Below are 115,343 nucleotides of genomic sequence, written 5' to 3' on the forward strand. Positions count from 1 at the left end.
CTGCCGCCGAAGTTTAAGCCGACGCCCACCGAGCCGCCGTGGCTCTCATTTTTACCGTCCAGCACCGAGGTGTTGGTAGCCGAAATCAGGTTCACGTCGCGGTTGGCCATCAGGCCCATATCTTTGCCCGCCTGCAGCTGGCCGCCCTGCACGTTAATGTCGGTATCCGTGGCGCGGATGTTGAGGTTGTTCCCCGCCGTCAGGGTGCTGCCCTGACTCTGGCTGTTGGTCTGGGTCTGCTCCGACTTGGACGACTGGCTGCCATAGGAGAGGTTGACGCCAAACAGGCTCTGCTGGTCCTGGCCCTGCGCCTCGCCGAGCTGCGAGGCCTGATACGCCTGCACGCCACCGAGGGCTGACTTGATGCCATCCAGCGCGGCCAGACGCCCGCTGCTGGCGGTGCTGGCGTCGTTGGCGCTGGACACCGCGCTGTTGATGGCGCTGCCTACCGCGCCGGACAGTGCCAGCGTCAGCCCGCTCTGTTTTTGCTCAACGGTGTGGGTCTGCACGCTCTGGTTATCCGCCGCCAGAATGTTGACCTCTTTGCCCGTCAGATTGAGGTCTTTGCCCCCCAAGACATCCGAGCCTTTTACCGTCAGGCCTTTGCCCGCGCTGAGGTTGACGTTGCCATGCGTACTGCCGACGGTGCTGCCCGCGCTGGTCTGGGTTCTGCCGTCATCGGTAATTTTGGTGCTCTGCTTGCCATAGCTCACCCCAACGCCGCCCGTGCCGGACAGGCCGGTTTTCTTCTCTTCGCGCAGGTGCGTTTCCTGACGCGACTGGTCGGCGGCGGTGATGTTGAGGTCGTTGCCCGCCAGCAGGTTCACGTCGCGAGTACCCGCCACTTTGCTGCCCTGCACCAGCAGGTTATTCCCCGCCTGCAGGGTGACGCTGTCGCCACTGATATTGCTGCCCAGCGCACTCTGGTTACGCACTTCGTCGTGCGTCTCCAGCGACATGCTGGAAAGCATGCCTTTGCTGCTCTGCTTGCTATGCTCGGTCAGATGATATGAGTCATTACCGGCGGTCAGGTTGATGTCGTTACCCGCCACCGCCGTGATGCTGTCTTTGGCGGTCACCGACGCGGCTTTGGCATTCAGGTCATACCCCGCGCTCAGGCCAAGGTTACCGCCGACGTTGATCTGCGTACCCACGTCTTGGTTCTGAGTCAGGTGACGATAGTTATCTTTGCCCCAGTCGCTGTTCTCAGTATGCATCGTATTGAGAGTCGCAAGGTTGAGGTCATTGCCCGCAATGATCTTGGTATGACTGTCCGCGCCGGTGTTGCTGATTTGCGCCGCCGTCAGGTTGATATTATTCAAGGCCTGCAGGCCAAGTTTACCTCCGTCGTTCTGCACATAGATACCCGCCGCGCGGTCGAGATATCGATTCGCATCGTTGCCCGCGAGGGTGCTGCTGACATTAATGTCGCGCCCGGCAATCGCCACCAGACTGTCGCCACCTTGCAGGGTGCCGCCGAGGTTGTTGATGTCGGTGCGAGCATTGATATTGACCTGATTCCCGCCGATAAAACCACCGTTGTTGAGCGTATCGGCATTAATCTGCGTCACTTCCCGGCCAAGAATTTTGCCGCTGTTGGTTAAGTCATTCTGGCTATTTAGCACTAGATTGTTACCTGAGAGCAGCGCCCCGCTGCCATCAAGATCGCCTTTTTTCACTCGCGCATAAACCTGCGGTACCAGCACGCTTTGCACGGAGCCGTTCGGCAGCGTCACATCCTGCTTGACCAGCCACACCATATCGCTGGTCAGTAAGGCCATCTGTGCCGGAGTGAGCGCCACGCCTAGCATCAGGTTGTACTGCTTCCCAAAAGCGATACCCGCGTCCATCAAGGCTTTGTACTGATCCGTATCGTTGTTATATCCCGCCAGATAACGCTGGCCGGTGAGGTCGGCAATTTGCTGGCGGATCAGCCGCTGTTCGTAGAAGCCGTCACCCAAACGCTTCAACATATGATCGGGATCTTGGCCAAGGGCATTCTGCATATAGTCACTGGCGAGCCACTGCTTCTGGTTGGTGAAGCGCGGGTCAGTCTCGATCAGGTAATGGCTGGTCACGTCGCCGTGCAGCTGGAACAGGCTGTTGTCCGGCAGCGTGAGGTCCGGGCTGGTGATGCGCACAACTGTGTCCAGATTATTCTTCGGCTGGATCTCAAATATCTGCCCGGCGGGAGGGTTGATGGGCTGAAGCGTCGACCCATTATTCACCGCGCCCGCGCTGCCCGCCTGCTGATTAAGCGTCGATGTATCCCGCCCGGCAATGGTGGTGCCGCTGCCCGTTATCTGGGTATGCTCGGCATAGACCATTGCTTTTAAATCAACAGCTTGAATGATGACATCAGGGCTGTATTTATTGCTGTCCTTGCCTTGTGAGGTCTTGGTGCCACCAAAACGGCGTTTGGTTTTTTTCGCGTACCAGCGGGTCTGGGTTCCGACATCCGTAATGGTGCGCTCACCTGGCGTGCTGACGTTATTGGGAACGTCGATTTGTCCACCCAAGGTGCCACCAGCCATCACGCGGCTATTAATGTTATTAAGCTGGTTGCTGTAGATAGTCAGATCACCCCCGGCGATGATTTGCCCCGGATCGCTCTGTTTTACCTGTGTTTCCTTGATGGTGCGCTGGTACTGGTATTCATAAAACTCATTGCTGCGCGAGCCATCGGGCATGATCGCATCATGAACGTCGTACTTGTTTTTCCATGATGTATCAACGTCACTCCAGTCATAGCGTTGAGTCGAACCTTTTAACACCGCCTCGTGATGCGGCGAATCCTCTGTCACCACCACTTCCGTTTCGAAGTGATCGTTGAGATTGTTTATTTCGCCGATGTTCAACACCATGTTGCCCACCGACTCCAGCGTCGAGCTGTTGTTGTTGAACACTGACGCCTGACCGGTTGCCCGCCACTGGTCGTTTAGCTGCCCGCCCACGGCCACGTCGCCAGCGCTGAAAATCAGGCCATGGTCGCGGTTGTTGATGGTCTGCGCGCCGATATCCAGACGATCGCGGGCGGCAATCGTCGCCGCGGTGCCGTTTTCCGCCAAATTATTGAGGGTGCCGGCCTGCAAGGCGATATGGTCGCCATAGATGCGCCCGCTGCCAATATTGTTCAGCGTCGCCGACTGAATATGGGTCAAGTTGCCGTCGATAAGCCCACGGTTAGTGACGTCGCCCGAGGTCAGAATATGGTTCTGCGCGGCACTGATCTCCCCGGTTGCGCCATTGTTTACACTGGCGGCGTTGAGGTTGAGCGTGCCACCGGCTTTGATCAGCGCGCTGTTTTCCAGCCCCTGACCGATATTGAAATTCAGGTCGCCGTTAGCAATCACGTCGCCTTGGTTGTTGAACCCCTGAGCCAGATTCAGCGTCATCGCCCCTTGCGACAGCAGGCTGCCGTCGCCGGTCACTGACGAGGCCGATAATTGCAGGTTTTTACCGGCAATCAGCGTGCCGCCGGTGTTGCTCAGCGCCAGCCCATTGCCAGCCAGCGTTAAGGTATCGGCGGAAGAGAGTAGGCCTTGGGCATTGTTTAGCGAGCCGGTATGGATATCCAGCAGGTCATTGGCGCGCAGCGCGCCTTGGGTGTTGTCGAGGTAGTCGCTGCTCAGGCGAACCGATTGGCCTTCAAGCCCGGTGTCCTGAGCTTTGGTATCACGGTTGGCGATCTGCGCGGCGTTTACGGTAGCCGTCGCGCCGCTGCGAATCAAACCGGCGGTATTATCCACCAGGCCGTTAAAGGCATTGATCAAGGCATTGCCCGCCGCCTGAAGTTTCCCGCCCCGGTTGTTCAGCCCGGCAATATCAAGTTGAGCATTTCCGCCTGCGGCAATATTACCCTGCGCGTTATTCAGCGCCTGCCCCTGCGTATTGATGCTGGCATCACCGCCGGTGCGGATCTGTCCGGCCTGATTAAGCAACGCACCGGTCAATAAATTCAGGTTTTTACCGGCGCTCAGGACGCCGTTGGTGTTATCAACTGCCTGATTCCGGCTATTGAAACTTAAGTTATGGGCGGCCTGCACCAGCCCCTGCTGATTAGTGAATTGCCCGGTCGTCAGGTTCAGTTCACCGTCGCTTGCCAGCGTGCCGTTGAGATTGTTGAAATCAGCGGAGGTCAGCCGTAAATCGCCCGTTGCTGCGATAAACCCTTGCTGGTTGTCGAGTGAACCGCTGTTGATCGACATCGGCCCACGGCTAACAATCCCGCGATTATCGCCACTATTGCGGTTACTTAAGGCTCCACCCTGAAGCTCAAGAGCCATACCGCCGCCCGACTGCACCAGCCCGCCGTCATTGTTTAGCCCGACGCTGGTCAACTGCATATCGCCAAGTGCTGCAATGTTCCCCTGCTGGTTACTCAGCGTGCCAGTATTGAGGGTAAGCGTTTGCCCCGCGCCGAGCTGCCCTTGCTGGTTATTCAGGCTGGCGGCTTTCAGGTCGAGATTGCCATTGCCCGCAATTTGCCCAGCCTGATTGTCCACGCCGTCAAACACCTTGAGCGTCATCGCGCCGCTGCCGGTCTGCAAGATTTTGCCTTCGCGGTTAGAGAGTCGATTAGCCGTCAGAGTGAATTGATCGGCAGAGGTGATGCCGCCATCCAGCAGGACATCGCCGCTGTTAATGGTCAAATGACCGTTGGAGAGCATCTGGCCCTGCTCCCCTTGCAGACTGGCGCTTTCCAGTGACAGGTCGCCGTCGGCGGCGTGCAAGATTTTGCCGCCCTGATTGTTGATCTGCGAGGCTTTGATTTTGAGATCTTTGCCGTTGCTGGCAATGCTGCCGCCACGATTATTAAGGGAGCCTTGATGGGAGAGTTGCAGGGAATCACTGCCCAATTGCGAAATAGCGCCTTGCTGGTTAGAAAGGGAGCCCGCTCTGATATTTAGCTTATCACCGAGCAGCTTTCCACCGTCGTTATTGAGCATTTTGCCACTGCGCGCGGTCAACTGCTGTTGCGCCGCAACCTGCGCGCTGCCGGTCTGCAGATTGTCCTGCCCGGCGTCCAGAGTGACGTTATTGCCGCTGGTCGAGCTATGGCGCACATCGACGCCCTGCCCGCGAGCTGTCAGATCGCCGGAGGCCAAGTTTTGCCCCTGAGCTCGTAACTGCCCCGAGGCATCGAGGGTGAGATTGCTACTTCCTGCCAGCTTACCGTCCTGATTAACACCCGCCGCCAGCACGCTTCCCTGCTCGCTATTTAACGTCGCGCTTTTCGTTTGCAGATGGTTATTGGCGGTGATTGCGCCGCTATTGTGCAGATCGCCCGTCGCAATCAGGTTGGCATCGGCGCCGGAACGCACCGCGCCGCTGTTTTCCATCGCGCCGTTAGCAGCAATAGTGACGCCCGCCTGGCCGCTCATCTGCCCGCTGTTTTCAATACGGCCATCGGCAGTGACCACCAGAGTGCCCGCCTGCGCGCCGATATTACCGGCGTTATGCACCCCGACGCCGTCTTCGGTGCCGATCAGGCGAATTTTATTGGCGTACATGCCGCCGAGCTGGGCGACGTCTACCGCCATCATCGGCCGTGGTGAACCGTCCGCGGCTTTTTTATCGATTTGCTGATGATCAACATCCACCTTGTTGCGGCCTGCCGTCACCTTGAGATCTTTCGCCACTAAGTTGGCGTTAATTTTCACCGAGCGGGCGATGATGTCCGTGTAATCCTGACGGCTGCTGTCCATTCCCGCGCCCTGGATCACGATTTCGCCCCGTTCAACATCAAACCCGGTGAGCTGGCCATTGTTGAGCTGAGCCTGCCCGGTGGTCATGGTGGCGCGATTAGCATTGATGAAGCCGCAGCCGTTACAGGTGATCCCCGCCGGGTTGGCGATCACGACCTGTGCCTGACGGCCTGCGACTTCGACATAGCCGTTAAGCTGGCTCGGGTCGCGCGAGTTGACCTCATTGAGGATCACTTTCGCCTCGCCGCGCGCCAGCCAAGGGTTCCCCTGCACCATACCGCCCTGCTGCGTCGCCACGTTATTTCGCGAGTTATTAAGGATCACCCCTTTTTGATCGACGTCGAACTGGCTGTAGGTGTTGCGGGAAACGCCCCCTTCGCTTGGAGTTTGAATATTGACCTGCGGGGTGCCGTTGGCAGTGCTGACGATATTCGGCTGCTGGTTACTCGGCGCCTGACCATCGGCCACGATCCCCGCCTGAGCACTATTGACCAGCACCACCGATCCAAAGAGCGCCAGCATGGCGCAGGACAGGCTGCTCAAGCGACATTGGCGTATAGCCGTCTTGCTGCGGCGCACGCGGCGTCCACCCTCTCGGCCTGCCGAAGCAATTTCCGCCACCACCATTAACAGGCCACGGGCTTTATTAAAAATGATGCGATAGAGATGTTTGTTCATGGCAGAGTGTCCTTACCCTAATACGACCAGTTGAGGTTGAAGCCCAGCGAGACGGGATCCGTTGAGAAACCGTCAGGTTTGGAGAAAGGCACCGAGGCGAACAGGTCATAACCGACCCTGAAAGCTCTGCCACGCACCCCAACTGCGCCGCCCGCTAAGTGATTGCCCACCAAATATTGCGTGCCGTTGCCGCCCACTTCGCCATAGTCCACCCCAAGATAAAGCTCCTGGGAAGGCAGCGGCGTCACCCATGCCAGGTCGTTACGCACAAACCAGCCGCGATCGGCATTCAGGGTGAGTTCACCGTCGAAGCCGCGTACCGTCCAGCGGTTACCGATAGCAAATTGATCCTGAGGCGTCAGGTGAGTGTCGGTGTACTGGCGCTGATACTGCACGTTGTAGCGAAATTTCTGATTGGCGATGGCAAAAGGCACATCAAGCTGGGCGGAAAGCTGGACGATTTTGCTTAGCGCCGTCGCGTAGCCGCCATACTCTTCCGGCGCAGGCGTAGCGCCAAACCATCGGGTACCGCGCTGATAGCTAATGCCCGTGTCAAGGGTGGCTTGCGAAATATAGTGACGATGCTGTAAGCCCAAGCGCCACGCCGCCGTTTGCCTGCGCTGCACTTCGATTTCAGTATCATTGACGTAGTTTCTGGACTCGCGCGCCAGCACGTCATAGGTCAGCGTGGTCTTCTGGCTACCGTTGCGATGCAATATGCGGCTAACTTGGAAATCGAGATTTTTACTTTTACCGCGATAGCGATAATCGCTATTAAGCCCGGCGGTGGTCTGGTTGTATTCGTAACTATTGGCCGTCAGGCCAAACATCCAGTAGCCGAAAGGCACTGAATAGTGCCCGGTGACGTTGCCGGTGCTCTTGCCGCTTTTATGAGGCAGGCTGCTGGTGCCGGAGATATAGAACAGGTCGCTAAGGGCAAAGGGATTATCCAGCGATAAGGTCGCGGTGCCCTGATAGCGGCCGGTGCTGCGCGTGCCTGAGTCATCAAGGCCCGCCGCGACGCGCCACATTTTTTCCTGCTTCCAGCGCAGCGCAATATCACTTTCACCCGGCTGCTCGCCGGGAAGGATTTCCATGTCAGCCTGCACCGTCGGCAGGCGCTGCAGATTCTCTAAGCCCTGCTCGATATCGCGTAAATCTAATAGCTGATCTTGATGGGCAGGAAATGCGCTGTAGAGCGTGACGTAATGGTCGCTGTCTGGCGTTAATTTCACCTGACGGGTCTTGCCGGACACCACTACCAGCTGCAGCACGCCGCTTTTCAGATCCTGCGACGGAGCCAGCACGCGGGTGGTGATATACCCGTGATCCACTAACCTGTTCTGCAGAGTACTCATCAACAGGTTGATGCCTTTCCCCCCCAAGCATTTGCCTACGGCTTGATTGCTGATGTGCTGTAGCGGCAGCCAATGCGGCAAGGCCTCGGTACCACTCAGCCGGACTTGGGAGAGGGTAAAACACGGGGTTTCCTGCGGAAAATTGATGCGGCCAAAACTGCTGGGAGGGGGAGAAAGACGGACATCTGGTGCCTGGGGGGTCAGGCTCTGCTGCAGAGCGCGTTGCTGCTCCTGCTGATGAATAAATTGTTGACCCCCTGCTTCACTAAAAGGAGCGAGGCCAGTAAGAGGCTCAGCATAGCTGCTGGCAATAAATAGACTGAGGGAAATAATCAGCGACTGGCAGGCAATATTTATAGCGGGGCTGCGCACGTAAAAACATCCTTATTATTAATCCATGGGTAAATCATCCTTAATCCAGCTACATTATGACCATGCGAAGTCAATTTACGATATCTTTTATTTTCTTTATCAAAAGAAACAATCCAGAAAAGTTAGGAGAGAAATTAATGTTCAACTTATTGAAATCGTTAACATAAAAATCACAACCACTTGATTTTAAATAACTAAAATCAAAAATAACAATGTAATTCTGGTTGAATACAAGCCTTACCAAGCCCGAAAAAAACCACTATCAATATATGCATCACCTTGAATATATATATTGATCATTAATAAAGTTATTAAAATATTAACCCAGTCAGTTATTCATTGAAAAAATACATTCCCCTTAGTTCTCACTCACTATTAACTATTATTTGGCACAATGATTTGCCTCTCCAGCCTTAAGCCCTGACCATCGGTTAACGTGACCGTCACCTGGGTCCAATCCCCTTTTTGCATCGCGATGCGCATCTGCCCGAGAGAGAGGGTTTTGTTCGCGGCGAGGTTGATACTGCCCTGCTGGCGGCTGGTGCTCTGCCCCTGCTCGGCGCGATGTGAGACGGCCATGGAAACCTGACAGGTGCAGTTTTGGCTCAGGGTCGCCATGGGCCGGACAATATAGACATCGGCCTCAGTTTGGGTGTCGAACCACAGTTGGTTCGACATGACGGCGGCAATCAACAATAGCTGCATTGTTCCTCCTTATATAAAGCATAACAGGGCATAGGCCCTGTTATGCGACGAACAAACTGCATGACAATAACGTCAGGGGAATCAGTGCTGGCTAGCGTAAGCCTGATTGCCGGTACCGTACTGTTGGATATTCGCCAGACTGCCGTTGGCGTATTGATTCGACTGCGCGTAGTTACCCGTACCGTTTTGGCTGATTTGGGTAATGCTGCTGCTGGCGGCCTGCAACACGTTGGCGTTGTTCCAGTCACCGGCCTGGGAGACTTTTACCAGACTGTTGTTGCCCGTTTGGTTGCTGCCAACTTTGTTTTGTGAGCCGCGCTGGTCAATCGACGTCAGCGATTTAGAGACGCCGCTTTGGTTAGCCTGAGCACGGTTAGCCGTACCAGCCTGATAAATTTGAATTTCAGCGTTCCAGTTGGTGGTCTGAAATACTGGCAGAGAAGAGGTTGGAGGCGTTGTTGCCAATGCACTGCCACTGATCACTAACGCAGATACTGCCACAATTTTTAAAAGATTCATGATGCTACCCCATTGGTTAAAGTTGGATGATCTTCATTTGAGACAAAGTGATTAACGCTGTGTGACTCTGATCGCCATTCCTGACGAATTTTGTACGACACCGGCTGACCGGTCCGTACCACTTTGGCTAATTTGCGTCACGCTCCGGCTACCTCGCTGGAGAATAACGGCGGTATTGCCAAAATCTTTTTGTTCAATAGATGCAGAACTGCTATTTCCAAGCTGGGCAATCACGGCGGTATTTTCACTGCCGCTTTGCATAATATCGGCCGCGTTACCATTCCCTCGCTGATTAACAATCGCATTATTATCATTGTTAAATTGCGTAATATTCGCCCGATTGCTGTTCCCATTTTGTTGGGTAGTAGCCGTATTGCCATTGCCTTTTTGCAAAATAAAAGCGGCATTGCCCGAGGATGTATAGCCCCCCACAACGGCGTTATCAAACGAATTGCTGTAATAGTAAATATCACTGATGTTGGCGCTAAAGCCCAATTCACTGTGGGCGAGATCGTTCAGTTGCGCCATGGTAATAAGAGGTAATGAAAGCAGCGCAACGGTAAAAATCATTTTTTTCATATTTCAGCCCTGATTGACTTTCTTCTGCATTATGAAAATGACAATCGACAAACACATCGAGAAAGCCAGAATTGTTTACTGGACGAATTGAGTATGGATAGTCGTAAAAATAAAAAACTCACCTGTAAGTCGTATTTTTCATTTAAGACTCATCAGAAAGCATGAGGTAAAGAGTAAAAAACCCCGTAATTCCATCAACCTGAAATTTCGAAAATAATTAATCAAGGTGCGTAACTAACCTAGAATCCGCTCAACCTCATTTATCATACAATTTATTAAATCTGTCATTACCCTGATCAAATACGTAGCCTGAGAAGACGAAAAATTTATCTCTGCCTATGAGGGTTACAGCTGATATTGAATATACTGTCACCTTTTTTAGAGGGTGAAGACTGCGAAGTAGCGTCAGATCGCGAGGTCAAACCAGTTATGGAAATACTAAACCAAGACCAATATTTGAGATAAAGCAGAAGAAAAACTCACCTCATCAGCTTAACCAGTACATCAAACTGCCCGCTAGGCGAATGAATTAGCAGTAGTTAGTTGCCAGTTTGAGGTAAACATACGGCAGGATAGGTTAAGGGCGTTTAACAGATTGGCTGCTTCTAATCACAACAGTGCGAAGTAAAATTTGCACATTTTCAGTTACATTTTGAAACACAAATAAGCCTTGATTTAGAGTGTCCAATGGATAGATTGATGATGTAGGAAAAATCCTATTTCTAATAATGACAAACTTGCGTGTGTAGTGGTTATTTAACTTTTCCGGTTTTATTTACTTTTTTGGTTAATACGCCACGGGCTTGCACATGCTACATCCAGCAGCAAAGCAACCTATTTAATGCCTTCATTTATAAGGCATCTGTAGGCTGTCAAAAAAATTAGGTGGGGTTTCATTATGACTAATGAAGCAATATTAAATAACAACCTTTTATTGTTAATTACTAAGCCGTCACTTCAGGCCAGTGCTTTATTGCAGCAGTTAAAACATCAGTTAAGTGTCAACACTAAACTGCATAACATTAATAAGACACTAGAAGATGATTCATTAAACCAGGCACTCATATTGTTTGACATGATGGAAGCAGACCAGCGACAGGTTGTCTTATGGCAATCCGTCATTCGTCGCTATGACGATAATGTGAAGCTTTTATTATTTAATACTCCGAGTGATTATCAGTTTAGAGAAATAGAAGCCTGGCCGCGCATTAGCGCCGTATTCTATAACTCTACGGAGGAAAATAAACTGGTTGAAGGTATTAACAACGTACTCAATGGAGAATGTTATTTCACTCAAGGCTTTGCCAGCTACCTCATTAGTCAGTCAGGGCAATATCGCTATCTCAATCATAGTGAAACCGGCCTAACCCATAGGGAACAAGAGATCTTAAATAAGCTGCGCGTGGGCGCTTCAAATACTGAAATTGCCCGGCTGCTCTTTATTAGTGAGAACACGGTCAAAACGCATTTATACAATTTGTTCCGCAAGCTTTCCGTCAAAAACCGGACTCAGGCCGTCTCTTGGGCTAACGACAATTTAAAGCGCTGACATGATGAAATTCGTCATCTGTCTGCTTTTCGGCCTGACATTAGTGTTAGGCCAGACTGCCAATGCGGCAGAAATTAAAGACCCTGGCTTGGTAACTGACCACACGGTGACCTCCGTGGGTCACGACTTCTACCGCGGTTTTGCTGATCGCTGGGATATTAATTATGCCGAGACAATCACCATCAGCGAACGGCCAAGCGCCCGCTGGGGAAGCTGGATAAGCATCAAGGTTGGGCAAGACACGCTGTATCAAATATTGCTGTTTCCCAACCGCCGCAATTTTAGCAAAGAGGTCGATACCGCCGTGGCCAGTGTGCATGAAGCCCTGTCACGCCGCCAAATCGACAAAGCCTTATTGGGCACCGGTGATCTCACCGGCGATGAATTCTAGGAGCTTACCGTGAAAATATCTGTCGCGCTTTTATCGCTGTTCCTTTTCTCCCCTCTCTCATGGGCGGGAAATATGGTGCATCAGTTTGTGAATCCCAACTTTGGCGGCAACCCGAACAATGGTGCTTTTTTGCTGAATTCGGCCAATGCGCAGAACTCATACAAAGATCCCAACGGCTATAACTTCGATGCTTATAACCCGTCGGCGCTGGACAACTTCACCTCTGCCTTACAGTCGCAGCTGCTGGGAACCCTGATGGGCAATGTGAATCAGGGCAAGCCGGGGCGAATGGTGACTCAAGATTTTATTGTCGATGTGCAAAACACCGACGGTCAGCTGGTGATGAACGTCACCGATCGTAAAACAGGAAAGATTTCGACCATTCAGGTTCAGGGCATCAGTGGCTCGAATTAAAACCAAAAAATTCACCTAAACATCGCCAATCACAGCAGCGGGAAGGCCACTATGCGCAGTTTGTTTCTATTTCTGATGATTTTTGCCCTCACAGGGTGTTTGACTGCACCACCAGATCAAGCAGCAAAACCCACCTTGCTGCCGCGAGCCCAGAGCTATCAGGACCTGACTAACTTGCCACCGGCGCGCGGCAAGATTTTTGTCTCGGTTTACAACATTCAGGATGAAACGGGACAGTTTAAACCCTATCCGGCGAGTAACTTCTCCACCGCCGTCCCGCAAAGTGCCACCGCCATGCTGGTGTCGGCACTTAAGGATTCAAAATGGTTTATCCCCCTTGAACGCCAGGGGCTACAGAACCTGTTGAATGAACGCAAAATTATCCGCGCCGCGCAGGAAAACGGCAGCGTGGCAGAGAATAATGCCCGCGCCCTCTCCTCACTGGTGGCGGCGAATATTTTGATTGAAGGGTCAATCATTGGCTACGAAAGCAATGTGAAATCCGGCGGAGTTGGTGCCAGATATTTCGGTATCGGGGCCAGCACGCAGTACCAGTTAGACCAGATAGCCGTGAACCTGCGCGCCGTCGACGTCAATACCGGGGAAGTTCTTTCATCGGTAAATACCAGCAAAACCATTTTGTCTTATGAGGTGCAGGCCGGTGTCTTCCGATTTGTCGATTATCAACGATTACTGGAAGGAGAATTAGGCTACACCACCAATGAACCTGTGATGCTTTGCCTGATGTCGGCGATTGAAACCGGCGTGATTTATCTGGTGAATGACGGTATTAGCCGCAACCTGTGGCAGCTGCAAAATCCGCAGGACGCCAAGGCACCGGTGCTCGAAAAGTATAAGAACCTGATTGTCCCTATTGCCTCTTAATCTGGAGAAATTGATTCACGTTATCCCAGAAAATCGGATCCCCTGTAGCGTGATGACGCCGGGTTTTGGCAGTAGTTGGCGAAAGGAAACCCAACGATTGAGGCGGGTTTCCTTTCATTTTTTTGCTCAGTATTGACTCGAAATGTTATTCAGACTGCTGGTAATTATTGACCCGTTTTTTATCTTCCAAATTGAAATCCGGATCGAGATAAATACTCAGGCGCTGAATCAACAGCTCATTAAATTCAAATACCGCGCAGAAGTGGTGACTTCCCGCCTCGGCCGTGGGCCAGCGTTCGCCGCTTTGCATCACGCCGCGCATTTGTCCCTCAACCACCAGCGTATCTCCATCCGTGATAAAACGAAATTTATCCTGCATGTGCTGAATTTTATCGATTTCCAACGCGAAGCATTTGCCCAGTTCGCCCAGCGATGACTTTCCCTTTGCTGTACCAAATTTTGGGAAAAACACTTCAGTGTCCTCGGTAAACAGATCCAACAGTGTCGCATCTGCCTGATCCAGCTTGCTATAAAACTGTTTCACAATCTCTATACGACTTTTTTTTAGCGCGTCCTGTGTCATTTTTCCCCTCTTATCACTCAATGAGTGAAATCTAAGACCACCTGACTAAGACTAGTGAAACGCTTCAATTTTGCTGCTTTCACCTAAGATTTAAGATAACTCTCAGCAAATCGGCCCCTGTTGCCTTCAATTCATGGTCTACAGTTAATGAGGTATGACACTTTTATTCATTGAAGTGCGTTGGGCTGGCATGTTGCTCGCCCTCCAGACAAAAGGAACTGCTTATGTTTGATAAAGCGAAAGATAAAGCTGAAGAGCTGGTTGGCAAAGGTCAGGAACAGTTTGGTCGCGCAACGGAAGATCATGGTCTGCAAGCAGAAGGCGTAGTCCGCAAAAATCTTTCTCAGGCATCCTATGCGGTGAACGACGCCGTGGATACCGTGAAGCGCCAAACCTCAGACAACCCAGTACCGGCCCTGCTTATTGCCGCCGGTGTAGGTTTCCTGCTGGCTAAACTGACAGGCCGTAAATAATCAGCCTGTTTGCTCGATAAGCATGAGCAAGGCATGAATTTATGCCATAAAAAAACCCGGCCAATGCCGGGTTTTTTGTTGTTGTTTTGGGGCTAATTGCTGGGTTTGATGAGGCTTTCTGCCGGAATGCCAAACAACGTATGCAACTTCCAAATCATTGGCAAGGTGAGTTTTCGTTTACCATTTAGCACCTCGTAAACCCGGTTTGTACGCCCGATGGCCGGCTGTAGATCCTTGGCGGTTAGGCCAGACTGCTCCATCCTAAATTTGATTGCTTCAATAGGATCGGGCAGATCGACAGGAAAATGCTTAAGTTCATAAGCTTCAATCAAGGTGATCATCACCTCAAAGAAGTCCCCTTCAGGCGTGCCGGGCTCTGGCTCATTATCAAATAAAGGTGAGACGATTTTTAGCGCCGCGCGGTAGTCCTGCTCGTTCCGAATCGGATGAATGTCCAAGGTTTCACTCCATCTCAATAGTATTGGCATCAACGCGGTCGTATTGCCTATGCGTACCCATAAACTTGATGTAAATGGCACCAAATCGATAAGCAATGGCTGCGACCAATCGATAGTCATTACCCTTGATATTAAAAACGACTCGCCGGCTTTTTAAGATACTGGCGCTGCGGAATTGCTCCTTAATATGGTTGGGGGTAGTCCATTCTGCGTTTCTGACCTCATCAATCCATGCTTTCAACGGCTGTTCAGAGTCTGGATACGCAGTCCAAAAAGTTTTTAGCGTGCTGACTGAGATTATTTTCATGCCCGCAAACTACTCCCAATATGGGACTACGATAAGCGTTTTGAGAGGATTTTGGAAGCCGCATTCCAGAAATAAAAAAGGCGCAGCATGATTGCGGCGCCTTATTCTAAAAGAAGCTTTTATTAAGCTTTAGCCGGGAGCACGCCATCTGCGCGGAACATGGCTTTAATGCCGCGCACGGCCTGGCGGATACGGTCCTGGTTTTCAATCAGGGCGAAACGCACGTGGGTATCGCCATAATCGCCGAAGCCAATACCTGGCGAGACGCAAACCTTGGCATCGGCCAGCAGGCGTTTTGCGAATTCCAGCGAACCTAAATGCTCGTAAGCCGGTGGTATCTTGGCCCAAACGTACATTGAGGCTTTCGGGTTATCGACCATCCAGCCCGCCTCGTGTAGACCGCGAACCAGCACGTTGCGGCGCTGGCGATACTGCTCGGCGATATCTTTGACGCACTGCTGATCCCCTTCCAGCGCGGCAATCGCTGCCACCTGCAATGGAGTAAAGGTGCCATAGTCGTGGTAGCTTTTGATTCTCGCCAGCGCGCTGACCAGCTCTGGATTACCGACCATAAAGCCGATTCGCCAGCCCGCCATATTATAGCTTTTCGACAGCGTGAAGAACTCGACCGCGATGTCCTTCGCGCCCGGCACCTGCATGATAGAAGGCGCTTTCCAGCCGTCATACACAATATCGGCATAGGCCAAATCATGGATAACCAGCACATTGTACTGCTTAGCCAGTGCGACCACGCGCTCGAAGAAATCCAGCTCAACGCATTGCGCCGTTGGGTTAGACGGGAAGCCGAGGATCATCATTTTTGGACGCGGAATGGTTTCGCGAATTGCGCGTTCCAGTTCAGCAAAGAAATCCACGGCGTCGGTTAATGGCACCGAGCGTACCTGCGCACCGGCAATCACCGCGCCGTAGATATGAATCGGATAACTTGGGTTTGGCACCAACACAGTATCACCGTGATCCAAGGTTGCCAGCATCAGGTGCGCCAGCCCCTCTTTCGAGCCAATGGTGACAATGGCTTCGCTTTCTGGATCGATTTCAACCTGATAGCGATCGGCATACCAGCGGGAAATCGCACGGCGCAGGCGTGGAATACCGCGTGACGTGGAGTAACCGTGGGTGTCTTCGCGCTGAGCCACCTGCACCATTTTCTCAACAATGTGCGCCGGGGTTGCGCCATCAGGGTTCCCCATACTGAAATCAATAATGTCTTCGCCGCGACGTCGCGCAGCCATTTTCAATTCAGCGGTAATGTTAAAAACATAAGGGGGAAGACGATCGATACGTGAAAAACGACGTGGAGAACTGGAGTCAGACATAAATTCCTCAAGGATACGTGAGCGCCCGGACCGTCCGAGCGACGCTGGCCGCGATGCGGCCTTCCAAGAACATATCTCAGGCAGAAAAAACTGTCGATACCCCAGACGACCTATTTTTAACCAACGAGAGATTAACCTCGCGGCTCGTCGGCAAGGATCCCCAGCAGCCAGTCGTTATGCCACACCTCGCCAATGCGGTAGCTGTCGCGAAGGCAGCCTTCGAGCTGGAATCCACATTTCTCCAGCACCCTGCGCGAGGGGAAATTGCCCTCCAGCACGTTGGCCTGCAGGCGATGAAAACCGCAGGTATCAAAAGCAAAATCCAGCACGGCTTTCAGTGATTCAACGGCATACCCTTTCCCCTGATGCTCGGGAGAAATGATAAAACCCACCTCACCCTGCTGATAAGGCCGCCAGTCGGGGAAGAAGCCGGTCAGGCCCACCGCCGCGCCGGTTTCGCGTTCGCGGATCACCAGACAGAGCCAAAAATCAGCATAGCGATCCCAGTGCCCAAGGCGCTGCTCGAAGCGATTGCGAATTTGCGCGGGCGAGTCGATATCACCAATAAAGCGCATCACCTCTGGCGTTTGGTACAGCTTTTGGAACAACCACCAGTCTTCATTTTCAATGGGTTGCATCACCAGCCGTGGAGTAGTGAGCTGCAAAGGCGTCAGAGTTTTCATCATTATTTTCCTCTGGGTAGGTACCGCGTCAGCTTACAATTGAATCATTGGTTATTCATGCGTTTTATGGCTTTAGTGCATTTCATTCCCTAAGACAATTCCCTGTTATAATGGGCCTAAGCCGAAAACAGGGAGCCTGCCGTGCCGCAAGTGTTTGAAATGTTGCTGGCGGTCTTTGACCGCGCAGCGCTGATGTTAATCTGCCTATTCTTCCTCACTCGTACCCGTCTGTTTCGCAAGCTGCTACAGAAAGAGAGCCATAACCACACGGCGCTGGAACTCGCCGCCGCTACCGCGATTTTCTCGCTGTTTGCCATTTTCGGTACCCTATCGGGGATTAACGTCGAAGGCTCGCTAATCAATGTGCGCACCATCGCCATTATGTCCGGCGGAATACTGTTTGGCCCTTGGGTGGGGATTATTACTGGCCTGATTTCCGGCTCGCACCGTTATCTCATCGACATTCACGGCGTCACCTCGCTGCCCTGTCTGATAACCAGCATCGTGGCCGGGTTTACCTCGGGCTATATCAACCTGAAAGTGAAGAAAGCTAACCATTGGAAAGTGGGGATTGCCGCCGGAATGCTGTGCGAAGCCCTGACTATGGTGCTGATTTTGCTGATGGCGAAGCCGTTTTCGCTGGGGGTGGATATCGTCATGAGCATCGCCGCGCCGCTGATCCTCGGGGCCAGCTCCATCGGCCTGATTATCCTGCTGGTGCAAAGCGTGGCCGACGAAAAAGAGGTGATTGCCGCCCGCCAGGCGCGACTCGCCTTGGACATCGCCAATAAAACCCTGCCCTATTTCCGCCACATTGAAGGGCCGAATATTAACGCCCGTTCGCTGGAAAAGATTTGCAGTATTATCCGCGAAGATATCAACGCTGACGCCGTGGCCATTACCGATACCAAAAACATCTTGGCCTACGTTGGCGTGGGCGCCGAGCAGTACAACATCGGCCATGAGATCATCAGTGATATCACCAAAGCGACGCTGGAGTCCGGTCAAATCACCATTAAAAACAATGATGAAGTGGACCGCACGCCGGAGATCCACTCGCTGATTATCATCCCTCTATGGGAGAGCGGCGTAGTGACCGGCTCGCTAAAAATCTATTACTGCCACGCCCATCGCATCACCTATTCGCTGAAAGTGATGGCGGTCGGCCTGTCGCAAATTATCTCTACCCAGATGGAAGTGTCGCGAGCAGAGCAACTGCGCGAAATGGCCAATAAAGCCGAAATGCGCGCCCTGCAAAGTAAAATCAACCCACACTTTCTGTTTAACGCGCTGAATGCTATTTCATCGTCTATCCGCGCCCGGCCTGACACCGCGCGCCAGCTGATCATCAATCTGTCGCGCTATCTGCGTTACAATCTGGAGCTAAATGACGAGCTGATTGACCTGCGTAAAGAGCTGCATCAGGTGCAGGATTACATCGCCATTGAGCAGGCGCGCTTTGGCAGCAAGCTGACGGTTATCTATGATATTGATGACGATATCTCGGTGCAGATCCCCAGCCTGTTGATTCAACCTCTGGTTGAAAACGCCATCGTCCACGGCATTCAGCCGTGCAGCGGTAAAGGGGTGGTGGTGATTGCGGTGAAGCGTCAGGACAGTAACGTGAGAGTGTCGATTAAAGACACCGGACACGGCATAAATCAGGAAACCATTGACCGGGTGGCGAGAAATGAAATGCCCGGCAATAAAATCGGCCTGCTCAACGTTCACCATCGCGTTTCACTGCTGTATGGCCATGGGTTAACTATCCGCCGCCTTGAGCCAGGCACGGAAATTTCATTTTTGATCACCTCGGAAAATACCAATGAAAGCCATCATCGTTGAAGACGAAGTCCTCGCACAGGAGGAGCTGAGTTATCTGATTAATGCGCATAGCGAAATCAAAATCGAAGCCAGCTTTGACGACGGACTGGACGTGCTGAAGTATCTGCAAACCCATGAAGTGGATGCGATTTTCCTCGATATCAACATTCCGTCGCTCGACGGCGTATTGCTGGCGCAGAACATCAGCAAGTTCGCGCACAAGCCCTACATTATCTTTATCACTGCCTATAAAGAGCATGCCGCCGAGGCTTATGAAATCGAGGCTTTCGACTACATTCTCAAGCCGTATCACGAGTCGCGCATTGTCACCATGCTGCAAAAGCTGGAGATGCATTTTAAACGTGACAAACAGGCGCTAACCCAGCCCGCACCCAGCAGCAACCGCGCCAGCCACAGCATCAATTTGATTAAAGATGAGCGGATTATTGTTACTGATATCAATGATATCTATTACGCCGCGGCGCAGGAGAAAGTGACACAGGTCTATACCCGCAAAGAAGAATTCACCATGCCGATGAATATCACCGAGCTGTGCAATCGCCTGCCGGAAGAGCATTTTTTCCGCTGCCATCGCTCCTACTGTGTGAATTTGTCGAAAATCCGCGAAATCGTGCCGTGGTTTAACAACACCTATATTTTGCGCTTAAGCGATTTGGACTTCGAAGTGCCGGTCAGTCGCAGCAAAGTGAAGGAATTCAGAAGCTTAATGCGGTTTTAGCGAGAGTATTCTCCCCCGCAGCCGGGGGAGAAAAGAGAGGCAAGATTACAGCGTCATGCCCATCGACTGGCGCAGATAAGCCCCCGATCCCAGCAGCCCCGGCTGATCGTGAGTGATCAGGTAGACCGGAATGTCGTGCAGGTAGTCTTTAAAACGGCCTTTATCTTCAAAGGCGGCACGGAAACCCGAGGCCTTAAAGAACTCGAGGAAGCGCGGCACGATGCCACCAGCGATATACACGCCGCCGAAAGTGCCCATATTCAGCGCCAGATTGCCGCCAAAGCGCCCCATAATTACGCAAAATAGGGAGAGTGCGCGGCGGCAGTCGAGATTTTCATCACTCAGCGCCAGCTCGGTCACATCTTTCGGGGCGAAATTCTCCGGCACGCGGCCATCGGCTTTGACAATCGCGCGGTACAAATTCACCAGTCCCGGACCAGACAGAATACGCTCCGCGGAGACGTGGCCCATCTCGGCACGCAGCTGCTCGAGGATGATGTCCTCCTCTTCGCTGTTTGGCGCGAAATCAACATGCCCGCCCTCGCCCGGCAGGCTCAGCCAGCGTTTGTCAGCGTGGATCAGGTGGGCAACGCCCAAGCCGGTGCCCGCGCCGAAAATCACTGCCGGCTTGCCGTCTAACGGTTTTTTGCCGCCGAACTGCAACAGGTCTTGCTCCTGCAACATCGGGATAGCCATGGAGACGGCGGTGAAATCATTGATCACTTCCAGATGATCCAACTTCAGGTTGGCTTTCATCTCGGCAATCGAAAATGCCCACGTGTGGTTGGTCATCGCCACCCAGTCACCGGTGATCGGGCAGGCAATGGCAATACAGGCGTCTTTAACTTCGTGCTCTTGCTGCTCAAGATAGACGCGCACCACGTCTTCTAAACTTGGGTAATCCAAGCCAGAAAAGGTTTTAGAAGCCGAAATGGCTCCGCTGTCGAGCGCGCACAGTGCAAGACGACAGTTAGTACCGCCGACGTCCCCCACCAAGGAGTATTTGGTCATTTTCTTCTCCGAAAAAGTAGATTCTTAATCCTGTCTGGTCTGGAGGCCGGGTAAAAACGATAAAGACCGTTATTATCAATCGTTGAGGCTGGTTAAAACCCGCTTGCAGGACTATAAAAGTTTACAGAATAATTGTGGGCAAAATAGCGGTAATTGCTATAGCCTGCAACGCCCATTTGAGGCAACGCGTATTTATGCGGCGCGGCATCCAAAATAATGTCGCTAATGCCCAATTTCTTAGCCATCATTACGATACAAAGCCTGTGCTGAAGCCTCGAGCGAGTGCAGTTCATCATAAAAGGATATGTGCATGCTGCATCCCCGTGCGAAAACGATGTTGGTCTTTACTTTGCCCGCGTTGGTCATCGGCATCTTATCCAGCCTGATTCTGGTCGCCCTTATGCTGCTGGCGGGCGCGCTGCAAACCCTGCTCTGGCAGCACATTCCTTCTGCTCTGCATATTGATACCAGCTCGGCCAGTTGGACCTTATTTATGCTCACGCTAACCGGTTTGGGCGTCGGCGCGCTAATTAAGTATATGCCGGGCCACGCTGGGCCAGACCCCGCCACCGAATCGCTGATAGGCCCTCCCGTCGCGCTCAATGCCCTTCCCGGTTTGGCATTAGCCTTGATGCTGGGCCTGGCCGGAGGGGTGAGCCTCGGGCCGGAATACCCCATTACCGTGATTAACATTGCCCTCGCCGCCGCCGTGGGCCGCTTTTTGCTGCCAAAAGTCCCGACCATGGACTGGGTGATTTTAGCCGCCGCGGGCACCATCGGCGCACTGTTCGGCACGCCTATCGCCGCCGCGCTGATTTTTTCGCAAATGCTCGGTGGAGATAAAGATATTCCGCTATGGGACCGGCTTTTTGCGCCGCTGGTCGCCGCAGGCGCGGGGGCGCTGACCACCGATCAGTTCTTCGAGCCTGATTTCTCTTTGAATATCGACCCTTATGACGCTTCGCGCCTGGTGGATGTGTTCAGCGGCTCGGTGGTGGTGCTGATTGCGATTGCGATTGGCATGGTTGCCGTCTGGCTGTTCCCGCACGTGCATCGCCTGTTCCACAGCATCAAAAACCCGGTCCTGATGCTCGGCCTTGGGGGCTTTGTGTTAGGCCTTCTGGCCCTGATTGGCGGGGAAATTACCCTGTTTAAAGGGCTGGATGAGATGAAACAGCTGGCGGAGTCGGACCAGTTATTTGAAATTAGTTCGATGCTGGCGATAACCCTGACCAAGCTCGCCGCGCTAGTGGTGGCCGCCGCCTGTGGCTTTAGGGGCGGGCGCATCTTCCCGGCGGTGTTTGTCGGCGTTTCCCTTGGGCTGATGCTGCATCAATACGCGCCAGACGTGCCTGCTGCCGTCACCGTTTCTTGCGCCGTAATGGGCATGGTACTGGTGGTCACACGCGACGGTTGGCTGAGCCTGTTTATGGCCGCTGCCGTGGTGCCGGGCCTGAAACTGCTGCCGCTGCTGTGTATTGTGATGCTGCCAGCCTGGCTGCTGCTGGCAGGCAAACCGCTGATGCTGGTCAGCAAATATCTGCCTGCCCGCCAAGAGAATAAAGAAGCCGAGTAAAGGATTAACGGTCAGAAAGGGCGAACTCCGCCGCCGCCAGTGCATGGATGGCGGTGGTGTCAAACACCGGCACGCCGGCATCCTGCTGGCCGACCAGCAGCGTAATTTCCGTACAACCGAGAATAATTCCCTCCGCCCCCTGCTGCTCTAGCTCGCCCATGATGCGGCGATACTCTTCGCGAGAGGCGTCGCTGATTTCCCCCAGACAAAGCTCTTCATAGATGATGCGATGCACAATATTGCGGTCAGCTTCGTTCGGGGTCAGCACCTCAATGTGGTGTTTATCCTGCAGGCGGCCGCGATAGAAATCCTGCTCCATGGTGAATTTGGTGCCGAGCAGGCCAATGCGCTTCAGCCCCTGAGCTTTAATCTTATCCGCCGTCGCGTCGGCAATGTGCAGCAACGGCAGCCCGCCGATGCGCTCAATGTCATCTGCCACTTTATGCATAGTGTTGGTACAGACCACAATCACCTCTGCCCCAGCGCGCGCCAGCGCCTGTGCGGCATCACCGAGAACTTGACCAGCCTGCTGCCAATCCCCCTGGGCCTGTAATTTTTCAATATCGTAGAAGTCGACGCTGTGCAGGAACAGCCGGGCGGAATGTAATCCACCCAGCTGCTGTTTGACGTGTTCATTGATGGTGCGGTAGTACGGCACGGTGGATTCCCAACTCATGCCGCCAATTAATCCTAAGGTTTTCATCTGCTGTCACCCTGCCGACTCTATTTTGCGTGAGGGTAAAACATAACCGAGCGCGCCCCTGCTGACAAACAGTGACGCGCCCGGCGAGCAGAAAATTACTGTTTTGCTGAACAGGCTTTCTGAGCCGACTCATCGGCCAGACGCGCAGCGCGGCGCTCGACAATGCGCTGGCGCAAGGTGTCATACAGCCAGTTGTAGAACATGGTGTATGGCAGGAAGAACAGGAAGAAGCCAATTTCCAGCATAAAGGCGTTAAGCAGTGAAATGCCCAACCAGCCTGCGGCAATCGGCAGCCCCATCAATATAAATCCGCCCTCGAAGCCCAGCGCGTGGCAGACGCGTACTTTCAGGCTTCGCGCCACGCGGCTGACTGGCCAGAGACGATCGAAAATCGAGTTGTAAACGATGTTCCACAGCATCGCCGTGGTAGAGAGCAAAATCGCCAGGGTGCCCATTTCAAACATCGACTTGTTCAACAGCCATGCTGCAATCGGCGCGGAAATCATTACCGCTAAGGCTTCAAAACCGACCGCATGCAGGATGCGCTCGCCTAAAGATTTTTTACTCGCGAGTTGAGTATTTGTTTTTAACTTTGACATAAAGACCTGCCGTTATTCCTCAATAGGGTGAGTGACTTAGGTCACAGGTCGGCATTATCATCGCTAAATAAGATAGGTTAAAGATAGTTAATATCGATAAAATAGATGGATAAACCCTTAACCGCCAACCTGGAGATTGCCATGCGTTACTCGCCAGAAGCCTTAGTCGCCTTTGTGGAAGCTGCGGATACCGGCTCTTTCTCCGCCGCCGCACGCAAACTGCGCAAAAGCCAGTCCACGGTCAGCACCGCCATCGCCAATCTTGAAGTGGATTTGGGCCTGACGCTGTTTGACCGCAACAGCCGCCAGCCGGTGTTAACGCCGCAGGGCAAAAGGGTGCTCAATCACGTTCAGGCGATTTTGGCCGCCAGTGAGCGCCTTGATGAGCTGGCAATTCGCCTCTCCACGCAGGTGGAAACCCGACTGACCTTCGTACTTTCAGACACTTACCAGCCGACTCACCATGAGAATCTGCTCAAACGCTTTGAGCGGCGCTATCCCGACATTGAGTTTGAATGCCTGATTGCTGAGGATCAGGATGTGATTGATCTGCTGCAGGCTGGGCGGGCGCACATTGGCATGCTGGAAGTGCAGGACTCCTACCCGCCGGACATCGGCGTGGCGCGCCTGCCGGAGCAAACTGACATGGACATTTTTGTCAGTCGCGACCATCCGCTGGCCCAGCTTTCCAACATTCAGCCTGAGCAGTTGCACACTTTCCGCCAGTTAAGCCTCCAGCCCTATCGCCGCACCGAGACCCGGGCGCAGGGGCAAACCTGGTCCGCACCGAGCTATTTGATGCTGCTGGAAATGGCCGAGCAGGGCTTTGGATGGTCGGTACTGCCGCACTGGCTGGTGCGCCAGTTTGGGCATAACAAGCTGGTGACGTTACCGATGCGAGGTTGGCCGAAGCTGATTTCAGTGGACGCGGTGTGGAGTAAAAACAATCAGCCCGGCCCGGCGGGAAGTTGGTTCATCGACCAGCTAATCGATCCTTTGCTGGCCGATGAACCCTGAGTCATAAGTCCGGTTAGTCGCCGGAATTTCTCTTCGAGATAGACTTGCTGACTGCGTCCAATAGCTCGGGGATATCCATTTTCGGCACCACCACTTCCACCCAGGCCATTTGCGGTTTATCGCGCAGGGTGAACATCACCTGACTTAGCTGGTCGCGGCTTTCGACTCGCTGGCTGAGCACGTCCGGTCCGCCAAAGGCGGCGGGGAACAGGGTCCAATTCCAGCGCGCAATATCGTTGTAGCGCTGCGTCTCGCCATGGATAGCTCTTTCCACCGTATAGCCGTCATTGTTGATGAGGAAAATGTGGGTTTTTAAGCCGTAACGGATCGCCGCGCCCAGCCCTTGCAGGGTGAGCTGCGCCGAGCCGTCGCCAATAATCAGCACCACCCGACGCTCAGGCTCGGCAGTTTGCGCGCCAAAGGCGGCTGGCAGGGTAAAGCCAATCGAACCCCAAAGTGGTTGGACGATAACATCACACCCCTCGGGCAACGTGAGCGCCGCCGCGCCGAAGCTGGAGGTCCCCTGCTCCACCACCAGCAGATCGTTGGGTTGCAAGAATTCCTGCATTAATTGCCAGAAAACCTGCTGATCCAGCTCGCTGTTATCCGACGATGGCAGCGGCGTGCGGCTAAAGTCAGGCTTTTCCCACTGGTCGCGAAGTTCAGCGGTCAGCTGATGCAGCGCCTCGACGGCCTTGGCCATCGGTAGCTGATGGAACACCTGTTTACCAATGCGCACGCTGAAAGGTTCGAGTTCGATACAACCCTCTTCAGGCAGCTTTTGGGTGAATCCGGCGGTAATGGTATCGCCAAAACGCACCCCGACATTAATGACCACCTCGGCCTGCTCCACCACCTTCTTCACCACCGGGCAGCTCGCCGCGCCGGAGTAAGTGCCAGCAAAATGCGGATTCTGCTCGTTGAACAGCCCCTTGCCCATCAACAGCGTCGAGTGTGCCAACGGAACATCATCAACCCACTGCTGAAGTGCCTGTTTGGCTTTAAAACGGTCGGCCAGAAAATCCCCCAATACCGTCACCCGTCGCTTGTCGCGCAGCAGCTCGCGGGCGGTATCAGTGAAGGCGCTAAGAGAATCTTGGGAAAAGGCGGGCTGGAGAAGAGGCTGTTTGGTGGCACGGCTGGTGACAGGGAGCTTGGCGACGTCACTTGGTAGGAGAAGGTAGCCGGGCCGCGAGTGGTAAATCGCCTCGGCCACCACGCGGTCAATTTCCGCCAGCGCGTTTTCCGGGGTTAGCAACCCCTGCGCCACGCTGACCTGCCGCGACATCTCGGCAAAGCGAGCAAAGTTGCCATCGCCCATGGAGTGATGCAGCAATTCGCCTTTTTTCTGCGAGGAAAGCGGAGGCGCGCCGACAATATGAATCACCGGCAAATATTCGGCATAACTTCCCGCTACCCCATTGAGCGCGCTGAGTTCTCCCACGCCGAAAGTGGTCAGCAGAGCCGCCGCCCCCTTGCGTCGCGCATAGCCGTCGGCACCATAGGCGGCATTCAATTCATTGGTACAGCCCACCCAGGTTATTTGCTGGTGGCTAATCACGTGGTCGAGGAATTGCAGGTTGTAGTCGCCTGGCACGCCAAACAGGTGGGCAATATTGCTAAGTGATAGTCGGTCGAGGAGATAGTCACCTACGGTATAAGCATTACTCATCATGATCCCCTAATATTTTTAGCTTCTATAGTTGATAACTCTAGAAAGTATTGACGCAGATCGCCGATTAGGAAACGTGCGCCAAAAATTAGGGTTGGAAATTTTGCCTTACACCCCTGCCCGATTTAGGCGCAGGTTCCGTTATTCATCACAATGACTGATAGGCCGATGAGTCACATCCCAAGGTTGTTAACCCGCTCGCTGGAAAAATCTGTGGAAACGCATACACTAAAACGGCTTTTTATCATTCCTACGACTAAAAATAATAAGGTTAACTCTATGGCTTATCAGGCGAAACCTACGCGATATGAACAGATGCAGTACCGACGCTGCGGCCACAGCGGGCTGAAGCTGCCCGCCATCTCCCTTGGCCTGTGGCACAACTTTGGCGACAACGCGCACTTTGATAACGCGCGCCATTTGATTCGTCACGCCTTCGATAATGGCATCACCCATTTTGATTTAGCCAACAACTACGGCCCGCCGCCCGGCTCGGCTGAAACGCACTTTGGCCGCATTTTGCAGGAAGATTTACTGCCCTATCGCGATGAGCTGATTATCTCCTCCAAGGCCGGTTACACCATGTGGGACGGCCCTTATGGCGATTGGGGCTCGAAGAAATATCTGGTCGCCAGCCTCAATCAGAGCCTGAAACGCATGGGTCTGGAGTATGTGGATATTTTCTACCACCACCGCCCGGATCCCGACACACCATTGGAAGAAACCATGGCGGCGCTGGATCTCATCGTCCGTCAAGGGAAAGCGCTGTACGTCGGTTTGTCCAACTATCCGGCCGAGCGCGCCAAACAGGCTTTCGCCATTCTGCAACGCCTTGGCACGCCGTGCCTGATCCATCAGCCAAAATACTCGATGTTCGAACGCTGGGTAGAGGCAGATTTGCTCGACACGCTGGCGCAAAACGGGGTTGGGTCGATTGCCTTCTCCCCTCTGGCCGGTGGCGTGCTGACCGATCGCTATCTGGCGGGCATCCCGCAGGATTCGCGTGCGGCGAGCAGCAGCCAGTTCCTCACGACAGATCAGCTCACCGCCGAGAAGCTGGAAAAAGTGCGTAAGCTCAATGCCATTGCCGAAGCGCGCGGCCAAAAGCTGTCGCAAATGGCGTTAGCCTGGGTGCTGCGCGGCGACAGAGTGACCTCGGTGCTGATTGGTGCCAGTAAAACCAGCCAGATTGATGATGCCATCGGCATGCTCGGCAACCGCCAGTTTAGTGAGCAGGAGCTGGCTGAAATCGAAGGGATTTTGGTGTAAACGCTTTCCTATAAGGCGAATAAAGGAGAAAACGTTAGCTTTGTGTTAAGCCGCGTAAAACAATCAAAACAGGATTGTAAGCAATAGAATAGGTGTTGCCTTCCTCTTATAACTGTTAGCAGAAATTATAAGAGAGAGGAGGCGACATGATTAAGCCTTTATTATTCGGAAGTTTATTGTTTGCCCTGCTGCCTGCCGCGGCCCCCGCCGTGCAGGCCAGCAGCTTTAGCCTGAATACCCCTGGCCTTTCAATCAATATCGGTGACCGCGACCGTCGCGGTTACTACTGGGATGGTTATGATTGGCGTGATAGCCGTTGGTGGAACAGCCACCGTGGGCGTTATTACGGCGAACGCAGCCATCGCGGCTACTACTGGGACGGCGGCCGCTGGCGGGATCGCGGCTGGTGGAACAACCATCAGTCGCGGCATCGTCCGCCTCACGGTCACGCTTATGGTCACGATCGCGGGCATCATGGAAAACATGGGCATGGCGATCACGGTGGGCATGGCGGGCATGGCGGGCATGGCGGGCATCATCACTAATTTTCTCGCGCCCAACGAAAACGGGACAGTTTAGGCTGTCCCGTTTTTTATCTTTTTCACTATTTCCGTTTTACTTAAGCATGCCAATCAGCAAATAGAGGTTAAGGCTGACCACCAGCAGCACGATCACTCGCCCCGCCCACTGTATCCCTTTCGAATTGACCATTTCGCCCATCAGCTCGCGATTGCCGGTAAAGGCCAGCAGAGGCAGCAGCGCCAGCGCAATGCCGAAACTCAGCAGTACCTGACTCATCACCAGAATCCGCGTGGCGTCCAGCCCCATCATGATGACAATAAAAGATGGCGCCATGGTCACCGTGCGGCGCACCCACAGCGGAATATAGAATTTCACAAAGCCCTGCATCACCACCTGCCCGGCTAAGGTCCCGACCACGGTGGAGGAGAGGCCAGCCGCAACCAGACTCAGGCCAAAGGTGATGGCCGCCGCCTGCCCGAGCAAGGGTTCTAGCGTGAGATAAGCCTGATCCAACTCGCTAATGCCCTGATGCCCGCTAAAGTGGAAAGCCGCCGCGGCGGTAGCCATCATCGCCAGATTCACAAAACCGGCGATGGTCATGGCAATGCCGACATCCAGTTTGGTGGCTGAATAGCGCTGCGCCTTTGACGCGTCGCCCGCGCGCTGGGTTAATGAAGAGTGCAGGTAAATCACGTGCGGCATAATGGTCGCGCCCAGCACGCCAGCAGCCAGATACACGGCGTCGCTCGACGGTAAGTTAGGAATCAACATCCCCTTGCCCAGCGCCGCCATGCTTGGCTGCGAGAAGAACAGTTCGACGATATAGGCCGCCGCCACGAACAGCAGTAGGCCAGCAATCACCAGTTCGAGTGGCTTCTGCCCGCGTTTTTGCAGGGCGAGGATAATAAAGGTGGCGATCCCGGTCAGCACCGCGCCTTGCAGCAGTGAGACGCCGAGCAGCAATTTAAATCCAATGGCCGCGCCGATAAACTCGGCCAGATCGGTCGCCATGGCAATAATTTCAGCCTGAACCCAATAGGCCCAGACCGCCGGACGCGGGAAGCGATCGCGGATATGCTCGGCCAGATTTTTGCCGGTGGCGATACCCAGTTTGGCGGAGAGCAGCTGGATAAGCATCGCCATAATATTGGCCCACACCACCACCCACAGCAGTTGATAGCCATAGGAAGCACCGGCCTGAATATTGGTGGCGAAATTACCCGGATCGATATAGCCGATCGCGGCGATAAACGCTGGCCCCATTAGGGAAAGCTTTAATTTGCGGGAGGCGCGGCCGGAGGATTCGGCACGGCTGTTAAACATAGTCGTATTAACCTTACTATTGTTGCGCTTACATCAATCATATCTAATTGATAATGATTATCAAGTGCATTTAGATTGATCCAGCTGATTTCTCCGATAGGCACCAGAGACTCAGGGGCGAAATAGAGACGGTCGACCATATTTAGAAAACTATTACGGCTAATAATAAAGCTAGCACAACAATTCAACTTATGACTGATTTTATTAACATCTTGATTTTTTGTGTGGTCTGTTCAGAAATGTTGCAATCAGTGTCCGCAATTTCTATATTTGCAAGCCACTTCACGTTTTAAATGTACGCGTTACATAGAATGTCCGTCGAAATATAGCCTGCCTCTAATTTGGAGCACCCATGTCCCGAATACTGCACTTTGTATTAGCGTTGGCCGTTGTCGCTGTACTGGCCTTGCTGGTAAGTCGTGATCGTAAAAATATCCGTTTACGTTTCATCGCACAGCTGTTGGTCCTTGAAGTTTTATTAGCCTATTTCTTCCTCAACTCAGAGTTTGGATTAGGTTTCGTAAAAGGCTTCTCTGATCTGTTTGAGAAATTGTTAGCCTTTGCCGCAGAAGGGACCGGCTTCGTATTTGGAGGCATGAGCGATAAAGGATTAGCGTTCTTCTTCCTGAAAGTCTTGTGCCCAATCGTGTTCATTTCTGCACTGATTGGTATTTTGCAATACATCCGTATCCTGCCAATTATTATTCGCGCGATCGGTACGGTATTGTCAAAAGTCAACGGTATGGGGAAACTGGAATCCTTCAATGCCGTTAGCTCCCTGATCCTTGGTCAGTCTGAAAACTTTATCGCGTATAAAGACATTCTGGGCAAAATGTCAGAAAAACGTATGTACACCATGGCTGCTACCGCGATGTCGACGGTTTCTATGTCAATCGTGGGTGCTTACATGACCATGCTTGAGCCGCGTTATGTGGTTGCTGCGCTGGTTCTCAACATGTTCAGTACCTTTATCGTACTGTCACTGATCAACCCATATAAAGTTGATTCAGAAGAAGACCTGCAAATCGGCAACACCCATCAGGGTCAGAGCTTCTTTGAAATGCTGGGTGAATACATCCTGGCGGGCTTCAAAGTGGCGATCATCGTTGCTGCTATGTTGATTGGCTTCATCGCTCTGATTTCCTGCTTGAACGCGCTGTTCGACGTTGTTTTCGGTATCACCTTCCAAGGCGTGCTGGGTTATGTCTTCTACCCATTCGCATGGATCATGGGCGTACCGAGCCACGAAGCGCTGCAAGTGGGCAGTATCATGGCAACCAAGCTGGTTTCTAACGAATTCGTGGCCATGCTGGACCTGCAGAAAGTCGCAGGCGAGCTCTCTCCACGCGGCGTCGGCATCCTGTCTGTGTTCCTGGTTTCTTTCGCCAACTTCTCTTCAATTGGTATCGTTGCGGGCGCAATCAAGGGCCTGAACGAGAAGCAAGGTAACGTGGTTTCACGCTTTGGCTTGAAACTGCTGTACGGCTCAACGCTGGTGAGCGTGCTGTCTGCATCTATCGCCGGTCTGGTACTGGCGTAAGCGACAAACCTGCTAAACAGTTTCTAAAGGCGCTTCGGCGCCTTTTTTTGTGTCTGCTATTTGACGAAGGAACTCGCTGGAAGAGCTGGATTGAAGTCGGGACAGGCAATGCCAAATGGCAGAAAGCAAAAAACCGGCCAGAGGCCGGTTTCTTAAATTTTGGTGGAGATAAGCGGGATCGAACCGCTGACCTCTTGCATGCCATGCAAGCGCTCTCCCAGCTGAGCTATACCCCCACACGAGGTTGTTCACGTTTTAGGTCTTCTACTCAATTCCGCTCAGAGGAATCAAGTACCAACTTACCCTGAGAAGGAAGTTGGTGGAGATAAGCGGGATCGAACCGCTGACCTCTTGCATGCCATGCAAGCGCTCTCCCAGCTGAGCTATACCCCCATTTCCGACTCGTAAAAACGAGTGAACGGGGCGCATCATATGAAACCGAGCCAACCCTGTCAACGGCTAAATCTGAATATGGAATCAAGCGCTGAAAAAGCCGCCAACCCGGCCATAACTATCAAGTTTTTCCGCCGTCCAGATACAATTTTGTAGCTAAATACGTCTAAATTACTCTGCTCTATTCCGGCCATTCTTATCCAGCCTTATGATCTTATTAAGCATTTTATTAACATGTGTGACTCAATGATTAATGGTTTGTTAGCAGGCTATGATAATCGTCTTGTTTTCGGATAAATCTGCGTCTAGACTGCCCGCGCAATAATCATAACCAACTATCGTCGAGTCCTCTTATGTCCTTGTATTCACCAAAAGAAATCGCATCAATCGCTGTAACGGCGGGAACAAATAAAAGCCGTTCAACCGTGTTGAATTTGTTAATTTTAGGATTCCTGGCCGGTGCCTTCATCGCTACAGGTTTTCTACTGGATTTGCATGTAATAGGGACATTGCCTGCATCCTGGGGTTCTTTCAGTAACTTGCTGGGTGCGGCTGTTTTCCCAGTGGGGATCATTTTGACGGTGCTGGCAGGCGGTGAACTGTTAACTGGCAACATGATGACGCTGCCAATCGCCTGGTTCGCTCGTCAAATCAGCCTGTACGCCGTTTTGCGTAACTGGTTCTGGGTGACGCTGGCAAACCTGCTGGGCAGTCTGGCCGTTGCTTACTTCTTTGGTCACGTACTTGGTCTGACCGAAGGCGCGTTCTTGGCTAAAACCGTGGCTACCGCTACTGCAAAAGTAAATGCTGACTTCACTCAGGCATTTATTTCAGGCATCGGCTGTAACTGGCTGGTTTGTCTGGCTATCTGGCTGGCATTCGCCAGTAAAGAAGTTGGCGGGAAAGTGATTGGCATGTGGTTCCCGGTCATGGCGTTCGTGGCTATCGGCTTCCAGCACGTGGTTGCCAACATGTTCATCATCCCGGCGGCTATCTTTGCCGGTGCGCTGAGCTGGTCACAGTACCTGCCAAACTTCGTTGCCGTATTCTTGGGTAACGCAGTGGGCGGTGCTGGTTTCGTAGGTTTGATGTACTTCCTGGCTTACCGCCCGAATGCAGAATCTATCGCGGAACAACGTTAATTCGTTCTGATTTGCTAGTCGCATAAAAAAGCCAGCGAGGGAAACCCGCTGGCTTTTTCTTTATCTCAACGCTGACGATTACTGTTGAGCTTCGCGCTCAGCAATAAAGGCCAGAGCCTGATCAATACGCGCCAGAGTGCGGCGTTGACCAATCGCGTGAACCGTGACGTCCATACCCGGAGACATACCGGCACCGGTCACAGCAACGCGTAATGGCATACCGACTTTACCCATACCGACGCCCAGCTCATCAGCAGTACCCTGAATCGCGTTGTGAACGTTCTCGGCAGTCCAGTCAGTGATCGCAGCCAGCTTGGCACGCACGGCTTCTAATGGCTGACGAGCAACCGGGCGCAGGTGTTTTTTCGCCGCGTCAGCATCAAACTCGCTGAAATCTTCATAGAAGTAACGGCAGGATTCAGCCATCTCTTTCAGAGTCTTACAACGCTCACCCAATAATTGGACGATTTCGAACAGCTGCGGACCATTGCGCGTCTCGATACCCAGTTGCTCAACGTGCCACAGCAGGTGAGTCGCCACATAATGTGGATCCATGGTGGTGATGTAATGATGGTTCAGCCATTGCAGCTTTTCAGTGTTGAAGGCGCTGGCAGATTTGCTGACATTCTCCAGAGAGAACAGCGCTTTCATTTCATCAATGCTGAAGATCTCTTGGTCGCCGTGGGACCAGCCCAGACGCACCAAATAGTTGAGCAGCGCTTCTGGCAGGTAGCCATCATCGCGATACTGCATCACGCCGACCGCGCCGTGGCGTTTGGACAGTTTTTTGCCGTCGTCACCCAAAATCATGGACACGTGTGCGTAAACCGGCACTGGCGCGCCCAGCGCTTTCAGAATGTTAATCTGGCGCGGAGTGTTGTTGATATGGTCTTCGCCACGGATGACATGAGTGATTTCCATATCCCAGTCATCCACCACCACGCAGAAGTTATAGGTTGGTGATCCATCGGTGCGGCGAATGATTAAGTCATCCAGCTCGTCATTGCTAAATTCGATCGGGCCACGGATCTGGTCATCAAAGATAACAGAACCTTCCTGCGGGTTGCGGAAACGCACCACACAAGGCTCATCGGCACTGTGATGCTCATGGCTGTCGCGGCAACGACCGTCATAACGAGGCTTCTCATTATTTGCCATTTGCTCTTCGCGCAGCGCTTCCAGACGCTCTTTGGAGCAGTAGCACTTATATGCCGTGCCATTTTCCAGCATCTGGTCAATCACCGCGTTATAACGGTCAAAGCGTTTGGTCTGGAAGTATGGACCTTCATCCCATTGCAGATTCAACCAGTTCATGCCGTCCATAATCGCGTCAATGGCAGCCTGAGTGGAGCGCTCAAGATCGGTGTCTTCTATACGCAACACAAACTCACCGCCCAAATTACGGGCAAAAAGCCAGGAGTAAAGCGCGGTACGGGCGCCACCGACGTGCAAATAGCCGGTTGGGCTCGGAGCAAAACGGGTTTTGATTTTCATCTGGAATGCAGCCTTAATAGCGCAACGCCAAAAAACGTTGCTATCAATTAACAAAAAGTGGGCGTCATTCTACCACTCTGCCCTGAATCCTCAACGCCGATAGGGAGTTCACAAGGGCTATTCACACCATGAATGCGTAAAGAATCAACTACGCGGGCGAGAAATCCGTCATCTTGTCTACTTTTCGGGCGAACGGTGTTTTTTGTTTTTAAAAACCGTTGACGTAAGTTTAAGTATCCCTATAATGCGACTCCATCACGACGGGGGCGATTAGCTCAGTTGGTAGAGCATCTCCTTTACACGGAGGGGGTCGGCGGTTCGAGCCCGTCATCGCCCACCACTTCTGCGGGCCGTTAGCTCAGTTGGTAGAGCAGTTGACTTTTAATCAATTGGTCGCTGGTTCGAATCCAGCACGGCCCACCAATTCAGAGAAAAGCGCCTTTAGGCGCTTTTTTCGTTTTTAGAGCACCGTGATTTAACCGTGATGGAGGCGAACCAGCTGCTGGTTCGAGCCGAGCGAAGCGAGACGACAACGCAACGCGTTGCCCGCAGGGTGAGGCCGAAGGCCGAATCAATCCAGCACGGCCCACCACTCCTTATTACAGGGAGTAGAGAAAAGCGCCTTTAGGCGCTTTTCTCGTTTCTAGACCTCGCAAAAAATTCAGTTTAAAACTCCCCTCTTTGGTTCCCACATTTATCTATACTGTCCATCATTTCGATAAGGGACGAGATAATGAGCGAACAACAGCGACAGCAACACATTATCCAGTGGATTGAGCAGGATGAGATGCGCATGCTGGCCCTTCGTGCGGCGAAACAGCTGGCGCTGAATGATTGGTGCTTGGCGGCGGGATTTGTGCGCAATTTGGTGTGGGACCGGCTGCACGACTTCAGCCAAAGCACGCCGCTCAACGACATTGATGTGATTTACTTCAATTCTCAAGATACGTCGGCCGACGTCGAGAAAAAGTATGAACAGCAACTCTGCGCCATCGCGGATCTGCCTTGGTCTGTGAAGAATCAGGCGCGGATGCACCTTCTGCATGACCATGCCCCCTACTCGTCCAGCAGCGAAGCCATGAGTTACTGGGTGGAGACGGAAACGGTGATTGGCGCGAAGCTCAATGATCTGAATCAGGTGCAGCTGGTCGCGCCGGTCGGCACCGCCGAGCTATTTGAGTTCAGCATCACGCCCAATCCGCGCCATGGGAATACCTTAGTGCTGCTGGATCGCGTGCAGAGCAAAGGCTGGCTCGCGAGCTGGCCTAAGTTGCGCCTCCAACTGCCTCAATCTTAAAGATCCCCGCCGCCTTGCCGATATCTGTTAAGTACCCGCGTATGCAATAACAGGCAATAAATAAGCGAGGCAGTAATGAGCACGATTAGTACCACAACCAATATCTCTATGGGATCGGCATCTGGCGGCGGCGGTGGGCAAATTGCCCAATTGAATAAGCAGATTGATAAACTTACGCAGCAGCTGAAAAATCTGTCGAAAAAAAGCGACCAGTCTCAGGAAGAAGTGCAGAAGCAAATCGCATCGATTCGCCAACAAATCATCATGTTGCAGCAGCAGATCCAACAAATTCAGCACCAACAGGCGCAGAAAGCTGAACAACAAGCTGAGAAAGCCATGCTCGACGCTGAAAAAGCCAATCCTAAAAAAGATGACGATAAAAAGGCTGCGGGTCAGGTCGATATTTACGTCTAACCCTTTGGCTTTATAGCAAACCCCGCAGGCTGCGTTTTTTGGTCAATTGCGCCGCCTGCCATTTCACCTCTTGCCAAATGGCCTGCGCGGCGGGTGACAGCGAACGATTTTTACGCCGCACCAGCATCAAGGCGCGGTTTATTTCCGGCTCCAGCGTTCTCACCACCAGTTGACTGCCCTGCGGCAAAGGCAGCGCCAGCGCGGGAAGCACGCTGACGCCCAGCCCGGCTTCGACCATCGGGTAGAGCGTCGCCGGATGCCCCACCTCCTGCACCACATTGGCGGCAATCCCCTGCTTCGCCAGCGCGTTGTCGATCAATATGCGGCTTCCCGACTCATAATCTTGCAGAACCAGCGGCTGCTCCCCTAGCTGCTGCCACTTCACCGCGCTTTGATAAGCGAAAGCATGGTCTTGATGGCACAGCAATAAGAACGGCTCGTGCAAAATAATCTCGCCCTCGAGGTCTGGGCTAATCCCCGGTTCGATCACAATGCCAAAATCCACTTCGGCATTGCGCACGCTGTTCAACACCAGCCGCTGCGCCTGATCGCGCAACAAGATGGTGATGTCGGGATAATTCTTTTGGCTACGGGCGATGCAGCTGGGCATAAGCTGGGCGGAAATAGTCTGGCTGGCGGCTATGCGCACGCGACCATTGTGCTGCGTGCCAAAGCTGCGAGTATCAAGCAGCATCGCGTGCAGCTCGTCGAGCAAGGGCTCAACCCGGCTCGCCAGCCGCTGACCGGCGTTGGTGAGAATCACCTCGCGCGTGGTTCTGTCCAGCAAACGCACGCCAACCTCGGCCTCCAACTCTTTCATGCTGTGGCTAATGGCAGACTGGCTTAGCCCAATGACATCCCCTGCGCGGCTAAAACTTTGATGGCGCGCCACGGCGACAAACACCCGCAACTGCTTGAGAGAATAATTCATGAATAATTTTCATCAATGCATTAAATAAACCAATTTTTTAATTGTATACCAGCGATTCAAAATAGCGGCATGGCTTTATTCCTTTTCATGCAGAGAAACTCATGCGCTTTTTACCCGATCGTTTTACTCAAACTCTGATTGGCACCGTGCTGCTGGCGACCTTCCTGCCCGCCAGCGGCGTGTTTGTCGCCTTCTTCAATAACCTGACTATCTTCGCCATCGGCCTGCTGTTCTTTATGCACGGCGCGAAGCTGTCGCGCGAAGCCATCTTCGCCGGCAGTAATAACTGGCGGCTGCACCTGTGGGTGATGTGCAGCACCTTTATCATTTTCCCGACGCTGGGGCTGCTGTTCCAGTGGTGGCACCCGATTGATGTCAGCCCTCAAATTTATAGCGGCTTTGTCTATCTGTGCATTCTGCCCGCCACCGTGCAGTCGGCAATTGCCTTTACTTCCATGGCCGGGGGCAACGTGGCGGCGGCGGTGTGTAGCGCTTCTGCATCCAGCCTGTTGGGTATTTTCGTTTCGCCGCTGCTGGTTGGTCTGTTGATGCACGTGCAGGGCACTACCGGCGACAGCTTGCAGCAGGTGTGGCACATCATGCTGCAACTGCTGGTGCCGTTCGTGGCCGGGCACCTGCTGCGCCCGCTGATTGGCGGCTTTGTCGAGCGTCACCGTAAAATGATTGGTAAGACGGACCAGACTTCCATCCTGCTGGTGGTCTACACCGCGTTTAGCGAGGCGGTAACTCAGGGGATTTGGCGTCAGGTGGGGCTGGGTTCGCTGCTGTTTATCGTGGTCTTCAGTCTGGTATTGCTGGCCTTTATTCTGGTCATTAACACCTATATGGCGCGCTGGATGGGCTTCAGCAAGGCCGACGAGATAACTATCGTATTTTGTGGCTCGAAGAAGAGTCTGGCGAACGGTATTCCGATGGCGAATATTTTGTTCCCGGTCAGCGCAATTGGCATGATGGTGCTGCCGCTGATGATTTTCCATCAGGTGCAGCTGATGACCTGCGCCGTGCTGGCGAAACGCTACCAGCGTAAACAGCTGGCGAAGCAGCAGTCAGAGCCAGAAGCACAGGTTCAGGCAAGAATGAACTGAGTTGATTTAGCGTGAAACAGAAAGCAGAAGGCGCTGAAATCAGCGCCTTCTTTTCTTTTACTCAATGCTGCATAACGCCATTACTCGTCAGTGCCGGAAAGCCCCGGCCCGCCTCGGCGCAGTGGGTTAATCAGGCTCTGCAAGCCTTCACTTTTGATCGCCAGCGTAAGCTGCATCAGCTCACCAAGCTTGCCCGCCGGGAATTCATCTTTGCGCGCAAACCACAGCAAATACTCTTCGGGTAAATCAATCAGCACGCGCCCGGCGTACTTACCGAAGGGCATTTTCATGTTGGCGATTTCGATTAAATCTTCTTTTTCCATCGCTATTAATCACCCAGCAGGCGGATCATTTCCGCTTCGTCGATAACCTCAATGCCCAGCTCCTGAGCCTTGGCTAGTTTCGAGCCAGCCGCTTCGCCCGCAATCACTAAATCGGTCTTCTTCGACACGCTGCCGGACACTTTAGCGCCCAGCGCGGTTAGGCGATCTTTGGCTTCATCACGGGAAAGAATCGACAGCGAGCCGGTCAGCACCACGGTTTTCCCGGCGAACGGGCTATCAATCTCTTCGGCAATCACCACTACCGGAGCAGGCCAGTGAATGTTGATTTCCGGGCTGAGTAGCTCCTCAATCACCTGCTGGTTGTGCTCTTCGGAGAGGAAGTTGACCACGTGCTTGGCCACCACGTCGCCGACGTCCTGCACGCTTTTCAGCGATTCCACGTCGGCCGCGCGCAGTGCCTCGATAGAGCCATAGTGCGCCGCCAGATTCGCCGCCGTCGCCTCGCCCACCTCGCGAATACCCAGCGCATAGAGGAAGCGAGCCAGCGTAGTTTCTTTGGCTTTTTCCAGCGCGTTCACCACGTTTTGCGCTGATTTCGGCCCCATTCGGTCCAAACCGGTGAGCTTGCCCGCGCTCAGGCGGAACAGGTCTGCCGGGTTTTTGACATACTCTTTTTCCACCAGTTGGTCGATTATCTTGTCGCCCATGCCGTCGACGTCCAAGGCGCGGCGCGAGACGAAATGCTTCAAGGCTTCTTTACGCTGCGCCCCGCAAATCAGTCCGCCGGTACAGCGCGCCACGGCCTCGCCTTCCACGCGTTCGACGTCGGAATTACACACCGGGCAGTGGGTTGGGAAGACCACTTCGCGGGCGTTTTCAGGGCGCTCGGCCAGCACCACGCCGACGACCTGCGGGATAACGTCACCGGCGCGGCGAATGATCACCGTGTCGCCAATGCGCAGGCCCAGACGCTCGATTTCATCCGCATTGTGCAGCGTGGCGTTACTCACCATCACCCCAGCAACCTGAACCGGCTCAAGGCGCGCAACGGGGGTAATCGCCCCGGTGCGCCCGACTTGAAACTCAACATCCTTCACCAAAGTGATCTGCTCTTGGGCCGGGAATTTAAAAGCGGTGGCCCAGCGCGGCGCGCGCGCCACAAAGCCCAGAGTCTCTTGGATATCCAAGGAATCAATCTTGACCACCACGCCGTCGATATCAAAACCGAGCGTAGCGCGGTCTGCCTCTACTTGGCGATAGAAGGCCAGAACCTCATCTCGACCGGTACACAGCTGGGTGCGATCGCTAACCGGCAGGCCCCAGGCCTTGAACTGCTGCAAACGGGCGATATGGCTGCGCGGCAGCTCGCCGCCTTCCAGCAGGCCCACGCCGTAGCAGAAGAAGGTCAGCGGGCGCTTTGCCGTGATGCGCGGATCAAGCTGGCGCAAAGAACCGGCGGCGGCGTTACGCGGGTTAGCGAACACTTTCCCGCCTGTCCGGCGCGCCTCTTCATTTAAGGCTTCAAAACCGGGCTGGGGCATAAAGACTTCGCCTCGCACTTCGAGCCGGGCGGGGATATTCTCTCCCTGCAAGCGCAGAGGAATGGCGCGGATGGTGCGCACGTTGGCGGTAATGTTCTCGCCGGTGGTGCCGTCGCCGCGGGTGGCGGCCTGCACTAGCTCACCGTTTTCATACAACAGGCTGACGGCCAGACCATCGAGCTTTAGCTCGCAGCAGAAGGTCAACGGCTCGGTGGTTTTCAGACGGTCCTGAACGCGTTTATAGAAAGCCAGATAGCTCTCTTCATCAAACACGTTATCCAGCGACAGCATCGGCACCTGATGCTTGACCTGCTCGAAAGCTGAAATGGGTGCCGCGCCGACGCGCTGAGTCGGGGAATCGGCGGTGATCAGCTGCGGATTGGCCTCTTCTAATGCGCGCAGTTCGCGCATCAGGCGGTCATATTCGGCATCGGGTATTTCAGGGGCGTCCAGCACGTGATACTGGTATTCATGATGGCGTAACTGGGTGCGTAATTGATTGATTTGATTTTCGATTGTGGCCATGAGTCACCATGAAGATAAAAAACCCCCGACAAGCGGGGGTCATTGGAAGGACTGAATATCTGGATACGCCCGGCGCTTTATTTGGCCGTCGCGTCAAGAACCTCGCGAATACGCGCTTTATAGGTTTCCAGTTTTTGTGGTGTGATCATGCGTCGCTCGTCATCGAGAACCATGCCACCCACGTCGTCAGCAATACGCTGAGCCGACTGTAACAACAGTTTGAAGTTCTGATGCGCATCGCCATAGCAAGGCACCATCATGAACAGCGTGATCCCAGGAGTTGAGAAGTCTGACATGGTATCTGGGTCAAAGGAGCCAGGTTTCACCATATTCGCCAAACTAAACAGCACGGGGCCACTGCCCGCCGGGCTAACATGCCGGTGGAAAATGTTCATCGCGCCAAACTGGAAGCCCGCCTGCAATACGCTATTGAGCAACACTTCACCGCCAATTACGCCACCCTGATGTGCGGCAACGTGCAGCACCAGAACGGTCTCTTTAAGCTTCTCTTTAACCGGCGCTTCTTCTGCCAGAGAGAAAGGTGAATCATTGTGCGGCTCAGCTTTGGCCGCTGGTGCAGCATCAGGATGGATCTCTTCCGGTGGAACCGGAGCCTGTGGCTTCTCGATTTCGCGCGCTGGCTGAGGTGCAGCCTCACGCTGAGGAGCGGCATGCTGCGGCGCAAAACTGGTTTCACGACGCGGAGCATCAGCAGGATCAGCCGCTGAGTAACCACTCAACAACGGATCATCCTGAGCCGCAACGGGCTGAGGAGCCGGCTGACGCGGCGCAGTAGGCTGTTGGACGGGAGGAGCCTGCGGTGGGCGCTGTGGCTGAGTGCGAACAGGAGCAACTTGCTCAGGTTCATCATACTCGCCAAAAGAAGGTTCATCCTGAGGATAAGATGGACGCACGCGCACTTCACCCACTCCGTCGACGAAATCGTCGGCCGGAGATTGCTCTCGTTCTTTTTTCACACGTTTAGTTGGACGATCGCGAAAAAGCGAAGAGCGTTCTTTACGGCTGGTCCACAAACCGTGCAATAACAACGCTATTATGGCGATCGCGCCAACAACGATTAATATCAGACGCAAATCCTGCATCATTGCTATCTCTAGGTTGTTCTAATTCATTGCCACCACGGCAAACATTCACATTTCTAACTCTATTTGCCTGAGTTGATAAGTGCAAGTCTGGACACTACTTTCTAGTAATAAACATGATTAGGGCACCTTTTTTTGTCGCTTTTTCAGCCAATACGCTGCTAGCCAGTGGAAAATCATATCGATATGATAGTTCACGTCCTTCAACTCAGAGAGAAAATTTCTTTTATGACATCTTCGCAAGGCGCTAACGCGGTAAACGGAGTTCACTATTTCAGCAAGGGGTGGTCACTGATTTCCTTGCCTGGTATTCGTCGCTTTGTGGTTTTGCCACTGTTGGTGAACATCATCCTGATGGGTGGCGCGTTTTGGTGGTTATTCGCTAAATTGGGTGACTGGATCCCGGCCATGATGAGCAAGATACCAGCCTGGCTGAGCTGGCTGGATTACCTGCTTTGGCCGATAGCCGTGCTCTCCGTGCTGCTGGTGTTCAGCTACTTATTTAGTACCATCGCTAACCTGATAGCCGCGCCGTTCAGCGGCCTTCTGGCGGAACAGCTTGAAGCCCGACTGACGGGTAAGGTCCAGCCCGACACCGGTATTTGGGGAATAATGAAAGATCTGCCGCGTATCATGAAGCGCGAATGGCAGAAACTAGCTTATTACATCCCGCGCGCCATCGTGCTGCTGGTGCTCTATTTTATTCCCGGCATCGGTCAAACCGTCGCGCCCGTGCTGTGGTTCCTGTTCAGCGCGTGGATGCTCTCTATTCAATATTGCGACTACCCTTTCGATAACCACAAAGTCAGCTTCCTTGATATGCGTCGCTCGCTCGGTCGCCATAAAGTCGACAATTTACAGTTCGGCGCGCTGGTCAGCCTGTTCACCATGATCCCTGTGCTGAATCTGGTCATCCTGCCGGTCGCCGTTTGTGGCGCAACGGCAATGTGGGTCGATCGCTACCGCGATCTACACGTGGTCGACGGGCAAGACATAAGTCAAACTCGTCGCCGCTAAGCCCCCATTTTCTCAACGGCCACTGCAACCCAGTGGCCGTTTTTTCATCTTGATCCTTGTGTCGGAAACATATTTCTTAATAACATATAGATATACCAATTCCTTACTTCACTGGGAAAACCGATCGCGTATGCTTTCGTGATTCCCACTATTTTCATAGTGTTGAAACCACACACTGCGGAATTCCAACCAGTTAAAGGACGGGTTATGAGCAAGATCTATGAAGACAATTCATTAACAATCGGCCACACGCCGCTGGTTCGCCTGAACCGTATTGGCAATGGGCGTATTCTGGCTAAGGTCGAGTCACGTAACCCGAGCTTCAGCGTCAAATGTCGTATCGGCGCGAACATGATTTGGGATGCTGAAAAACGCGGCATTCTGAACAAAGAGATCGAGCTGGTAGAACCCACCAGCGGCAACACCGGCATCGCGCTGGCTTACGTTGCGGCTGCTCGTGGCTATAAATTAACCCTGACCATGCCTGAAACCATGAGCGTTGAGCGCCGTAAGCTGCTTAAGGCGCTGGGGGCCAATCTGGTGCTGACCGAAGGCGCTAAGGGTATGAAAGGCGCGATTGCTAAAGCTGAAGAGATTCAGGCCAGCGATCCAAACCGCTACTTGATTCTGCAGCAGTTCAGCAACCCGGCTAACCCGGCAATTCACGAACAAACTACCGGCCCTGAGATTTGGGAAGATACCGACGGCGCGGTTGACGTGTTCATCGCAGGCGTGGGTACCGGCGGTACTATCACCGGCGTAGGTCGCTATCTGAAAGGCAAGAAAAGCAGCGTAAAACTGATTGCCGTTGAGCCAACCGACTCTCCTGTCATCACTCAGACGCTGAATGGCGAAGAAGTGAAGCCAGGCCCGCACAAGATTCAGGGCATTGGCGCAGGCTTCATCCCGGGCAACCTCGATTTAGAGCTGATCGACCGCGTGTCTCTTATCACCAATGACGAATCCATCAGCATGGCGCGTCGTTTGATGGAAGAAGAAGGTATTCTGGCGGGTATCTCCTCCGGCGCGGCCGTCGCCGCAGCGGTGAAACTTTCTGAAGAGCCAGAGTTCGCCGATAAGACTATCGTCGTCATTCTGCCATCTTCCGGCGAGCGCTATTTGAGTACCGCATTGTTTGCAGATTTGTTTACGGAAAAAGAATTGCAACAATAATGCCACATTATTTAAATCGATTAAAAAAGCACCCAAATGGGTGCTTTTTTGTGGCCTACATCAAAGTTTATAGCAGTCTATGATTGATTTTATCTGCCAGGTTTAGTATTTAACCCTTCAATTATTTCGATGCGCGAAATTAATCAGCTTCCTGAATGTCTGCTGCTGAATCGATTTACTGATTTGTTACAAGATGGTGAAACACGGCATAATGGGAAGTTGCTAGGAATTGGGAAGCGCCCGACATTCTTTTTGTCACAATGTGCTTATTTTCGCCTTTTCCTGTTGCATCACACCTTGCCCCTGAACCATAGTCAGGCGCGAATCTTATCAGGCTAAAGTCGGCCTATTGAGCTAGACTTTAGCTCCACAACATTACTTTAATAAGTTGGGGAAACAACAATGTTCCAGCAAGAAGTTACTATTACCGCACCTAACGGTCTGCACACCCGCCCTGCCGCACAGTTCGTGAAAGAAGCTAAAGGTTTTACTGCTGACATCACCGTGACTTCTAACGGTAAAAGCGCTAGCGCAAAGAGCCTTTTCAAACTGCAAACTCTGGGTCTGACTCAGGGCACAGTAGTAACCCTCTCTGCAGAAGGTGAAGACGAGCAGAAAGCCGTTGAACACTTGGTAAAACTGATGGCAGAGCTCGAGTAACAAGCCCGGTCTTAATAGTTTAAACCAGTCAAGAGAAAGGTAGGGTTATGATTTCAGGCATTTTAGTATCTCCCGGTATCGCTTTCGGCAAAGCGCTTCTGTTGAAAGAAGATGAGATTGTCATCAACCGGAAAAAAATCTCTCCTGAAGAAGTTGATCAGGAAGTAAAACGTTTCCTGTCAGGCCGTGCTAAAGCTTCAGCACAGTTAGAGACGATCAAAACCAAAGCAGGCGAGACCTTCGGTGAAGAGAAAGAAGCCATCTTCGAAGGCCACATTATGTTGTTGGAAGACGAAGAGCTTGAGCAGGAAATCATAGCCCTTATCAAAGATGAGCACGCTTCCGCTGACGCCGCTGCCTTTTCTGTTATTGAAGGGCAAGCCAAGGCTTTGGAAGAGCTGGATGATGAATACCTGAAAGAGCGCGCGGCTGACGTGCGTGACATCGGTAAACGCCTTCTGCGCAACATTTTGGGACTGGCGATTGTCGATCTGAGCTCCATCCAGGATGAAGTTATTCTGGTCGCGACCGATCTAACACCATCAGAGACTGCACAGCTGAACCTGAACAAGGTGCTGGGCTTCATCACTGATCTGGGTGGCCGTACTTCCCACACCTCCATCATGGCACGTTCTCTGGAATTACCGGCAATTGTCGGCACCAGCGATGTGACCAAGCAGGTGAAAAATGATGACTATCTGATCCTTGATGCCGTAAACAATAAAATCTACGTCAACCCGACGGCAGATATTATTGACGAGCTGAAAGCCGTTCAGAACCAGTACATCTCAGAAAAAGACGAACTGACCAAGCTGAAAGACTTGCCGGCAATCACGCTGGACGGTCATCAGGTGGAAGTTTGTGCCAATATCGGTACCGTGCGCGACGTCGCCGGTGCAGAGCGCAATGGCGCTGAAGGTGTTGGCCTGTATCGTACCGAATTCCTGTTCATGGACCGTGAAAGCCTGCCTACCGAAGAAGAGCAATTCCAGGCATATAAAGCCGTAGCTGAAGCGATGGGCTCACAGGCAGTTATCGTGCGTACCATGGACATTGGCGGTGACAAAGACCTGCCATACATGAACTTGCCGAAAGAAGAGAACCCATTCCTGGGCTGGCGCGCAATCCGCATCTGTTTGGACCGTAAAGAAATTCTTCACGACCAGCTGCGTGCCATTCTGCGTGCTTCCGCGTTCGGTAAACTGCGTATCATGTTCCCAATGATCATTTCCGTTGAGGAAGTGCGTGAACTGAAAGCAGAGCTGGACTTGCTGAAAGCGCAGCTGCGCGAAGAAGGCAAAGCCTTTGATGAAAGCATTGAAGTTGGCGTGATGGTGGAAACACCAGCGGCGGCAGTGATTGCCCATCATCTGGCAAAAGAAGTCGATTTCTTCAGTATTGGTACTAACGATCTTACCCAGTATACTCTGGCAGTAGATCGCGGTAATGAGCTGATTTCTCATCTTTACAACCCAATGTCACCTTCTGTACTGGCTTTAATTAAGCAAGTCATTGACGCATCTCATGCTGCTGGCAAATGGACTGGCATGTGTGGCGAGCTAGCAGGTGACGAACGTGCTACACTTCTTCTATTGGGCATGGGTTTAGATGAGTTCAGCATGAGTGCTATCTCTATCCCGCGCATCAAGAAAATTATTCGTAATACGAACTTCGAAGATGTGAAAGCGCTGGCAGACCAGGCCCTGGCCCAACCTACGGCGCAAGAGTTAATGAACCTGGTTAACAAGTTCATTGAAGAAAAAACACTCTGCTAATTGCGCGATGCTGGAAAGCTGCCCAAATTAATGCTTAGGAGAAGATCATGGGTTTGTTCGATAAACTGAAATCACTAGTTTCTGATGATAAAAAAGAAGTTGGCACTATTGAAATCGTAGCGCCGATCTCTGGTGAAATTGTCAACATTGAAGATGTGCCAGACGTTGTTTTCGCTGAGAAAATCGTCGGCGACGGTATTGCCATCAAACCAGCTGGCAACAAAATGGTTGCACCGGTTGACGGTACTATCGGTAAAATCTTCGAAACTAACCATGCTTTCTCTATCGAATCCGACAGCGGCATTGAGCTGTTTGTCCACTTCGGTATTGATACCGTTGAACTGAAAGGCGAAGGCTTCAAACGCATCGCTGAAGAAGGTCAACGCGTTAAGAAAGGTGATTTGATTATCGAGTTTGATCTGCCTCTGCTGGAAGAGAAAGCCAAGTCTACCCTGACTCCGGTTGTTATCTCTAACATGGATGAGATCAAAGAGCTGATTAAACTGACTGGTACTGTGACCGTTGGCGAAACGCCAATCATCCGTATCAAAAAGTAAGTCTCTCAATGATGTGAAAAGGCGCTTAATCTAAGCGCCTTTTTTATTGCCTGAAATTATTGAAAAGGTGTTGTTCGGCTAGATTATTTGTTGGGTTTAAATCTTCCAGTGCGGCACTTGCAGGCTGATAATCAGGCCGTGCGGCGTGGCGTTGCGCGCCTCGACTTTGCCGTCGTGCGCCACCATTACTTTGCGCGTAATAGCTAAGCCAAGCCCGTAGCCTTTGCCGGATAGCGGCGACATCACCCTGACGAACGGGTCGAAGATGCTAGAAAGCTTGTCTTCCTCGACGCCCGGCCCCTGATCTTCCACTTCAATCGTCAACCAACCTTCCGACTGAATCAGCGACACCACCACTTTTTGCTCGCGGGCGGAGAAACGCAGCGCGTTGCGCACCACGTTATCAATTGCCCGTCGCATCAGCTCAGCATTGCCCTTCACCGTGTAGTCATTCTGATCAGGAGTGTCTGGCCTCAGCTCAATCTCTACGCCGGGAAGCTGTGCTTCGTAGCGCGCATCGTTGACCACCGCCTCCACCAGCCCATACAGATCAAAATACTCTTCGTGCGGCATCTGGTCGTTTTCAGTTCGTGAGAGCGCCAGCAGTTCGCCAATCATCTTATCCAGCCGCCCCGCCTCATGTTCGATACGCTGTAATGAGGTTTCGACGTTAAGGGGGTTCTGCCGCGCCAGGCCAATCGCTAGCTGTAATCGGGCCAAGGGTGAGCGTAGTTCATGGGAAACGTCGTGGAGCAGCTCCTCGCGCGCTTTAACCAGCACCTGTAGGCGTTCGGCCATGGAGTCGAAGTCCCGCGCCACGTCGGACAGCTCGTCGTGGCGTTTGCCCATTTTGGCAAACAGGCGCACCGACAGGTCCCCCTGCGCCACGCGGCCAAAGGCCTGACGCATTTGCAGCATTGGCCGAGTTAGGTTCCACGCCAGCACCGCGCTGAACAGCAGGCCGCCGAGGCCGCCTATCCATAGCAGCGGCGTCGGGATGTGTAGCATATGCTCGCGATGCTTCGGCCGGTATTCGCTCATCAGCCCTTCGACGTTATAACGCAGCCGATAGCCCTGCCCTTTCGGCCCCTGCACGAACTCGACAATCTCTTTCGGCGCGTTACCCGGCGCCAGCGACTGCAGCGTTTCGCCTTCGGCGGGCACCATCGAGGGGGTGACGGAGAAGAACTGGCGGTCATCATCCGGCCAGTCGGCCATCATGGCGTCGAGGGCGGGCATGCCGCCTGAGCGCAATGTGGAGACGGCTGAAGTGATTTGCAGCTTCACAAACCGTCGCGCGATGCCGCTTTCCGGCGGCTCGTGGTGGTTATAGAAAGCAAAAGTCACCCAGAGAACCTGAGTGATGGCAATGAAGGTGAACCAAAATCCAAACAGGATTTTCCAAAATAGCCTTCCGCGAAGGCGTTTACCTGATGCGATAGCCAATACTTCTTACCGTCTCAATAGTCAGGATATCGCCGCCAGCAAGCGACGCCAGTTTCTGGCGAATGTTGCTGATATGCACATCAATGCTGCGGTCGTAGGCCTCGCGCGGACGCCCCAAGCCTTTCTCGGACAGCTCATCCTTTGACACCACGCGCTCTGGCGCGCGCAGCAACAGCTCCAGCAGATTGAATTCAGAGGCGGTCAAGTCAAACAGCGCACCGCGCCACTGACTGCTGCGCGTTGCCGGATTCAATGTCAGGTCACCATAATGGATGACGGATGAGTCAGAAGGGGCTTCCTGCTGCTCTTCAACACGACGCAGCACGGCACGCAGGCGCGCCACCAGCTCGCGCGGATAGCAAGGCTTCGGCATATAGTCATCCGCGCCCATCTCCAGCCCGATAACGCGGTCAATGTTGTCGCCTTTGGCGGTCAGCATGATGATCGGCAGACGGCTGTTTTTGCGCACTTGGCGCAGCACGTCAATGCCGCTCATATCAGGCAGCATGATGTCGAGGATCATCGCGGAATACTCGCCGGACATCGCGCCGTCAATTCCGGCCTTGCCAGTCAGCACCAACGATGCGTTAAAGCCTTCAGCAATTAAATATTCGCTGAGCATGGTACCCAGTTCGAGATCGTCATCGACCAATAAAATTTTCATCATCATTTCCACCTAACTGAGTTCTGGTTATTTTTATCCCTAACCCGACCACGCGCAGCCGCTTTTACTCTAATTTTACACTTGTAAGTCAAAGTAGGGCTTAGAGATCGAACACGCCAGTCGAAAGGTAGCGATCGCCACGGTCGCAAATGATCGCCACCACCACGCTGCCGGGGTTGGCACGAGCAACGCGCAGAGCACCGGCCACCGCGCCGCCGGAGCTGACGCCACAGAAAATCCCCTCTTGGCGAGCCAGCTCGCGCATGGTGTCTTCAGCCTCTTGCTGCGCCATGTCGATGGTTTCATCCACCAGTTCTGCCTTGAAGATACCCGGCATATAAGCCCGCGGCCAGCGGCGAATGCCCGGAATGCTGCTGCCCTCTTCGGGCTGCAAACCAATGATTTTCACCTCACTGCTCTGAGTGCGCAGGAAGCGGCTGACGCCGGTAATGGTGCCGGTGGTGCCCATACTGGAAACAAAATGGGTTATGCGTCCCGCCGTTTGCTGCCAAATTTCCGGGCCGGTGGTCGTGAAATGTGCCAGCGGATTATCAGCATTATTAAACTGATCCAGCACCTTGCCCTGCCCCTGTCTCTGCATCTCCAACGCCAAGTCTCGCGCGCCTTCCATCCCCTGCGCACGGCTAATCAGCAGCAATTCTGCCCCATAGGCGCGCATAGAGGCCTGACGCTCCAGGCTCATATTTTCGGGCATTAACAGCTTGAGTTTATAACCCTTGAGCGCGGCAATCATCGCCAGGGCGATACCGGTGTTACCACTGGTGGCTTCAATCAGCGTATCGCCAGGGCAGATCTCTCCGCGCTTTTCGGCCTGCTCGACCATAAAAAGCGCGGCGCGATCTTTAACCGAGCCAGCGGGGTTATTGCCTTCCAGTTTGACCCAAATCTCACTGTCCAGATCCTGGGTCAGTCGCTGTAATTTCACCAGAGGCGTATTGCCGATGTACTGTTCGAGCGTGCTCACTGTGCTTGCCTTATCGCTATGGGTTATAAACACCATGTAAAAACGAATAAATAAGAATTAGACGATAAAAAGGGCAGCTCGCAGACCGCCCTTTTTAAAGAAATTTAACCTGAATTGGCTAAAAAGTATCAGGCACTTTTCGCCAATGCAACGGGTTGCAGTGCTTCGTCCCCGGCGTACAGCCGGCCGTTCAGGCCACCCACGTAGAAACGATCGCCGCGCTGCGGGGTAGATTGTCCTGCAAAATCAGACAGTACCACTGACAGTGGCTCGTCGTGCCAACCTTCTGCATGGACGATTAACTGCCAGAAATGACCACGCGGGCTGACTTCCAACACTTTCACCGGTAACGGGCAGCGCTGGGTTGGCTGCGCGGTGATTTCCATTTCCCACGGGCGCAGGAATAGATCAACCGCGCCCTGATGCAACGGCGGGTTTTCCAGCGGCCAGTGATATGGGCCGACGTAGAGCTGGGAGCCGCGAATGTCGCCGCTGATTTTATTCACTTCGCCCATAAACTCCAGCACGAAGCGCGTTGTCGGGTCACGCCAGATTTCCGGCGGCGTGCCCACTTGTTCGATATTGCCTTGGCTCATCACCACCACGCGATCCGCGACTTCCATTGCCTCTTCCTGGTCGTGGGTGACAAACACGCTGGTGAATTTCAACTCTTCGTGCAGCTGACGCAGCCAGCGGCGCAGCTCTTTACGAACCTGAGCGTCCAGCGCGCCGAAAGGCTCATCCAACAGCAAGATTTGCGGCTCGACAGCCAGAGCGCGGGCCAGCGCCACGCGCTGCTTCTGCCCGCCGGACAGCTGGGACGGATAGCGATTCGCCAAGTGGCTCAGCTGCACCATTTCCAGCAGTTGGGTGACTTTCTTTTTAATCGCTTCAGTATTCGGGCGCTCGCGGCGCGGCAGCACGGTCAGGCCAAAGGCGATGTTGTCGAACACCGTCATGTGGCGGAACAGTGCGTAGTGCTGGAACACAAAACCGACCTGACGATCGCGGGCGTGAACCTGACTGACGTCTTTGCCGTGGAAACTCAGCTTACCGGCGCTCTGGTTTTCCAGACCGGCGATAATGCGCAATAGTGTGGTTTTGCCGGAGCCGGACGGCCCGAGCAGCGCCACCATTTGGCCGGAAGGAATATCGAGCGAGATATCGTTCAGCACCTTGGTGCGGCCGAAGTATTTGTTGATACCGTTAATTTCAATGCTCATTGCTATCCTCCCGCTCAAGACGGTCGTTGTGACGCTTCAAACGCCATTGCAGGCCGCTTTTCAGAAATAGAGTGACTATCGCCATCAGGGTCAACAGCGCGGCGGCGGTAAACGCGCCAGCGGTGTTATAGTCCTGATGCAGTAATTCAACTTGTAATGGCAACGTGTAGGTTTCGCCACGGATAGAACCGGAAACCACCGACACGGCGCCGAACTCACCAATGGCGCGGGCGTTGGTCAACACCACGCCGTACAGCAGCGCCCAGCGAATATTGGGTAAGGTCACGCGGCGGAACATCTGCCAGCCCGACGCGCCGAGCAGCACGGCGGCTTCATCTTCATGGCTGCCCTGACTGAGCATCACCGGCACCAGCTCGCGAATAACAAACGGACAGGTGACGAATATAGTCACCATCACCATGCCCGGCCAGGCGAACATAAATTGCAGATTATGGGCATCCAGCCACGGCCCCAGCGGGCCATTGGTGCCGTAAAACAGCAGATACAGCAGGCCAGCGACCACCGGCGACACGGCAAAAGGAATGTCGATCAGGGTCAGCAGCAGCTGACGCCCAGGGAAATTAAATCTCGCCACCAGCCACGCCAGCAGCGTACCGAACACCAGATTCACCGGCACGGTGATCAGCGCCATTAACACCGTCAGCCAGATAGAGTGCAGCATGTCGGAGTCAGACAGGTTCTTCCACACCGCCGCAATGCCATCCGAAAACGCCAGCACGAAAATACTGATCATCGGGATGACCAGCAGCAGCAGGCAAATCAGCATGCCGGTGCCAATCAACAGCCATTTGGTCCAGTCGATTGGCCGACGCGCTTCCCTTGAGTAAGCCGGAATATCAGACATTAATGACCTCCAAGACGACGGCCATAACGGCTTTGTAAAGTGTTAATCGCAAACAGCAACAGCAGGGATGCCGCCAAAATCACCGAAGCAATTGCGCTGGCCGCCGGGTAGTCAAACTCCTGCAAGCGAATGAAAATCATCAGCGAGGTCACTTCCGTTTTCCACGCGATGTTACCGGCGATGAAAATCACCGCGCCGAACTCGCCAAGGCTGCGGGTGAATGACAGCGCGGTGCCCGCCATCAGCGACGGCATCACCTCTGGCAACACCACGCGGCGGAAGCTCTGCCAGCGCGAAGCACCCAAGGTTTCGGCAGCTTCTTCATACTCCGGCCCTAGCTCTTCCAGTACCGGCTGCACCGTGCGCACCACAAACGGAATGCTGGTGAAGGCCATGGCGACTGCAATACCCAGCCAGGTGTAGGCCACTTTGATATCAAAATGCGCCAGCCACTGACCATAAAAGCCGTTGACCGAAAACAGCCCGGCCAGCGTCAGGCCCGCCACCGCCGTCGGCAATGCAAAGGGCAAATCCATTAAGCCGTCGAGCAAGCTCTTGCCCGGAAACTCATAGCGCGTGAGGATCCACGCCATCAGCATGCCGAAGAAGCAGTTAAAAATACTGGCCACGCCCGCCGACAGCAGAGTGACTTTATAAGCTGCAACCACCTGATCATTGGTAATGACCGACCAATACTGCGCCAGCGTCATTTGTGACAACTGCATCACCAATGCACTCAGCGGCAATAACAGCACCAGACACACGAACAGCAAGCTGCTGCCTAGGCTGAGGGTGAATCCGGGAAGTACGCGTTTGCTCGACAACAACATTACTTGTGACCCTGCTCTAACAATTTATCCAGCTCGCCGCCGGTATCGAAATGCGTTTTCATCACCTGCGGCCAGCTACCGAACTGATCTTCAACTTTAAACAGCTTGGTATCTGGGAACTGCCCTTTCGCTGCCGCCATTGCCGTTTTGTCATATACGCGGTAGTTGAAGCTGGTGATAATTTTCTGTGCCTGCGGGCTCCAGAGGTAATTCAGGTAATCTTTGGCCGCTTTCTCAGTGCCGTTTTTCTCGACGTTTTTGTCGACCCATGCCACCGGGAACTCAGCCAGAATGTCGACCGGCGGGACAATCACTTCATAGTTGTCGTCGCCGTATTGCTTGCGAATATTGTTCACTTCGGACTCGAAGCTGATCAGCACGTCGCCCAGCCCGCGCTCGACGAAGGTGGTGGTGGCGCCACGGCCGCCGGTATCAAATACCTGAACGTTTTTCAGGAACTGGGTCATTTTCGCGCGGGTCTGTTCCTGGTTTTTACCGTCTTCCAGATTGAACGCGCCCCACGCCGCCAGATAGGTATAGCGGCCGTTGCCTGACGTTTTCGGATTCGGGAAGATCAGTTTGACGTCGGCACGGGTTAAGTCGTCCCAGCTGTGAATGTTTTTCGGGTTGCCCTTGCGCACCAAGAACGCCATGGTCGAATAGAATGGCGAACTGTTGTTAGGCAAGCGGCTTTGCCAGTTGGCGGGGATCAGGTCACCGCGGTCATGCAGAATTTGTACGTCAGTCACCTGATTGTAAGTGACGACATCGGCCTTCAGGCCTTGCAGAATGGCCAAAGCCTGCTTGGAGGAGCCAGCGTGAGACTGTTTAATTTCCAGCTTGTCGCCACCGTTTTGCTCTGCCCACTGCTTTTGAAATGGCGGATTGAGCGCAGCGAACAGTTCGCGCGCCACATCATAGGAGCTATTGAGTAATTCCGTGGCGGAGGCCGCGCCGCTGGCCAGCAGCATGGCGGCAAGAGAACTCTTGAGTAATCCGCTTCTAAATCCGTTCATTTTCATGCGCCGCCTTGAGTGTATGGACATCCGACATGGCAAAACTCAGCCACTTTAGTAGTCCACAGTGTATTTATAACTCAGGGTCAGGCTGTAACGGTTTTATATACCGTTTAGTGATTTTCAAGCATGAAAAGCTATAAGCCGAAAAAGGCTGGCCTAGGTGGGCATTAACAGTAGTGAGGCGTGACGTGGCGCGCCCGACACAGGCGCGCCAAGGGGGAAATTAGAGCGCCAGCAGGCGAGTCAGGGACGGCGCGAAATAGTAGCTTCCGGTCACCGGGCGGGTGAAGCGCAGCATGGCGTCGCGCTTGCCGTCTAAGTCACCAAACATGCTCAACAGCTGTTTCTCGATGTTCCACAGGCGGGAGCAATAAGAGATGAAATAGAGGCCGTGTTCGCCGCTGGCGGTGCCGTAAGGCAGGCTCTGGCGCAGAATTTTCAGGCCTTTGCCCTCTTCTTTCAGATCCACGCGGCTGACGTGCGAAGTGTCCGGGCGCGTTTCTGAGTCCAGCTCTTCGTCGGTCAGCTTAGTGCGGCCGATGACCTCTTCTTGCTGGCTGACGGAGAAACGATTCCACTGGGTTAAATTGTGCTTCCAGCGCTGGACCATCACGTAGCTGCCGCCCGCGTCCTGATGCCCTTCTGGAATGATAGCGACCTGCGCGCGTGCTGCGTCTTTCGGGTTTTCGGTGCCATCGACAAAGCCGCTTAAATCGCGATCTTCGATACCACGGAAGCCGTGAGTCTCTTCTTCCACCAGAATCGATTTGCCGAAAGCCGCCAGCGCCGCCTGTGCCACGGCGAAGTTCACGTTATGGCGCAAAGATTGGATATGCAGCAGCACGTCGCGCTGGGTGGCCGGAGCCAGACCTTTGCCTAGCGGCTCGAAAGGTTTTAATTCATCAGCGCCCTGGCCGCCTGAAAGATCGCGCCAGACGTCATGGCCGAAAGCCAGCACCGCGCCGAGTTTTTCTTGGGGGAATTTCTGCTGCATTTCACTTAATGCGGCAGCAAACACACGGCAACCCTGCCGCAGACTATCCAGCTCGCCTTGAACTTTCGCTTCAATGAAAATGCCGAAACGGCAATGTTCGAGCAGAATGCCACTCTGTACCTGAGTCACGTTTTTTATCCTCGTAAATTTGACGGCGGCTATCATAACCGAAGTCAATAAAAATGCCTTGCGCGGACGCAAGGCATTGCAGAGTTTTTCAGCACTATTTTTAAAGGCTTGTTTTAAAGCCTTGTTGAGAGAATGGCGCTTAGTTAGCTCGCCAAACAATTTTGCTGACTTTCCAGTCTTTCAGCGCGTCATCAGACGGCATTAGCTCTTCCGGCCCGTGCCATATGCCGCTAAAGACGTAGCTGACGCGCTGGCTCTGCGGCGCTTTACACACCACGCTCTGCGCGTCGTCGCCGGTGCCTTTCACACAGCTTTCGAAAGCTTTTGTGTAGAGGTCGCTAAATGGCGTTCCCACTTTGACGCCCCACTCGCTTTCCACTTTAGGGTCAGTGACATCAATGCGCTGCACGCGGCCCTTCGGCTCGCCGCTGAGGGTAATTTTGACCTCTTTGCCGTCCATCGCCTGATAGAACGCCAGCATTTTGCCGTCATTCATCGACATGCCGCTGCGCAGGCGATAGTCGCCGTCTAGGGCATCTTTAATCGCATCTTCGGTCAGAGGAGTGCTGGCGGTGACTTTGCCCACGCCCTGATCGGTGACTTTCAGGCTGCTGCTAAACCAGTTCATCGGGTTCATGCTCGACCAGGACATGTTAGAAACCGTCGAACAGCCTGTTAATAACAGGGGTAATGCCAGTAAAAGTGGGCTAAGAGCCTTCAGCGGATGCTTCACGCTTGGCTGTTGTTTTGCCCTGTGCGACATAGTCGTCATTCGGTTCACTCCTTTCATGTCCATTTAAGTCTGCCGGGACTCCGTCTAGCCCATTCATAACAAAATGGAGTTTATCGGTCAGCGGCAGTTCGAGTGCTAATTGGCTCAAAAAGTTCAGCTACGAGGCAACAAGCTTTATGTTACCTGCTGAGATGCGTCAAAACAGGCCCGCAGGCGGCGGCTTAATAGCCAATAGGCCAGCGCGGCGGCGTCAAGCAACGCGAGAGCCAAATCAACCAGCGACGGCGTGTCAGCCCCCTGCCACAGCCCCAACCCTTGCAGCACAAAGGTGACAAACATTCCCGCCAGCAACAGCCAGTAGCCACTTTGCCACAATCGCGGCCACAGATGGCGACGTCCGCTGAGCATAAAGACCAGCGCCGGAGGTAGGCCGAGTAGCATTCCGTGCCAAAAACTTTGCGTATCAGGATAGAACAGCTTGAGTAAATCCGTGCCCTGTTGGCTTGACGCCCCTGCCATCACAAACAGCAACCAAGTGCGCGCCTGCAAAATCAAAATGGTCCAAAACCACAGCGGTAAACGCAGCATGCCGTGATTGTTGTAATCGTCTGGGTTCATAGCCTCAGAAATATTTCCTTCGAATTGTCGTGACTGAAAAGTAACTAACCCAGCTTAAGAAACCGTTAAGAACAGTCTGCTTTAATGTTTCTCAACGCGGCAAGACATCCAATTAAAGGATGAATTGCTACACTCACCAGAACCAGTTAATTAAGGACGACCTATTATGATGAAGAAGATCACTCTGGCAACCCTCATTGCACTTTGCACCCTTCCGGCGTTGGCTCAGCAGACTGGCGGCTTCCAAGACCCGAACGCGCCACAGGCCCAAACCCAGCCGAGCAATAAAGGTGGTTTTACGGGAAACACCACCGCGCTCAGCACGGTGAAAGATGCGCAAACCATGAACGATGACCAATGGGTTCAGCTGGAAGGCTATATCGATCAGCGCGTTGGCAGCGACAAATATATTTTCCGCGATAACAGCGGCACCATTAATGTGGATATCGACCACGACCGCTGGCAGGGACAGAACGTGTCGCCTAAAGATAAAGTGCGGATCGAAGGTGAAGTCGATAAAGACTGGAACTCAGTTGAGATTGATGTGAAATCGATCAAAATCATCAAGTAAGTTTCCGCCACTTGGCAGCAGTTATTGGCTGTAAATAAAAAAGCCCCGAGCAGTGCGTCGGGGCTTTTTATCGGCTCAATAAGCAGTGAGCTTTAATATTCTTGGTCTTCAATCAGCCGCTTGCCGAGAGTCAGCGCATCCTGAATTTCATAATCCAGCTTTTCATACATGCTCACTACCGCGTCATTTTCGGCACGCACCATTAAATTAATTTTCGGGCAGCCTCGGGCAATTAACTTCTTTTCCAGACGATTAATTAGTGCATTAGCAATGCCTCGCCCGCGATAATCAGGATGCACGCCAAGGTAATATGCTGACCCGCGATGGCCATCATAGCCGCCCATCACGGAACCCACGACTTCACCGCCAACTTCGGCGACCAAAAACAGTTCAGGACTGTGGTTCTGTTTACGCTCAATGTCCATTTCAGGATCATTCCACGGGCGCAGCAGATCGCAGCGCTCCCATAAGGTCAGCACTTCGTCGAAATCATCTTGCCGGTATATGCGAATGTCCATCACTGTTCGCCGCTGTTTGTTAAAGAGTTAATAGGTATTGGTTAATTATCGCGTGATCTGCTTGATACGCAATATCAAAATAGACAGTTACTCACATTCGCTTCTAATTTATTCATTTACGACACAAAATTCATAAAAAGTAATAGTTCTCAGATCGAACCCACGGAAAGGATACTCTATAACATAACCATTCTGTTTTATGTTGACGGTATGCGCCATGCTTAACCCTTTAAATAAGTTTCTCCATTTCCAACCTTTACCTGCTTCTGCAACCCGCCGCCAACTGTTGCTCTCCGGCCTCGGGCTGGCTTTTGGCGTACTGGGCACTCGCTCCGCCGTTGCGGCGCAACAACAACTGCATATCACCAAAACTGCACCAGCCCCGAAACCGGCGAATGCTAAAAAACTGGTGATGATTGATCCCGGCCACGGCGGCATCGACTCCGGCGCGGTGGGGCATGAAGGCTCGGAAGAGAAACACGTGGTGCTGGAAATCGCCAACTATGTGCGCGAGATCCTCGGTTCCCATAGCAACATCGAGGTGAAGCTTACCCGCGATTCCGACCATTTTATTCCGCTTTATCAGCGCGTTGAAATCGCCCACCAGCATCAGGCCGACCTCTTTGTGTCGATTCACGCCGATGGCTACACCAGCCCTAGCGCCTCGGGCGCCTCAGTGTTTGCACTGTCCAATCGCGGTGCCAGCAGCGCGATGGCGCGTTATATGTCGAAAAAAGAGAATGACGCCGACTTAGTGGCCGGTGCCAAAGTGGCGAAAGAAGACACCAACTATCTGCAACAAGTGTTATTCGACTTAGTGCAGACCGACACCATCAAAAACAGCCTGACCCTCGGCCACCACGTGCTGGAGAGGATTCGCCCTATTCACCATCTGCACAGCCAGCAGACCGAGCAGGCGGCCTTTGCGGTACTGAAGTCGCCATCAATTCCGTCGATTCTGGTGGAAACCTCGTTTATCACCAATCACCACGAAGAGCAGCTGCTCAGCACGACGGCCTTCCGCAAAGAGATTGCTCAGGCGATTTCTCAGGGCATCGTTAATTTCTTTAGCTATTTCGACGCCACTGAACGCAAGCCGCGCTAAGGCTTCGCGCCAGTAATGCGCTCTGCCTATTGCAGCCTTCCTGCATATCAGGCGATTTTGGGTATATACTGAGGCCCATTTTTGATTCAGCGCCTATTCGGGCGCTGAATGTCTTTTAAGCCAACGTCTGTGAGTTAACTCATGAGTCAACCGATCCCCGACATCGCCCAAGTAAAAGCCTTCCTGCTCTCCCTACAGGAAACTATCTGCCAACAGTTAGCCGCCGCCGATGGCAAGGCGCAGTTTGCAGAAGATGAGTGGGTGCGCGAAGAAGGCGGTGGCGGACGCAGCCGCGTATTAACCCAAGGCGCGGTTTTTGAACAAGCGGGCGTCAACTTCTCCCACGTGCATGGCGCCACCTTACCGGCATCAGCCACGGCGCATCGACCCGAGTTAGCAGGGCGCAGCTTTCAGGCCATGGGCGTCTCTTTAGTGATCCACCCACTCAGCCCTTACATTCCTACCAGCCATGCCAACGTGCGTTTCTTTATCGCGGAAAAGCCGGGTGAAGCACCGGTTTGGTGGTTTGGCGGCGGCTTCGACCTGACGCCTTTCTACGGTTTTGAAGAAGATGCTCGTCATTGGCATTTAACCGCGCAGCAGCTTTGCCAGCCCTTCGGCGGCGACGTCTATCCGAAATATAAAAAGTGGTGTGACGACTACTTCTTTATCAAGCACCGCAAGGAGGCCCGAGGTATCGGCGGCCTGTTCTTCGATGACTTGAACACCCCTGATTTCAACCACTGCTTTGCCTTCATGCAGGCGGTGGGGAATGGCTTTACCGAGGCCTATCTGCCTATCGTTGAGAAGCGCAAATCCATGGCGTGGGGCGAGCGCGAGCGCCAGTTCCAGCTCTACCGCCGTGGCCGCTACGTCGAATTCAATCTGGTTTGGGATCGCGGCACGCTATTCGGCCTGCAAACCGGCGGCAGAACGGAATCTATCTTGATGTCTATGCCCCCTCTGGTGCGTTGGGAATATAACTTCCAGCCAGAAACCGACAGCCCGGAAGCCGCGCTGTACCGCGACTTCCTGCCGGTTCGCGACTGGCTGGCCGACAAGGAGTCCAATTAATGCAAATTTGGGTCGATGCCGACGCCTGCCCGAACGTCATCAAAGAGGTGCTGTTTCGCGCTGCCGAACGTACCGGCATGATGGTGACGCTGGTCGCCAACCAGATTATCCGCACCCCGCCGTCGAAGTTTATCCGCACCCTGCGCGTTGAGGCGGGCTTCGACGTGGCGGATAACGAAATCGTCAAACGCACCGAGCCGGGGGATTTGGTCATCACGGCTGATATCCCGCTGGCTGCCGAAGTAATCGAAAAAGGCGGCGTGGCGCTTAACCCGCGCGGCGAGCGCTACACCAATGAAACCATCAAAGAGCGTTTGAACATGCGCGATTTCATGGACACCATGCGCGCCAGCGGCGTGCAGACCGGCGGGCCACCGGCACTCAACCAGCGTGACCGCCAACAGTTCGCCAATGAGCTGGATAAGTGGCTGCAAAAAGCCAAAAAATGATCCGGCCATAATAAAAACAATGTCTTAATTTTTATCCACTTACCTGTATGAAGGCCCCCCTACAAAGAGAAGATAATAATGGCTACAAAAATCATTCTTGATTGCGACCCGGGGCATGACGATGCAATCGCCATGCTTTTAGCACACGGCAACCCTGAGATTGAACTGCTCGCCGTCACCACCGTCGTCGGCAACCAGACGCTGGAGAAAGTCACTCGTAACGCGTTGGCGGTAGCTCGGGTAGCGAACATCACCGGCGTTCCCTTCGCCGCAGGGGCCACTCGCCCACTGGTGCGTCAGGTTGAGGTGGCAGAGGAAATCCACGGTGACTCTGGACTTGATGGCCCTGTGCTGCCAGAACCCGCCATTAAGATTGAGCCGATCCACGCCATTGATCTGATCATCGACCTTGTCATGTCCCATCCGCCAAAAACCATTACTTTGGTACCAACAGGCGGATTAACCAATATCGCCTTAGCCGTGCGCAAAGAGCCGCGCATTGCTGAGCGCGTTAAAGAAGTGGTGCTGATGGGCGGCGGTTACCACGAGGGTAACTGGAGCGCGGTGGCGGAGTTTAATATCAAAATCGACCCCGAAGCCGCGCATATCGTTTTCAACGAAAAATGGCCACTGACCATGGTCGGGCTAGACCTCACGCATCAGGCACTGGCAACCCCGGAGGTTTACAACCGCATTGCTGCCGTAGGCACTCGCCCGGCCAAATTCGTGACCGAACTGCTCGATTTCTTCAGCCAGAGTTACAAAGACCGTCAGGGTTTCGACGCGCCGCCGGTTCATGATCCATGTGCCGTGGCTTATGTCATCGACCCGAAAGTGATGACGGTGCGCAAAGCGCCGGTTGATATCGAGCTTACCGGCACCCTCACGCTGGGCATGACCGTGGCTGACTTCCGCTCTCCTCCCCCACCTGACTGCCATACACAGGTGGCGGTTAAATTGGACAACCAGCGTTTCTGGGACTTGATTGTCGATGCCCTTGAGCGCATTGGTGAAGTTGAGTTTTAAGCGTTGGCACAACCTAAGCGTTAAACAGAGGCGCTGACTCAGCGCCTCGTCTCCCCTCTTCTTTTATCTCTTTTCAGCTTACCCAGCCCCATCACAGCGGCTCGGTTTGTGCCTCCACTACGGCTAAAGCCACCATATTGACGATGCGCCGCACCGAGGCAATCGGGGTGAGAATATGCACTGGCTTAGAAACGCCCATTAGCACCGGCCCCACGGTTACACCTTCCGAGCTAGAGACGCGCAGCAAGTTATAGCTGATACGCGCCGCCTCCATATTGGGCATGATGAGGATATTCGCCGCGCCTTTTAACGGGCTGTCCGGCATGATGTCCTGACGAATGCTCTCCACCAAGGCAGCATCGCCATGCATTTCGCCATCAATTTCCAGCTCAGGCGCCCGCTGGTTAATTAACGCCAGCGTTTTGCGCATCTTCACCGCCGACGTGCCATCCGAGGTGCCGAAACTCGAGTGAGAAAGCAGTGCGACTTTTGGTTCGATACCAAAACGCCGCACGGTTTCCGCCGCCATCAGGGTGATTTCGGCAAGCTGCTCAGGGGTTGGATCGTCATTGACATAGGTGTCGGCAATAAAGGTGTTGCCGCTCGGCAGCAGCAGCGCGTTCATCGCCCCGGCTACGCTCGTCCCTTCGCGGAAACCAAACACCTTCTCCACCACGTCATAATGCTCGTGATAGGTGCCAATGGTGCCGCAAATCATCGCGTCTGCTTCGCCGCGCAGCAGCATGATGGCGGCGATCAGGGTTGGATTGCCGATCACTTCGCGACGCGCCTGCTCCTGAGACACACCGCGACGCTTCATCAACTGGTAGTACTCGCTCCAATATTCGTTGAAACGCGGGTCGGACTCATTGTTTACAACATCGAAATCCTTGCCTGCCTCAATTTGCAATCCGAGCTTTTTAAGCCGCATGTCGATGACGCTTGGCCGGCCAACCAGAATGGGTTTCGCCAGCCCCAGCGTTACCAGTTCTTGAGTCGCATGCAGCACGCGCTCCTCCTCCCCCTCTGCCATCACCACGCGTTTAGCGTCGGTTTTGGCTTGGGAGAAAATCGGCTTCATAAACAGGTTGGTTTTGTAGACGAACTCAGAGAGTTTCTCGACATAGGCGTCGAAATCCTCAATCGGCTGGGTCGCCACGCCGGACTCCATTGCCGCTTTCGCCACAGCGGGAGCGATTTTGACAATCAGGCGCGGATCAAAGGGCTTAGGAATGATGTAATCCGGGCCAAAAGAGAGCTCTTCTTCGCCGTAGGCCGAGGCCACAACGTCGCTCTGCTCGGCCATCGCCAGATCGGCAATGGCATGGACACAGGCCAGTTTCATCTCTTCATTTATGGTGGTTGCGCCGACGTCCAGCGCGCCACGGAAGATAAACGGGAAGCACAGCACGTTATTGACCTGATTAGGGAAATCAGAGCGGCCGGTACAGATTATGGCATCAGGGCGCACCGCCTTGGCCAGCGGCGGCAGGATCTCCGGCTCGGGGTTCGCCAAAGCTAAAATCAGCGGATCTTTACCCATGGTTTTGACCATATCCTGCGTCAACACGCCGGGGCCAGAACAACCGAGGAAAATGTCTGCATTAGGGATAGCATCGGCCAGCGTGCGCTGCCCGTTGTCATCTATCGCATAGGCGGCTTTGGTTTCCGCCATGTTCTCTTCGCGGCCTTTGTAGATAACCCCGCGCGAATCACAGGCGGTGATGTTATGGCGCTTCAGGCCTAGTGCGACCAACAGGTTCAGGCAGGCAATGGCTGAGGCACCGGCCCCTGATACCACCAGACGGACATCAGAAATGTTTTTACCCACCACTCGCAGACCGTTGAGCACGGCGGCGGTACAGATAATGGCGGTGCCGTGCTGGTCATCATGGAACACAGGAATTTTCATGCGTTCACGCAGCTTTTGCTCAATGTAAAAGCATTCCGGCGCTTTGATATCTTCCAGATTGATGCCGCCAAAGGTCGGCTCCAGGGCGGCGATCACGTCTATCAGTTTGTCCGGATCTAACTCGTCGACTTCGATATCAAACACATCAATGCCAGCGAATTTCTTAAACAATACGCCTTTACCTTCCATCACCGGTTTGCCCGCCAGTGCCCCGATGTTACCCAACCCAAGCACCGCCGTGCCGTTTGAAATCACGGCAACCAAATTGCCTCTGGCGGTGTATTTGTAGGCCGCCAGCGGATCTTTTTGAATTTCAAGGCAAGGAGCCGCTACGCCCGGAGAGTAAGCCAGCGCTAAATCACGCTGAGTGGCGAGGGGTTTGGTCGGAGAAACCTGAATCTTTCCCGGTACAGGAAACTCATGAAAATCGAGCGCACTTTGTTTCAGCTGTTCATCCATCGTCGGGGCCTCTTTTCTTTTTGTAGGTGAGGTAGTTATTCGTCGTTTTTGTAGGGTCATCTGTAGAGATCGGGAAGGCTTTGAGTTCGGCCTTTCACGAAATCTAGTATAGGTAACTTGCCACGACAAACTATGAAGCACGACCAAAATCGAGTCGTTACATCGCTTACTTTTCGTTCACGGAAGACATCTCGCAAAAATGAACTACGCTTAAAGTTCCCCCTTGCGCAACTCAGGTTGAACGTTCAGCCTTGCGTTAGCTTTTGTGTTTTCCATTGCTCTGGCCCATCACAACAATCAGAAAAAGCACATTCAAATTGTTAACAAATTGATGCAGGGTATGAGCCCCACGTAAAAAGTTGCGCCACGAGTTGCGCAACGGCGCGCAAGATTTTTGATAACAATGCTTGCAAGACGAAAAGCATTTAAAGGAGTAGAGATGAACCAGTTAGACGCACTGAAAAAATTGACCACGGTGGTCGCCGACAGTGGCGACATTGAATCTATCCGTCATTTCGAACCGCAAGATGCCACCACCAACCCATCCTTAATCCTCAAAGCCGCCGATTTGCCGCAGTATCAAGGGCTTATCAAAGACGCGCTGGATTACGCTCGCAATAAAGGTGGCAGCAAAGAGACTCAAATAGTCAATGCCAGCGACAGGCTCGCCGTTAACATCGGGTTAGAAATCCTGAAAAGCGTGCCGGGTCGCATTTCGACAGAGGTCGATGCTCGCCTCTCTTTCGACCGTGAACAGTGTCTGGCCAAAGCGCGTAAGCTGATTGCGATGTATGAAGAGAAAGGCGTTGATAAATCACGCATTCTCATCAAGCTGGCGTCAACCTGGGAAGGCATCAAAGCCGCCGAAGAGTTAGAACGCGAAGGTATCAACTGTAACCTGACTCTGTTGTTCTCCTTCGCTCAGGCCCGCGCTTGTGCCGAAGCTGGCGTGTACCTGATCTCCCCATTCGTCGGCCGTATCTATGACTGGTATAAAGCCAAAGAGCCAAATGCGACCTATGATGTCGAAAAAGATCCGGGTGTGAAATCCGTCCGTGATATCTATGAATACTACAAATCCCATAAATATCAGACCGTGATCATGGGGGCCAGCTTCCGCAAAGTGGAACAAATTCTGGCCCTGGCCGGTTGTGACCGCCTGACTATCTCCCCGAATTTGTTAGAAGAGCTGAAAGCCAGCACCGCGCCGGTAGAACGCAAACTTGAACCTTCAACGAAAGGTTCCCCTCAGCCTGAGCCACTGACTGAGAGCGAGTTCCGCTGGTTGCACAATCAGGATCCAATGGCGGTTGAAAAACTGTCCGAAGGTATCCGTACTTTCGCCGTTGACCAGCAGAAGCTGGAAGACATGCTGGCCGCTGAACTTTAATTAACTGGAGTCGAATAATGCCTTCTCGTAAAGAGCTTGCGAACGCTATCCGCGCATTGAGTATGGACGCCGTACAGAAAGCCAATTCTGGTCACCCAGGCGCCCCGATGGGCATGGCAGATATTGCCGAAGTCCTATGGCGTGACTATATGAATCATAACCCGACCAACCCAAACTGGGCCGATCGCGACCGTTTTGTACTGTCTAACGGCCACGGCTCAATGCTGATTTACAGCCTGCTGCATCTTACTGGCTACGACCTGCCAATCAGCGAATTGGCTAATTTCCGCCAACTGCACTCCAAAACGCCGGGCCACCCAGAATATGGCTACACGCCGGGCGTGGAAACCACCACCGGCCCGTTGGGTCAGGGCATTGCCAACGCCGTAGGTTTTGCGATTGCCGAGCGCACGCTGGCGGCGCAGTTCAACAAGCCGGGTCACGACATCGTTGACCACCATACCTACGCCTTCTTGGGCGACGGCTGCATGATGGAAGGTATTTCCCACGAAGCCTCATCCCTGGCCGGTACCATGAAGCTCGGCAAACTGACCGCGTTTTATGATGACAACGGCATTTCCATTGACGGTCACGTCGAAGGCTGGTTTACCGATGACACCGCTAAGCGTTTTGAAGCCTACGGCTGGCACGTGATCCGCGGTGTTGACGGCCATGACTCCGAAGCCATCAAGAAAGCCATTGATGAAGCTCACAAAGTCACCGACAAGCCTTCACTGCTGCTGTGTAAAACCGTGATTGCCTTCGGCTCGCCGAACAAAGCCGGGACTCACGAGGCGCACGGCGCGGCTCTGGGTAACGATGAAGTGGCGGCAACCCGTAAAAACATCGGCTGGACCCACGCGCCGTTTGAGATCCCACAGGATATTTATGCCGGTTGGGACGCGAAAGAAGCCGGTAAAGCCAAAGAAGCCGCGTGGAACGCCAAGTTTGACGCCTACGCCCAAGCGCATCCTGAATTGGCAAAAGAGTTTAAACGCCGCGTGCAAGGCGAACTGCCAGCCAATTGGGCCACTGAGTCGCAGAAATTTATCGAAGAGTTGCAGGCCAAACCTGCCAACATCGCCAGCCGTAAGGCCTCACAGAACACGCTGGAAGCTTTCGGCAAAGTGCTGCCAGAGTTCCTCGGCGGCTCCGCTGACCTCGCGCCAAGCAACCTGACCATGTGGTCTGGCTCGAAATCGCTGGGCGATGACCTTGCCGGTAACTACATTCACTACGGCGTGCGCGAATTCGGTATGACCGCCATCAGTAACGGTATCGCGCTGCACGGCGGCTTCCTGCCGTACTCTGCCACCTTCCTGATGTTCGTTGAATATGCCCGTAACGCGGTGCGTATGGCGGCATTGATGAAGATCCGCAATATCTTCGTCTATACCCATGACTCCATCGGTCTGGGCGAAGATGGCCCAACCCACCAGCCGGTCGAGCAAATGGCCAGCCTGCGCGTTACGCCAAACATGAGCACCTGGCGTCCGGCGGATCAGGTGGAGTCTGCCGTAGCCTGGAAATATGCCATTGAGCGCAACGATGGCCCGGCGGCGCTGATTTTCTCTCGTCAAAACCTGACCCAACAGCCGCGTACCAAGGAGCAAGTCGCCAATATTGCTCGCGGTGGCTATGTGCTGAAAGACAGTGAAGGTACGCCGGACATTATCCTGATCGCCACGGGTTCAGAAGTGGGCATCACCGTGGAAGCGGCTGATAAGCTGGCAGCATCTGGTACTAAAGTGCGCGTGGTTTCTATGCCATCGACCGACGCATTCGACAAACAGGACGCGGCTTACCGTGAATCCGTGCTGCCAAAAGCCGTCACCGCGCGCGTCGCGATAGAAGCTGGGATTGCCGACTACTGGTACAAATACGTCGGGTTAAACGGCGCGGTAGTGGGCATGCACAGCTTCGGCGAGTCTGCTCCGGCTGATCTGCTGTTCAAAGAGTTCGGCTTTACCGTGGATAACGTGGTGGCTCAGGCTCAGTCATTACTCAAGTAATGAGCTAATCAACCAAAAGCAAAAGGCATCCCGAGGGATGCCTTTTTTGTCTACGGAGAAACGTTAACCCGTTGGAAGTCAGCGTTTTTGCGTTACCCACAATACCGGCCACTCGCCGCCACTGCTGTAACCATCACAGCTTGGCTCGGAGGAGAACGAGGTCAGCTGGAAAGCTTTACCGTCGAAAACCCAGCGAGAAGCCACACCGCAATCGCCAATGCCTCGGCCTTTGTCAAAGGTAGACAGCTCGCCGGTTTTCGGGTCAAAGTCGGCGTTGATAAGCTCCGGCGACTCCTCTTCATCCCCCAGTTTGAACGGCATATTGAGAGCCAAATCTTCCGTTTTATAAGGAGCCTGACGCGACACGCTAAAACCAAGGACAAACAGGTTATAGGCCCCCATATCGCAGTTGACCGTCATCAGCGCCTTATCATTACTCAAGGCAAACAGGTGGACTTCCCGCTCAGACGGCTCAAGGCTGCAATCATTGTTATCAATAGTGGCGGCGGCATTCTGGGTAATGGCCGAGATTTCGGTGTCAGTTAAAGGATGAGGTTCACTAAAGCGCGGCTGAAAAGGGGCCGCTGGTGCCAGCGGAACCGTGTTGGCTGGTTTATTACCTCGGTTTGCCCAGGCAGTTTTCGTGCCGACGCGTCCCTGCTGGGCGTCAATTGCCAGCAGCGCGGCCTTCAAGCCTTTCAAAGAGATAGCAGGTTTAACGGCCTGCTGTGGATCCAGCTTGCCGGTTAACTGAATGGTATTGCCTTCGCGGATCGCGGCGATAAACTCATTTACCACCAGACGATTGCTGGTCGTCAGGCTGTTTTTACTGACATCCCATTCGCGGTGATTAAAGGGTAAAGTTCTGCCATCAAGCTGTAAACGATTGGCGATAGGCTGCTCGCTGCCTAAATCATCGCCACTGCGCTGGTAATCAATTTTAATCGCGGCCCGCCCTTCTGGCCCGGCATCGCGAGAAATATTGAGAATCAGTTCCTGCCCGTCCTGCGAATTTCTGGCGGAACAGTGGTTGAGGTTGTCGCAACTGAGCTGCCAGTCGTTGTAGATAGTTTGTAGAGGATCGGCAAAAGCGCTAGAGGCGAAGAGGCCTGCCAGCACAAAAAGGGGAGCGGTTATCCAGTTGGCGTTCATCACTTTCTGCTCTTTTTTGAATTCATCGACCTGATAATAGCTTAAGAGGATGCCGAGCCATTAAAATTAATTTTGCGACAAAACTTTCACTGTCTCATCAGACTGATATTCTGTAGCGCGGTTGTCTGGGGCCGAAAAATAGATAAAAAAGATGCAAAAAGCATCATCGTCTTTTCAGGAGAAACGGATGAAGTTTTGGATAGTTTGGGTGGCGCTTTTCTCGATGTCGGCCTTTGCTGAAGAACCTCTTTCAGTATTCACCGGCACGTTAGGTAAGGCCAACATAGTCGTCGAGTTAGACCTGAATAAGCCGCAAGAGGTAACCGGGCGCTATTTCTATCAGAAATATCGGCTGGACCTGCCTTTGAGCGGCACGCTGAAAAATAATGAGTTGAGCCTGACTGAAGGCGCTGACGATTTTGATGATACTCCACACCCTTCCCTCACTTTGGAGCATGATCCACAGGGCAACTGGCAAGGTACCTGGACCGACCCGAAAGGCAAATCGCTGCCTGTAAGCTTCAAGCCCGCAGCCCTGCCAGATAAGAGTGATGACAGCTATCCGGGTTCTCTGCTGCACAGTGACCCTTATGAGTATTTGCGCCTTTCTGGCATCAATCTAGTGGAGGGCAAGCAGCAGGATTTCATGGGATTCACCCTGCAGTGGTGGAGCGAGCCGCAGTCAAATATCAGCCTGTTCGAAGTGGTTTCTGGCTACCCGCAAAAGCAGATGGAAGCCATCAATACCCGGCTTCGCGCCCGCCTGTGGCAAGAAGTGATCAGTTGGCACGCCTGCATGCTGGGCGCCACGCGCTTTGGCGAGGGTGATTATAGCCAGACGGTGACGCCGACCTATATGTCAGCAGACGTGGTAAGCGTTAGTCTGTTTACCAACTATGACTGTGGCGGCGCGCACCCTGATTTCGGCGAGTCCCCCATTAACCTCAATGCGAAAACCGCCGAGCCGCTGACGTTGGAAGACGTGCTGTGGGTAGGTGAAGGTAAACCTTTCCACTATAGCGAAGCAGAAGACCGCGCCGCGCCGGGTGCCAGCGACGTGGACTTCGACACCTTTTCGGCCTATCGCGAGAAAAAATTTGCACCTTGGTTGGTAAAAGAGATGGCCCTTGCTCATCCCACAGAGATGGTTAAGCCCACCGAGGATAGCGATGATGATTGCGACTATTCGGATGCACAGGTTTGGCATTTCCCTGCGTGGTATTTGACAGCTAAGGGGATCTATTTTGGTCCATCCTTTGCCCGCGTGATGCGTTCTTGCGAAGGACCAGACTGGTCGATATTGCCGTGGAGCGCCATTGATGGCCATACAGGTAACGTGAAGCTGCACTTGCCGCAGTAGCTTTGCTACTTTCAGACCTCACGCTGACCACGCAAAGGGCTTTTCTCAGCCTTTTGCGTGGTGATTCAGCGGATAAGATTACGCCATCCAACCCTGCGTCTGGGCATATTGCAGCAGCATAATGGTTTTGCCGTCCTTGATGCGCCCGTCTTTGATCATCTCCAGCGCCTGAGTAAAGGGCAGCTCTACCACTTCAATATCTTCATCGTCCACGCCGCCGCCGGAATAGGCGCGCTGCGAGTCATCATATTCGGCGGCAAAGAAGTGTACGACTTCCGTCACGCTGCCCGGCGACATGTAGGCTTCGAACAGCTTTTGCACCGGCCCCACCACATAGCCCGTCTCTTCAATCGCCTCTTTGCGCACGCAATCTTCCGGCGAGTCGTCGTCCAGCAGGCCTGCGCAGGTTTCCAGCAACATGCCCGTGGCATTGCCATTGACGTAAGTCGGCATGCGAAATTGGTTAATTAGCAGGACGGTTTTTTTGTGGCGATTGTAGAGCAGAATGGTGGCCCCGTTGCCCCGGTCATAAACTTCACGAACCTGAGGTTGGCGCTCACCGTTGTTCTTAATGAGGTCGTAGGTGTATTTGTGTAAAACGTACCAGTTATCAGAAAGTAACTGCTTTTGCACATTTTCAATCTTTGATGACATACCGCGTCCCCGCCCAATAAAAGTCAGTGAGAGAAGCCAGCCATCATAGGCGTCTTAGGGAGGGGATGACAAAGGAAATATATGCCGCGCACTGGCGTTTATCCTCTGGCGATGGCTTCGAGCAGCAGATCCGGGTGACGGTCAAGCCACGCGGCATCAATCGGCCCCCACTCTTTTATCTGGTAATAGCCGTCGTTATTTCTGATCCCCTGCTGTACAAATTCGAGTTCGATGCCCATGCCCGGCAGTGCTTTCAAAACATCCTGTAATGTCCGGCGCGGCCAGCCGGTATGCGCCATTAATTTGGGTACGTTTAGGCGTGGTTCATTTTTCAACAACCAACAGAGATATAATCGGCGAGCAAAGACTGAATTCAATTCCATGAATAACTCCTGATCTGCTTCGTTTTTTGTTTGCATTGACGTTTAACGGCACTTTATTCTGACTATCTCCAGCGCGCATTCGTCCGAATCGCAAATAGTGCACATCTTGTTTCTGTCATCAAATAGTAGTCTGAACGTAGGAAAATTACCGGTTTGATAATGTGTCAGGGCTATTATTTTTTACATTATCTCCTTTATTTCTCCACGTTTTCTTAGCGAGTTGCGGGTAAAGTGCTTACACGTCGCATTGCGGCATCCTTATTGGGAATGGATAATAATTTCGATGCACAGCATCGACGCGCTGGGATCTTTAGCGCTGCACTATTTGTCAGAATATAACTTCACCCCAGGTGACCGACATTCTGTTTATTTGCTGATGTTCTTCACGCTGTTTTGGTGATAATGAGGTTTTTGACGCATGGCCAACTTTTTTATCGATCGCCCAATTTTTGCTTGGGTTTTAGCGATCATTATCTCTTTATCCGGCGCACTGGCCATTCACTCTTTACCCATTGAGCAATATCCAGACTTAGCACCGCCAAACGTGCGTATTACCGCGACCTATCCGGGCGCGTCAGCACAAACATTAGAAAATACCGTTACGCAGATCATTGAGCAGAACATGACCGGGTTGGACAACCTGATGTACATGTCGTCGCAAAGTAGCAGCAACGGTAAATCGCAGATCACCCTCAGTTTCGTTGCCGGTACGGACCCCAACGAGGCTTTGCAGCAGGTGCAAAACCAGCTGCAACAGGCCCTGAAGCGCTTGCCGCAGGATGTACAAACGCAAGGGGTTACCGTCTCCAAAACCGGTGATACCAACCTGATGACCGTGGCCTTCGTCTCCACCGACGGCAGCATGGATAAACAGGATATCGCCGACTACGTGGCGTCCAACATTCAGGACCCGCTGAGCCGTATTGATGGCGTGGGCAGCATCACCGCCTACGGTTCACAGTACGCCATGCGTATCTGGCTCAACCCGAATAAACTCAATAACTATTCACTGACCACCACCGACGTGGTGAATGCGATCAAGGCGCAGAACAGCCAAGTGGCGGTAGGCCAGCTCGGCGGCGCGCCGTCGGTTGATTTCCAGGCGCTGAACGCCACGGTCAACGCCCAGTCACAACTGCAAACGCCGCAGCAGTTCCGCGACATCACGCTGCGAGTCAATGCAGACGGCTCACAGGTGAAGCTCGGCGATGTTTCCACCATCGGTTTAGGCGCGGAAGATTACAGCATTCTGAGCCGCTATAACGGTCAGGCGGCTTCCGGGATGGGTGTTCAACTGGCCTCCGGTGCCAACGAGCTGCAAACCGACACGCTGGTACGTGCCCGCCTTACTGAGCTGGAAAAGTACTTCCCGCACGGCCTCGAAACCCGCATCGCCTATGAAACCACGCCGTTCGTTAAAGCCGCGATCACCGACGTGGTGAAAACGCTGTTTGAAGCTATCGTGCTGGTATTCTTAGTCATGTATCTGTTTTTGCAGAACTTCCGCGCTACGCTTATCCCAACCATCGCCGTGCCGGTGGTACTGTTAGGCACCTTCGTGGTGCTGCATCAGTTTGGATACACCATCAACACCCTCACCATGTTCGCCATGGTGCTGGCCATCGGCCTATTGGTGGATGACGCCATCGTGGTGGTGGAAAACGTCGAGCGCGTGATGAGCGAGGAGGGGCTAAGCCCCAGAGAAGCCACGCGAAAATCCATGGGGCAGATTCAAAGTGCGTTGGTCGGTATCACCATGGTGCTTTCAGCGGTGTTTATCCCGATGGCCTTCTTTGGCGGCACCACCGGCGCGATTTACCGCCAGTTTTCCATCACCATTGTCGCCGCTATGGTGCTGTCGGTGTTTGTTGCGCTGACCCTCACCCCTGCCCTGTGTTCTACCATCCTGAAACCTATTGCCAAAGGGCATCATCATGGCAAAACCGGCTTCTTCGGCTGGTTCAACCGGATGTTCGATCGCAACGCCAATCGCTATGAAAATGGCGTCGGCAGCGTACTGAAACACAGCGTGCGCTTCATGCTGGGCTACCTGCTGATTGTCGGCCTGCTGGCGTTCCTTTTCGTCAAATTGCCAACCTCCTTCCTGCCGCAGGAAGACCAAGGGGTATTCACCATTCAGGTCCAGCTGCCGCCGGGTTCGACGTTGCAACAGACGCAGAAAGTGGTGGAGAAGATTGAGCACTACCTGCTGACCAAAGAGACTAAAGACGTGGTATCGGTGTTCGCAACCTTGGGCGCAGGCCCCGGCGGTAACGGGCAGAACGTCGCCCGTATGTTCGTGCGTTTAACCGACTGGGATGACCGAACTGCCAGTGGCAACTCGGCGCAGGACATCATCGAGCGCGCCACCAAAGAGTTCCGCCACATTAAAGAAGCCCGCGTTATTGCCAGCGCCCCGCCGTCAATCAACGGTTTAGGCACCTCGGCAGGCTTCGATATGGAATTGCAGGATCACGCCGGCTTAGGCCACGATGCATTAATGAATGCGCGCGACCAGCTATTGGATATGACCAGCAAAGACCCAAGTCTGAGCCGCGTGCGTCACAACGGTTTGGATGACAGCCCTCAGTTGCAAATCGAAATTGACCAAGCCAAAGCACAGGCGCTGGGCGTGGCGATTTCCGATATCAACAGCACGCTGAGCACCGCGTGGGGCTCGACCTACGTCAATGACTTCGTCGATCGCGGCCGCGTGAAGAAGGTATACGTGCAGGCCGACGCGCCTTACCGCATGCTGCCGGACGACGTGAATAAATGGTATGTGCGCAACAGCAGCGGCGGCATGGTGCCGTTCTCCGCCTTTGCCACTTCCCATTGGGAAACCGGCTCGCCGCGTCTCGAACGCTATAACGGCTATTCCGCAGTAGAAATTGTGGGTGAAGCGGCGCAGGGGGTCAGCAGCGGCGCGGCTATGGACACCATGGAGAAACTGGTCGCCAAGCTGCCAAGCGGTTTTGGCCTTGAGTGGACCGGCCTTTCTTATCAGGAGCGTCTGTCAGGGGCACAGGCCCCGGCGCTGTATGCCATTTCACTGTTGGTAGTCTTCCTGTGCCTGGCGGCGCTGTATGAAAGCTGGTCCATTCCGTTCTCGGTGATGCTGGTTGTGCCACTGGGCGTAATTGGTGCGGTGATTGCCACTTGGCTACGCGGGTTGGAAAACGACGTCTATTTTCAGGTGGGGATGTTGACCATCATCGGGCTGTCAGCGAAGAACGCCATTCTGATTGTCGAATTCGCCAATGATCTGAACCTCAAAGGCAAGGCGCTGTTGGAAGCGACGCTTGAAGCCTCCCGCATGCGTTTGCGCCCGATTCTGATGACCTCGCTGGCCTTCGTCTTCGGCGTGCTGCCAATGGCGACCAGCCAAGGCGCAGGCTCTGCCAGCCAGCACGCCGTGGGCACCGGCGTTATCGGCGGGATGATTTCCGCCACCGTACTGGCTATCTTCTTCGTGCCACTGTTCTTTATGCTAGTGCGCCGCCGCTTCCCGGCGAAGCCAACCGTCGCGCCGCTGATTGGCGATATTGTTGAAGCCGCGCCAGAACCTCATTCCGGCCCGCATGGCGATCCGCATAAATAACCACGGTGAAAATACCCCATAGAAAAAGGCGCTAATCAAATTAGCGCCTTTTTATTTAAAGTACTCTAATAAATGTTTTCTAATTAGGTACTAATTCTGGTCCCGTTGGTGCTTTTAATTTAAAGCATTTAAAACGTTAAGAAGGACTTCATTACACTCTTATTTTTTACTTTATCTTATCTCAGACTGGCGATTAACCGCGCAGCATAGCGTCGATAAAGTCTTTCCAGTTAACTAACTCTTGCTCGACCATGGTACTCCCCTTGAATTGACGAAAGGGATTATACGGCGAAAAATTAACCTCACAAATTCTAATTAACGATATTTTAATCAGGATCACAGTAGTAAAACCGGTAATCAAACTAATCATACGCTTAGCAATACGGCTAAAAATCCCTCAGTTATTTGCCCTTCGCGTGCCGAAAGGTTATTTTATTTGGCTTAAGTCGCTGACAAGCATGTCGCAACTGTTCAATATCCAACAAAAAGAACCCATAAGGTCAGAGTAATGCTGCAAACTATTGAGAATTTAAGCGCTCAGGGGCGCTATGAGGATGCACTGCAAAACGCACTGGGGTTGCTCGCCTCTTTGCCACAAAACCCGCAACTGCTTTATACCGTGGCGTCGCTTTATGACTGTCTTGGACTCGAGCAGCAGGCCATTCCGTTTTATCAGGCCGCCATTAATCACCAGCTGAGTGGTCAGGATTTACGCGACGCCTACCTCGGTTTAGGCAGCACTTACCGTGCTTTAGGCCGCTATCACGAGTCTCTGGAAACCTTTGACATCGGGCTGAAGAAGTTTCCGAACGCCAGCGAAATCAGGATGTTCCGCGCCATGACCTTATATAATCTCGGCCATGCCAAAGAGGCCGTGGCGCAATTATTAATGCTGCTGATCAGCAGTAATTCCAGCGAAGAGATTATTCGCTATAAGAAAGCCATCACCTTTTATAGTGATGACTTGGATCGAATCGAATAATAGTCACTGTAAATATTCATTAATATTTTTAATAATTCTTACACTCTTTGAATTTAATCTTTCAATCCGTGCCTCAGGTAGACCCCTAAGGGATTTTCACGCATTATGTGCCTCATCTTATTACATCAGCCCGAGGCTGGTTGACAGGCACTTTCAGCTTATAACAGGTAACGTTTTCCCATGGCAGAAACATCCTCAAAGACTCCTTTCATCCTCTACGGTATTAAAAATTGCGACACCATTAAAAAAGCGCGTCGCTGGTTAGAAGATAACGGCAGCGATTATCGCTTTCATGATTATCGCGTAGACGGGCTTGATGCCGAGCTGTTACAGCAGTTGATTGACAAACAGAGTTGGGAAGCGCTGCTCAATACCAAGGGAACCACCTGGCGCAAGCTGGATGAAGCCACCCGCGCCGCCTGTGACAATCAGGATGCCGCCAAAGCCTTGATGCTGGAGCATCCCGCCATGATTAAGCGCCCATTTTTATTGGCCGCCAGCGGCGAATCCTTGCTTGGCTTCAAGCCAGAAAGCTATCAGCAATTTATTGCACAGGTGAAATAACATGAGCTGCCCCGTTCTCGATTTAGCACAACAGTTAATTCGCCGCCCCTCTCTCAGCCCGGACGACGCGGGCTGTCAGGAAATTATGATTGCGCGCCTCAAAGCCATCGGCTTTAAAATTGAGCCGATGAACTTTGGCGACACCCTGAATTTCTGGGCCACCCGTGGCGAAGGTAAAACCTTGGCTTTCGCGGGCCACACTGACGTGGTGCCGACCGGCGACCCGAGCCTGTGGGTCACAGGCCCATTTGAGCCAGCCCTGCGCGACGGCATGCTCTATGGCCGCGGCGCGGCAGATATGAAAGGCTCGCTGGCCGCCATGGTGGTTGCCGCCGAGCGTTTCGTCGCCAGCAATCCGAACCACAAAGGTCGTCTGGCCTTCCTGATCACCTCCGACGAAGAGGCCAGCGCGATCAATGGCACGGTAAAAGTGGTTAATGCGCTGATGGAGCGCCGCGAGCGTTTAGATTTCTGTCTGGTGGGCGAACCGTCCAGCACCACCCGCGTAGGCGATATTGTCAAAAATGGCCGTCGCGGCTCCATGACCGCCAACCTGCACGTTCACGGCGTACAGGGCCACGTGGCTTACCCGCATCTGGCAGATAACCCAGTGCACCGCGCCATGCCCGCGCTGAATGAACTGGTCGCCACCGAGTGGGATCAGGGCAATGAATTCTTCCCGCCGACCAGCATGCAGATCGCCAATATCAATGCCGGAACCGGCAGCAACAACGTCATTCCCGGCGAGCTGTACGTGCAGTTCAACTTCCGCTTTAGCACCGAACTGACCGACGCCATCATCAAGCAGCGCGTGGCAGAGCTGCTCGACCGGCACAATCTGCAATACACGCTAAACTGGGTGGTTTCCGGCCAGCCGTTCCTCACTTCCCGTGGCGAATTGGTTGACGCCGTAGTGAACGCGGTTCGCCATTACAGCGAAATCACCCCAGAGCTACAAACCACTGGCGGCACGTCCGACGGGCGTTTCATCGCGCTGATGGGGGCGCAGGTGGTTGAGCTGGGTCCGGTGAACGCCACCATCCATAAAATCAATGAATGTGTCCATGCCGCCGACCTGCAACTGTTGAGCCGCATGTACCAGCGAATCATGGAGCAACTGGTCGCATGATAGATAATCTGATGTTGACCGGCCGATCGGCGGCCCACCTCGCGCCCATCAGTGAGGGTCCACATCGGCTACAGCCCGAGGCCGTAGAAGCTTTCATCCGCATGCAAGACGCGGCTCGTCTGGCTGGTTTTAACTTGCAACCGGCGAGCACCTTTCGTGATTTTGAGCGGCAATTAGCGATTTGGAATGGCAAATTTCGCGGCGAGCGCCCAGTATTAGATAAGGAGAGCCGCCCGGTTGAGGTGGCTTCGCTGAGTGATGCAGAGCGCTGCGAGCTGATTTTACGCTGGTCTGCCCTGCCGGGTGCCAGCCGCCATCACTGGGGCAGTGATCTGGATATTTACGATCCCGACCTACTGCCAGAAGGGAGCAAGCTGCAGCTGGAACCGTGGGAGTATGAGACGGGCGGCTATTTCGCCGACCTGAATCAGTGGCTTTCAGAGAATATGGCGAGCTTTGGTTTTTATCGCCCTTATGATATCGACCGTGGCGGCGTCGCCGTCGAACCCTGGCATTTGAGTTATCGACCTTTGGCAGCGCAGTGTGAAGCACGGCTGACGCCAGAGGTGCTGATTGAAGCATGGCGAGGACAAGAGGTTGCGGGCTGTGACTGGGTGACGCATCATCTGGCAACGATTTTCCCGCGTTTTATCGCAATACCAAAACAATAAGGAGTCAGCCATGGAGTGGATTAAAGATTACTGGTGGATTATTTTGATCATACTGGCGGGCATCATCATCAGCGGGATCAAAGAGTTAAACCGCGTAGATGTGAAAAAATACCTCAATGATAAGCCTGAAATCCCACCGCATCGTGATAACAATGCCCAGTGGGACGAAGAAGACGATTGGCCGAAGAAGAAGTAGATTTTTGATTTGACTCTGGTTTTGCGCCCTCTCCTTAGAAAGGAGAGGGCGCAAAACAATCACCTAACCTCGCAAATACCCCAGCGCCAGCGCGATCATCTCTTCATCCAGCCCGTGCGCCATGTGCGGCAGCAAATCTAAGGTCGCGTCACATCCCAGAGTCTGCAAACGCTCAAAGGCGGTTTTCGACTGATACGGATTGATGATCGGGTCCTGCTCGCCATGAATCAAATGCACTCGGGTCTCCGCCGCAATCGGCTGCTCGGGTAAAGTGGCGAAACGCCCGCTGTAAGCAATGATTTGCCCCGCCAATCCCTGCTCAACTTTTGTGGATTCCAGCGCCATAATGCTGCCCTGCGAGAAACCGATAATCACCGTGTCTTGCGCCGCCACGCCGCTGCTGGCCTGCCATTCACGCACGGTGCGAACAAACAGCGGCAGCGCCTCGTCAATGCGCGACTGGCGGTTTTTCTCGGTCACGCCTTGCACGGAGAACCATTGGAACCCCCGGCCAAAATCACAGGGATCCGGGCTACCCACGCTGACCACCTGCGCCTGAGGGAAAGCCTTGGCGAAGAACTTCCCCACCTCGCCCATCGACACCGGGTTATCCCCCACGCCGTGAAACAGCAGGATCAGTTTGTTCGCGGCACCTTCCGGCTGTTGGACAATCACATTTTGACTCGCCATGACCTTTTCCTTTCAATCCTCATTACTGCGCACAGCGGCGCGTTTCTCCTGCCACTATACCTAGGTTCACAACCGGGTAAATTGGGTTTTGTTGAACGAGTCGTTCCATTTATTGCAATGAAATCAGGCTATTCCCCAGCGCCATTTTGCGGTTTGGCGAAGCTGCACCACGTCTCGCAGCGCACGGCGTCGAGCTGCGTTAGCGCCTGCACTGCCTCTTGTCGCCAGCGCTGGAGCAGGGCTTTACGACCACTCAATTTCAGCTGTTCGACACATCGCGTAGCGGATAACTTATCTTGCAGATGCGCCCGCAGGGCGGCCAGCGGCAGTTCACTCGCCAGCAGCAGGCGCTGCAAGGCGGCATAGCTGCTCTCCACGGCGCGATGGGCGAAAGCAAAACCGGCCAGTTCGCGCCAGTCAGTTTCATTGAGGGCCTGATTCTGGTCCTGTTCCACATGCAGATCGAGGGCGATAAGCTGCTGCAACCAAGGCCAGTCGCGCGCCAGCTGTCGCTCGGCCTGTGCAACCATGCGCCAGCCCGCGTCACTGAGAGGCAGCGCGCCCATGGCGGCGTAACAGCCGCTGCTGGCCTCCAACTGGCTTCCCACGCGCAACAGGCGATAACCGGCCTGCTGCCACAAAGCACTGAGCTCGGCGGTATAGCCGAAGCTGACGGACAGAAAATCCAACCCCTCGTTGGCGGCCACCTCAGCCTGTTGCGCCAATAAAGCCCGCGCAATGCCCTGACGCCGCACATCTGGCTGCACGGCAATGCGGCTAACCCGGCGGGAGCGCAACACCGCGGCGTCAATCTGCCCGCCGTGGGCGGCCAGTGATTGCGCCACCAAATTGCCGCGCGGGCGGCGTCTGCCTGCCCACACCTCATGGGCCAGCGCTGGAGCAAGCCCGCCCTCTTCCACCAGCCAGATGGCTCCAGCGACGCGGTCACCCGCCATAGCGGCGGCAAACGACTGACCGGGGGCGTCCATCAGGCGACGCAAATCCAGGGGGGAAGTGCGATAGTGCGCGCTGGTCAGCAGGCCGTAAAAATCGGCCAGCAGGCCCGGCTCGGCTAGCCACGCCCCGCGCTGAATGGTTATTAGCTGAAGTGATTGCTCACTGGGGAGCACTTCGGCGGGCGCATCGTTGAACAGCAAAAGCTGATTAAGGAAAGGCTCCAGCGGGTCCGCTTTCGACCAACGGATCGGCGCGTCGAGGCGTAAATCACGCCACTGCGGCAGGGAGGCGCAGAACTTAAGGATAAAACCGCGCCCGGTTCCCTCATAGCCTTGAACCGTGGTGGTGAGCAAAACGCGGGGGAAAGCGGCAATTAGCCGTGAAAGCTGCGGCGCAGGAATGGCCGCCGCTTCGTCAATCAACAGCCAGTCGACATTTTCCACCGGATGCTGCTCGAGCTGCGCCAGCAAAGCATCTGGCGACCAGAAACGCACCTTGCCCGCACTCTGCTCGGCCAGCCTGTCGGCAGCAGATTTGGCCGGAGCTGTCACCCAGCACTCGCCGGGCCAGTCAGCCACTAACATCCCGGCCAAGGTGGATTTGCCCCGGCCGCGCGAGGCCGTCAGCACATAAATACCGCTATGCGCCGCGTTTAATTGCTGCAAAATCTGCTGCTGCTCCGGCGTCGGCTGGCCGTCGGGCGGCGCCCAGTCGGCGGCCATTGGCAAAGCGGTAAGCTGGCAAGGTTGATGCTGGCGGTGCAGCGTGCAAGCCACGTCCTGCAAAATCAAAGACTGAAAACGCTGGATAAAGTTCGGCGTGGCGGTGGGCCGGGGCTGCTCGCTCCAGCGCAGGCTGTCAGTGTCCGGCTTTTCAGCCCACAGCTGCCACTCAGGCACTAAGAGCAGCAGCCAGCTTCCCGCCTGCAAAGTCCCGGCAAAGGCGGCCAGCGCTTCTACGTTCAGCCCCTGCCGGGCGTCAAACACGCCGTGGAGCCTCTCCTGCCCAAGCAAGGTATGCGCAGCAGAAAACGGCAGGGATTCAGCAACCCATAGAGGCGGAATATCGGACATCCACGGCCAGTCGCCGGGCTGGCCTTCAATAAAGTCGGCGGCCTGCTCGGCGCACCAGCCGGCTTCTCCGCTGATCACCAGCAGATGGCGAATGCCCTGCCGCTGCATTTGCTGCTGCAAGGTGATTTTCTGCGGCCATGGCGACGTCACGTCAGGTCTTCCCGACCATCAGTGAGAGCAGCCCGGCGGCAATCAGCGGCCCCACCGGCACGCCTTTAAAGAAGGCGACGCCAAGCACAGTTCCCACTAACAGCCCTGCAACCAGATGAGGCTGCGAGCCCATCAGCGTCAGGCCCCGGCCCCCCAGCCATGACACCAATACGCCGACCAAAATCGCCAGAATGGACTTCCAGTGCATAAAGGAGTGAACCACCGTGCTGGCACTGATTTTCCCACTGGCGATAGGCGCCATCACCCCGATGGTCAGCACGATAATGCCGATGGTTAAGCCATAGCGCTCAATCCAGGGGAAAAACTGGTTCAGCGGCGTGATGCGCACGGTAAGCAGGAAAAACATCGCAATAGTGACCGAGCTGTTATTGCTGATGATGCCTAAACCCGCGAACACCAGCAGAATGAGCAAGGTTGGATCCAGAAAGGCCATAACGATTCCAGCGGTTCAAAAGAAGAAAGAGAGGCTCGAAAGCCTCTCAGAGTCGGACGTCAATTATTGAACAGTTTTGCCATGCAAACCAGCGATTCAGCCTTGAAATATCAGGCGATTAGCGGCTGGCAAAGGTGTTGCACTGGTTAGGATCGCCACTGTCGAAACCGCGTTTGAACCAGGTATAGCGCTGCTGTGACGTGCCGTGGGTAAAGCTGTCTGGCACCACGCGGCCCTGACTCTGCTGTTGTAGACGGTCATCGCCAATCGCCTGCGCGGCGTCCAGCGCCTCTTTCAGATCGCCCTCTTCCAGCATGTTTTGTTGCTGCACGCTGTGGCCCCAGACGCCGGCGAAGCAGTCGGCCTGTAGCTCCATTTTCACTGAAAGCTGATTCACCGTGGTTTGCGACGCGCCCTGCTGCATCTGGCGAACTTTGCGCTCGATGCCCATCAGGTGCTGCACGTGGTGTCCCACCTCGTGCGCCACCACGTAGGCCTGAGCAAAGTCTCCGCCCGCGCCGAGCTTGTTTTTCAACTCTTGATAGAAGGACAGGTCGATGTAAACCGTGCTGTCCGCTGGGCAGTAGAATGGCCCCATGACCGACTGGCCGGTGCCGCAGCCGGTACGGGTTTGGCCGCGATACATCACCAGTTTAGGGTCGACATAGGTTTGGCCCTGACGCTGGAAAATATCTTTCCAGGTATCTTCGGTGGAAGCCAGCACTACCGAGGTGAACTTAGCCTGTTCATCATCTTTCGGGCTGATGGACTGAGACTGGGTTTGCTGCACCCCGCCGGACTGGCCGCCGTCAATTAACGGAGTGAGATCCACGCCGTAATAACCCGCCACCAGCACCACAATAATAATCACTATGCCGCTTTTACCGCGGATTGGCAGGCGCATGCCGCCGCCCAAGCCGGGTCCCGAACTCTGCCCGCGCCTGTCTTCCACATTGTCGCTCTCGCGACGCCCTTGCCAACGCATAGTCCACCTCCCAGCTGTTTTTTTAAGACTAGATAATGAGTGCGGGAAATACCATTTCCCCAAGCGGGCAATTTTACGGGAGTTATTCCAGAAATGAATGGAATTTGAGATAGGTTTAGTGGAATTGAGATAAGTCAGGAGCCAAAAGAAAAACGGGCAGCCCAGATAGGCCACCCGTTTGCTGCGCATTCAGGCTAGATTGCATCTAACGCCACCGCGTAAACGATTGCGTCGCTAGCCTGAAAAAATCGTTGCCGATCAGTCCAGTTTCACACCAATACGGTGAGCCACTTCTTCATAGGCTTCGATCAGGCCGCCGAGGCTTTGACGATAGCGATCTTTGTCCATCTTGTTCAGCGTTTGCTTGTCCCACAGGCGGCTACCGTCTGGAGAGAACTCGTCACCGAGAACCACTTCGCCTTTGAACAGACCGAACTCTAATTTGAAGTCGACCAGAATCAGGCCCGCGTCGTCGAACAGCTTGCTCAGCACGTCGTTAGCTTTGTAGCTCAGCTCTTTCATGCGCGCTAAGTTCTCTTCGTTAACCCAGCCGAAGGTTTTGCAGTAAGACTCGTTGACCATTGGGTCATGCATTGCATCGTTTTTCAGGAATAAATCGAACAGCGGTGGGTTCAATTCCAGACCTTCTTCAATGCCCAGACGTTTTACCAGCGACCCAGCAGCGCGGTTACGGATAACGCATTCAACCGGAACCATATCCAGCTTCTTCACCAGCACTTCGGTATCCGACAGCAGACGTTCCATTTGGGTAGGAATGCCAGCTTCTTCCAACTTGCTCATGATGAAATGGTTAAATTTGTTGTTAACCATGCCTTTACGGTCGAACTGCTCAATACGCTCGCCATCGAGTGCTGATGTATCATTACGGAACTCCAAAACCAGCAGGTCTGGGTTTTCGGTGGTATAGACGGTTTTCGCCTTTCCGCGATACAACTCAGCTAACTTTTGCATCTTTACTTACTCCAGTAGTAAACAATTAATGGTGATTCTTTAAAAATAACCGATGAAAAGAGGGATGTAAAAAGGGGCCGAAGCCCCTTTTAGTTCATTCTTACTTCGCCGCGCTGCTCTGGTTAAACGCAGCCTGCATGACCGCAACCATCGCATCGTTCTGCGACTGGCTGAGTGCATGTCCTTTAGGATCAAGGAACTGCAAGCTACTACGGTTATCAAGGTCGCCGACCTGAATTTTGTAGTCGCCGGAAGCAAGGCCCGGGTCTTTGGCACCCAGAGTGTCCCACGCGTCGTCATTCAACGGTTTGTAAGTCACAGAAAGCGTACCCTGCGGACGGCTGCTGTCGGTCACTTTCATGCCAGCTTTCGCCAAAGCATTCGGCAAGCGATCCCAAACCACGCCGTAGCTTGAACGCACGATCAACACGGCCAGGCCGGTATCATCTGCGCCGCTCTGGACGTCAATCTCGCCCACTTTACGGTTTTCGAGACGCGCCTGCTCGTCCTGTTGGACTTTATCGAGGCTAGCCGTAATGGAGTTCAGCATCTGGCTGTTGTAACGCTGGATCTCAGCCGGTGAGGTCACCGCCTTGTCTTGCTGTTTCAATTCAAGCGTTTTGGCAATCAGCGCCAGCTGGTAGCCCTGCTGCTGCACGGTGATTTGGTAACGGCCCTGATATTGGAAATCTTCATCAGCACGGTTCCAATCAACCATATCCGTGGTCAGCGTCTGGTTAGCATCGTCACGGTTAGCAATTTTGAAATTGTTTTGCTGAACGGCTTTCACCACGTTGTTCCACAGGTCGCGGTTCTGCGGGGTGTTTTCCAGCAATACCGTGCCGCTGTCGCCGCTGAACTGAGTGCGAGAACCATTGAGCAGAGCCAGTGGTTGCTGCGGTGGACGAATATCTAATTGCTTACCGACGTTGCCTTTCAGCGAGCCGGAAGGAATTTCGTAAGTGCCGTTTTGCAGAGGCAAAATCATCCCTGCTGGCGTTTTTAATTCGCTGACAGGTGGGGCATCCAGATAAGCTTCATCGCCGCTTACCTGACGCTTGTAGCGCTGATCGCTGGAACATGCCGCCAGCAACATAATGAGGGACACACCCACCACTTTCGCTACCATCGACTTTTGCAATCTGGTCTTTTGAACTAATGAACAGGCCATCAAATCTCCCTAAGAGTTACAGCAAACCGGCGCTTTTAAGAGCTTTTTCCACTACCGGACGGGCAGCATCTGTTAACGGCGTCATAGGCAGACGCAGAGTATCGGTTGCCATCAACCCCAGTGCCTTACAGGCCCATTTCACTGGAATTGGGTTTGCTTCTACAAACAAATCCTGATGCAACGGCATCAAGCGCTGATTTAAACGGCGCGCTTCGGCAAAATTGCCCTGCGCCGCCAGCTCACAAAGTTGCGCCATTTCGCGCGCTGCCACGTTGGCAGTGACCGAAATAACCCCTTTGCCGCCAAGTTGCATGAAGTCCAGCCCGCTGGCGTCATCGCCGCTCAGCAAGATGAAGTCTTCATCATCAACCAGCACTTGGATCTGGCTAACACGACTTAAGTTCCCTGTCGCTTCTTTCAAAGCAACAATATTCTTAATTTTTGCTAAACGCGCCACGGTGGCTGGCAGCATGTCGCAGCCAGTACGCGAAGGCACGTTGTAGAGAATTTGCGGCAGCGCCGTGTGTTCAGCAATGGCTTTAAAGTGCTGGAACAGGCCTTCCTGCGTTGGGCGGTTGTAATAAGGTGTCACGGTGAGACAGCCTACTACGCCAGTGCCTTCGAAACGTTGGGTGAGAGAAATCGCTTCCGCGGTCGAATTAGCTCCCGTCCCCGCGATAACCGGAATGCGCCCGTCAGCCAACTCAAGCGTCTGCATGACCACGTCGCCGTGCTCATCATGCGTTAAGGTGGCTGATTCACCGGTTGTGCCTACGGAAACGATCGCCGCAGTACCACTGGACACATGATAATCAATCAGTTTTTTTAAACTCGCGCGATCGACAACACCTTTGTCGTCCATCGGCGTAACCAGTGCAACAATACTTCCCGTAAACATTGACCTTCCCCTCCACAAACAGGTCATCCATGGTACTTTTGACACCACTGCAAAAGCAAGCAATCAACGTGTTGTAAGCGCTTGTCCGGCGGTTTTTTTTATGTTTACCTTGGGAATACTCCCAAGCATGACAGGAAGAGCAATTTTGCCGCAGCAACAGCAACAGCAACAACAACACTATCTTGTTATCACCGCACTGGGTGCCGACCGTCCGGGTATTGTCAACACCATTACCCGTCAGGTCAGCAGTTGCGGTTGCAACATTGAAGACAGCCGTCTGGCAATGCTCGGTGACGAGTTCACGTTTATCATGTTCCTCTCAGGTAGTTGGAACGCCATCACGCTCATTGAGTCCACGCTGCCGCAAAAAGGCGCAGAGCTTGAGTTACTGATTGTGATGAAACGCACCAGCGCCCATGACCGGCCACCAATGCCTGCCACCGTTTGGGTGAAAGTCGACGTAAAAGACTCCCCGCACCTGATTGAGCGATTCACCGATTTATTCGATACTCATCAAATGAACATTGCTGAGCTGGCCTCTAAAACCCGCCCTGCGGACAGTGAAAATCCGGCGCAGTTGTCTATACAGATAACCGCCCATAGCCCAGCTAACACTGACGCTACAATAATTGAACAAGCCTTTCATCAGCTATGTACAGAACTGAAAGCGCAAGGCAGTATTAACGTCGTGAGCAACACTCAGCATGATGACAATTGACGGAGATTTGTAATGAACCCACTGAAAGCCGGTGATCCTGCGCCGCAATTTAGTTTGCCTGACCAAGACGGCGAACAAATTAATCTGGCCGACTTCCAGGGACAGAAGGTCCTGGTTTATTTCTACCCTAAGGCCATGACCCCAGGTTGTACCGTTCAGGCCTGTGGCCTGCGTGACAACATGGATCAGTTGAAAAAGGCCGGAGTAGAAGTGCTGGGGATCAGCACTGATAAACCAGAAAAACTGTCGAAATTTGCTGAAAAAGAGCTGCTGAACTTCACGCTGCTGTCAGATGAAGATCATCAGGTCTGTCAGGCATTTGGCATCTGGGGCGAGAAGACCTTTATGGGCAAAACCTATGACGGTATCCATCGCATCAGCTTCCTGCTGGATGGCAATGGCAAGGTTGAGAAAGTATTCGACAACTTCAAAACCAGCGATCACCACGACATCGTGTTGGCCTACATCAACGGCCAATAAGCGTTGTGCGTTGAGCACTAACACTGACATAAAAAAAAGCGCAGACGCGCTTTTTTTATGTCTTCTATCAGCCGATTTACAGCTTAGGTAGTTTCGTTAAGCAGTTCGTCAGGCCAGACGTGCACCACGGCTTTCACCAGCGTGGCGAGCGGGATAGCGAAGAACACCCCCCAGAAGCCCCACAGCCCGCCAAAAATCACTACTGACAGGATGATCACCAGAGGGTGCAAGTTCACGGCTTCAGAGAACAGCAGCGGCACAATCACGTTGCCATCCAGCCCCTGCACCACCAGATAGGCGACAAACAGCGTCCAGAAGTCCGCCCCCATCCCCCACTGGAACAGCGCCACCACCACTACCGGAATAGTCACCAGCATCGCGCCGATATAAGGAATGAGCACCGACAGCCCCACCAGCACGGACAGCAGCAGCGAATAACGCATCCCCATGACGAAGAACACCAGATAGGTCGCCACGCCGACGATAATCATCTCCAGCACTTTGCCACGAATATAGTTGGTGATTTGCTGGTTCATCTCCTGCCACACCTGCCCGGCTAAACCACTGTCACGCGGCAACACCCGGCGCACCGCGCACAGCATCTGCTCTTTATCTTTAAGCAAGAAGAACACCATCATCGGCACTAAAATTAGGTATATAGCCAGCGTCAGCAGCCCGACCAGCGACGCCAGAGAGAACTTCACCAGATTATCACCCACGCCGGAGAGCTTACTGCGCAGGTTTTCGGCCATCATGTCGATGATCCCGGCATCCACCAGCGCGGGGTAGCGTTTCGGCAAGGTGGCGGCGAAATCATAGAAACGGTTGAGCATATTCGGCAGGTCGGCCATCAAATTAATGCCCTGTTGCCAAGTGACGGGCGCGATAACAAACACGCCCAGCATCACGATACCGGCGAAAATCAGCAGCACCACGCTGGTCGCCAGCGTTCTGGATAGTCCGAAATGCTGCAAACGCACCACCGGCCATTCCAGCAGGTAGGCCAAGACAATTGCCACCAGCAGAGGGGCGAGGATGCCATGTAAGAAGTAGAGAATGCAAAAACCGGCGACCAAAATGGCCAGCAAAGCAATGGCTTGAGGATCGGTGAAACGTCGGCGGTACCATTGTAATAACATCTCAAGCATAGGATATCGCTCCTGTTAGATCCTGATGTGACAAGCCCATACACTCATGGTCAGCTCCCGGCCTGCAACTAACTTTTAGTTGAATGTGTTGTCACAGTGGGTGCAGGGGGAGACACTGCAAATATTCCAGAAATCGCTATTGTTAAGTATCAGATAAATAGCCAAGAATATGTCTGTACCGGAGTGTACCGGAGTGCGTTCATGGAAGGATAACTCTTAAAGCGGTTTATGTCAGAGTGTTGATGAATTCACTAGGAATGATTTAATTATGGCGATGCGGTTTAAAAAAACGCTCACAGCCCTATTATTGGGAAGCTTAACGGTCGGCAGCCTGACGCCGGCCCTGGCCGATGACAGCAGTTATTGGACCACGCCGATTGCGTCCTCCAATCCGAATAAGCCGTCGATCACTGACCAGCTTCCCGACATGGGCACCACGGCTGGCGGCACCCTGAGTATCAATCAGGAGCTGCAAATGGGCGATTTTTATGTTCGCCAGATGCGCGCCAGTACCCCGCTGATTAATGACCCGCTGCTCAACCGTTACATCAACGAGCTGGGGCAGCGGCTGGTGGCCAGCGCCTACTCGGTGCGCACGCCGTTCCACTTCTATATCGTCAATAACGATGAATTAAACGCCTTTGCCTTCTTTGGCGGCAACGTGGTGCTGCACTCTGCCCTGTTCCGCTATACGGATAATGAAAGCCAGCTGGCCTCGGTGATGGCGCACGAAATCTCCCACGTGACCCAGCGCCATCTGGCCCGCGCGATGGAAGATCAGCGCAAAAACGCCCCGCTCACCTGGGTCGGCGCCCTCGGCTCTATCTTGCTGGCGATGGCCAGCCCGCAGGCCGGTATGGCCGCCCTGACCGGCACCTTGGCCGGTACCCAGCAGGGAATGATCAGCTTTACGCAGGGTAACGAGCAGGAAGCCGACCGTATCGGCATTCAGGTTCTGCAACGTGCAGGCTTCGACCCGCAGGCGATGCCCGCGTTCTTACAAAAGCTGGCGGACCTATCGAGCTACTCCAGCAAGCCGCCGGAAATGCTGCTGACCCACCCCTTGCCGGACAGCCGTCTGGCCGACATCCGCAACCGCGCTAACCAGATGCCGCACCTTAACGTTCAGTCTTCGCAGAGCTATTTATTGGCTAAAGTGCGTATGCTCGGCATGTACGGCACGGAAAGAAATCCGCTGACCGATGAATATTTAACTCAACTGAGCAACGGCAATATCCGCGACCAGATGGCGGCGAAATATGGTCAGGCGTTGCAGTTCTACAAAGCCAAAAAGTACGATCAGGCGCGCAGTATTTTGGAATCTTTGCTGGAGAAAAACCCGGGCAATGACTGGTTCCTCGACTTAGCCACTGACGTCGATGTCGAGCAGAAACACGCGCCACAGGCCATTGCGCGGCTGGAAAAGGCCAATGCTGAAACCAGTAAAAACCCGGTGTTGCTGCTCAACTTAGCCAATGCTTATCTCGAAGGCGGCCAGCCTGCAAACGCAAGTCGCATCCTCAACCGCTATACTTTCAATTACCCGAATGATCCAAATGGTTGGGATTTACTGTCACAAGCCAGTGGTGCGCAGGGCTTACGCGCTCAAGAGTTAGCGGCCAGGGCAGAAAGCATGGCGCTGATGGGCCAGCTTGATCAGGCCATCGAACTTCTGAGTAACGCCAGTGCATTGCAGAAGCTGGGCAGTCTTGAACAGTCGCGCTATGACGCCCGTATTGACCAGTTGCGCCAGCTACAGAAGCGCTTCCGCCAATATCAAAAGGGCTGATTGGACGCTGAGCAATAAACAGAGAGGAAGAACCTTATGCAACATGATGTCGCGATTTATCACAATCCGCGCTGTAGTAAGAGCCGAGAAACGCTGAAGTTACTCGAAGATAAAGGCATTAAGCCGGACGTGATTTTATATCTTGAAACGCCGCCGTCGGTGGATACGCTGAAAGAGCTGGTGAAGAAGCTGGGGTTTGATTCTGCGCGCGATTTAATGCGTAAAGGGGAAGAGATTTATAAAGAGGAGAATCTGGCCGATCCGGCGCTGAATGAGCAGCAGCTGCTGCAAGCCTTGGCCGATCATCCACGTTTGATTGAGCGCCCGATCGTGCTGTCGAAAGGTAAAGCGCGGTTGGGACGCCCGCCTGAGCAGGTGCTGGAGATCCTGTAAATCGGCGAACCGAATTACAGGTTAAGAATATCTTTCACAAAGGGGATCGTGAGTTTGCGCTGTGCCGTGATGGAAGCTCTGTCGAGCTGATCAAGCGTCATAAACAGCGTGCGCATCTCGCGATCCAACCTCTTCAGCAGGAAGCGACCGACGTCCTCCGGCAGTTCAAACCCACGCAGTTTCGAGCGCAATTGCAGCGCCTGCAGCTTCTCTTCGTCAGACAGCGGCTGCAACTTGTAGATTTGCCCCCAATCCAAACGCGAAGCGAGATCAGGCAAGCTGAGATTAAGCTGGCGCGGCGGGCGATCCCCGGTAATAAACAGTCGGGTACGGCCGGTTTCTAAAATGCGGTTATACAGGTGGAACACGGCGGCTTCCCACTCGTCATCCCCCGCAATCCCTTCAATATTGTCGATACAAACCAGCGCCAAATGTTCCATGCCATCAAGCACTTCCGGCACGAAATAGGCGCGTTTATCCAAAGGCACATAGCCTACCGCTTCGCCACGCTGGGAGAGTTCAGCACAGGCTGCGTGCAGCAAATGGCTGCGGCCACCGCCCTCGCGCGACCAGAAATAGATGTAAGTGCCGTGCTCTTGATGCAGCGCCGTTTGAATGGCAGAAAGCAGAGAGGGGTTCTCCCCCGGATAAAAACTGGCAAAGGTTTCATCATCAGGAAGATAAAGTGGCAGGGAAAGCTGTGCCGGCGTATTCAGAAGCACCTCAACCAATACGGCTTATAAACCGCAAATGTTGTTATCAACAAAAAGTCGTATCTCATGGTTATTTTTCGGGTTGTTGCCGCCATAAACAGAAAGCGGGCAACGGCAGAATTCTAGCATAGGATCCTGCCGGAGTTGAACTGTGCCCCGCACAACCGCTTGCTAACCGAGCTAATCGCCGGGTGGAGGATCCCGCAACCGGCGATTAGCGGGAAGATTTACGCTGGGCGATCCTCACGTTCATCTTCTATATCAATGATTTCTTCTTCGCCGCGCACCAGTTCAATCACTTTGAACAGCAGGCTGAGGAAGATACCGACGATGGTCGCCAGCGCCATGCCTTTCAGCTCCGCAGCGCCAATGTGGATTTTCGCGCCGCTGACGCCGATGATCAGAATAACCGCGGTGAGGATCAGGTTCTGCGCTTTGTTGTAATCCACTTTGGACTCAATCAGCACGCGGATACCCGAGGCACCAATCACGCCGTACAGCAGCAGAGAAACGCCGCCCATCACTGGAACCGGCACGGCCTGAATCGCCGCTGCCAGCTTGCCGATGCAGGACAACATAATCGCCAGAATCGCCGCGCCGCCGATAACCCAGGTGCTGTAGACCTTGGTGATCGCCATTACGCCGATGTTTTCGCCATAGGTGGTATTTGGCGTAGAACCAAAAAAGCCCGACAGCACGGTGGATAAACCATTTGCCAGCATCGAGCGATGCAGGCCCGGGTCGCGCAGCAGATCCTTTTTGACAATATTCGCCGTCACCACCAGGTGCCCGACGTGCTCGGCAATCACCACCAGCGCGGCGGGTAGAATAGTCAGGATCGCCACCCACTCAAAGCGCGGGGTGTAGAAGGTTGGCAGCGCGAACCAGTGGGCAGATTCAATGGTAGACACATCCACCACGCCCATAAAGAATGACAGCGCATAGCCCACCAGCACGCCAATCAGAATCGGGATAATCGCCAGGAAGCCGCGGAACAGCACCGAGCCGAGCACCGTCACGGCCAGCGTTACCATGGAAATGGTAATGGTGGTGGAATCAGCCGACGCGCCCTCGGCAGGCAGCAATCCGGCCATGTTGGCGGCAACCCCCGCCAGCTCTAACCCGATGACGGCAACGATTGCGCCCATCGCCGCAGGAGGGAACATGACGTTTATCCAGCCAATCCCGGCCTTTTTCACAATCAGCGCGACTAAGCAGAACAGCAGGCCGCAGACGATAAACCCACCCAGCGCCGCCTCATAGCCCATCGGTAATAACAGCAGGACCGGCGAAATAAACGCAAAGCTGGAGCCGAGATAAGCGGGAATTTTGCCCTTACAGACAAACAGATACAGCAAAGTGCCGATGCCGTTGAACAGCAGCACCGTGGCCGGATTAATTTTAAACAGGATCGGCACCAGCACCGTGGCACCGAACATAGCGAACAGATGCTGGAAACTTAGGGGAATGGTCTGCAACAGCGGCGGGCGCTCACTTACCCCAATGACGCGACGTGTCATGAATAGATCCTCTCAAAGAGTTGGCGATTATAGGTGTCATGTTTCAGCCGTGGCGGCCTGATGAAAAGGTAAAACCCTGATAAAAAATCAAAAAAAAGCCGACTTCTCAGTCGGCTGCTTTGTAACGAACGCTTATTTAGTACCAAATATCTTGTCGCCCGCATCGCCGAGGCCCGGCACGATGTAACCATGCTCATTTAACCCTTGGTCAATGGAGGCGGTGTACAGCTCAATGTCCGGGTGCGCTTTCTCTAACGCGGCAATCCCTTCTGGAGCAGCAACCAGTACCAGCACTTTAATGCTCTGGCAGCCAGCTTTTTTCAGCAAGTCGATCGTGGCAATCATCGAGCCGCCGGTCGCCAGCATTGGGTCAACCACCAGCGCCAGACGCTCTTCAATATTAGAAACCAGCTTCTGGAAATAAGGCACAGGTTGCATAGTTTGTTCGTCACGGTAGACGCCCACCACGCTGATACGCGCGCTTGGAACGTGCTCCAGTACGCCTTCCATCATGCCCAGGCCGGCACGCAGAATTGGCACTACAGTGATTTTCTTACCTTTGATCTGATCGATTTCTACCGGGCCGCACCAGCCTTCGATAGTCACTTTCTCAGTTTCTAAATCAGAAGTTGCTTCATAGGTCAGCAGACTCCCCACCTCAGAAGCCAGTTCGCGAAAACGTTTCGTGCTGATGTCATTCTCACGCATCAGGCCCAGCTTATGTCGCACCAGCGGGTGTTTCACCTCAACGATCTTCATTTTTATTTCTCCTAAGGTGGTTGTGCTGCAAAAAAAAATCGCGAGATTATAACGCCTTTTTTTTTGAACGCCACTGCCAATAGCCTGATCGCGGTCAATAGAATGTCGATCAACAGTATAGACAGCAGAATGACTCTCAACCTCACAAGCCCCTCGCAAACGTTTGCCTTGGCTGTTAGAATTGCCGCGTTTTATTTTACCAACCGCCTTGGGGATTACGCAGTGACCGACAAGACCTCTCTCAGCTATAAAGACGCAGGTGTGGATATCGATGCAGGTAACGCATTAGTAGACCGCATCAAAGGTGTAGTAAAACAGACTCGTCGTCCGGAAGTGATGGGCGGATTGGGTGGTTTTGGTGCCCTGTGCGCGCTGCCGCAAAAATATCGTGAACCTGTGCTGGTTTCGGGTACCGACGGCGTTGGCACCAAGCTGCGTCTGGCAATGGACTTGAAACGCCACGACACTATCGGCATTGATTTGGTCGCCATGTGCGTTAACGATTTGATTGTTCAGGGTGCTGAACCCCTGTTCTTCCTCGATTATTACGCCACCGGTAAGTTGGACGTCGACACCGCCGCCAGCGTGATCACCGGGATTGCCGAAGGCTGTAAGCAGTCTGGTTGTGCATTAGTCGGCGGCGAAACCGCTGAGATGCCGGGCATGTATCACGGCGAAGATTACGACGTGGCAGGCTTCTGCGTGGGCGTGGTAGAAAAGTCAGAAATCATCGATGGCAGCAAAGTGGCTGACGGCGATACAGTGATTGCTCTGGCAGCCAGCGGCCCGCACTCCAACGGCTACTCGCTGGTGCGCAAAATCCTCGAAGTGAGCAAAACCAATCCAGAAACCACGGATTTGGCCGGTAAGTCTCTGGCAGATCATCTGCTGGCACCGACCAAAATCTATGTGAAATCGATTCTGAAATTGATTGAGCAAGTTGAAGTTCACGGCATCGTGCATCTCACCGGTGGCGGCTTCTGGGAAAATATCCCACGCGTGCTGCCGGATAACACCCAAGTGGTGATTGACGAAGCAAGCTGGCAGTGGCCGGACGTGTTCAACTGGCTGCAAACTGCCGGTAACGTCAGCCGCCACGAAATGTACCGCACCTTCAACTGTGGTGTGGGTATGTTGGTTGCTCTGCCTGCTGAGCTGGCCGATGAAGCCGTGGCCTTACTGAATGATAATGGCGAAAAAGCGTGGAAAATTGGTAGCGTAAAAGCCTCTAATTCCGAAGAACGCGTTATCATCAAGTAAATTCGACTACAGACAGGTGTTGAGATGAAAAGGATCGTGGTGCTGGTATCAGGCGAAGGGAGTAACCTTCAGGCGCTGATTGATGCCTGCCAGCAAGGACGTATTTACGCGACGCTCAGCGCCGTCTTCAGTAATAAAGCCTCGGCATTCGGGCTGGAACGGGCGCAGTCGGCCGGTATTCCCGCCCATGCATTAGATGTAAAATCCTTTGCCGACCGCGCGGCGTTTGACGTCGCGCTGGCCGATGCCATCGAGGCTTATAATCCTGACTTAGTCGTGCTTGCGGGCTACATGCGCATTCTCTCGGCTGAGTTCGTTCAGCGTTTCGCTGGGCGGATGCTCAATATTCACCCTTCCCTGCTACCAAAATATCCCGGTCTACACACCCATCGTCAAGCGATTGAAAATCAAGATGAAGTTCACGGCACTTCCGTCCACTTCGTGACTGAACAACTCGACGGCGGTCCGGTTATTCTGCAAGCCAAGGTGCCGGTTTTCAGTGATGACAGCGAAGATGAGCTGGTTGAACGCGTGCAGACGCAGGAACACAGCATCTATCCGCTGGTGGTAAGTTGGTTTGTCGATGGTCGTTTAGCGCTAAAAGATGGCGTGGCCTACCTCGACGGTAATCCGCTACCAGAGCAGGGTTACGCCGCAGATTAAACTGCCCGCAGGCGATGATTTCACTATAAACCGGCCACGTGCCGGTTTTTTGTTTTATATCTGTTTACGTTCGTTTACATATTGACCGCTATAATGACTGCGTGAGTGCACGTTTAAAGTCGTTTGTGTGCTCACCTTTTCTTAAAACAGGACTGTTTAAAGAGCCTAGTTTCTAAAAAGTATCCGAATAAACGACATTTCGGGAAATTTTATGTTTAGCAAGACCCACGTCAGATTACGTCCACTGGAAAAAGACGATTTGGCGTTCGTTCACCGTCTCGATAACAACGCAAGCATCATGCGTTACTGGTTCGAAGAGCCTTATGAAGCTTTTGTCGAACTGACCGACCTCTACAACAAACATATTCATGACCAAAGCGAACGCCGTTTTATCATTGAATATGAAAGCGGGCCTGTTGGTCTGGTGGAGTTAGTCGAGATTAATCACATACACCGTCGTGCTGAGTTTCAAATCATTATTGACCCCGCTCATCAAGGCAAAGGGTTTGCCGGTGATGCCGTCAAGTTAGCGATGGACTATGCGTTTTCCGTTCTTAACCTCTACAAGCTGTATTTAATCGTCGATAAAGAGAACAAAAAGGCGATTCATATCTACAACAAGTTGGGCTTTGAAGTGGAAGGCGAACTGAAACAGGAATTCTTCGTTAACGGGGAATACCGCAGCGCCATCCGTATGTGTATTTTCCAACCGCAATTCTTGGCGAAGTACAAAACCAAGCCGGCGGAATCCAAACGCGTTGATCCTATCGGCGCAGGCGTGGTTTAACCGCCCTATTAGCGGTGAACAAGCTGCTTTTCTAAAGCGTATCTTCATGAGATATCTTGTTCACCGCTAAGCTTTTTCCTCTCTCGTTACGCCATTTAATGCTCACTTTCCACCCTCTGATTTAACCTCCGCTTTGTATTGGACTTTCCTGTCAATCTTTCGCAATATTGGTAGTAGACACTAGGCCCCTCTCTCTCAATATTTTCCATTAGAGATATGTCGAACATCCACAGGATGTGAGCTGGAAATAGCGAGATTTTCCCTGGTGATTCATCGTGATAACGCTGAATGTTGGGCCATAAAGAATGGAGTTAAAATGGGTCAGGAAAAGCTTTATATAGAAAAAGAACTGAGCTGGCTGTCCTTCAATGAACGTGTTTTGCAGGAAGCGGCAGACAAAAGCAATCCTCTGATCGAACGCATGCGTTTTTTGGGCATCTACTCCAACAATCTGGACGAATTCTATAAAGTTCGTTTTGCCGATTTAAAACGCCGAATTTTAATCAGCGAAGAACAAGGTTTTATCGGCGCGTCTCGCCATTTGCTGAAAAAGATTCAGGCCAAGGTTCTGCGCATCGACCAAGAGTTTGACAGTCTTTACAACGACCTGCTGCTAGAGATGGCGCGCAACCAGATTTTCTTGATCAACGAACGCCAGGTGTCTGAAAATCAGCAAAATTGGCTGCGTCAGTATTTCAAACAGCATCTGCGCCAGTTCATCACGCCTATTCTGATTAATCACGACACCAATCTGGTTCAGTTCCTCAAAGACGATTACACCTATCTGGCAGTCGAAATTATTCGCGGTGAAGAGATCCATTACGCGCTGCTGGAAATTCCATCAGACAAAGTGCCGCGTTTCGTTAACTTACCGCCAGAAACGCCGCGCCGCCGCAAGCCGATGATCTTGCTGGATAACATCCTGCGCTACTGCCTTGATGACATCTTTAAAGGCTTCTTTGATTACGACCAGCTCAACGCCTATTCGATGAAAATGACCCGCGACGCCGAGTACGACTTGGTGACGGAGATGGAATCGAGCCTGCTGGAATTAATGTCTTCGAGCCTGAAACAGCGCCTGACCGCCGAGCCGGTGCGCTTTGTTTATCAGCGCGATATGCCCGATGACATGGTCGAGCTGCTGCGCGGTAAACTGGGGATCTCTAACTATGATTCCGTCATTCCCGGCGGCCGCTACCACAATTTTAAAGACTTCATCGGCTTCCCAAATGTCGGCAAAGCCAACCTGGTCAACCGCCCGCTGCCGAGACTGCGCCATCTGTTCTTCGATAAATTCCGCAACGGCTTTGAAGCGATTCGCCAACAAGACGTGTTGCTTTACTACCCGTACTACACCTTTGAGCACGTGCTGGAGCTGCTGCGTCAGGCCTCTTTCGACCCCAACGTGCTGTCAATCAAGATCAATATTTACCGCGTAGCCAAAGACTCGCGCATTATCGAATCGATGATCCACGCGGCGCATAACGGCAAAAAAGTCACGGTGGTGGTGGAGCTACAGGCGCGCTTTGACGAAGAAGCCAACATCCACTGGGCCAAGCGCCTGACGGAAGCTGGGGTGCACGTTATCTTCTCCGCGCCGGGCCTGAAAATTCACGCCAAACTATTTCTTATCTCACGCCGGGAAGGCGATGAAATCGTCCGCTATGCTCATATTGGGACCGGCAACTTTAACGAGAAAACGGCCCGTCTTTATACCGACTACTCCTTGCTGACGGCGGACAGCCGCATCACCAATGAAGTGCGCCGGGTGTTTAACTTTATTGAGAATCCATACCGGCCGGTGACTTTCGAGCACCTGATGGTATCGCCACAAAACTCCCGCGATATGCTGTATAAGCTGATCGATCAGGAGATTGCCAACGTGCAGGCTGGCGGTAACGGCGGGATCACGCTGAAAATCAACAACCTGGTGGATAAGGGCCTGATTGATCGCCTCTACGCCGCTTCCAACGTTGGAGTGAAAATCCGCCTGTTGATCCGCGGCATGTGCTCGCTGGTACCGGAACTGCCGGGCGTCAGTGAAAACATTCAGGTGACCAGTATTGTTGACCGTTATCTCGAGCACGACCGGGTGTATGTGTTTGAAAATAATGGCGACACTAAAGTGTTCCTGTCCTCTGCGGACTGGATGACGCGCAATATCGACTACCGTATTGAAGTGGCCGTCGCCCTGCTGGATCCGACGCTAAAACAGCGCGTGCTCGACATCCTCGACCTGCTGTTCAGCGACACGGTGAAAGCCAGATATATTGATAAAGATCTCAGTAATCGTTATGTTCCACGCGGAAATCGTCGTAAGGTGCGCGCGCAGCTGGCTATCTACGACTACCTCAAAGCCTTCGAGCTTGAACATAATAAACAGCAACACGATTAGGCCTGACACTTTGGAGCACCACATATTATGCCCCTGAACAACACCATAAACGCCAAACCGCAAGAGATTGCGGCTATCGACCTCGGGTCAAACAGCTTCCATATGGTGATAGCGCGCGTCGTGAATGGCGCGCTACAAGTGTTGGGCCGCCTGAAGCAGCGTGTGCATCTGGCTGACGGTCTGGATAGCAACAACGTATTGAGCGAAGAAGCTATCCAGCGCGGTCTTGACTGTCTGGCGCTGTTTGCCGAACGTTTACAAGGCTTTCCCGAACAGAACGTGACCATTGTCGGCACCCACTCGCTGCGTCAGGCGGTGAATGCTGAAGAGTTTCTCCAGCGCGCCGCCGAGGTTATCCCCTATCCGATTGAAATCATTTCCGGGCAGGAAGAGGCGCGCCTGATTTTCATGGGCGTCGAGCACACTCAGCCCGAAAAAGGCCGCAAGCTGGTGATTGATATCGGTGGCGGGTCGACGGAGCTGGTGATCGGCGAAGATTTTGAGCCACTGCTGGCGGAGAGCCGCCGCATGGGCTGCGTCAGCTTTGGGCAATACTTCTTCCCTGAGGGCGAAATCAGCCGCGCTAACTTTAAACGCGCCCAGCTGGCCGCCGCGCAAAAGCTGGAAACCATGGCCTGGCAGTATCGTCTGCAAGGCTGGCAGTACGCGCTAGGCGCGTCGGGCACCATTAAAGCCACTTATGAAGTGCTGGTGGAAATGGGCGAAAAAGACGGCCTTATTACCCCTGAACGCCTGAAAATGCTCACTGAAGAAGTGATGAATTACAAAAACTTCTCCTCGCTGAGCCTGCCGGGCCTGTCCGAAGATCGCCAGTCGGTATTTGTGCCGGGTCTGGCTATCTTGTGCGGCGTGTTCGATGCGTTGGCAATCAAAGAGTTACGACTGTCGGACGGCGCACTGCGCGAAGGCGTGCTGTATGAGATGGAAGGTCGTTTCCGCCATCAGGATATCCGCACTCGCACCGCAAAAAGCTTGGCCGAGCACTACAACATTGACCGCGAGCAGGCGCGCCGCGTGCTGGAAACCACCGAATTACTCTATGCCCAGTGGCTGGCGCAAAACTCAAAACTGGTGCAGCCACAGCTCGAATCTCTGCTGAAATTCGCTGCCATGCTGCATGAAGTGGGGTTAAGCATTAACCACAGCGGCATGCATCGCCATTCGGCCTATATCTTGCAGAATACCAACCTGCCGGGCTTCAATCAGGAGCAGCAAACCCTACTGGCTACGCTGGTGCGTTTCCACCGTAAAGGGGTGAAACTGGAAGAGCTGCCACGCCTTAACCTGTTCAAGAAAAAGCATTACCTGCCGCTGGTGCAGCTTTTGCGCCTCGGCGCACTGCTGAACAATCAGCGTCAATCCACCACCACGCCAGAGACGCTGCGACTGCTGACCGATGACAACCATTGGACGCTGCGCTTCCCCGCCGGGTATTTGGCGCAGAACAACCTGGTGCAGTTGGATTTTGAACGGGAACAGAGTTACTGGGACGACGTGACGGGCTGGAAGCTGATTCTGGAAGAAGAGGACGGCGAGCAGGAAGATCCTGCTAAATAACCCGCCAGCCTTTGGTTAGCCGCGATCCTGCCCTTTCACAAGGGGAGGATCGCGGTAACGCTTTTAGTTTATTGCCGAGTTTATCGGCTCCTGAACCAGCTGGCTGAGTGGCTCAGGCATTCCAATCAAATATCCCTGCATATAGTCCACGCCCTGCGCCCGCAGTGCTTCGCGCTGCTGTTCGGTTTCCACAAACTCAGCGACTATCGCCAAGTGTTTCATCCGCGCAACCTGACAAATTGACTGCACGATGTAGGCATCCAGTGGGTCCGTCATCATGTTGCGCACGAAGCTGCCGTCAATCTTCAGGATGTCCGCCTGAATAAACTTCAAGCGGTCATAACTGGCATAACCCGTGCCGAAATCATCAATCGCAATGCGGCAGCCGTAGTGGCGTAAATCGCGCATGGAGAAATCAGCATATTTCACATTATGCAGTAGGTGAGATTCCGTCACTTCCAGCACGATTTGGAACGGCTCGACCTGATACTGCGCCATCAACGCCTTGAATTGGCTACTAAAAGAGGGGCGACAGAAGGTCGACGGCGAGAAGTTCACCGCGAAGCGCACGCTCGGCAGCTTCTCACGGTTATCGTTGATAAACATGAGTGTGTGCTTCAGCACCCAGATATCCAATTGGTAGGCCAGACCAAATTCATGCACCACCGGCAGGAATTTTTCCGGCGTCATCAACCCGCCCTCATCATCCTGCATGCGCAGCAGGATCTCATGGTAGCTGTCGCCGCGAATACCGGCGATAGGCTGCGCCATCAGCACGAAGCGATCTTCATCCAGCGCGCGCTGGATTTTATGCAGCATCGCCACTTTGGATTTAATCTCTTTCTGCACCTGGCTGTGGTCACTTTTATTCGACTCCGGCTTACCGGTGGTCAGCGACACCTCGGCAATACCGCTCAATTCCCCCAGCAGCATGTGCAGGTGCTCAACCGGCGGGAAGACGGTGCAGTAGGACAAACCGATATTCGGATGCAGCGGCAGGCCGTTCCAAATCAGGCGAAAATCATCGACGTATTGCTGCAAGCGGTCCAACTTCTCCAGCGTTTCATCACAGTTGAGACGCAACACCAAATCGTACCCCGGCAGGTGATATACCCTCTCCCCTTCCTGCAAGAAAGGCCGCAGGCCAGTGGCCAGTTGCTGTTTGAACTGAATGCGTAACTGCATGCCGTAGTTGCGGCTGAGCACGTCCATTTCCGACACGCGAACAAAGCAGAGTAAAGAGCGCGGATAGCGCGATAAGTCACGATTGAAGGCCCGCAGGTTCGGCAAACCAAAAACCGGGTCCAGCAGGGCGGCCTGTCGGGTCTTTTTCATCAGCTGGCGTTGCATCGACGAGATAGATGCCATCAGCAGCAGGCAAAGGGTAAACACCAGCATCAGGGCAGAAACAAATACCAGATTATGGACAAAGTCCTTCTCGTTGATGAAGCCGCGATAATTGCTAAACAGCACAATCAGCGCCCCAGTCCAGACGATCGTAATGAAGTGATAGCCGTAGCGCATCGCACCAAACAGCAGCACCGGCAGCAGCAGGGTTAAGGTGTAATCACTGAGCAGAATTTTGGCAATCGGCTCACTGATCCCCTCCATGCTCAGCAAAATCACCATCACGCTCAGCAACGCAAACCACAGTACAATCTCGACAGACTTCACGCCCGGCGAGCGCTGATTAAGCATGATTTGGCGCAGCACGCGCAGATAGCGAGGTTTACGCAAAACGCGAAACGTCAGGTACCACAGATGCCCACTCAGCAAGATACCCAGCATCATCGCCTGAAGATTGATCAGGGTCCGCAGCGTCATAAATTCATGGGTCACCATACCCAGATAGCCCGGCAGCAGTCCCAACTCCACTACGATTTGCAAAATAAAGATGTAGAGGCAGGAGAGGAAAATCACCAGCCAGAAGACGCGCGGGAGCGGCAGACGCAGTAACCCAAAGGTCGCAGACCAGCGTTTACCGGCATGCCAGCGATAACCGGCCCAAGAAACGCTCAGGCAGAACAGATAAATAAGCGTCAGTAGCGATGCCATTTCGGCGCCGATACGCAGGTCATAGCGGATGAACATGCCTATCGCGATACCCGGCAAGGCACGCCAATCAAAGACCATCATTAGCGCTACACACACCGCAAGCGGCATGTACATCAAATAAGTTCGACCTTCCGGCAAGAAAATAATGGGCGAGAAGTAAGACGAGATATTGATAAACACCAGTGCGCACAGCAGGGGCAGGCCCCACCAGTGGCGGCTGTATTCACGCCAAGATAAAAATTTACTCATAGGATATGCCATGTTTTTCCGCAGGCGATCCACGCAGGTCGCGTGCTGGAATCATTGAGAGGCCAGATGAACGGTCAACAACGCCAAAGAAACAACGGGTTTAAGGAAACGTCAAAAGACTGGCCACAAAAAGCGGTAAAAACAGATTTCGCAGCATCACTAAAATAAAACCAGATTCTAAGTTGGCTCATATTAAACTATTTGATGGGGATCAATAAACCTAGACTTTGCTAATTAGCGTAAAAATCGCCTCAAATGCATTCACTCAAGAGTGAAAAAATACCCTATAAATTTCATACACGTATGATTCCCTGCCGGATATTTTTATTCACAATTCAATCCAGCGCCCAGAGTGCGAGATTATTCTGAATATCCTAACGGAACACTCCTACACAATGAGACTTTTCTGGCTGGGTTAGGCGTTGTGCTATATATTGATTATGCGAATGAGTCTGTTTTAAATCATTATTTCACCCTGATGGAGCTACGGTTTAATAAGCTGAAATTACTATGTCTAAAAAAGCCAACATCAAGATGACTAAGATCGTATTAGCAATCAGCTTTATTATTTTATTCGGCCGCCTGGTCTACTCCGCCGTCGGGGCCTGGTCACATCATCAAACTCAAAAACAGACTCAGGTAGAACAATCGACGACACCGACACCCTGATATTTTAGTTTTGGAATTCAAAGGATAAGGACGCAGCATGTCTGCCAATAAGCATCGCTACCACGTACAAAAGCTGGCGGAAACACGTACCCGCATCCTCAACCTGCTGCTAGACAGCGACGACCTTGCCGACAGCATTCTCGGCGAATCCAAAGATATCGACCCCGCCACGCAGTCCCTGCTAATGGACCAGACTGCCGAGCTCAGCAATCTGATTGACGGGCTGCATCCGGCTGACCTTGCCGATATTTTAGAAGCATTGCCGGAGCGCGAACGTCTGGCGCTGTGGCGTTTAGTCGATCCCGCAGATCGCGGTAAAGCCTTGGTCGAAGTCTCAGAAACCGTCTGGGACAGTCTGATTGAGGAAATGAGCGACAAAGATCTGCTGAAAACCATGTCGCTGCTGGACGTGGATGATCAGGTTTATCTGGCGGAATATCTGCCACGTGACCTGATGGGCCGCGTGCTGACCTCGCTGGATCCGCGCCAGCGCGAAAAAGTGCGCGAAGTGGTTAAGTTCGGCAAGGATACCGTCGGGCGAATCATGGATTTCGAGCTGCTTTCCGTGCGCGCGGATGTCACGCTGGGCACCGTGCAGCGCTATTTGCGCTACCGTAAAGACATTCCCGAAGCCAGTGACAAGCTGTTCGTCACTGACCGAAACAACATGCTACTGGGCGAACTGCCGCTCACCACCATTTTGCTTAACTCGCCGCATCGCCAGGTTTTCCAGGTGATGAACGATGACCCAACCTGCTTCGAACCCGAAGACAAAGCCGAAGACGCGGCCAGCGCCTTCGAACGTTATGACTTAATCACCGCGCCCGTCATCGACAAAAAGGGCAAACTGATGGGTCGCCTGACGGTCGAGGAAATTGTCGATTTCGTTAATAACGATACCGACACCAATCTGCGCCGCATGGGGGGCTTAAGCCCGGAAGAGGACGTGTTCTCGCCTGTAGGCAAGGCAGTGAAAAACCGCTGGGCGTGGCTGGCCATCAATCTTTGCACCGCGTTTGTCGCGTCGCGGGTGATCGGCCTGTTTGAAGGTACGATTTCGCAACTGGTGGCGCTGGCGGCATTAATGCCGATTGTTGCCGGTATTGGCGGTAATACGGGTAATCAGACAATCACGATGATTGTGCGTGCTCTGGCGCTGCATCAGGTGCAGCTCGGCAATCTTAAATTCCTGATATTTAGGGAATTGGGCGTCGCACTGATCAACGGTCTGGTGTGGGGTGGACTGATGGGCGTCATTACCTGGCTGCTGTATGGCGACTGGGAGATGGGCGCGGTCATGACATTGGCGATGGTGCTCAATCTATTAGTTGCCGCCAGCATGGGGGTGATTATTCCATTGACCATGGTAAGGCTTGGCCGCGACCCGGCGGTGGGCGCCAGCGTGATGATCACCGCCATCACCGATACGGGCGGTTTCTTTATCTTCCTTGGATTGGCGACAATTTTCCTGCTTTAACTCCCTTTTGCTGCGCCTTAATCTCAAGGCGCAGCAAAGGTTCTACTCTTCGTTTTCCCTGATAAGGCCATAGCTGACTCCTTCAGCTCATTAATTAAACCCATAAAAACCTGATCTTCTTCTCACTCAAGGTTCGTTATCAATTCATTACTGTTGTAGAATTCAGCAAGCTTATCGTTCGTGGCCGGACGGGTTTAAGAAAGGGTTTTGCCGTGGAAAAGAACATATCCCGTCTGGATTCACAGTCGCCCATCAGTTGGAAAATCCTGTTGGTTCTGGCCGTGAGCATCTGCCTGCTGGCACTCGCCTGCATGAAGATCATCCAGCAATCCTCCAGTCTGGCGTCGGTATGGTTGCCGACGGCACTGCTCATCCCGGTTTTATTCCACCATCGCTACCGCGACTGGTTGCCGCTGTTTTGCGCCGCGGGCTTGGGCATCGCCGCCTCCCACTTTTTGGCGTACTCGTGGTCTACGAGCTACCTGCCCTACCTATTTATTAACTTGTTAGAGGCGGGCAGCTGCGCGCTGCTGCTGCGACGCTTTCTGCCCACCAAGGACCCGCTCTCTGGTCTGGCGAATTGGGCAAAATTCCTGCTGGTGGCCGTGGTGTTCAGTCCGCTGCTCAGCGCTATTATCATGACGATCTTTGTCCAGCACACCCTTGCGCCACAGGCGTCAGAGCAAAGGTTCGCGACCTGGTTTATGTCCGAGGCGGTCGCCATTTTGGCACTCACTCCGCTGGGTTTGATTTACCAGAGAGGCTATCTACAGCAACTTTTCCACAACTCAGGCCGCCTGCTTGAGCTGATGGCGACCCTAATTATCAACATGGTGGCGGCTTTTCTGGCGCTAAAATGGCTGCCTTACCCCTTTGCCTTTATCACCATTCCTCTGCTGTGGGCGGCGATACGCTTGCCGCGCGTTGAGGCATTTTTCATTTTCCTCAGCCTGACCCTGATGATTGCGCTGCTGCAAACCACCGGCATTATCGACATCGTTCCGCACATTACCGTGGTGCCGCCGGGCCTGCTTTTCACGCCGCTGCTGCTGATTCTGCTACCCGCCAATGCCATGGCGATGGCGATGCACGCCCTGCGCGTCGAGAAGTCACACATTACTCAGAGCGAAAACCGTTTTCGCAATGCGATGGAATATTCCGCCATCGGCATGGCGCTGGTGTCGCCACAGGGCAAATGGCTACAGGTGAATAAAGCCCTGTGCACTCTGCTAGGTTATGAGGCAGACTACCTGAAAACGCTGACATTTCAGGAGATTACTTACGCCGAGGACCTGAGCAAAGACCTGACGCTACTCCAGCAACTACTCGACGGCGAGATTCAGAACTACCAGATGGAAAAACGCTATCTGCGCCGTGATGGCGAGATTGTTTGGGCACTGCTGGCGGTTTCACTGGTGCGCGATGATGAGCAAAATCCGGTCTATCTCATCGCTCAGATTGAAGATATCAATGAGCTAAAACACACCGAAATCACCAATAACCGGCTGAGCGAAGCTCTGCACGAAGAGAAAGAGCTACTGCACATCACGCTGAATGCGATCAATGATGCCGTGATCTCCACCGACCAGCAGATGAACATCACCTTTATGAATCCGGTGGCGGAGAAGATGACCGGCTGGAGTCAGCAGAAAGCGCAGGGCAAGCCGGTCAGCGATGTGGTGCACTTAACTATTGGGCCAGACGGCGAGCTGATTAACGACCTGATGGCCATGTACAGCAGCCAGTATCTGCACTCCTCCCTCGAGCAATCGCTGATTTTGCACGGCTATCACACCGGGCAGTTCGACGTGCAGCTGGCGATTTCGCCAATGCGTAAACTAAATGCCGAGCCAATCGGCTTAGTCTTGGTGCTACAGGACGTAAGTAAATCGCGCGAGCTGATGCGCCAACTCAGCTACAGCGCCTCCCACGATTTGCTTACCGATTTAGCCAATCGCGGCAGCTTTGAAGATAGCCTGAAAGAAGCGCTAAAACTGACTGCCGAGCAGCAACAACATCACAGTCTGGCCTTTATCGATCTCGACCATTTCAAGGCGGTCAATGACACCGCCGGGCACGCGGCGGGAGACGAGTTGCTGCGCCAATTAAGCCATCTCATGCAGGATCATATTCGCAATAGCGACCGGCTGGCTCGCCTCGGCGGCGATGAGTTTGCCCTATTGCTGTTAGACTGTCAGCACGAGCAGGGTTTGCAAGTGGTGAAGTCATTAGTCAATAAAATCAATGAATTACAATTCATGTGGGAAAATCAAATTTACCGCATTGGCGCCAGCGCGGGCATTACGCGCATCACCGACGCCTCCCTTAGCAGCAGCGAATACATGGCCCAAGCCGATGTTGCCTGCTACACCGCCAAAAATCGCGGCCGGGGGCAGGTATTCGCCTATGAAGAGCAGCAAAAACGCTTATTGGCCTCCCACGCCGTGCTGTTCCGCCCCGAGGATATTCGCCGGGTGCTGAATGAAAATCAGCTGTCGCTCAACTGCCGCGCCGCGTCACCACCGAAAACGCCGCTTTCCGTCTGCTTCTATCAACTTTCGCTGCAATTCGTGCAGCCGGTGAATGGCATTCAGCACGCCGAATTGCTGTTGGAAGCCGCACGATTTTACGACATGATGCCCGAAATCGACCTGTGGACGCTGCGTCAGGTCCTCGAGGTTCATGCTAAGGGTATCAATAATAAGGGAATTTGCGTGGCTATCCCGCTCGCCACGGAAAGCCTGCTGCAAGAGAGTTTGCGGCAAGAGTTAAATCGCCTGCTGGATAACACCCTGATGCCGATGGGCTCGGTGAATCTAATGATTGAACCCGATGTGTTGCTCAAATATGAGCATCTGCGGCGGTACGTTGCCGAACTGAGGCAGCGTGGTTGTAAAATCGTGCTGCGCAACGTTGGAAGAAATCTGAATGAATTTAATGCCTTGCCGGAAGGCAGTGTGGATTACGTGCAAATCGACCCGACCTTTATGAGCCAACTACACTATAACCAGATGGATGAAGTGCTGGTGACGATCCTCCATGGCAACACTCATCGGCTGGCGGCGCAGACGCTGGCTGGCCCGGCAGATTTAAACGAAACCTTGGAAAAGCTGACCAGCATTGGCATTGATTTGGTGGAAGGCGATACCATCGCGCCGCTGACGTCGCTCAATACGCTGCTCAACACCGGTTATTTTGGCATTCATTAAGCAGGCAGTTTACGTCTGCGGCTCATCGTCGGGTAAAAAGTCATTATTGGCCCACAGATGCAAGGTGGCGTAAGTGCGCCACGGCTGCCAACGCTGGGCGTAGCGGGCGATTTTGCCCGGCGTCGTGTCAGGAAAACGCTGCTTGATCAGGTAGTCGGTGCCGAGAAAAACGTCCGGCGCTGACCAGGCCCGCATGGCGATATAGCTGGCGGTCCAGCCGCCAATCCCCGGCATCGCCAGCAGCTGTTTCACACCCTGTTGCACATCCGGCATGTTATCCAACGACAGGCAGCCCTCCGCCACCGCCTGCGCCACGCCAATCAAGCACGCCGCCCGCTTAGCCTGAACCCCAATCCCGCGCAGGTCATCCACGCTCAGTTGAGCAATGCGCTCTGGCGTCGGGAACAGGTGTGTCAGCCCGGCGAAAGGCGTTTCCACCGGCTGCCCCCAGTTTTGCGTCAGCCGCGTCGCCAGCGTGGCCGCCATTTTGACACTCACCAGTTGGCCGAGGATCGCCCGCACCGTCAGTTCAAACCGATTGATACAGCCCGGCAGCCGCAGCCCAACGTTGTTTTGCGCCAGCTTCCCCAGTCCCGCGGCAATCAGGTGCGGGTCAGCCTCTAAATCCAACAGTAAACTAACCTGCCGCTCGACGCGTTCAGCAACCGGCTCGAGCGACGGCGAGATAAACAGCTCCACGCAGTTTCTTTCCGGCAATGGCCGTAACCGCAGCCACCCCGCAATAGTGCCGGTTTCAGACTGCACTAGCAGCGTGCGCTGGTAGAAGCCATCCAGCATCTGTTCAACGCCCGTTAAGGCGCGAGCGCCAAGGAAGGAGGTCATCCAGTCCCAGTCGTAAGGCGGCGTATAAGGGAGGTAGCGGGGTTTAGTCACGGGGCGGGCCTATTTGTTTTTGGAAATTAAAGGTAACAGGAAAAAAGCGGGAGTTTCAAATGCGTCTTTTGCTTTTAAACTCCCAGTCTGATGTTACTCCTCCTCAGGCAAGGGGAGGGAGCAAAGCAACATCCACTGTAAGCTCCAACCCCACACTTAAATTTGAAATTAAAACCAAAACCACATAAAGTCCCCCCCCTTCTTTGGCATGGGGAACCGTGATGTTTATTGGATTTGACTACGGCACAGCGAATTGCTCGGTAGCAGTGATGCGCGGCAATGACGCCCACTTATTGGCGTTGGAAAACAACGATCCTTATTTACCCTCCATGCTCTGTGCGCCTACGCGTGAAGCGGTCAGCGAATGGCTGAACCGTCATGGGCAGGTTCCGACGGGCAGCGATGAGAATTTAGCTCTGCTGCGCCGCAGTATCAGTTTTAACCGGGAAGAAGATATTCCGGTCAACGCCAACAGCGTTAACTTTGGCTTGCACGCGCTTTCTACTTATATGGAAGACCCGGAAGAAGTCTATTTCGTGCGCTCGCCGAAATCCTTCTTGGGCGCTAATGGCTTGAAACCGCAACAAATTGCCCTGTTCGAAGACTTGGTCTGCGCCATGATGTTCCACATCAAGCGTCAGGCTGAATCTGCTTTGCAGCAGAGCATCGAGCAGACGGTGATTGGTCGCCCGATCAACTTTCAGGGGATGGGTGGCGAAGAGGCGAACCGTCAGGCGCAGGGCATTTTGCAACGCGCTGCCGAACGCGCGGGCTTCCGTGATATCGCCTTCCAGTTTGAACCCGTCGCGGCGGGGCTGGATTTCGAAGCCACGCTGACAGAAGAGAAAACCGTGCTGGTGGTGGATATCGGCGGTGGTACTACCGACTGCTCGGTGTTGCTGATGGGCCCGCAGTGGCGTGATAAAGCCGAACGCCAGCAGAGTTTGCTGGGGCACAGCGGCTGCCGCGTTGGCGGTAACGACCTCGACATCATGACCGCCTTCAAACAGTTGACTCCACAACTGGGCATGGGCACTGAAATGACCAAGGGGATCGCCATTCCCGCACTGCCTTATTGGAACGCGGTGGCGACCAACGACGTGCCGGCGCAGGCCGATTTCTACAGCGTCGCCAATGGCCGCATGCTGCGCGATTTGATTCGCGACGCCGCGCAGCCTGAACAAGTGAAGCGCCTGCTGAAAGTCCACCAGCAGCGTCTGAGCTACCGTCTGGTACGCGCCGCGGAAGAGAGCAAAATTGCGCTGTCGGAGCGTGAAAGCGTGATCGCCGGACTGGAGTTTATCGAAGCCGGTCTGGCGGAAAGCATCAGCCAGCAGCAGTTGAGCGAGGCCATCGCCCAGCCGCTGGAGCGTATTCAGGAGCAGGTTAATCTGGCGCTTTCAACCAGCGACATTAAGCCTGACGTGATCTACCTGACCGGCGGCAGCGCCCGTTCGCCGCTGCTGCGCGCCGCGTTACAGGCACAGCTGCCGGGCATCCCACTGGTCGGTGGCAACGACTTTGGCTCGGTCACCGCCGGTTTGGCGCGCTGGGCACAAACGCTGTTCCGCTAAGATTTAGCCGCAATAAAAAACCGCCCTCGGGCGGTTTTTTTGTTTCTCGCTGGCTGACTTATTCCCAGCGACTGCCTTCATTGATCAACGCAATATCGGCATCATCGAGTTTCAAGGTGGCGGCCGTTGCCAGCTCGTCTAGCTGCTCGAGGGAGGTCGCGCTGACAATTGGCGAGGTGATGCTCGGGCGGGCGATTTGCCACGCCAGCGCCACCTGCCCCGGCTTGACGCCATGTTTCTCCGCCACGCTGTCGAGTGCTGCCAGCACCTTCAGTCCGCGCTCATTCAGGTAGCGCTCAACCACCGACTCGCCGCGCTTACTTTTGCTGGCATCTGCCTTGGTGCGGTACTTCCCGGTCAGGAAGCCAGCGGCAAGGCCATAGAAGTTGATCACGCCCAGACCGTTGTCCGTCACCACCTTCTCTAACGCTTCTTCGTAGACTTTGCGGTCATAAGGGTTGTAGAGCGGTTGCAGGGTTTCATAGCGCGCCAAGCCGTTCTCTTTACTCACCTTCAAGGCTTCCGCCAGGCGCGGCGCGCTGTAGTTCGAGGCACCAATGGCGCGCACCTTGCCCTCTTTAATCAAGGCGTCGAAGGCCGCCATCGACTCGGCTAATGGCGTGTCGGCGTCGTCATCGTGCGACTGGTAGAGGTCAATATGGTCGGTTTGCAGGCGCTTCAAAGAAGCTTCAACCGCCTGTTTAATGTAGCGCGGCGATAGGCCTACTTTGCCCTCGCCCATCGGCTTGCCGACCTTGGTCGCCAAAATAATCTGGTCGCGCTTGCCGGTTTTTTTTAGCCATTTGCCGATAATAGTTTCTGATTCGCCGCCGCTGTGGCCTTCAACCCAGCTGGAATAGACATCGGCGGTATCAATAAAATTAAGCTTATGGTCAAGTAAGGCGTCGAGAAGGCTAAAAGATGTGGATTCGTCCGCCGTCCAGCCAAATACGTTGCCACCAAAAGTGAGCACTGGCACCTGAATTCCTGAACGACCTAATTCTCTTTTACTCATAACGTTTCCCTTTTTCTGACGTGAATAATGCTTCGCTTATTAACTATTTTAAGGTGAACAATAACAGTAGCATTGGTTCAAAAAAAGTCAGGCAGGATAAGGCCTTATTTACACAAATTATGAAAATCTCTCCTTATTTCCTCCATTTTTCACTGCCCCCTGCTGGCTACAATATCACCCCTAAAAGAACCGAAAAACGCCCGTAGATCGGCGGAAATCATTGCTACCCTTTAATTAATAAGATTTATCTACCAAGGGAAAACCCATACTGTGCGAAAAAGCCCTCTGAGACTGTTTATTACTTTGCTGGTATTGGTCATTGCCGCGCTGGCGGTATGGTATTTCTATGTCGATAAATCTTCGGCGTCGGGCAACAATGCGCCAGGCGCAACCCAGCAGAAACGCGCCTCAGGCTCCGGCGGGGGTCGTCGCAATATGCCGATGCCGCCGGTGCAGGCCGCGCTGGCGGTGGAAAAATCGGTGCCGCAATATCTCAGTGGGCTAGGCACGGTAACGGCGTCCAACACCGTGACGGTGCGCAGCCGGGTGGACGGCCAGCTGATGGCGCTGCACTTTACCGAAGGGCAGCAGGTGAAAGCCGGTGACCTGCTAGCGGAAATCGACCCGCGACCGTTTCAGGTTCAACTGACGCAGGCACAGGGCCAGCTCGACAAAGATCAGGCCACGCTGGAAAACGCCCGCCGCGATTTGGCCCGTTATCAGCAACTGGTGAAAACCAATCTGGTTTCGCGCCAGGAGCTGGACACCCAGCAGTCGCTGGTTCGCCAGAGCGAAGGCGCGGTGGCCGTGGACAAAGGCGCGGTGGACAGCGCCAAGCTGCAACTGACCTACAGCAAAATTACCTCGCCAATCAATGGCCGCGTCGGGCTTAAACAGGTGGATATCGGCAATATTATCTCCAGCGGCGATACCACCGGCATTGTTATTCTCACCCAAACCCAACCGATTGACGCCGTTTTCACTCTGCCCGAAGCCAACATCAGCACCATTGTTGAGGCGCAGCGCGCAGGTCAACCCCTGGTGGTGGAAGCTTGGGACAGAACCAATCAGCACCTCTTAACTCAGGGCCAGCTGCTGACGCTGGATAACCAAATCGACCCGACCACCGGCACAATCAAGCTGAAAGCGCGGTTCGACAATCAGGATAACGCGCTGTTTCCTAACCAATTCGTCAACGCGCGGTTGAAAATCGGCACCCTGCAAAACGCCGTAGTGGTGCCGACCGCCGCCGTGCAGATGGGCAACGAAGGCCACTTCGTCTGGGTGGTGGACAATGAGAAGAAAGTCAGCAAACACATTGTTACCACCGGCACACAAGACAGCCAACAAACCGTGATAACCGGCGGACTGAGTGCCGGGGAAAACGTGGTCACTGACGGCATTGACCGTCTGACGGAAGGCGCGACCGTGGAAGTGATTGCGCCGCAAACCGCCGCGCAGGCCGCCGAGGCGGAGAAAAACGCTGAGAAACACGCGGGCAAACACCATCGCCAGAGGTCCTCTTCCTGATGCAGGTGATGCCAGACAGACCACAGGGCGGCCCTTCCCGCCTGTTTATCCTCCGCCCGGTCGCCACCACGCTGCTGATGATCGCCATTTTGTTGGCGGGCATTATTGGCTATCGCGCCCTGCCGGTCGCCGCGCTGCCGGAGGTGGATTACCCGACCATTCAGGTGGTGACGCTCTATCCCGGCGCCAGCCCCGACGTCACTACGTCCGCCATTACCGCCCCGCTGGAGCGCCAGTTTGGGCAGATGTCCGGCCTGAAACAGATGCAGTCGCAAAGCTCCGGCGGCGCGTCAGTTATCACCTTGCAGTTTGGCCTCGACCTGTCGCTGGACGTCGCCGAGCAGGAGGTGCAGGCAGCCATCAACTCCGCCACCAACTTGCTGCCGACCGACCTGCCGAACCCGCCGGTTTATAGCAAAGTTAACCCGGCTGACCCGCCAATCATGACGCTGGCGGTGACCTCTAGCGCGATGGCAATGACGGAGGTAGAAGACTTGGTGGAAACCCGCGTGCTGCAAAAGCTGGCGCAGGTCAGCGGCGTCGGCCGGGTGAGTATTTCCGGCGGTCAGCGCCCGGCGGTGCGCGTCAAACTCAACGCGCCCGCCATGGCGGCACTGGGTTTAACCAGCGAAGAGGTGCGCACGGCGATTGCGGCAGCCAACGTCAATTCGGCCAAAGGCAGCTTCGACGGGCCGGAGCGCTCGGTGACGCTATCAGCCAATGATCAGATGAAAAGCGCCGCCGACTATCGCGCGCTGGTGGTCAGCTATCAAAACGGCGCGCCGGTCAGATTGCAGGACATCGCGGAGATTGAACAAGGGGCGCAAAACGACAAACTGGCGGCCTGGGCCGATAAAAAACCCGCCATCGTGCTCAATATTCAGCGCCAGCCGGGGGCCAACGTGATCACCACGGCGGACAGCATTCGCAATATCCTGCCGACCCTGCAAGAGAACTTGCCGAAATCGGTCAAGGTAAAGCTGGTGACTGACCGCACCGTGACCATTCGCCACTCGGTGAGCGACGTGCAGTTCGAACTGCTGCTCTCCGTCGCGCTGGTGGTGATGGTGATGTACCTGTTTTTGCGCAATATGGCGGCGACGCTTATCCCCAGCGTGGCCGTGCCGCTGTCGCTGATTGGCACCTTTGCCGCAATGTATTTCCTCGGTTTTTCAGTCAATAACCTGACTCTAATGGCCCTGACCATCGCCACCGGTTTCGTGGTGGATGACGCCATCGTGGTGATCGAAAACATTTCGCGCTATATCGAAAAGGGCGAAACGCCGCTCAATGCCGCGCTAAAAGGGGCTGGCGAAATCGGCTTCACCATCATCTCCCTGACCTTCTCGCTGATTGCGGTGCTGATCCCGCTGCTGTTTATGGGCGATATCGTCGGACGGCTTTTCCGCGAGTTTGCCGTCACGCTGGCGATAGCCATTCTGATCTCCGCCGTGGTGTCGCTGACCCTGACCCCGATGATGTGCGCCCGCATGCTCAGCCACGAATCGCTGCGCAAACAGAACCGTTTCTCGCGCGCTTCTGAACGCATGTTCGAGCGGGTGATTGCCACTTACGGTCGCGGGCTGACCGTGGTGCTGCGCCACCAGTGGCTAACCCTCGGCGTGGCGCTGGGCACGCTGGCGCTCACCGCCCTGCTCTATTTACTCATCCCTAAGGGCTTCTTCCCGGTGCAGGATAACGGCCTGATTCAAGGTACTTTGGTCGCGCCGCAGTCGGTTTCCTTTAGCAATATGGCAGAGCGCCAGCAGCAGGTGGCGGCGATTTTGCTGCAAGACCCGGATGTCGAAAGCCTGACCTCGTTTATCGGCGTGGACGGCGCCAACCCGACGCTGAATACCGGCCGTTTGCAGATAGCTTTGAAGCCGTTGAGCGATCGCAGCGATCGCGTTGATACCATTATTCCGCGCCTGCGCGACGAGGTCGCCAAGGTGCCGGGGGTCGATCTTTATCTCCAGCCGGTGCAGGATTTGACCATCGACACGCAGGTCGCCCGCACCCGATACCAGTTCACCTTGCAAACGCTGACCACGGATTCGCTGGGACGCTGGGTGCCGCAGCTGTTGGAGCAGTTGCGCAGCCTGCCGCAGCTGCAGGACGTCAGCAGCGACTGGCAGGATCAGGGGCTGGAAGCCTATATCAAGGTCGATCGCGACAGCGCCAGCCGGTTGGGCATCAGCCTGACCGACGTCGATAACGCGCTGTATAACGCCTTCGGCCAGCGGCTGATTTCCACCATCTATACGCAGGCCAACCAGTACCGCGTGGTGCTGGTGCACGACACGGCGCAAACGCCGGGCTTTAGCGCGTTGCAGGATATTCGCCTCAATGGCAGCAACGGCAACAGTATTCCGCTCAGCGCCATCGCCCAGTTCGAGCAGCGAAAAACCGCGCTGTCGGTCAATCACCTCGACCAGTTCCTGTCGGCCAGCGTGTCGTTTAACGTCGCGCCGGGTTACTCACTCGGCGAGGCGGTTGAGGCAATTAAACACACCCAGCAAAATCTGGCGATGCCTGCGGATATCAGCGTGCAGTTCCAGGGGGCGACGCTGGCGTTTGAAGCCGCACTCGGCAGCACGCTGTGGCTGATCTTGGCGGCGGTAGTGGCGATGTACATCGTGCTCGGGGTGCTTTATGAGAGCTTTATTCACCCCGTCACCATCCTTTCGACTCTGCCGACGGCGGGGGTCGGGGCGCTGCTGGCCCTGATGCTGGCGGGCAGCGAGTTGGACGTGATTGCCATCATCGGCATCATTTTGCTGATTGGTATCGTGAAGAAGAACGCCATCATGATGATCGACTTCGCACTGGCCGCCGAGCGCGATCAGGGGATGACACCGTACGAGGCCATTTACCAAGCCTGCCTGCTGCGCTTTAGGCCGATTTTGATGACCACGCTGGCGGCGCTGCTCGGCGCGCTGCCGCTGATGCTCAGCACCGGCGTGGGTGCCGAACTGCGCCGCCCGCTGGGGATCTGCATGGTCGGCGGGCTGATTGTCAGTCAGGTGCTGACCCTGTTCACCACGCCGGTGATTTACCTGCTGTTTGATAAACTGGCGCGCCGCGTTCGCCCTCGCACCAGCCACCCACGGACTGACGGATGAAGGTTTTCGCACTGTTTATCCATCGCCCGGTGGCCACTACCCTGCTGACGCTAGCTATTCTGCTGGCGGGGATTTTGGGGTTCCGCCTGCTGCCGGTCGCGCCGCTGCCGCAGGTGGATTACCCGGTGATTTCGGTCACCGCGTCACTGCCGGGGGCTGACCCGGAAACCATGGCCGCCTCGGTGGCTACGCCTCTGGAGAGCACCTTGGGCACCATTGCCGGGGTGAATGAAATGACCTCCACCAGCACGCTCGGCAGCACCCGCATCACGCTCGAATTCGACTTTGACCGAGACATCAACGGCGCGGCGCGCGACGTGCAGGCGGCGATTAATGCCGCGCAGAGCCTGCTGCCTTCGGGCATGCCGAGCCGCCCGACCTATCGCAAAGCCAACCCGTCCGACGCGCCCATCATGATAATTACCCTGACCTCCGATACATACAGTCAGGGCCAGCTTTACGACTACGCCTCTACCCAGTTGGCGCAGACCATTTCGCAGATGGACGGCGTGGGCGACGTCACGGTCGGCGGCAGTTCTTTACCGGCGGTGAGGGTCGATCTCAACCCGGAAGCCCTGTTTAATCAGGGCGTCTCCCTTGACGCGGTGCGCCAGACCATTGCCGCCGCCAACGTGCGCAAGCCGCAGGGCGCGCTGGAAGATGGCAATTCGCACTGGCAAATCCGCACCAACGACGCGCTGAAAACCGCCAAAGAGTACGCGCCGCTGGTGATCCACGTCAGCAATGGCAACACCGTGCGCCTGAGCGATGTCGCCACTGTCACCGATGGTGTGCAGGATCAGCGCAATGCCGGGCAAACCAGTCTGGCCGACGGCAGCGTGCGCCCGGCGATTTTGTTGGTGATCCGCCGCAGCGCCGACGCCAATATCATCGCCACCATTGATAGGATCCGCGCCGAGCTTCCGGCCCTGCGCGAATCCATGCCCGCCTCTATCGACATGCAGGTGGCGCAGGATCGCTCGCCCACCATTCGCGCCTCGCTGGAAGAGGTCGAAACCTCGCTGACCATCGCTGTCGGGCTGGTGATTCTGGTGGTGTTCCTGTTCCTGCGCTCG

General features: G+C 53.9%; 100 protein-coding genes, 4 tRNA genes, 1 other RNA gene and 1 pseudogene (1 of these 106 running past the window's edge). 53 read left to right on the forward strand and 53 right to left on the reverse strand.

The window, feature by feature from the left end; genetic code table 11:
• From SBO83_RS06730 to SBO83_RS06750, 5 genes are all read right to left on the reverse strand, one after another.
• Positions 1-6,386, reverse strand: a 6,386-nt coding sequence (locus tag SBO83_RS06730) for a two-partner secretion domain-containing protein (protein ID WP_396130942.1), incomplete at its 3' end; no start/stop codon positions are given.
• 17 nt (positions 6,387-6,403) lie between these two features.
• Positions 6,404-8,116, reverse strand: a complete 1,713-nt coding sequence (locus SBO83_RS06735) for a ShlB/FhaC/HecB family hemolysin secretion/activation protein (RefSeq protein ID WP_396130943.1) — start codon at positions 8,114-8,116, stop codon at positions 6,404-6,406.
• 375 nt (positions 8,117-8,491) lie between these two features.
• Positions 8,492-8,821: a curli assembly chaperone CsgC gene (gene csgC, locus SBO83_RS06740; RefSeq protein ID WP_396130944.1), complete on the reverse strand. Its 330-nt coding sequence runs from the start codon at positions 8,819-8,821 to the stop codon at positions 8,492-8,494.
• 81 nt (positions 8,822-8,902) lie between these two features.
• The gene (locus tag SBO83_RS06745; RefSeq protein WP_353502838.1) at positions 8,903-9,340 is read right to left on the reverse strand and encodes a curlin; all 438 of its coding nucleotides are present in this window, start codon (positions 9,338-9,340) and stop codon (positions 8,903-8,905) included.
• 51 nt (positions 9,341-9,391) lie between these two features.
• A complete protein-coding gene (locus tag SBO83_RS06750; RefSeq protein WP_396130945.1) occupies positions 9,392-9,919 on the reverse strand; it encodes a curlin in 528 nt (175 codons plus the stop codon).
• An 898-nt stretch (positions 9,920-10,817) separates the two neighbouring features.
• Here SBO83_RS06750 and csgD point away from each other — a divergent pair.
• Genes csgD through csgG form a run of 4 tightly spaced genes read left to right on the forward strand, consistent with a single transcriptional unit; the run spans position 10,818 to position 13,158 of the window.
• Entirely contained in the window at positions 10,818-11,468 is a 651-nt protein-coding gene (gene csgD / locus SBO83_RS06755) for a biofilm master transcriptional regulator CsgD (protein WP_034791950.1), read from the forward strand.
• A gap of 4 nt (positions 11,469-11,472) precedes the next feature.
• Complete coding sequence (gene csgE, locus SBO83_RS06760) at positions 11,473-11,859, forward strand: curli production assembly/transport protein CsgE (protein WP_396131219.1); 387 nt, start codon at positions 11,473-11,475, stop codon at positions 11,857-11,859.
• 9 nt (positions 11,860-11,868) lie between these two features.
• Positions 11,869-12,273 (forward strand): curli production assembly/transport protein CsgF, encoded by a 405-nt coding sequence (gene csgF, locus SBO83_RS06765; RefSeq protein WP_396130946.1) that lies wholly within the window; start codon positions 11,869-11,871, stop codon positions 12,271-12,273.
• Positions 12,274-12,324: 51 nt separating this feature from the next.
• Entirely contained in the window at positions 12,325-13,158 is an 834-nt protein-coding gene (csgG, locus tag SBO83_RS06770; RefSeq protein WP_353502842.1) for a curli production assembly/transport protein CsgG, read from the forward strand.
• Between the two features lie 145 nt (positions 13,159-13,303).
• Here csgG and SBO83_RS06775 read toward each other — a convergent pair whose 3' ends face one another.
• Entirely contained in the window at positions 13,304-13,702 is a 399-nt protein-coding gene (locus SBO83_RS06775; RefSeq protein ID WP_396130947.1) for a nuclear transport factor 2 family protein, read from the reverse strand.
• Positions 13,703-13,965: 263 nt separating this feature from the next.
• Between SBO83_RS06775 and SBO83_RS06780 the strand changes: the two genes are divergently transcribed.
• Complete coding sequence (locus tag SBO83_RS06780; RefSeq protein ID WP_353502844.1) at positions 13,966-14,214, forward strand: CsbD family protein; 249 nt, start codon at positions 13,966-13,968, stop codon at positions 14,212-14,214.
• 92 nt (positions 14,215-14,306) lie between these two features.
• Here SBO83_RS06780 and SBO83_RS06785 read toward each other — a convergent pair whose 3' ends face one another.
• The 4 genes from SBO83_RS06785 to SBO83_RS06800 form a co-directional block, all read right to left on the reverse strand.
• Positions 14,307-14,672, reverse strand: coding sequence for a helix-turn-helix domain-containing protein (locus SBO83_RS06785; RefSeq protein ID WP_396130948.1), 366 nt, complete (start codon positions 14,670-14,672; stop codon positions 14,307-14,309).
• Between the two features lie 4 nt (positions 14,673-14,676).
• The gene (locus tag SBO83_RS06790; RefSeq protein ID WP_353502846.1) at positions 14,677-14,979 is read right to left on the reverse strand and encodes a type II toxin-antitoxin system HigB family toxin; all 303 of its coding nucleotides are present in this window, start codon (positions 14,977-14,979) and stop codon (positions 14,677-14,679) included.
• Between the two features lie 122 nt (positions 14,980-15,101).
• Complete coding sequence (gene alaC, locus SBO83_RS06795; protein ID WP_396130949.1) at positions 15,102-16,316, reverse strand: alanine transaminase; 1,215 nt, start codon at positions 16,314-16,316, stop codon at positions 15,102-15,104.
• Between the two features lie 131 nt (positions 16,317-16,447).
• Positions 16,448-17,002, reverse strand: coding sequence for a GNAT family N-acetyltransferase (locus tag SBO83_RS06800; RefSeq protein WP_396130950.1), 555 nt, complete (start codon positions 17,000-17,002; stop codon positions 16,448-16,450).
• A gap of 138 nt (positions 17,003-17,140) precedes the next feature.
• Between SBO83_RS06800 and SBO83_RS06805 the strand changes: the two genes are divergently transcribed.
• Together SBO83_RS06805 and SBO83_RS06810 are read left to right on the forward strand one after the other, a co-directional pair.
• Positions 17,141-18,844, forward strand: a complete 1,704-nt coding sequence (locus SBO83_RS06805; protein ID WP_396130951.1) for a LytS/YhcK type 5TM receptor domain-containing protein — start codon at positions 17,141-17,143, stop codon at positions 18,842-18,844.
• Positions 18,825-19,562, forward strand: coding sequence for a LytTR family transcriptional regulator DNA-binding domain-containing protein (locus SBO83_RS06810; RefSeq protein WP_396130952.1), 738 nt, complete (start codon positions 18,825-18,827; stop codon positions 19,560-19,562). Before SBO83_RS06805 ends, SBO83_RS06810 begins: the two co-directional genes overlap by 20 nt.
• 45 nt (positions 19,563-19,607) lie before the next feature.
• Here SBO83_RS06810 and glk read toward each other — a convergent pair whose 3' ends face one another.
• Together glk and SBO83_RS06820 are read right to left on the reverse strand one after the other, a co-directional pair.
• On the reverse strand, positions 19,608-20,573 hold the full coding sequence (gene glk, locus SBO83_RS06815; protein ID WP_034791967.1) for a glucokinase: 966 nt from the start codon (positions 20,571-20,573) through the stop codon (positions 19,608-19,610).
• A 92-nt stretch (positions 20,574-20,665) separates the two neighbouring features.
• Complete coding sequence (locus tag SBO83_RS06820) at positions 20,666-20,821, reverse strand: hypothetical protein (RefSeq protein WP_353502852.1); 156 nt, start codon at positions 20,819-20,821, stop codon at positions 20,666-20,668.
• Between the two features lie 62 nt (positions 20,822-20,883).
• On the opposite strand from SBO83_RS06820, the gene SBO83_RS06825 reads away from it, so the two are divergent.
• Positions 20,884-22,149 (forward strand): ion channel protein, encoded by a 1,266-nt coding sequence (locus tag SBO83_RS06825; protein WP_396130953.1) that lies wholly within the window; start codon positions 20,884-20,886, stop codon positions 22,147-22,149.
• A 4-nt stretch (positions 22,150-22,153) separates the two neighbouring features.
• Here SBO83_RS06825 and SBO83_RS06830 read toward each other — a convergent pair whose 3' ends face one another.
• The gene (locus tag SBO83_RS06830) at positions 22,154-22,852 is read right to left on the reverse strand and encodes an amino acid racemase (RefSeq protein WP_396130954.1); all 699 of its coding nucleotides are present in this window, start codon (positions 22,850-22,852) and stop codon (positions 22,154-22,156) included.
• Between the two features lie 95 nt (positions 22,853-22,947).
• Entirely contained in the window at positions 22,948-23,451 is a 504-nt protein-coding gene (locus SBO83_RS06835; RefSeq protein ID WP_396130955.1) for a multidrug/biocide efflux PACE transporter, read from the reverse strand.
• Between the two features lie 141 nt (positions 23,452-23,592).
• Between SBO83_RS06835 and SBO83_RS06840 the strand changes: the two genes are divergently transcribed.
• Positions 23,593-24,468 (forward strand): LysR family transcriptional regulator, encoded by an 876-nt coding sequence (locus SBO83_RS06840; RefSeq protein WP_034791975.1) that lies wholly within the window; start codon positions 23,593-23,595, stop codon positions 24,466-24,468.
• Positions 24,469-24,481: 13 nt separating this feature from the next.
• On the opposite strand, the gene SBO83_RS06845 is transcribed toward SBO83_RS06840, so the two are convergent.
• Positions 24,482-26,140 carry a thiamine pyrophosphate-binding protein gene (locus SBO83_RS06845; RefSeq protein ID WP_396131220.1) on the reverse strand — a complete coding sequence of 553 codons (1,659 nt, stop codon included), beginning with the start codon at positions 26,138-26,140 and terminating at the stop codon, positions 24,482-24,484.
• Between the two features lie 279 nt (positions 26,141-26,419).
• On the opposite strand from SBO83_RS06845, the gene mgrA reads away from it, so the two are divergent.
• Both mgrA and SBO83_RS06855 read left to right on the forward strand, forming a co-directional pair.
• Positions 26,420-27,409, forward strand: coding sequence for an L-glyceraldehyde 3-phosphate reductase (gene mgrA / locus SBO83_RS06850; RefSeq protein WP_100937319.1), 990 nt, complete (start codon positions 26,420-26,422; stop codon positions 27,407-27,409).
• 146 nt (positions 27,410-27,555) lie between these two features.
• Entirely contained in the window at positions 27,556-27,954 is a 399-nt protein-coding gene (locus tag SBO83_RS06855) for a DUF2502 domain-containing protein (RefSeq protein ID WP_396130956.1), read from the forward strand.
• A gap of 70 nt (positions 27,955-28,024) precedes the next feature.
• On the opposite strand, the pseudogene SBO83_RS06860 reads toward SBO83_RS06855, so the two are convergent.
• A pseudogene (locus SBO83_RS06860) lies at positions 28,025-29,263 on the reverse strand (Nramp family divalent metal transporter); the annotation flags it as partial.
• A 343-nt stretch (positions 29,264-29,606) separates the two neighbouring features.
• Between SBO83_RS06860 and SBO83_RS06865 the strand changes: the two are divergent.
• Positions 29,607-30,794, forward strand: coding sequence for a NupC/NupG family nucleoside CNT transporter (locus SBO83_RS06865; RefSeq protein ID WP_353502857.1), 1,188 nt, complete (start codon positions 29,607-29,609; stop codon positions 30,792-30,794).
• Positions 30,795-30,954: 160 nt separating this feature from the next.
• On the opposite strand, the gene SBO83_RS06870 is transcribed toward SBO83_RS06865, so the two are convergent.
• Both SBO83_RS06870 and SBO83_RS06875 read right to left on the reverse strand, forming a co-directional pair.
• Positions 30,955-31,030: transfer RNA gene (locus SBO83_RS06870), tRNA-Ala, on the reverse strand.
• 81 nt (positions 31,031-31,111) lie between these two features.
• Positions 31,112-31,187 (reverse strand) — tRNA-Ala (locus SBO83_RS06875).
• Positions 31,188-31,540: 353 nt separating this feature from the next.
• On the opposite strand from SBO83_RS06875, the gene SBO83_RS06880 reads away from it, so the two are divergent.
• A complete protein-coding gene (locus tag SBO83_RS06880) occupies positions 31,541-32,329 on the forward strand; it encodes a formate/nitrite transporter family protein (RefSeq protein ID WP_396130957.1) in 789 nt (262 codons plus the stop codon).
• A 78-nt stretch (positions 32,330-32,407) separates the two neighbouring features.
• On the opposite strand, the gene gltX is transcribed toward SBO83_RS06880, so the two are convergent.
• Positions 32,408-33,823, reverse strand: coding sequence for a glutamate--tRNA ligase (gltX, locus tag SBO83_RS06885; RefSeq protein WP_353502859.1), 1,416 nt, complete (start codon positions 33,821-33,823; stop codon positions 32,408-32,410).
• 264 nt (positions 33,824-34,087) lie between these two features.
• Between gltX and SBO83_RS06890 the strand changes: the two genes are divergently transcribed.
• From SBO83_RS06890 to SBO83_RS06910, 5 genes are all read left to right on the forward strand, one after another.
• Positions 34,088-34,163, forward strand: a tRNA-Val gene (locus SBO83_RS06890).
• A gap of 7 nt (positions 34,164-34,170) precedes the next feature.
• A tRNA-Lys gene (locus SBO83_RS06895) sits at positions 34,171-34,246 on the forward strand.
• A 44-nt stretch (positions 34,247-34,290) separates the two neighbouring features.
• Positions 34,291-34,415: non-coding RNA, RtT sRNA (locus tag SBO83_RS06900), on the forward strand.
• Between the two features lie 141 nt (positions 34,416-34,556).
• The gene (locus SBO83_RS06905; protein ID WP_396130958.1) at positions 34,557-35,120 is read left to right on the forward strand and encodes a nucleotidyltransferase family protein; all 564 of its coding nucleotides are present in this window, start codon (positions 34,557-34,559) and stop codon (positions 35,118-35,120) included.
• Between the two features lie 75 nt (positions 35,121-35,195).
• Complete coding sequence (locus SBO83_RS06910; protein ID WP_353502861.1) at positions 35,196-35,534, forward strand: FlxA-like family protein; 339 nt, start codon at positions 35,196-35,198, stop codon at positions 35,532-35,534.
• A gap of 10 nt (positions 35,535-35,544) precedes the next feature.
• Here the strand turns inward: SBO83_RS06910 and SBO83_RS06915 are convergent, their stop codons facing one another.
• Positions 35,545-36,465: a LysR substrate-binding domain-containing protein gene (locus SBO83_RS06915; protein ID WP_396130959.1), complete on the reverse strand. Its 921-nt coding sequence runs from the start codon at positions 36,463-36,465 to the stop codon at positions 35,545-35,547.
• Between the two features lie 101 nt (positions 36,466-36,566).
• Between SBO83_RS06915 and SBO83_RS06920 the strand changes: the two genes are divergently transcribed.
• A complete protein-coding gene (locus SBO83_RS06920) occupies positions 36,567-37,571 on the forward strand; it encodes a bile acid:sodium symporter (RefSeq protein ID WP_396130960.1) in 1,005 nt (334 codons plus the stop codon).
• Between the two features lie 80 nt (positions 37,572-37,651).
• On the opposite strand, the gene SBO83_RS06925 is transcribed toward SBO83_RS06920, so the two are convergent.
• The 3 genes from SBO83_RS06925 to zipA all read right to left on the reverse strand — a co-directional run bounded on the left by SBO83_RS06925 (position 37,652) and on the right by zipA (position 41,027).
• Positions 37,652-37,894 carry a DUF3820 family protein gene (locus tag SBO83_RS06925; RefSeq protein WP_034792015.1) on the reverse strand — a complete coding sequence of 81 codons (243 nt, stop codon included), beginning with the start codon at positions 37,892-37,894 and terminating at the stop codon, positions 37,652-37,654.
• A 5-nt stretch (positions 37,895-37,899) separates the two neighbouring features.
• Positions 37,900-39,921 carry an NAD-dependent DNA ligase LigA gene (gene ligA / locus SBO83_RS06930; protein WP_396130961.1) on the reverse strand — a complete coding sequence of 674 codons (2,022 nt, stop codon included), beginning with the start codon at positions 39,919-39,921 and terminating at the stop codon, positions 37,900-37,902.
• A 77-nt stretch (positions 39,922-39,998) separates the two neighbouring features.
• The gene (gene zipA / locus SBO83_RS06935) at positions 39,999-41,027 is read right to left on the reverse strand and encodes a cell division protein ZipA (protein ID WP_353502867.1); all 1,029 of its coding nucleotides are present in this window, start codon (positions 41,025-41,027) and stop codon (positions 39,999-40,001) included.
• A gap of 225 nt (positions 41,028-41,252) precedes the next feature.
• Between zipA and cysZ the strand changes: the two genes are divergently transcribed.
• The 5 genes from cysZ (at position 41,253) to crr (ending at position 46,206) form a co-directional block, all read left to right on the forward strand.
• On the forward strand, positions 41,253-42,041 hold the full coding sequence (gene cysZ / locus SBO83_RS06940) for a sulfate transporter CysZ (RefSeq protein WP_396130963.1): 789 nt from the start codon (positions 41,253-41,255) through the stop codon (positions 42,039-42,041).
• Positions 42,042-42,248: 207 nt separating this feature from the next.
• Positions 42,249-43,214 carry a cysteine synthase A gene (gene cysK / locus SBO83_RS06945; protein WP_396130964.1) on the forward strand — a complete coding sequence of 322 codons (966 nt, stop codon included), beginning with the start codon at positions 42,249-42,251 and terminating at the stop codon, positions 43,212-43,214.
• A gap of 402 nt (positions 43,215-43,616) precedes the next feature.
• Positions 43,617-43,874, forward strand: coding sequence for a phosphocarrier protein Hpr (gene ptsH, locus SBO83_RS06950; protein WP_353502870.1), 258 nt, complete (start codon positions 43,617-43,619; stop codon positions 43,872-43,874).
• Positions 43,875-43,921: 47 nt separating this feature from the next.
• Positions 43,922-45,649, forward strand: coding sequence for a phosphoenolpyruvate-protein phosphotransferase PtsI (gene ptsI / locus SBO83_RS06955; protein WP_353502871.1), 1,728 nt, complete (start codon positions 43,922-43,924; stop codon positions 45,647-45,649).
• A gap of 47 nt (positions 45,650-45,696) precedes the next feature.
• Complete coding sequence (gene crr, locus SBO83_RS06960) at positions 45,697-46,206, forward strand: PTS glucose transporter subunit IIA (protein ID WP_353502872.1); 510 nt, start codon at positions 45,697-45,699, stop codon at positions 46,204-46,206.
• A gap of 96 nt (positions 46,207-46,302) precedes the next feature.
• Here crr and SBO83_RS06965 read toward each other — a convergent pair whose 3' ends face one another.
• The 10 genes from SBO83_RS06965 to SBO83_RS07010 all read right to left on the reverse strand — a co-directional run bounded on the left by SBO83_RS06965 (position 46,303) and on the right by SBO83_RS07010 (position 55,712).
• A complete protein-coding gene (locus tag SBO83_RS06965; protein ID WP_353502873.1) occupies positions 46,303-47,652 on the reverse strand; it encodes a HAMP domain-containing sensor histidine kinase in 1,350 nt (449 codons plus the stop codon).
• Positions 47,633-48,316, reverse strand: a complete 684-nt coding sequence (locus SBO83_RS06970) for a response regulator transcription factor (protein ID WP_034792034.1) — start codon at positions 48,314-48,316, stop codon at positions 47,633-47,635. Before SBO83_RS06970 ends, SBO83_RS06965 begins: the two co-directional genes overlap by 20 nt.
• 100 nt (positions 48,317-48,416) lie before the next feature.
• Positions 48,417-49,301: a cysteine synthase CysM gene (gene cysM, locus SBO83_RS06975; RefSeq protein WP_396130966.1), complete on the reverse strand. Its 885-nt coding sequence runs from the start codon at positions 49,299-49,301 to the stop codon at positions 48,417-48,419.
• 128 nt (positions 49,302-49,429) lie between these two features.
• Complete coding sequence (cysA, locus tag SBO83_RS06980; protein ID WP_396130967.1) at positions 49,430-50,524, reverse strand: sulfate/thiosulfate ABC transporter ATP-binding protein CysA; 1,095 nt, start codon at positions 50,522-50,524, stop codon at positions 49,430-49,432.
• Complete coding sequence (gene cysW, locus SBO83_RS06985) at positions 50,514-51,389, reverse strand: sulfate/thiosulfate ABC transporter permease CysW (protein ID WP_396130968.1); 876 nt, start codon at positions 51,387-51,389, stop codon at positions 50,514-50,516. The genes cysA and cysW overlap by 11 nt, the downstream gene beginning before the upstream one ends.
• Complete coding sequence (gene cysT, locus SBO83_RS06990) at positions 51,389-52,219, reverse strand: sulfate/thiosulfate ABC transporter permease CysT (protein ID WP_396130969.1); 831 nt, start codon at positions 52,217-52,219, stop codon at positions 51,389-51,391. The genes cysW and cysT overlap by 1 nt, the downstream gene beginning before the upstream one ends.
• The gene (locus SBO83_RS06995) at positions 52,219-53,235 is read right to left on the reverse strand and encodes a sulfate ABC transporter substrate-binding protein (protein ID WP_396130970.1); all 1,017 of its coding nucleotides are present in this window, start codon (positions 53,233-53,235) and stop codon (positions 52,219-52,221) included. The genes cysT and SBO83_RS06995 overlap by 1 nt, the downstream gene beginning before the upstream one ends.
• A 226-nt stretch (positions 53,236-53,461) precedes the next feature.
• Positions 53,462-54,361, reverse strand: coding sequence for a Dyp-type peroxidase (locus SBO83_RS07000; RefSeq protein WP_396130971.1), 900 nt, complete (start codon positions 54,359-54,361; stop codon positions 53,462-53,464).
• 139 nt (positions 54,362-54,500) lie between these two features.
• Positions 54,501-55,124, reverse strand: a complete 624-nt coding sequence (locus SBO83_RS07005; protein ID WP_353504005.1) for an RpoE-regulated lipoprotein — start codon at positions 55,122-55,124, stop codon at positions 54,501-54,503.
• 144 nt (positions 55,125-55,268) lie between these two features.
• Positions 55,269-55,712, reverse strand: a complete 444-nt coding sequence (locus tag SBO83_RS07010; protein ID WP_185689542.1) for a DUF2919 domain-containing protein — start codon at positions 55,710-55,712, stop codon at positions 55,269-55,271.
• A 169-nt stretch (positions 55,713-55,881) separates the two neighbouring features.
• Here SBO83_RS07010 and SBO83_RS07015 point away from each other — a divergent pair, with 169 nt between their 5' ends.
• Entirely contained in the window at positions 55,882-56,283 is a 402-nt protein-coding gene (locus tag SBO83_RS07015; protein ID WP_353504006.1) for a YgiW/YdeI family stress tolerance OB fold protein, read from the forward strand.
• Positions 56,284-56,375: 92 nt separating this feature from the next.
• On the opposite strand, the gene SBO83_RS07020 is transcribed toward SBO83_RS07015, so the two are convergent.
• Positions 56,376-56,801, reverse strand: coding sequence for a GNAT family acetyltransferase (locus SBO83_RS07020; RefSeq protein ID WP_034792052.1), 426 nt, complete (start codon positions 56,799-56,801; stop codon positions 56,376-56,378).
• Positions 56,802-57,018: 217 nt separating this feature from the next.
• Here SBO83_RS07020 and amiA point away from each other — a divergent pair, with 217 nt between their 5' ends.
• From amiA to uriH, 4 genes are all read left to right on the forward strand, one after another.
• Positions 57,019-57,906 (forward strand): N-acetylmuramoyl-L-alanine amidase AmiA, encoded by an 888-nt coding sequence (amiA, locus tag SBO83_RS07025; RefSeq protein WP_396130972.1) that lies wholly within the window; start codon positions 57,019-57,021, stop codon positions 57,904-57,906.
• A 141-nt stretch (positions 57,907-58,047) separates the two neighbouring features.
• A complete protein-coding gene (gene hemF / locus SBO83_RS07030) occupies positions 58,048-58,980 on the forward strand; it encodes an oxygen-dependent coproporphyrinogen oxidase (RefSeq protein ID WP_396130973.1) in 933 nt (310 codons plus the stop codon).
• On the forward strand, positions 58,980-59,429 hold the full coding sequence (locus tag SBO83_RS07035; RefSeq protein WP_396130974.1) for a YaiI/YqxD family protein: 450 nt from the start codon (positions 58,980-58,982) through the stop codon (positions 59,427-59,429). The genes hemF and SBO83_RS07035 overlap by 1 nt, the downstream gene beginning before the upstream one ends.
• 78 nt (positions 59,430-59,507) lie before the next feature.
• Entirely contained in the window at positions 59,508-60,455 is a 948-nt protein-coding gene (gene uriH, locus SBO83_RS07040; protein ID WP_396130975.1) for a uridine-preferring nucleoside hydrolase UriH, read from the forward strand.
• A gap of 91 nt (positions 60,456-60,546) precedes the next feature.
• On the opposite strand, the gene maeB is transcribed toward uriH, so the two are convergent.
• A complete protein-coding gene (gene maeB, locus SBO83_RS07045; RefSeq protein ID WP_396130976.1) occupies positions 60,547-62,826 on the reverse strand; it encodes an NADP-dependent oxaloacetate-decarboxylating malate dehydrogenase in 2,280 nt (759 codons plus the stop codon).
• A gap of 439 nt (positions 62,827-63,265) precedes the next feature.
• On the opposite strand from maeB, the gene tal reads away from it, so the two are divergent.
• Together tal and tkt are read left to right on the forward strand one after the other, a co-directional pair.
• Positions 63,266-64,216, forward strand: coding sequence for a transaldolase (gene tal / locus SBO83_RS07050; RefSeq protein ID WP_396130977.1), 951 nt, complete (start codon positions 63,266-63,268; stop codon positions 64,214-64,216).
• A 17-nt stretch (positions 64,217-64,233) separates the two neighbouring features.
• On the forward strand, positions 64,234-66,228 hold the full coding sequence (tkt, locus tag SBO83_RS07055) for a transketolase (protein WP_353502885.1): 1,995 nt from the start codon (positions 64,234-64,236) through the stop codon (positions 66,226-66,228).
• Between the two features lie 78 nt (positions 66,229-66,306).
• Here the strand turns inward: tkt and SBO83_RS07060 are convergent, their stop codons facing one another.
• The gene (locus tag SBO83_RS07060; RefSeq protein ID WP_396131221.1) at positions 66,307-67,380 is read right to left on the reverse strand and encodes a DUF1176 domain-containing protein; all 1,074 of its coding nucleotides are present in this window, start codon (positions 67,378-67,380) and stop codon (positions 66,307-66,309) included.
• 187 nt (positions 67,381-67,567) lie between these two features.
• Between SBO83_RS07060 and SBO83_RS07065 the strand changes: the two genes are divergently transcribed.
• The gene (locus SBO83_RS07065) at positions 67,568-68,740 is read left to right on the forward strand and encodes a hypothetical protein (RefSeq protein ID WP_353502886.1); all 1,173 of its coding nucleotides are present in this window, start codon (positions 67,568-67,570) and stop codon (positions 68,738-68,740) included.
• Positions 68,741-68,818: 78 nt separating this feature from the next.
• Here SBO83_RS07065 and nudK read toward each other — a convergent pair whose 3' ends face one another.
• Positions 68,819-69,394: a GDP-mannose pyrophosphatase NudK gene (gene nudK / locus SBO83_RS07070; RefSeq protein WP_353502887.1), complete on the reverse strand. Its 576-nt coding sequence runs from the start codon at positions 69,392-69,394 to the stop codon at positions 68,819-68,821.
• Positions 69,395-69,492: 98 nt separating this feature from the next.
• Entirely contained in the window at positions 69,493-69,777 is a 285-nt protein-coding gene (locus tag SBO83_RS07075) for a winged helix-turn-helix domain-containing protein (RefSeq protein WP_396130978.1), read from the reverse strand.
• Positions 69,778-70,195: 418 nt separating this feature from the next.
• Here SBO83_RS07075 and acrD point away from each other — a divergent pair, with 418 nt between their 5' ends.
• Positions 70,196-73,378: a multidrug efflux RND transporter permease AcrD gene (acrD, locus tag SBO83_RS07080; protein WP_396130979.1), complete on the forward strand. Its 3,183-nt coding sequence runs from the start codon at positions 70,196-70,198 to the stop codon at positions 73,376-73,378.
• Between the two features lie 193 nt (positions 73,379-73,571).
• Here acrD and ypfM read toward each other — a convergent pair whose 3' ends face one another.
• The gene (gene ypfM, locus SBO83_RS07085; protein WP_396130980.1) at positions 73,572-73,748 is read right to left on the reverse strand and encodes a protein YpfM; all 177 of its coding nucleotides are present in this window, start codon (positions 73,746-73,748) and stop codon (positions 73,572-73,574) included.
• Between the two features lie 138 nt (positions 73,749-73,886).
• Here ypfM and SBO83_RS07090 point away from each other — a divergent pair, with 138 nt between their 5' ends.
• The 5 genes from SBO83_RS07090 (at position 73,887) to SBO83_RS07110 (ending at position 76,920) form a co-directional block, all read left to right on the forward strand.
• Positions 73,887-74,360 carry a tetratricopeptide repeat protein gene (locus SBO83_RS07090; RefSeq protein WP_396130981.1) on the forward strand — a complete coding sequence of 158 codons (474 nt, stop codon included), beginning with the start codon at positions 73,887-73,889 and terminating at the stop codon, positions 74,358-74,360.
• A gap of 180 nt (positions 74,361-74,540) precedes the next feature.
• A complete protein-coding gene (locus SBO83_RS07095; protein WP_396130982.1) occupies positions 74,541-74,924 on the forward strand; it encodes an ArsC family reductase in 384 nt (127 codons plus the stop codon).
• Position 74,925: 1 nt separating this feature from the next.
• A complete protein-coding gene (gene dapE, locus SBO83_RS07100) occupies positions 74,926-76,053 on the forward strand; it encodes a succinyl-diaminopimelate desuccinylase (protein WP_396130983.1) in 1,128 nt (375 codons plus the stop codon).
• The gene (locus SBO83_RS07105) at positions 76,050-76,724 is read left to right on the forward strand and encodes a M15 family metallopeptidase (RefSeq protein ID WP_396130984.1); all 675 of its coding nucleotides are present in this window, start codon (positions 76,050-76,052) and stop codon (positions 76,722-76,724) included. The genes dapE and SBO83_RS07105 overlap by 4 nt, the downstream gene beginning before the upstream one ends.
• Before the next feature lie 10 nt (positions 76,725-76,734).
• Complete coding sequence (locus SBO83_RS07110; protein WP_396130985.1) at positions 76,735-76,920, forward strand: hypothetical protein; 186 nt, start codon at positions 76,735-76,737, stop codon at positions 76,918-76,920.
• A 63-nt stretch (positions 76,921-76,983) separates the two neighbouring features.
• Here the strand turns inward: SBO83_RS07110 and ypfH are convergent, their stop codons facing one another.
• The 7 genes from ypfH to dapA form a co-directional block, all read right to left on the reverse strand.
• The gene (gene ypfH / locus SBO83_RS07115) at positions 76,984-77,610 is read right to left on the reverse strand and encodes an esterase (RefSeq protein WP_396130986.1); all 627 of its coding nucleotides are present in this window, start codon (positions 77,608-77,610) and stop codon (positions 76,984-76,986) included.
• 128 nt (positions 77,611-77,738) lie between these two features.
• On the reverse strand, positions 77,739-79,748 hold the full coding sequence (locus SBO83_RS07120; RefSeq protein ID WP_396131222.1) for a tRNA(Met) cytidine acetyltransferase TmcA: 2,010 nt from the start codon (positions 79,746-79,748) through the stop codon (positions 77,739-77,741).
• Positions 79,749-79,791: 43 nt separating this feature from the next.
• Positions 79,792-80,244, reverse strand: coding sequence for a DUF441 domain-containing protein (locus tag SBO83_RS07125; protein ID WP_034792096.1), 453 nt, complete (start codon positions 80,242-80,244; stop codon positions 79,792-79,794).
• Between the two features lie 118 nt (positions 80,245-80,362).
• Positions 80,363-81,229, reverse strand: coding sequence for a KPN_02809 family neutral zinc metallopeptidase (gene ypfJ / locus SBO83_RS07130; RefSeq protein WP_396130987.1), 867 nt, complete (start codon positions 81,227-81,229; stop codon positions 80,363-80,365).
• Between the two features lie 258 nt (positions 81,230-81,487).
• On the reverse strand, positions 81,488-82,201 hold the full coding sequence (gene purC, locus SBO83_RS07135) for a phosphoribosylaminoimidazolesuccinocarboxamide synthase (protein WP_100937345.1): 714 nt from the start codon (positions 82,199-82,201) through the stop codon (positions 81,488-81,490).
• 100 nt (positions 82,202-82,301) lie between these two features.
• Positions 82,302-83,372: an outer membrane protein assembly factor BamC gene (gene bamC / locus SBO83_RS07140; protein WP_353502898.1), complete on the reverse strand. Its 1,071-nt coding sequence runs from the start codon at positions 83,370-83,372 to the stop codon at positions 82,302-82,304.
• Between the two features lie 16 nt (positions 83,373-83,388).
• Positions 83,389-84,270: a 4-hydroxy-tetrahydrodipicolinate synthase gene (gene dapA / locus SBO83_RS07145; protein ID WP_034792103.1), complete on the reverse strand. Its 882-nt coding sequence runs from the start codon at positions 84,268-84,270 to the stop codon at positions 83,389-83,391.
• A gap of 127 nt (positions 84,271-84,397) precedes the next feature.
• On the opposite strand from dapA, the gene SBO83_RS07150 reads away from it, so the two are divergent.
• A complete protein-coding gene (locus SBO83_RS07150; protein ID WP_396130988.1) occupies positions 84,398-84,988 on the forward strand; it encodes a glycine cleavage system transcriptional repressor in 591 nt (196 codons plus the stop codon).
• 12 nt (positions 84,989-85,000) lie between these two features.
• Positions 85,001-85,468, forward strand: a complete 468-nt coding sequence (gene bcp / locus SBO83_RS07155; protein WP_034792107.1) for a thioredoxin-dependent thiol peroxidase — start codon at positions 85,001-85,003, stop codon at positions 85,466-85,468.
• 83 nt (positions 85,469-85,551) lie between these two features.
• Here bcp and SBO83_RS07160 read toward each other — a convergent pair whose 3' ends face one another.
• Complete coding sequence (locus tag SBO83_RS07160; protein ID WP_353502900.1) at positions 85,552-86,616, reverse strand: AI-2E family transporter; 1,065 nt, start codon at positions 86,614-86,616, stop codon at positions 85,552-85,554.
• Between the two features lie 268 nt (positions 86,617-86,884).
• On the opposite strand from SBO83_RS07160, the gene bepA reads away from it, so the two are divergent.
• A complete protein-coding gene (bepA, locus tag SBO83_RS07165; protein ID WP_396130989.1) occupies positions 86,885-88,405 on the forward strand; it encodes a beta-barrel assembly-enhancing protease in 1,521 nt (506 codons plus the stop codon).
• A 36-nt stretch (positions 88,406-88,441) separates the two neighbouring features.
• The gene (gene arsC / locus SBO83_RS07170; RefSeq protein ID WP_034792112.1) at positions 88,442-88,798 is read left to right on the forward strand and encodes an arsenate reductase (glutaredoxin); all 357 of its coding nucleotides are present in this window, start codon (positions 88,442-88,444) and stop codon (positions 88,796-88,798) included.
• Positions 88,799-88,812: 14 nt separating this feature from the next.
• On the opposite strand, the gene hda is transcribed toward arsC, so the two are convergent.
• The 3 genes from hda to upp all read right to left on the reverse strand — a co-directional run bounded on the left by hda (position 88,813) and on the right by upp (position 91,790).
• Positions 88,813-89,520, reverse strand: coding sequence for a DnaA inactivator Hda (gene hda, locus SBO83_RS07175; RefSeq protein ID WP_185689525.1), 708 nt, complete (start codon positions 89,518-89,520; stop codon positions 88,813-88,815).
• A gap of 218 nt (positions 89,521-89,738) precedes the next feature.
• A complete protein-coding gene (gene uraA, locus SBO83_RS07180) occupies positions 89,739-91,031 on the reverse strand; it encodes a uracil permease (RefSeq protein WP_396130990.1) in 1,293 nt (430 codons plus the stop codon).
• A gap of 132 nt (positions 91,032-91,163) precedes the next feature.
• On the reverse strand, positions 91,164-91,790 hold the full coding sequence (gene upp / locus SBO83_RS07185; protein WP_353502903.1) for a uracil phosphoribosyltransferase: 627 nt from the start codon (positions 91,788-91,790) through the stop codon (positions 91,164-91,166).
• Positions 91,791-92,012: 222 nt separating this feature from the next.
• On the opposite strand from upp, the gene purM reads away from it, so the two are divergent.
• The 5 genes from purM (at position 92,013) to ppx (ending at position 98,473) form a co-directional block, all read left to right on the forward strand.
• Entirely contained in the window at positions 92,013-93,050 is a 1,038-nt protein-coding gene (gene purM / locus SBO83_RS07190) for a phosphoribosylformylglycinamidine cyclo-ligase (RefSeq protein ID WP_396130991.1), read from the forward strand.
• Positions 93,051-93,074: 24 nt separating this feature from the next.
• Positions 93,075-93,713 (forward strand): phosphoribosylglycinamide formyltransferase, encoded by a 639-nt coding sequence (gene purN, locus SBO83_RS07195; protein WP_396130992.1) that lies wholly within the window; start codon positions 93,075-93,077, stop codon positions 93,711-93,713.
• Between the two features lie 211 nt (positions 93,714-93,924).
• On the forward strand, positions 93,925-94,500 hold the full coding sequence (gene speG / locus SBO83_RS07200; RefSeq protein ID WP_353502905.1) for a spermidine N1-acetyltransferase: 576 nt from the start codon (positions 93,925-93,927) through the stop codon (positions 94,498-94,500).
• 316 nt (positions 94,501-94,816) lie between these two features.
• Positions 94,817-96,895 (forward strand): polyphosphate kinase 1, encoded by a 2,079-nt coding sequence (gene ppk1, locus SBO83_RS07205; RefSeq protein ID WP_353502906.1) that lies wholly within the window; start codon positions 94,817-94,819, stop codon positions 96,893-96,895.
• A gap of 27 nt (positions 96,896-96,922) precedes the next feature.
• Positions 96,923-98,473, forward strand: a complete 1,551-nt coding sequence (ppx, locus tag SBO83_RS07210) for an exopolyphosphatase (protein ID WP_396130993.1) — start codon at positions 96,923-96,925, stop codon at positions 98,471-98,473.
• A 63-nt stretch (positions 98,474-98,536) separates the two neighbouring features.
• On the opposite strand, the gene SBO83_RS07215 is transcribed toward ppx, so the two are convergent.
• Positions 98,537-100,777 (reverse strand): sensor domain-containing phosphodiesterase, encoded by a 2,241-nt coding sequence (locus tag SBO83_RS07215; protein ID WP_396130994.1) that lies wholly within the window; start codon positions 100,775-100,777, stop codon positions 98,537-98,539.
• A 706-nt stretch (positions 100,778-101,483) separates the two neighbouring features.
• Here SBO83_RS07215 and mgtE point away from each other — a divergent pair.
• Together mgtE and SBO83_RS07225 are read left to right on the forward strand one after the other, a co-directional pair.
• Positions 101,484-102,923 carry a magnesium transporter gene (gene mgtE, locus SBO83_RS07220; RefSeq protein ID WP_396130995.1) on the forward strand — a complete coding sequence of 480 codons (1,440 nt, stop codon included), beginning with the start codon at positions 101,484-101,486 and terminating at the stop codon, positions 102,921-102,923.
• 212 nt (positions 102,924-103,135) lie between these two features.
• Positions 103,136-106,132 carry a PAS domain S-box protein gene (locus tag SBO83_RS07225; RefSeq protein WP_396130996.1) on the forward strand — a complete coding sequence of 999 codons (2,997 nt, stop codon included), beginning with the start codon at positions 103,136-103,138 and terminating at the stop codon, positions 106,130-106,132.
• 9 nt (positions 106,133-106,141) lie between these two features.
• Here the strand turns inward: SBO83_RS07225 and alkA are convergent, their stop codons facing one another.
• Entirely contained in the window at positions 106,142-107,026 is an 885-nt protein-coding gene (alkA, locus tag SBO83_RS07230; protein WP_396130997.1) for a DNA-3-methyladenine glycosylase 2, read from the reverse strand.
• A 221-nt stretch (positions 107,027-107,247) separates the two neighbouring features.
• Between alkA and yegD the strand changes: the two genes are divergently transcribed.
• Positions 107,248-108,600: a molecular chaperone gene (yegD, locus tag SBO83_RS07235; protein WP_396130999.1), complete on the forward strand. Its 1,353-nt coding sequence runs from the start codon at positions 107,248-107,250 to the stop codon at positions 108,598-108,600.
• A gap of 58 nt (positions 108,601-108,658) precedes the next feature.
• Here yegD and SBO83_RS07240 read toward each other — a convergent pair whose 3' ends face one another.
• Positions 108,659-109,615 carry an aldo/keto reductase gene (locus tag SBO83_RS07240; RefSeq protein ID WP_396131000.1) on the reverse strand — a complete coding sequence of 319 codons (957 nt, stop codon included), beginning with the start codon at positions 109,613-109,615 and terminating at the stop codon, positions 108,659-108,661.
• Positions 109,616-109,885: 270 nt separating this feature from the next.
• Between SBO83_RS07240 and SBO83_RS07245 the strand changes: the two genes are divergently transcribed.
• The 3 genes in view from SBO83_RS07245 to mdtC are tightly spaced (each overlapping or abutting the next) and all read left to right on the forward strand, a layout consistent with a single transcriptional unit that may run on beyond the window.
• Positions 109,886-111,145: an MdtA/MuxA family multidrug efflux RND transporter periplasmic adaptor subunit gene (locus tag SBO83_RS07245; RefSeq protein ID WP_396131001.1), complete on the forward strand. Its 1,260-nt coding sequence runs from the start codon at positions 109,886-109,888 to the stop codon at positions 111,143-111,145.
• Entirely contained in the window at positions 111,145-114,267 is a 3,123-nt protein-coding gene (locus SBO83_RS07250) for an MdtB/MuxB family multidrug efflux RND transporter permease subunit (protein ID WP_396131002.1), read from the forward strand. Before SBO83_RS07245 ends, SBO83_RS07250 begins: the two co-directional genes overlap by 1 nt.
• On the forward strand, positions 114,264-115,343 hold the beginning of the coding sequence (gene mdtC, locus SBO83_RS07255; protein ID WP_396131003.1) for a multidrug efflux RND transporter permease subunit MdtC. It continues 2,037 nt past the right edge of the window; only the first 1,080 of its 3,117 coding nucleotides appear in the window; its start codon is at positions 114,264-114,266; the stop codon falls past the right edge of the window. Before SBO83_RS07250 ends, mdtC begins: the two co-directional genes overlap by 4 nt.

The sequence above is a fragment of the Ewingella allii genome, from assembly GCF_044430645.1.
GTDB classification, from domain to species: domain Bacteria; phylum Pseudomonadota; class Gammaproteobacteria; order Enterobacterales; family Enterobacteriaceae; genus Ewingella; species Ewingella allii.

What these genes read in the sequence shown, in the direction of transcription:
- csgC (WP_396130944.1), bottom strand. Translation starts at nt 8,821, where the DNA reads ATGCAGCTATTGTTGATTGCCGCCGTCATGTCGAACCAACTGTGGTTC.
- SBO83_RS06745 (WP_353502838.1), bottom strand. Translation starts at nt 9,340, where the DNA reads ATGAATCTTTTAAAAATTGTGGCAGTATCTGCGTTAGTGATCAGTGGC.
- SBO83_RS06750 (WP_396130945.1), bottom strand. Translation starts at nt 9,919, where the DNA reads ATGAAAAAAATGATTTTTACCGTTGCGCTGCTTTCATTACCTCTTATT.
- csgD (WP_034791950.1), top strand. Translation starts at nt 10,818, where the DNA reads ATGACTAATGAAGCAATATTAAATAACAACCTTTTATTGTTAATTACT.
- csgE (WP_396131219.1), top strand. Translation starts at nt 11,473, where the DNA reads ATGAAATTCGTCATCTGTCTGCTTTTCGGCCTGACATTAGTGTTAGGC.
- csgG (WP_353502842.1), top strand. Translation starts at nt 12,325, where the DNA reads ATGCGCAGTTTGTTTCTATTTCTGATGATTTTTGCCCTCACAGGGTGT.
- SBO83_RS06780 (WP_353502844.1), top strand. Translation starts at nt 13,966, where the DNA reads ATGTTTGATAAAGCGAAAGATAAAGCTGAAGAGCTGGTTGGCAAAGGT.
- SBO83_RS06790 (WP_353502846.1), bottom strand. Translation starts at nt 14,979, where the DNA reads ATGAAAATAATCTCAGTCAGCACGCTAAAAACTTTTTGGACTGCGTAT.
- alaC (WP_396130949.1), bottom strand. Translation starts at nt 16,316, where the DNA reads ATGTCTGACTCCAGTTCTCCACGTCGTTTTTCACGTATCGATCGTCTT.
- SBO83_RS06800 (WP_396130950.1), bottom strand. Translation starts at nt 17,002, where the DNA reads ATGATGAAAACTCTGACGCCTTTGCAGCTCACTACTCCACGGCTGGTG.
- SBO83_RS06810 (WP_396130952.1), top strand. Translation starts at nt 18,825, where the DNA reads ATGAAAGCCATCATCGTTGAAGACGAAGTCCTCGCACAGGAGGAGCTG.
- glk (WP_034791967.1), bottom strand. Translation starts at nt 20,573, where the DNA reads ATGACCAAATACTCCTTGGTGGGGGACGTCGGCGGTACTAACTGTCGT.
- SBO83_RS06820 (WP_353502852.1), bottom strand. Translation starts at nt 20,821, where the DNA reads ATGATGGCTAAGAAATTGGGCATTAGCGACATTATTTTGGATGCCGCG.
- SBO83_RS06825 (WP_396130953.1), top strand. Translation starts at nt 20,884, where the DNA reads ATGCTGCATCCCCGTGCGAAAACGATGTTGGTCTTTACTTTGCCCGCG.
- SBO83_RS06830 (WP_396130954.1), bottom strand. Translation starts at nt 22,852, where the DNA reads ATGAAAACCTTAGGATTAATTGGCGGCATGAGTTGGGAATCCACCGTG.
- SBO83_RS06835 (WP_396130955.1), bottom strand. Translation starts at nt 23,451, where the DNA reads ATGTCAAAGTTAAAAACAAATACTCAACTCGCGAGTAAAAAATCTTTA.
- SBO83_RS06840 (WP_034791975.1), top strand. Translation starts at nt 23,593, where the DNA reads ATGCGTTACTCGCCAGAAGCCTTAGTCGCCTTTGTGGAAGCTGCGGAT.
- SBO83_RS06845 (WP_396131220.1), bottom strand. Translation starts at nt 26,140, where the DNA reads ATGAGTAATGCTTATACCGTAGGTGACTATCTCCTCGACCGACTATCA.
- mgrA (WP_100937319.1), top strand. Translation starts at nt 26,420, where the DNA reads ATGGCTTATCAGGCGAAACCTACGCGATATGAACAGATGCAGTACCGA.
- SBO83_RS06855 (WP_396130956.1), top strand. Translation starts at nt 27,556, where the DNA reads ATGATTAAGCCTTTATTATTCGGAAGTTTATTGTTTGCCCTGCTGCCT.
- SBO83_RS06865 (WP_353502857.1), top strand. Translation starts at nt 29,607, where the DNA reads ATGTCCCGAATACTGCACTTTGTATTAGCGTTGGCCGTTGTCGCTGTA.
- SBO83_RS06880 (WP_396130957.1), top strand. Translation starts at nt 31,541, where the DNA reads ATGTCCTTGTATTCACCAAAAGAAATCGCATCAATCGCTGTAACGGCG.
- gltX (WP_353502859.1), bottom strand. Translation starts at nt 33,823, where the DNA reads ATGAAAATCAAAACCCGTTTTGCTCCGAGCCCAACCGGCTATTTGCAC.
- SBO83_RS06905 (WP_396130958.1), top strand. Translation starts at nt 34,557, where the DNA reads ATGAGCGAACAACAGCGACAGCAACACATTATCCAGTGGATTGAGCAG.
- SBO83_RS06910 (WP_353502861.1), top strand. Translation starts at nt 35,196, where the DNA reads ATGAGCACGATTAGTACCACAACCAATATCTCTATGGGATCGGCATCT.
- SBO83_RS06915 (WP_396130959.1), bottom strand. Translation starts at nt 36,465, where the DNA reads ATGAATTATTCTCTCAAGCAGTTGCGGGTGTTTGTCGCCGTGGCGCGC.
- SBO83_RS06920 (WP_396130960.1), top strand. Translation starts at nt 36,567, where the DNA reads ATGCGCTTTTTACCCGATCGTTTTACTCAAACTCTGATTGGCACCGTG.
- SBO83_RS06925 (WP_034792015.1), bottom strand. Translation starts at nt 37,894, where the DNA reads ATGGAAAAAGAAGATTTAATCGAAATCGCCAACATGAAAATGCCCTTC.
- ligA (WP_396130961.1), bottom strand. Translation starts at nt 39,921, where the DNA reads ATGGCCACAATCGAAAATCAAATCAATCAATTACGCACCCAGTTACGC.
- zipA (WP_353502867.1), bottom strand. Translation starts at nt 41,027, where the DNA reads ATGATGCAGGATTTGCGTCTGATATTAATCGTTGTTGGCGCGATCGCC.
- cysZ (WP_396130963.1), top strand. Translation starts at nt 41,253, where the DNA reads ATGACATCTTCGCAAGGCGCTAACGCGGTAAACGGAGTTCACTATTTC.
- cysK (WP_396130964.1), top strand. Translation starts at nt 42,249, where the DNA reads ATGAGCAAGATCTATGAAGACAATTCATTAACAATCGGCCACACGCCG.
- ptsH (WP_353502870.1), top strand. Translation starts at nt 43,617, where the DNA reads ATGTTCCAGCAAGAAGTTACTATTACCGCACCTAACGGTCTGCACACC.
- ptsI (WP_353502871.1), top strand. Translation starts at nt 43,922, where the DNA reads ATGATTTCAGGCATTTTAGTATCTCCCGGTATCGCTTTCGGCAAAGCG.
- crr (WP_353502872.1), top strand. Translation starts at nt 45,697, where the DNA reads ATGGGTTTGTTCGATAAACTGAAATCACTAGTTTCTGATGATAAAAAA.
- SBO83_RS06970 (WP_034792034.1), bottom strand. Translation starts at nt 48,316, where the DNA reads ATGAAAATTTTATTGGTCGATGACGATCTCGAACTGGGTACCATGCTC.
- cysA (WP_396130967.1), bottom strand. Translation starts at nt 50,524, where the DNA reads ATGAGCATTGAAATTAACGGTATCAACAAATACTTCGGCCGCACCAAG.
- cysW (WP_396130968.1), bottom strand. Translation starts at nt 51,389, where the DNA reads ATGTCTGATATTCCGGCTTACTCAAGGGAAGCGCGTCGGCCAATCGAC.
- cysT (WP_396130969.1), bottom strand. Translation starts at nt 52,219, where the DNA reads ATGTTGTTGTCGAGCAAACGCGTACTTCCCGGATTCACCCTCAGCCTA.
- SBO83_RS06995 (WP_396130970.1), bottom strand. Translation starts at nt 53,235, where the DNA reads ATGAACGGATTTAGAAGCGGATTACTCAAGAGTTCTCTTGCCGCCATG.
- SBO83_RS07005 (WP_353504005.1), bottom strand. Translation starts at nt 55,124, where the DNA reads ATGTCGCACAGGGCAAAACAACAGCCAAGCGTGAAGCATCCGCTGAAG.
- SBO83_RS07010 (WP_185689542.1), bottom strand. Translation starts at nt 55,712, where the DNA reads ATGAACCCAGACGATTACAACAATCACGGCATGCTGCGTTTACCGCTG.
- SBO83_RS07015 (WP_353504006.1), top strand. Translation starts at nt 55,882, where the DNA reads ATGAAGAAGATCACTCTGGCAACCCTCATTGCACTTTGCACCCTTCCG.
- SBO83_RS07020 (WP_034792052.1), bottom strand. Translation starts at nt 56,801, where the DNA reads ATGGACATTCGCATATACCGGCAAGATGATTTCGACGAAGTGCTGACC.
- amiA (WP_396130972.1), top strand. Translation starts at nt 57,019, where the DNA reads ATGCTTAACCCTTTAAATAAGTTTCTCCATTTCCAACCTTTACCTGCT.
- hemF (WP_396130973.1), top strand. Translation starts at nt 58,048, where the DNA reads ATGAGTCAACCGATCCCCGACATCGCCCAAGTAAAAGCCTTCCTGCTC.
- SBO83_RS07035 (WP_396130974.1), top strand. Translation starts at nt 58,980, where the DNA reads ATGCAAATTTGGGTCGATGCCGACGCCTGCCCGAACGTCATCAAAGAG.
- uriH (WP_396130975.1), top strand. Translation starts at nt 59,508, where the DNA reads ATGGCTACAAAAATCATTCTTGATTGCGACCCGGGGCATGACGATGCA.
- maeB (WP_396130976.1), bottom strand. Translation starts at nt 62,826, where the DNA reads ATGGATGAACAGCTGAAACAAAGTGCGCTCGATTTTCATGAGTTTCCT.
- tal (WP_396130977.1), top strand. Translation starts at nt 63,266, where the DNA reads ATGAACCAGTTAGACGCACTGAAAAAATTGACCACGGTGGTCGCCGAC.
- tkt (WP_353502885.1), top strand. Translation starts at nt 64,234, where the DNA reads ATGCCTTCTCGTAAAGAGCTTGCGAACGCTATCCGCGCATTGAGTATG.
- SBO83_RS07060 (WP_396131221.1), bottom strand. Translation starts at nt 67,380, where the DNA reads ATGAACGCCAACTGGATAACCGCTCCCCTTTTTGTGCTGGCAGGCCTC.
- SBO83_RS07065 (WP_353502886.1), top strand. Translation starts at nt 67,568, where the DNA reads ATGAAGTTTTGGATAGTTTGGGTGGCGCTTTTCTCGATGTCGGCCTTT.
- nudK (WP_353502887.1), bottom strand. Translation starts at nt 69,394, where the DNA reads ATGTCATCAAAGATTGAAAATGTGCAAAAGCAGTTACTTTCTGATAAC.
- SBO83_RS07075 (WP_396130978.1), bottom strand. Translation starts at nt 69,777, where the DNA reads ATGGAATTGAATTCAGTCTTTGCTCGCCGATTATATCTCTGTTGGTTG.
- acrD (WP_396130979.1), top strand. Translation starts at nt 70,196, where the DNA reads ATGGCCAACTTTTTTATCGATCGCCCAATTTTTGCTTGGGTTTTAGCG.
- ypfM (WP_396130980.1), bottom strand. Translation starts at nt 73,748, where the DNA reads ATGATTAGTTTGATTACCGGTTTTACTACTGTGATCCTGATTAAAATA.
- SBO83_RS07090 (WP_396130981.1), top strand. Translation starts at nt 73,887, where the DNA reads ATGCTGCAAACTATTGAGAATTTAAGCGCTCAGGGGCGCTATGAGGAT.
- SBO83_RS07095 (WP_396130982.1), top strand. Translation starts at nt 74,541, where the DNA reads ATGGCAGAAACATCCTCAAAGACTCCTTTCATCCTCTACGGTATTAAA.
- dapE (WP_396130983.1), top strand. Translation starts at nt 74,926, where the DNA reads ATGAGCTGCCCCGTTCTCGATTTAGCACAACAGTTAATTCGCCGCCCC.
- SBO83_RS07105 (WP_396130984.1), top strand. Translation starts at nt 76,050, where the DNA reads ATGATAGATAATCTGATGTTGACCGGCCGATCGGCGGCCCACCTCGCG.
- SBO83_RS07110 (WP_396130985.1), top strand. Translation starts at nt 76,735, where the DNA reads ATGGAGTGGATTAAAGATTACTGGTGGATTATTTTGATCATACTGGCG.
- ypfH (WP_396130986.1), bottom strand. Translation starts at nt 77,610, where the DNA reads ATGGCGAGTCAAAATGTGATTGTCCAACAGCCGGAAGGTGCCGCGAAC.
- SBO83_RS07120 (WP_396131222.1), bottom strand. Translation starts at nt 79,748, where the DNA reads ATGCAGCGGCAGGGCATTCGCCATCTGCTGGTGATCAGCGGAGAAGCC.
- SBO83_RS07125 (WP_034792096.1), bottom strand. Translation starts at nt 80,244, where the DNA reads ATGGCCTTTCTGGATCCAACCTTGCTCATTCTGCTGGTGTTCGCGGGT.
- ypfJ (WP_396130987.1), bottom strand. Translation starts at nt 81,229, where the DNA reads ATGCGTTGGCAAGGGCGTCGCGAGAGCGACAATGTGGAAGACAGGCGC.
- purC (WP_100937345.1), bottom strand. Translation starts at nt 82,201, where the DNA reads ATGCAAAAGTTAGCTGAGTTGTATCGCGGAAAGGCGAAAACCGTCTAT.
- bamC (WP_353502898.1), bottom strand. Translation starts at nt 83,372, where the DNA reads ATGGCCTGTTCATTAGTTCAAAAGACCAGATTGCAAAAGTCGATGGTA.
- dapA (WP_034792103.1), bottom strand. Translation starts at nt 84,270, where the DNA reads ATGTTTACGGGAAGTATTGTTGCACTGGTTACGCCGATGGACGACAAA.
- SBO83_RS07150 (WP_396130988.1), top strand. Translation starts at nt 84,398, where the DNA reads ATGACAGGAAGAGCAATTTTGCCGCAGCAACAGCAACAGCAACAACAA.
- bcp (WP_034792107.1), top strand. Translation starts at nt 85,001, where the DNA reads ATGAACCCACTGAAAGCCGGTGATCCTGCGCCGCAATTTAGTTTGCCT.
- SBO83_RS07160 (WP_353502900.1), bottom strand. Translation starts at nt 86,616, where the DNA reads ATGCTTGAGATGTTATTACAATGGTACCGCCGACGTTTCACCGATCCT.
- bepA (WP_396130989.1), top strand. Translation starts at nt 86,885, where the DNA reads ATGGCGATGCGGTTTAAAAAAACGCTCACAGCCCTATTATTGGGAAGC.
- arsC (WP_034792112.1), top strand. Translation starts at nt 88,442, where the DNA reads ATGCAACATGATGTCGCGATTTATCACAATCCGCGCTGTAGTAAGAGC.
- uraA (WP_396130990.1), bottom strand. Translation starts at nt 91,031, where the DNA reads ATGACACGTCGCGTCATTGGGGTAAGTGAGCGCCCGCCGCTGTTGCAG.
- upp (WP_353502903.1), bottom strand. Translation starts at nt 91,790, where the DNA reads ATGAAGATCGTTGAGGTGAAACACCCGCTGGTGCGACATAAGCTGGGC.
- purN (WP_396130992.1), top strand. Translation starts at nt 93,075, where the DNA reads ATGAAAAGGATCGTGGTGCTGGTATCAGGCGAAGGGAGTAACCTTCAG.
- speG (WP_353502905.1), top strand. Translation starts at nt 93,925, where the DNA reads ATGTTTAGCAAGACCCACGTCAGATTACGTCCACTGGAAAAAGACGAT.
- ppk1 (WP_353502906.1), top strand. Translation starts at nt 94,817, where the DNA reads ATGGGTCAGGAAAAGCTTTATATAGAAAAAGAACTGAGCTGGCTGTCC.
- ppx (WP_396130993.1), top strand. Translation starts at nt 96,923, where the DNA reads ATGCCCCTGAACAACACCATAAACGCCAAACCGCAAGAGATTGCGGCT.
- SBO83_RS07215 (WP_396130994.1), bottom strand. Translation starts at nt 100,777, where the DNA reads ATGAGTAAATTTTTATCTTGGCGTGAATACAGCCGCCACTGGTGGGGC.
- mgtE (WP_396130995.1), top strand. Translation starts at nt 101,484, where the DNA reads ATGTCTGCCAATAAGCATCGCTACCACGTACAAAAGCTGGCGGAAACA.
- yegD (WP_396130999.1), top strand. Translation starts at nt 107,248, where the DNA reads ATGTTTATTGGATTTGACTACGGCACAGCGAATTGCTCGGTAGCAGTG.
- SBO83_RS07240 (WP_396131000.1), bottom strand. Translation starts at nt 109,615, where the DNA reads ATGAGTAAAAGAGAATTAGGTCGTTCAGGAATTCAGGTGCCAGTGCTC.
- SBO83_RS07250 (WP_396131002.1), top strand. Translation starts at nt 111,145, where the DNA reads ATGCAGGTGATGCCAGACAGACCACAGGGCGGCCCTTCCCGCCTGTTT.